This window comes from Ramlibacter algicola, assembly GCF_016641735.1.
In the GTDB taxonomy this organism is placed as follows: Bacteria; Pseudomonadota; Gammaproteobacteria; order Burkholderiales; family Burkholderiaceae_C; genus Ramlibacter; species Ramlibacter algicola.
The window spans coordinates 3989918-4098791 of sequence record NZ_JAEDAO010000001.1 but is presented as its reverse complement, the minus strand read 5'-3'; the positions used below and the strand labels follow the sequence as shown (position 1 = coordinate 4098791).

The 108874-nt window shown below is 70.0% G+C and carries 123 protein-coding genes and 1 pseudogene (2 of these 124 cut by a window edge); 83 read left to right on the top strand and 41 right to left on the bottom strand.

Annotated elements, in window-relative coordinates; genetic code table 11:
• The 14 genes from I8E28_RS20150 to I8E28_RS20085 form a co-directional block, all read left to right on the top strand.
• Window positions 1–262, top strand: partial view of a DUF4396 domain-containing protein gene (locus I8E28_RS20150; RefSeq protein ID WP_200790006.1) — the 3' portion only. 227 nt of this gene lie to the left of the window's left edge; 262 of the gene's 489 nt are visible here — the last part of the coding sequence; the start codon falls outside the window, past its left edge; it ends in the stop codon at window positions 260–262.
• A gap of 78 nt (window positions 263–340) precedes the next feature.
• A complete protein-coding gene (locus I8E28_RS20145) occupies window positions 341–742 on the top strand; it encodes a hypothetical protein (RefSeq protein ID WP_200790005.1) in 402 nt (133 codons plus the stop codon).
• 105 nt (window positions 743–847) lie between these two features.
• A complete protein-coding gene (locus I8E28_RS20140) occupies window positions 848–2047 on the top strand; it encodes a TolC family protein (RefSeq protein ID WP_239027276.1) in 1200 nt (399 codons plus the stop codon).
• On the top strand, window positions 2044–3531 hold the full coding sequence (locus tag I8E28_RS20135; protein ID WP_200790003.1) for an efflux RND transporter periplasmic adaptor subunit: 1488 nt from the start codon (window positions 2044–2046) through the stop codon (window positions 3529–3531). Before I8E28_RS20140 ends, I8E28_RS20135 begins: the two co-directional genes overlap by 4 nt.
• The gene (locus I8E28_RS20130) at window positions 3528–6698 is read left to right on the top strand and encodes a CusA/CzcA family heavy metal efflux RND transporter (protein ID WP_200790002.1); all 3171 of its coding nucleotides are present in this window, start codon (window positions 3528–3530) and stop codon (window positions 6696–6698) included. The genes I8E28_RS20135 and I8E28_RS20130 overlap by 4 nt, the downstream gene beginning before the upstream one ends.
• Before the next feature lie 16 nt (window positions 6699–6714).
• Window positions 6715–7050 (top strand): copper-binding protein, encoded by a 336-nt coding sequence (locus I8E28_RS20125; protein WP_200790001.1) that lies wholly within the window; start codon window positions 6715–6717, stop codon window positions 7048–7050.
• Between the two features lie 66 nt (window positions 7051–7116).
• Window positions 7117–7452 (top strand): ArsR/SmtB family transcription factor, encoded by a 336-nt coding sequence (locus tag I8E28_RS20120; RefSeq protein ID WP_200790000.1) that lies wholly within the window; start codon window positions 7117–7119, stop codon window positions 7450–7452.
• A 9-nt stretch (window positions 7453–7461) separates the two neighbouring features.
• A complete protein-coding gene (locus tag I8E28_RS20115; RefSeq protein WP_200789999.1) occupies window positions 7462–7941 on the top strand; it encodes an ArsI/CadI family heavy metal resistance metalloenzyme in 480 nt (159 codons plus the stop codon).
• A 2-nt stretch (window positions 7942–7943) separates the two neighbouring features.
• Window positions 7944–9032, top strand: a complete 1089-nt coding sequence (gene arsB, locus I8E28_RS20110) for an ACR3 family arsenite efflux transporter (RefSeq protein WP_200789998.1) — start codon at window positions 7944–7946, stop codon at window positions 9030–9032.
• 5 nt (window positions 9033–9037) lie between these two features.
• A complete protein-coding gene (gene arsC / locus I8E28_RS20105; RefSeq protein ID WP_200789997.1) occupies window positions 9038–9460 on the top strand; it encodes an arsenate reductase (glutaredoxin) in 423 nt (140 codons plus the stop codon).
• The gene (gene arsH, locus I8E28_RS20100) at window positions 9453–10175 is read left to right on the top strand and encodes an arsenical resistance protein ArsH (protein WP_420850230.1); all 723 of its coding nucleotides are present in this window, start codon (window positions 9453–9455) and stop codon (window positions 10173–10175) included. The genes arsC and arsH overlap by 8 nt, the downstream gene beginning before the upstream one ends.
• A 379-nt stretch (window positions 10176–10554) precedes the next feature.
• The gene (gene soxC, locus I8E28_RS20095; RefSeq protein ID WP_200789995.1) at window positions 10555–11739 is read left to right on the top strand and encodes a sulfite dehydrogenase; all 1185 of its coding nucleotides are present in this window, start codon (window positions 10555–10557) and stop codon (window positions 11737–11739) included.
• Window positions 11732–12316 carry a c-type cytochrome gene (locus tag I8E28_RS20090; RefSeq protein WP_200789994.1) on the top strand — a complete coding sequence of 195 codons (585 nt, stop codon included), beginning with the start codon at window positions 11732–11734 and terminating at the stop codon, window positions 12314–12316. Before soxC ends, I8E28_RS20090 begins: the two co-directional genes overlap by 8 nt.
• A gap of 108 nt (window positions 12317–12424) precedes the next feature.
• Complete coding sequence (locus I8E28_RS20085; protein ID WP_200789993.1) at window positions 12425–12898, top strand: DUF1203 domain-containing protein; 474 nt, start codon at window positions 12425–12427, stop codon at window positions 12896–12898.
• Window positions 12899–12944: 46 nt separating this feature from the next.
• Here I8E28_RS20085 and I8E28_RS20080 read toward each other — a convergent pair whose 3' ends face one another.
• Window positions 12945–13838 carry an RNA polymerase sigma-70 factor gene (locus I8E28_RS20080; protein ID WP_200789992.1) on the bottom strand — a complete coding sequence of 298 codons (894 nt, stop codon included), beginning with the start codon at window positions 13836–13838 and terminating at the stop codon, window positions 12945–12947.
• Window positions 13839–13885: 47 nt separating this feature from the next.
• Window positions 13886–14524: an isochorismatase family protein gene (locus tag I8E28_RS20075; RefSeq protein WP_200789991.1), complete on the bottom strand. Its 639-nt coding sequence runs from the start codon at window positions 14522–14524 to the stop codon at window positions 13886–13888.
• Window positions 14525–14647: 123 nt separating this feature from the next.
• On the opposite strand from I8E28_RS20075, the gene I8E28_RS20070 reads away from it, so the two are divergent.
• Together I8E28_RS20070 and I8E28_RS20065 are read left to right on the top strand one after the other, a co-directional pair.
• On the top strand, window positions 14648–15109 hold the full coding sequence (locus I8E28_RS20070) for a carboxymuconolactone decarboxylase family protein (RefSeq protein WP_200789990.1): 462 nt from the start codon (window positions 14648–14650) through the stop codon (window positions 15107–15109).
• A gap of 18 nt (window positions 15110–15127) precedes the next feature.
• The gene (locus tag I8E28_RS20065) at window positions 15128–15931 is read left to right on the top strand and encodes an alpha/beta fold hydrolase (protein WP_200789989.1); all 804 of its coding nucleotides are present in this window, start codon (window positions 15128–15130) and stop codon (window positions 15929–15931) included.
• Window positions 15932–15982: 51 nt separating this feature from the next.
• Here I8E28_RS20065 and I8E28_RS20060 read toward each other — a convergent pair whose 3' ends face one another.
• The gene (locus I8E28_RS20060) at window positions 15983–16867 is read right to left on the bottom strand and encodes a LysR family transcriptional regulator (protein ID WP_200789988.1); all 885 of its coding nucleotides are present in this window, start codon (window positions 16865–16867) and stop codon (window positions 15983–15985) included.
• A 108-nt stretch (window positions 16868–16975) separates the two neighbouring features.
• Between I8E28_RS20060 and I8E28_RS20055 the strand changes: the two genes are divergently transcribed.
• From I8E28_RS20055 to I8E28_RS20025, 7 genes are all read left to right on the top strand, one after another.
• Complete coding sequence (locus I8E28_RS20055; RefSeq protein ID WP_200789987.1) at window positions 16976–18208, top strand: GDSL-type esterase/lipase family protein; 1233 nt, start codon at window positions 16976–16978, stop codon at window positions 18206–18208.
• 37 nt (window positions 18209–18245) lie between these two features.
• Window positions 18246–19412: an MFS transporter gene (locus tag I8E28_RS20050; RefSeq protein WP_200790465.1), complete on the top strand. Its 1167-nt coding sequence runs from the start codon at window positions 18246–18248 to the stop codon at window positions 19410–19412.
• Complete coding sequence (locus I8E28_RS20045) at window positions 19409–20101, top strand: FMN-dependent NADH-azoreductase (protein ID WP_200789986.1); 693 nt, start codon at window positions 19409–19411, stop codon at window positions 20099–20101. Before I8E28_RS20050 ends, I8E28_RS20045 begins: the two co-directional genes overlap by 4 nt.
• A complete protein-coding gene (locus tag I8E28_RS20040) occupies window positions 20091–20555 on the top strand; it encodes a carboxymuconolactone decarboxylase family protein (RefSeq protein ID WP_200789985.1) in 465 nt (154 codons plus the stop codon). The genes I8E28_RS20045 and I8E28_RS20040 overlap by 11 nt, the downstream gene beginning before the upstream one ends.
• Window positions 20556–20566: 11 nt before the next feature.
• Window positions 20567–21031 (top strand): DoxX family protein, encoded by a 465-nt coding sequence (locus I8E28_RS20035; RefSeq protein WP_200789984.1) that lies wholly within the window; start codon window positions 20567–20569, stop codon window positions 21029–21031.
• Between the two features lie 579 nt (window positions 21032–21610).
• A complete protein-coding gene (locus I8E28_RS20030; RefSeq protein WP_200789983.1) occupies window positions 21611–22072 on the top strand; it encodes a carboxymuconolactone decarboxylase family protein in 462 nt (153 codons plus the stop codon).
• Between the two features lie 32 nt (window positions 22073–22104).
• Window positions 22105–22971, top strand: coding sequence for a DMT family transporter (locus tag I8E28_RS20025; RefSeq protein WP_200789982.1), 867 nt, complete (start codon window positions 22105–22107; stop codon window positions 22969–22971).
• A gap of 15 nt (window positions 22972–22986) precedes the next feature.
• Here I8E28_RS20025 and I8E28_RS20020 read toward each other — a convergent pair whose 3' ends face one another.
• Entirely contained in the window at window positions 22987–23853 is an 867-nt protein-coding gene (locus I8E28_RS20020; RefSeq protein WP_200789981.1) for a DUF3626 domain-containing protein, read from the bottom strand.
• A 123-nt stretch (window positions 23854–23976) separates the two neighbouring features.
• Here I8E28_RS20020 and I8E28_RS20015 point away from each other — a divergent pair, with 123 nt between their 5' ends.
• The 3 genes from I8E28_RS20015 (at window position 23977) to I8E28_RS20005 (ending at window position 27220) form a co-directional block, all read left to right on the top strand.
• Window positions 23977–25395: an MFS transporter gene (locus I8E28_RS20015; protein WP_200789980.1), complete on the top strand. Its 1419-nt coding sequence runs from the start codon at window positions 23977–23979 to the stop codon at window positions 25393–25395.
• 105 nt (window positions 25396–25500) lie between these two features.
• A complete protein-coding gene (locus I8E28_RS20010; protein ID WP_200789979.1) occupies window positions 25501–26469 on the top strand; it encodes an NADP-dependent oxidoreductase in 969 nt (322 codons plus the stop codon).
• A gap of 19 nt (window positions 26470–26488) precedes the next feature.
• Window positions 26489–27220: an alpha/beta fold hydrolase gene (locus tag I8E28_RS20005; protein WP_200789978.1), complete on the top strand. Its 732-nt coding sequence runs from the start codon at window positions 26489–26491 to the stop codon at window positions 27218–27220.
• Between the two features lie 5 nt (window positions 27221–27225).
• Here I8E28_RS20005 and I8E28_RS20000 read toward each other — a convergent pair whose 3' ends face one another.
• Entirely contained in the window at window positions 27226–27771 is a 546-nt protein-coding gene (locus I8E28_RS20000) for a TetR/AcrR family transcriptional regulator (protein ID WP_338050810.1), read from the bottom strand.
• Window positions 27772–27896: 125 nt separating this feature from the next.
• Here I8E28_RS20000 and I8E28_RS19995 point away from each other — a divergent pair, with 125 nt between their 5' ends.
• The 23 genes from I8E28_RS19995 (at window position 27897) to I8E28_RS19885 (ending at window position 48555) form a co-directional block, all read left to right on the top strand.
• The gene (locus I8E28_RS19995) at window positions 27897–29099 is read left to right on the top strand and encodes an MFS transporter (RefSeq protein WP_200789977.1); all 1203 of its coding nucleotides are present in this window, start codon (window positions 27897–27899) and stop codon (window positions 29097–29099) included.
• Window positions 29100–29256: 157 nt separating this feature from the next.
• A complete protein-coding gene (locus I8E28_RS19990; RefSeq protein WP_200789976.1) occupies window positions 29257–30435 on the top strand; it encodes a PAS domain-containing sensor histidine kinase in 1179 nt (392 codons plus the stop codon).
• Between the two features lie 21 nt (window positions 30436–30456).
• Window positions 30457–30714 (top strand): hypothetical protein, encoded by a 258-nt coding sequence (locus tag I8E28_RS19985; protein WP_200789975.1) that lies wholly within the window; start codon window positions 30457–30459, stop codon window positions 30712–30714.
• An 86-nt stretch (window positions 30715–30800) separates the two neighbouring features.
• On the top strand, window positions 30801–31058 hold the full coding sequence (locus I8E28_RS19980) for a cupin domain-containing protein (RefSeq protein ID WP_200789974.1): 258 nt from the start codon (window positions 30801–30803) through the stop codon (window positions 31056–31058).
• A 223-nt stretch (window positions 31059–31281) separates the two neighbouring features.
• Window positions 31282–31734, top strand: a complete 453-nt coding sequence (locus tag I8E28_RS19975) for a hypothetical protein (RefSeq protein WP_200789973.1) — start codon at window positions 31282–31284, stop codon at window positions 31732–31734.
• A 211-nt stretch (window positions 31735–31945) separates the two neighbouring features.
• Window positions 31946–33175, top strand: a complete 1230-nt coding sequence (locus tag I8E28_RS19970; protein WP_200789972.1) for an EAL domain-containing response regulator — start codon at window positions 31946–31948, stop codon at window positions 33173–33175.
• A gap of 92 nt (window positions 33176–33267) precedes the next feature.
• On the top strand, window positions 33268–33738 hold the full coding sequence (locus I8E28_RS19965) for a hypothetical protein (RefSeq protein ID WP_200789971.1): 471 nt from the start codon (window positions 33268–33270) through the stop codon (window positions 33736–33738).
• Between the two features lie 22 nt (window positions 33739–33760).
• Window positions 33761–34216 carry a chemotaxis protein CheW gene (locus tag I8E28_RS19960; protein WP_239027274.1) on the top strand — a complete coding sequence of 152 codons (456 nt, stop codon included), beginning with the start codon at window positions 33761–33763 and terminating at the stop codon, window positions 34214–34216.
• Entirely contained in the window at window positions 34216–35535 is a 1320-nt protein-coding gene (locus I8E28_RS19955) for a CheR family methyltransferase (RefSeq protein WP_200789970.1), read from the top strand. The genes I8E28_RS19960 and I8E28_RS19955 overlap by 1 nt, the downstream gene beginning before the upstream one ends.
• Window positions 35532–36074, top strand: coding sequence for a chemotaxis protein CheW (locus tag I8E28_RS19950; RefSeq protein ID WP_200789969.1), 543 nt, complete (start codon window positions 35532–35534; stop codon window positions 36072–36074). Before I8E28_RS19955 ends, I8E28_RS19950 begins: the two co-directional genes overlap by 4 nt.
• A gap of 25 nt (window positions 36075–36099) precedes the next feature.
• Window positions 36100–37827: a methyl-accepting chemotaxis protein gene (locus I8E28_RS19945; protein ID WP_200789968.1), complete on the top strand. Its 1728-nt coding sequence runs from the start codon at window positions 36100–36102 to the stop codon at window positions 37825–37827.
• A 12-nt stretch (window positions 37828–37839) separates the two neighbouring features.
• Entirely contained in the window at window positions 37840–39978 is a 2139-nt protein-coding gene (locus I8E28_RS19940; protein ID WP_200789967.1) for a hybrid sensor histidine kinase/response regulator, read from the top strand.
• Complete coding sequence (gene cheB / locus I8E28_RS19935) at window positions 39975–41069, top strand: chemotaxis-specific protein-glutamate methyltransferase CheB (RefSeq protein ID WP_338050809.1); 1095 nt, start codon at window positions 39975–39977, stop codon at window positions 41067–41069. Before I8E28_RS19940 ends, cheB begins: the two co-directional genes overlap by 4 nt.
• Window positions 41070–41079: 10 nt before the next feature.
• Window positions 41080–43710 (top strand): response regulator, encoded by a 2631-nt coding sequence (locus I8E28_RS19930; protein ID WP_200789966.1) that lies wholly within the window; start codon window positions 41080–41082, stop codon window positions 43708–43710.
• Window positions 43707–44348, top strand: coding sequence for a response regulator transcription factor (locus tag I8E28_RS19925; RefSeq protein ID WP_200789965.1), 642 nt, complete (start codon window positions 43707–43709; stop codon window positions 44346–44348). The genes I8E28_RS19930 and I8E28_RS19925 overlap by 4 nt, the downstream gene beginning before the upstream one ends.
• A 129-nt stretch (window positions 44349–44477) precedes the next feature.
• Window positions 44478–45113, top strand: coding sequence for a hypothetical protein (locus I8E28_RS19920; RefSeq protein ID WP_200789964.1), 636 nt, complete (start codon window positions 44478–44480; stop codon window positions 45111–45113).
• Between the two features lie 182 nt (window positions 45114–45295).
• Window positions 45296–45946: a hypothetical protein gene (locus I8E28_RS19915; protein ID WP_200789963.1), complete on the top strand. Its 651-nt coding sequence runs from the start codon at window positions 45296–45298 to the stop codon at window positions 45944–45946.
• Between the two features lie 19 nt (window positions 45947–45965).
• Window positions 45966–46226, top strand: a complete 261-nt coding sequence (locus I8E28_RS19910) for a hypothetical protein (protein WP_200789962.1) — start codon at window positions 45966–45968, stop codon at window positions 46224–46226.
• A 149-nt stretch (window positions 46227–46375) separates the two neighbouring features.
• The gene (locus tag I8E28_RS19905; RefSeq protein ID WP_200789961.1) at window positions 46376–46807 is read left to right on the top strand and encodes a hypothetical protein; all 432 of its coding nucleotides are present in this window, start codon (window positions 46376–46378) and stop codon (window positions 46805–46807) included.
• Window positions 46808–46921: 114 nt separating this feature from the next.
• Entirely contained in the window at window positions 46922–47260 is a 339-nt protein-coding gene (locus tag I8E28_RS19900; protein ID WP_200789960.1) for a YciI family protein, read from the top strand.
• A 10-nt stretch (window positions 47261–47270) separates the two neighbouring features.
• On the top strand, window positions 47271–48104 hold the full coding sequence (locus tag I8E28_RS19895) for an isocitrate lyase/PEP mutase family protein (RefSeq protein ID WP_200789959.1): 834 nt from the start codon (window positions 47271–47273) through the stop codon (window positions 48102–48104).
• A 5-nt stretch (window positions 48105–48109) separates the two neighbouring features.
• Entirely contained in the window at window positions 48110–48385 is a 276-nt protein-coding gene (locus I8E28_RS19890) for a DUF2164 domain-containing protein (RefSeq protein WP_200789958.1), read from the top strand.
• Window positions 48382–48555 carry a VOC family protein gene (locus tag I8E28_RS19885; RefSeq protein ID WP_200789957.1) on the top strand — a complete coding sequence of 58 codons (174 nt, stop codon included), beginning with the start codon at window positions 48382–48384 and terminating at the stop codon, window positions 48553–48555. The genes I8E28_RS19890 and I8E28_RS19885 overlap by 4 nt, the downstream gene beginning before the upstream one ends.
• Window positions 48556–48670: 115 nt before the next feature.
• Here the strand turns inward: I8E28_RS19885 and I8E28_RS19880 are convergent, their stop codons facing one another.
• Window positions 48671–49069 carry a PIN domain-containing protein gene (locus I8E28_RS19880; protein ID WP_200789956.1) on the bottom strand — a complete coding sequence of 133 codons (399 nt, stop codon included), beginning with the start codon at window positions 49067–49069 and terminating at the stop codon, window positions 48671–48673.
• A gap of 57 nt (window positions 49070–49126) precedes the next feature.
• Between I8E28_RS19880 and I8E28_RS19875 the strand changes: the two genes are divergently transcribed.
• The 6 genes from I8E28_RS19875 to I8E28_RS19850 all read left to right on the top strand — a co-directional run bounded on the left by I8E28_RS19875 (window position 49127) and on the right by I8E28_RS19850 (window position 52385).
• Window positions 49127–49504 (top strand): VOC family protein, encoded by a 378-nt coding sequence (locus I8E28_RS19875; protein ID WP_200789955.1) that lies wholly within the window; start codon window positions 49127–49129, stop codon window positions 49502–49504.
• A gap of 105 nt (window positions 49505–49609) precedes the next feature.
• Window positions 49610–50164: a hypothetical protein gene (locus tag I8E28_RS19870; protein WP_200789954.1), complete on the top strand. Its 555-nt coding sequence runs from the start codon at window positions 49610–49612 to the stop codon at window positions 50162–50164.
• Window positions 50161–50706, top strand: coding sequence for a DUF2306 domain-containing protein (locus I8E28_RS19865; RefSeq protein WP_200789953.1), 546 nt, complete (start codon window positions 50161–50163; stop codon window positions 50704–50706). Before I8E28_RS19870 ends, I8E28_RS19865 begins: the two co-directional genes overlap by 4 nt.
• Window positions 50707–50711: 5 nt before the next feature.
• Window positions 50712–51221, top strand: coding sequence for a GNAT family N-acetyltransferase (locus tag I8E28_RS19860; protein ID WP_200789952.1), 510 nt, complete (start codon window positions 50712–50714; stop codon window positions 51219–51221).
• Window positions 51222–51305: 84 nt separating this feature from the next.
• Window positions 51306–51686, top strand: coding sequence for a DUF192 domain-containing protein (locus I8E28_RS19855; protein WP_200789951.1), 381 nt, complete (start codon window positions 51306–51308; stop codon window positions 51684–51686).
• A gap of 150 nt (window positions 51687–51836) precedes the next feature.
• Complete coding sequence (locus I8E28_RS19850) at window positions 51837–52385, top strand: DUF4019 domain-containing protein (RefSeq protein WP_200789950.1); 549 nt, start codon at window positions 51837–51839, stop codon at window positions 52383–52385.
• 96 nt (window positions 52386–52481) lie between these two features.
• Here I8E28_RS19850 and I8E28_RS19845 read toward each other — a convergent pair whose 3' ends face one another.
• From I8E28_RS19845 to I8E28_RS19830, 4 genes and pseudogenes are all read right to left on the bottom strand, one after another.
• Window positions 52482–53888, bottom strand: a complete 1407-nt coding sequence (locus tag I8E28_RS19845) for an efflux transporter outer membrane subunit (protein WP_200789949.1) — start codon at window positions 53886–53888, stop codon at window positions 52482–52484.
• On the bottom strand, window positions 53885–55111 hold the full coding sequence (locus tag I8E28_RS19840) for an efflux RND transporter periplasmic adaptor subunit (RefSeq protein ID WP_200789948.1): 1227 nt from the start codon (window positions 55109–55111) through the stop codon (window positions 53885–53887). Before I8E28_RS19840 ends, I8E28_RS19845 begins: the two co-directional genes overlap by 4 nt.
• Window positions 55112–55115: 4 nt before the next feature.
• Window positions 55116–58301, bottom strand: a complete 3186-nt coding sequence (locus I8E28_RS19835; protein WP_200789947.1) for an efflux RND transporter permease subunit — start codon at window positions 58299–58301, stop codon at window positions 55116–55118.
• 135 nt (window positions 58302–58436) lie between these two features.
• Window positions 58437–58773 (bottom strand): annotated as a pseudogene (locus I8E28_RS19830) (MBL fold metallo-hydrolase); the annotation flags it as partial.
• Between the two features lie 78 nt (window positions 58774–58851).
• Between I8E28_RS19830 and I8E28_RS19825 the strand changes: the two are divergent.
• Genes I8E28_RS19825 through I8E28_RS19815 form a run of 3 tightly spaced genes read left to right on the top strand, consistent with a single transcriptional unit; the run spans window position 58852 to window position 60062 of the window.
• Window positions 58852–59166, top strand: a complete 315-nt coding sequence (locus I8E28_RS19825; RefSeq protein WP_200789946.1) for an ArsR/SmtB family transcription factor — start codon at window positions 58852–58854, stop codon at window positions 59164–59166.
• A gap of 4 nt (window positions 59167–59170) precedes the next feature.
• A complete protein-coding gene (locus I8E28_RS19820; protein ID WP_200789945.1) occupies window positions 59171–59605 on the top strand; it encodes a YeeE/YedE family protein in 435 nt (144 codons plus the stop codon).
• Window positions 59606–59615: 10 nt separating this feature from the next.
• Window positions 59616–60062, top strand: coding sequence for a YeeE/YedE family protein (locus I8E28_RS19815; RefSeq protein WP_200789944.1), 447 nt, complete (start codon window positions 59616–59618; stop codon window positions 60060–60062).
• Between the two features lie 237 nt (window positions 60063–60299).
• Here the strand turns inward: I8E28_RS19815 and I8E28_RS19810 are convergent, their stop codons facing one another.
• Window positions 60300–61259, bottom strand: coding sequence for an MBL fold metallo-hydrolase (locus I8E28_RS19810; protein ID WP_200789943.1), 960 nt, complete (start codon window positions 61257–61259; stop codon window positions 60300–60302).
• 94 nt (window positions 61260–61353) lie between these two features.
• On the opposite strand from I8E28_RS19810, the gene I8E28_RS19805 reads away from it, so the two are divergent.
• Window positions 61354–62502, top strand: a complete 1149-nt coding sequence (locus tag I8E28_RS19805) for an acyl-CoA dehydrogenase family protein (RefSeq protein WP_200789942.1) — start codon at window positions 61354–61356, stop codon at window positions 62500–62502.
• Window positions 62503–62613: 111 nt separating this feature from the next.
• On the opposite strand, the gene I8E28_RS19800 is transcribed toward I8E28_RS19805, so the two are convergent.
• Entirely contained in the window at window positions 62614–63900 is a 1287-nt protein-coding gene (locus I8E28_RS19800; RefSeq protein ID WP_200789941.1) for a hypothetical protein, read from the bottom strand.
• Window positions 63901–64251: 351 nt separating this feature from the next.
• On the opposite strand from I8E28_RS19800, the gene I8E28_RS19795 reads away from it, so the two are divergent.
• A complete protein-coding gene (locus I8E28_RS19795) occupies window positions 64252–64440 on the top strand; it encodes a hypothetical protein (RefSeq protein WP_200789940.1) in 189 nt (62 codons plus the stop codon).
• 10 nt (window positions 64441–64450) lie between these two features.
• Here I8E28_RS19795 and I8E28_RS19790 read toward each other — a convergent pair whose 3' ends face one another.
• The 6 genes from I8E28_RS19790 to I8E28_RS19765 are packed head-to-tail and all read right to left on the bottom strand — an operon-like array spanning window position 64451 to window position 71705.
• Window positions 64451–65770 carry a sensor histidine kinase gene (locus I8E28_RS19790; RefSeq protein ID WP_200789939.1) on the bottom strand — a complete coding sequence of 440 codons (1320 nt, stop codon included), beginning with the start codon at window positions 65768–65770 and terminating at the stop codon, window positions 64451–64453.
• Window positions 65770–67110 carry a sigma-54-dependent transcriptional regulator gene (locus I8E28_RS19785; RefSeq protein WP_200789938.1) on the bottom strand — a complete coding sequence of 447 codons (1341 nt, stop codon included), beginning with the start codon at window positions 67108–67110 and terminating at the stop codon, window positions 65770–65772. Before I8E28_RS19785 ends, I8E28_RS19790 begins: the two co-directional genes overlap by 1 nt.
• Before the next feature lie 13 nt (window positions 67111–67123).
• Complete coding sequence (locus I8E28_RS19780) at window positions 67124–68356, bottom strand: ABC transporter permease (protein ID WP_200789937.1); 1233 nt, start codon at window positions 68354–68356, stop codon at window positions 67124–67126.
• Between the two features lie 11 nt (window positions 68357–68367).
• Complete coding sequence (locus I8E28_RS19775; protein WP_200789936.1) at window positions 68368–69693, bottom strand: ABC transporter permease; 1326 nt, start codon at window positions 69691–69693, stop codon at window positions 68368–68370.
• 13 nt (window positions 69694–69706) lie between these two features.
• Complete coding sequence (locus tag I8E28_RS19770) at window positions 69707–70417, bottom strand: ABC transporter ATP-binding protein (protein ID WP_200789935.1); 711 nt, start codon at window positions 70415–70417, stop codon at window positions 69707–69709.
• A 19-nt stretch (window positions 70418–70436) separates the two neighbouring features.
• Window positions 70437–71705 (bottom strand): efflux RND transporter periplasmic adaptor subunit, encoded by a 1269-nt coding sequence (locus I8E28_RS19765; RefSeq protein WP_200789934.1) that lies wholly within the window; start codon window positions 71703–71705, stop codon window positions 70437–70439.
• 220 nt (window positions 71706–71925) lie between these two features.
• Between I8E28_RS19765 and I8E28_RS19760 the strand changes: the two genes are divergently transcribed.
• Together I8E28_RS19760 and I8E28_RS19755 are read left to right on the top strand one after the other, a co-directional pair.
• On the top strand, window positions 71926–72471 hold the full coding sequence (locus tag I8E28_RS19760; protein ID WP_200789933.1) for a CcdC protein domain-containing protein: 546 nt from the start codon (window positions 71926–71928) through the stop codon (window positions 72469–72471).
• A 65-nt stretch (window positions 72472–72536) separates the two neighbouring features.
• Entirely contained in the window at window positions 72537–73028 is a 492-nt protein-coding gene (locus I8E28_RS19755; RefSeq protein ID WP_200789932.1) for an ankyrin repeat domain-containing protein, read from the top strand.
• On the opposite strand, the gene I8E28_RS19750 is transcribed toward I8E28_RS19755, so the two are convergent.
• Window positions 73029–73214, bottom strand: a complete 186-nt coding sequence (locus I8E28_RS19750; RefSeq protein ID WP_200789931.1) for a hypothetical protein — start codon at window positions 73212–73214, stop codon at window positions 73029–73031.
• 116 nt (window positions 73215–73330) lie between these two features.
• Here I8E28_RS19750 and I8E28_RS19745 point away from each other — a divergent pair, with 116 nt between their 5' ends.
• Window positions 73331–73540: a hypothetical protein gene (locus I8E28_RS19745; protein ID WP_200789930.1), complete on the top strand. Its 210-nt coding sequence runs from the start codon at window positions 73331–73333 to the stop codon at window positions 73538–73540.
• A gap of 25 nt (window positions 73541–73565) precedes the next feature.
• Here the strand turns inward: I8E28_RS19745 and I8E28_RS19740 are convergent, their stop codons facing one another.
• A complete protein-coding gene (locus I8E28_RS19740) occupies window positions 73566–74363 on the bottom strand; it encodes an SDR family oxidoreductase (RefSeq protein WP_200789929.1) in 798 nt (265 codons plus the stop codon).
• A gap of 52 nt (window positions 74364–74415) precedes the next feature.
• Between I8E28_RS19740 and I8E28_RS19735 the strand changes: the two genes are divergently transcribed.
• Both I8E28_RS19735 and I8E28_RS19730 read left to right on the top strand, forming a co-directional pair.
• Complete coding sequence (locus I8E28_RS19735) at window positions 74416–75210, top strand: crotonase/enoyl-CoA hydratase family protein (protein WP_200789928.1); 795 nt, start codon at window positions 74416–74418, stop codon at window positions 75208–75210.
• Between the two features lie 17 nt (window positions 75211–75227).
• The gene (locus I8E28_RS19730) at window positions 75228–76043 is read left to right on the top strand and encodes a tetratricopeptide repeat protein (RefSeq protein WP_200789927.1); all 816 of its coding nucleotides are present in this window, start codon (window positions 75228–75230) and stop codon (window positions 76041–76043) included.
• 117 nt (window positions 76044–76160) lie between these two features.
• Here I8E28_RS19730 and cydB read toward each other — a convergent pair whose 3' ends face one another.
• On the bottom strand, window positions 76161–77174 hold the full coding sequence (gene cydB / locus I8E28_RS19725; protein ID WP_420850229.1) for a cytochrome d ubiquinol oxidase subunit II: 1014 nt from the start codon (window positions 77172–77174) through the stop codon (window positions 76161–76163).
• Window positions 77171–78601 (bottom strand): cytochrome ubiquinol oxidase subunit I, encoded by a 1431-nt coding sequence (locus tag I8E28_RS19720; protein WP_200789926.1) that lies wholly within the window; start codon window positions 78599–78601, stop codon window positions 77171–77173. Before I8E28_RS19720 ends, cydB begins: the two co-directional genes overlap by 4 nt.
• Before the next feature lie 239 nt (window positions 78602–78840).
• Here I8E28_RS19720 and I8E28_RS19715 point away from each other — a divergent pair, with 239 nt between their 5' ends.
• Entirely contained in the window at window positions 78841–80664 is a 1824-nt protein-coding gene (locus tag I8E28_RS19715) for a sensor histidine kinase (RefSeq protein ID WP_200789925.1), read from the top strand.
• Window positions 80665–80777: 113 nt separating this feature from the next.
• On the opposite strand, the gene I8E28_RS19710 is transcribed toward I8E28_RS19715, so the two are convergent.
• Window positions 80778–81260 carry a hypothetical protein gene (locus I8E28_RS19710; RefSeq protein WP_200789924.1) on the bottom strand — a complete coding sequence of 161 codons (483 nt, stop codon included), beginning with the start codon at window positions 81258–81260 and terminating at the stop codon, window positions 80778–80780.
• A gap of 268 nt (window positions 81261–81528) precedes the next feature.
• On the opposite strand from I8E28_RS19710, the gene I8E28_RS19705 reads away from it, so the two are divergent.
• Window positions 81529–83304 carry a sensor histidine kinase gene (locus I8E28_RS19705; RefSeq protein ID WP_200789923.1) on the top strand — a complete coding sequence of 592 codons (1776 nt, stop codon included), beginning with the start codon at window positions 81529–81531 and terminating at the stop codon, window positions 83302–83304.
• Between the two features lie 5 nt (window positions 83305–83309).
• Here the strand turns inward: I8E28_RS19705 and I8E28_RS19700 are convergent, their stop codons facing one another.
• The gene (locus I8E28_RS19700; RefSeq protein ID WP_200789922.1) at window positions 83310–83699 is read right to left on the bottom strand and encodes a YkvA family protein; all 390 of its coding nucleotides are present in this window, start codon (window positions 83697–83699) and stop codon (window positions 83310–83312) included.
• Between the two features lie 214 nt (window positions 83700–83913).
• On the opposite strand from I8E28_RS19700, the gene I8E28_RS19695 reads away from it, so the two are divergent.
• Window positions 83914–84219 carry a hypothetical protein gene (locus tag I8E28_RS19695; protein ID WP_200789921.1) on the top strand — a complete coding sequence of 102 codons (306 nt, stop codon included), beginning with the start codon at window positions 83914–83916 and terminating at the stop codon, window positions 84217–84219.
• A gap of 39 nt (window positions 84220–84258) precedes the next feature.
• On the opposite strand, the gene I8E28_RS19690 is transcribed toward I8E28_RS19695, so the two are convergent.
• The 5 genes from I8E28_RS19690 to I8E28_RS19670 are packed head-to-tail and all read right to left on the bottom strand — an operon-like array spanning window position 84259 to window position 87957.
• On the bottom strand, window positions 84259–84756 hold the full coding sequence (locus tag I8E28_RS19690; protein WP_200789920.1) for a YcnI family copper-binding membrane protein: 498 nt from the start codon (window positions 84754–84756) through the stop codon (window positions 84259–84261).
• A gap of 8 nt (window positions 84757–84764) precedes the next feature.
• A complete protein-coding gene (locus tag I8E28_RS19685) occupies window positions 84765–87017 on the bottom strand; it encodes a TonB-dependent receptor (RefSeq protein WP_200789919.1) in 2253 nt (750 codons plus the stop codon).
• 60 nt (window positions 87018–87077) lie between these two features.
• On the bottom strand, window positions 87078–87425 hold the full coding sequence (locus tag I8E28_RS19680) for a DUF2946 family protein (protein WP_338050808.1): 348 nt from the start codon (window positions 87423–87425) through the stop codon (window positions 87078–87080).
• A gap of 21 nt (window positions 87426–87446) precedes the next feature.
• Window positions 87447–87680 carry a DUF2630 family protein gene (locus tag I8E28_RS19675; protein WP_200789918.1) on the bottom strand — a complete coding sequence of 78 codons (234 nt, stop codon included), beginning with the start codon at window positions 87678–87680 and terminating at the stop codon, window positions 87447–87449.
• Between the two features lie 49 nt (window positions 87681–87729).
• A complete protein-coding gene (locus I8E28_RS19670; RefSeq protein WP_200789917.1) occupies window positions 87730–87957 on the bottom strand; it encodes a hypothetical protein in 228 nt (75 codons plus the stop codon).
• Window positions 87958–88192: 235 nt separating this feature from the next.
• On the opposite strand from I8E28_RS19670, the gene I8E28_RS19665 reads away from it, so the two are divergent.
• Window positions 88193–88609, top strand: coding sequence for a hypothetical protein (locus I8E28_RS19665; protein ID WP_200789916.1), 417 nt, complete (start codon window positions 88193–88195; stop codon window positions 88607–88609).
• A gap of 172 nt (window positions 88610–88781) precedes the next feature.
• On the opposite strand, the gene I8E28_RS19660 is transcribed toward I8E28_RS19665, so the two are convergent.
• Both I8E28_RS19660 and otnK read right to left on the bottom strand, forming a co-directional pair.
• Complete coding sequence (locus I8E28_RS19660) at window positions 88782–89438, bottom strand: class II aldolase/adducin family protein (RefSeq protein WP_200789915.1); 657 nt, start codon at window positions 89436–89438, stop codon at window positions 88782–88784.
• Window positions 89435–90721 carry a 3-oxo-tetronate kinase gene (gene otnK / locus I8E28_RS19655; RefSeq protein ID WP_200789914.1) on the bottom strand — a complete coding sequence of 429 codons (1287 nt, stop codon included), beginning with the start codon at window positions 90719–90721 and terminating at the stop codon, window positions 89435–89437. Before otnK ends, I8E28_RS19660 begins: the two co-directional genes overlap by 4 nt.
• 53 nt (window positions 90722–90774) lie before the next feature.
• Here otnK and I8E28_RS19650 point away from each other — a divergent pair, with 53 nt between their 5' ends.
• From I8E28_RS19650 to I8E28_RS19640, 3 genes are all read left to right on the top strand, one after another.
• On the top strand, window positions 90775–91236 hold the full coding sequence (locus I8E28_RS19650) for a hypothetical protein (RefSeq protein WP_200789913.1): 462 nt from the start codon (window positions 90775–90777) through the stop codon (window positions 91234–91236).
• Between the two features lie 13 nt (window positions 91237–91249).
• The gene (locus I8E28_RS19645; RefSeq protein ID WP_200789912.1) at window positions 91250–91972 is read left to right on the top strand and encodes an ABC transporter substrate-binding protein; all 723 of its coding nucleotides are present in this window, start codon (window positions 91250–91252) and stop codon (window positions 91970–91972) included.
• Between the two features lie 116 nt (window positions 91973–92088).
• Window positions 92089–93201 (top strand): ABC transporter substrate-binding protein, encoded by a 1113-nt coding sequence (locus tag I8E28_RS19640; protein WP_200789911.1) that lies wholly within the window; start codon window positions 92089–92091, stop codon window positions 93199–93201.
• Here I8E28_RS19640 and I8E28_RS19635 read toward each other — a convergent pair whose 3' ends face one another.
• Window positions 93202–94005, bottom strand: coding sequence for a metallophosphoesterase (locus I8E28_RS19635; RefSeq protein WP_338050807.1), 804 nt, complete (start codon window positions 94003–94005; stop codon window positions 93202–93204).
• Between the two features lie 167 nt (window positions 94006–94172).
• Entirely contained in the window at window positions 94173–95579 is a 1407-nt protein-coding gene (locus I8E28_RS19630) for an amidase (protein ID WP_200789909.1), read from the bottom strand.
• A 208-nt stretch (window positions 95580–95787) separates the two neighbouring features.
• On the opposite strand from I8E28_RS19630, the gene I8E28_RS19625 reads away from it, so the two are divergent.
• From I8E28_RS19625 to I8E28_RS19600, 6 genes are all read left to right on the top strand, one after another.
• Window positions 95788–95979, top strand: a complete 192-nt coding sequence (locus tag I8E28_RS19625; protein WP_200789908.1) for a hypothetical protein — start codon at window positions 95788–95790, stop codon at window positions 95977–95979.
• A gap of 197 nt (window positions 95980–96176) precedes the next feature.
• Window positions 96177–96641: an aminoglycoside 6'-N-acetyltransferase gene (gene aac(6'), locus I8E28_RS19620; RefSeq protein WP_200789907.1), complete on the top strand. Its 465-nt coding sequence runs from the start codon at window positions 96177–96179 to the stop codon at window positions 96639–96641.
• Window positions 96638–97033, top strand: coding sequence for a GNAT family N-acetyltransferase (locus tag I8E28_RS19615; protein ID WP_338050806.1), 396 nt, complete (start codon window positions 96638–96640; stop codon window positions 97031–97033). The genes aac(6') and I8E28_RS19615 overlap by 4 nt, the downstream gene beginning before the upstream one ends.
• 74 nt (window positions 97034–97107) lie before the next feature.
• Window positions 97108–97470, top strand: coding sequence for a VOC family protein (locus tag I8E28_RS19610; RefSeq protein ID WP_200789906.1), 363 nt, complete (start codon window positions 97108–97110; stop codon window positions 97468–97470).
• Window positions 97471–97488: 18 nt separating this feature from the next.
• Window positions 97489–97941 (top strand): HIT family protein, encoded by a 453-nt coding sequence (locus I8E28_RS19605; protein WP_200789905.1) that lies wholly within the window; start codon window positions 97489–97491, stop codon window positions 97939–97941.
• A 10-nt stretch (window positions 97942–97951) separates the two neighbouring features.
• Window positions 97952–98395 (top strand): NUDIX hydrolase, encoded by a 444-nt coding sequence (locus I8E28_RS19600; RefSeq protein ID WP_200789904.1) that lies wholly within the window; start codon window positions 97952–97954, stop codon window positions 98393–98395.
• 171 nt (window positions 98396–98566) lie between these two features.
• On the opposite strand, the gene I8E28_RS19595 is transcribed toward I8E28_RS19600, so the two are convergent.
• The 3 genes from I8E28_RS19595 to nthA are packed head-to-tail and all read right to left on the bottom strand — an operon-like array spanning window position 98567 to window position 100208.
• Complete coding sequence (locus I8E28_RS19595; RefSeq protein ID WP_200789903.1) at window positions 98567–98932, bottom strand: nitrile hydratase accessory protein; 366 nt, start codon at window positions 98930–98932, stop codon at window positions 98567–98569.
• Entirely contained in the window at window positions 98929–99591 is a 663-nt protein-coding gene (gene nthB / locus I8E28_RS19590) for a nitrile hydratase subunit beta (RefSeq protein WP_200789902.1), read from the bottom strand. The genes I8E28_RS19595 and nthB overlap by 4 nt, the downstream gene beginning before the upstream one ends.
• Complete coding sequence (gene nthA / locus I8E28_RS19585) at window positions 99588–100208, bottom strand: nitrile hydratase subunit alpha (RefSeq protein WP_200789901.1); 621 nt, start codon at window positions 100206–100208, stop codon at window positions 99588–99590. The genes nthB and nthA overlap by 4 nt, the downstream gene beginning before the upstream one ends.
• 261 nt (window positions 100209–100469) lie before the next feature.
• On the opposite strand from nthA, the gene I8E28_RS19580 reads away from it, so the two are divergent.
• Together I8E28_RS19580 and I8E28_RS19575 are read left to right on the top strand one after the other, a co-directional pair.
• Window positions 100470–101120, top strand: coding sequence for a hypothetical protein (locus I8E28_RS19580; protein WP_200789900.1), 651 nt, complete (start codon window positions 100470–100472; stop codon window positions 101118–101120).
• The gene (locus tag I8E28_RS19575) at window positions 101117–101323 is read left to right on the top strand and encodes a hypothetical protein (protein WP_200789899.1); all 207 of its coding nucleotides are present in this window, start codon (window positions 101117–101119) and stop codon (window positions 101321–101323) included. The genes I8E28_RS19580 and I8E28_RS19575 overlap by 4 nt, the downstream gene beginning before the upstream one ends.
• Window positions 101324–101393: 70 nt before the next feature.
• Here I8E28_RS19575 and I8E28_RS19570 read toward each other — a convergent pair whose 3' ends face one another.
• The 5 genes from I8E28_RS19570 to hutU form a co-directional block, all read right to left on the bottom strand.
• The gene (locus I8E28_RS19570; protein WP_200789898.1) at window positions 101394–102212 is read right to left on the bottom strand and encodes an ABC transporter ATP-binding protein; all 819 of its coding nucleotides are present in this window, start codon (window positions 102210–102212) and stop codon (window positions 101394–101396) included.
• On the bottom strand, window positions 102191–103060 hold the full coding sequence (locus I8E28_RS19565; RefSeq protein WP_420850245.1) for an ABC transporter permease: 870 nt from the start codon (window positions 103058–103060) through the stop codon (window positions 102191–102193). The genes I8E28_RS19570 and I8E28_RS19565 overlap by 22 nt, the downstream gene beginning before the upstream one ends.
• A gap of 28 nt (window positions 103061–103088) precedes the next feature.
• Complete coding sequence (locus I8E28_RS19560; protein ID WP_200789896.1) at window positions 103089–104033, bottom strand: ABC transporter substrate-binding protein; 945 nt, start codon at window positions 104031–104033, stop codon at window positions 103089–103091.
• 69 nt (window positions 104034–104102) lie between these two features.
• Window positions 104103–105686, bottom strand: coding sequence for a histidine ammonia-lyase (hutH, locus tag I8E28_RS19555; RefSeq protein WP_200789895.1), 1584 nt, complete (start codon window positions 105684–105686; stop codon window positions 104103–104105).
• 112 nt (window positions 105687–105798) lie between these two features.
• Window positions 105799–107502: a urocanate hydratase gene (hutU, locus tag I8E28_RS19550; RefSeq protein ID WP_200789894.1), complete on the bottom strand. Its 1704-nt coding sequence runs from the start codon at window positions 107500–107502 to the stop codon at window positions 105799–105801.
• Window positions 107503–107592: 90 nt separating this feature from the next.
• Between hutU and hutC the strand changes: the two genes are divergently transcribed.
• The 3 genes in view from hutC to hutI are tightly spaced (each overlapping or abutting the next) and all read left to right on the top strand, a layout consistent with a single transcriptional unit that may run on beyond the window.
• On the top strand, window positions 107593–108303 hold the full coding sequence (gene hutC / locus I8E28_RS19545; RefSeq protein WP_200789893.1) for a histidine utilization repressor: 711 nt from the start codon (window positions 107593–107595) through the stop codon (window positions 108301–108303).
• Window positions 108300–108869 (top strand): HutD/Ves family protein, encoded by a 570-nt coding sequence (locus I8E28_RS19540; protein WP_200789892.1) that lies wholly within the window; start codon window positions 108300–108302, stop codon window positions 108867–108869. Before hutC ends, I8E28_RS19540 begins: the two co-directional genes overlap by 4 nt.
• On the top strand, window positions 108866–108874 hold the beginning of the coding sequence (gene hutI, locus I8E28_RS19535) for an imidazolonepropionase (RefSeq protein ID WP_200789891.1). The gene runs 1203 nt beyond the window's last position; 9 of the gene's 1212 nt are visible here — the first part of the coding sequence; it begins with the start codon at window positions 108866–108868; its stop codon lies beyond the right edge, outside the window. The genes I8E28_RS19540 and hutI overlap by 4 nt, the downstream gene beginning before the upstream one ends.

Genomic DNA, 108874 nt, shown 5'->3' with positions numbered 1-108874 from the left:
GGCGCTACGCAGCGCTGCGTCGGTCGCGCTCGCCGCCGACAGCGCGTCCGTGGCGCTCATGGAGGTCGTGGACAACGCGGTCATGCTCGTCTGGCCGGGAGCCATGAACGCGGGCCTCGACAACGGGACGTTCTGGCTGGCACTGGCGGGCTCGCTCCTGCTGGCGGGCGCCGCGGCCTATCCATTGAACCGGGCGCTGATCGCCCGCGGAAAAGGCCACGCCGTCGCGCACGCCCACCATGGCCATGGTCACGCGCACTGATACATCGAGCGCTACCGCCGCCATCGCGCCAGCTCGAGCGCGGTTGGCCTCCGCCGATGGCTACACTTCCGAGAACCCATGTACCGCCAACGCGTCCATCGACTGACGACCACCTTCCTGGTGGTCCTGTCGCTGCTGTTCTCGCAGCTGGCGTTGGCCAACTACGTCTGCCTCTCGCCGCAGGCCGGTGAGCGGGTCGCCATGGAGATGGCACCGGGACAGCCCTGCGAAGGCATGGACATGGGCATGCAGATGGACGAAGACCAGCCGGTCCTGTGCCACCAGCACTGCGTGAACGCGCCGCAATCGGCCGATCCCGTGCAGGTGCCCGCGGTGAGCCTGCCGGCCGTCGTCCATGCGCATGTGGTCGAGGCCGTCCCGGACATCGATGCCACGGGGTGGGCGGAGGGCGCCGCAGCAGCGCGACCTCGCCCACCGCCGGACCCGCTGTTCCTGTCCACCCTCCGACTTCGCGTCTGACCCCTCCGCCGACACACCGGCGTCGCCCGCGGCATGGCCGCGGCTCGACACCCGACTCGTCGTCCCGGAGGTTCCATGGTTTCCCGTTCCCTTGCAGCGGCCGCCTTGACGGCCACACTCCTGCCGGCCGTTGCGGCGGCCGACCCCCTGACGCTCGAGCGCGCCCTCGAGCTCGCAGCGCAGCGCTCCGAGGCGGTGCGTGGTGCGCGCGCCGGCGCCGCGGGCGCGGCTGAGGCCGCCCGCGCCGCAGGGCAGCTGCCCGATCCGATGCTCAGTGTCGGCATCGAGAACCTGCCCGTCACCGGCCCCGACCGGCTGCGCACCACCGCCGATTCGATGACGATGAAGCGCGTGGGCATCAGCCAGGAATGGGTGTCCGCCGAGAAGCGCGCGCTGCGGCAGGCCGCCGCCCAGGCGCAAGCCGATCGCGAGTCGGTCACGGCCGAGGCCGCGCTGGCGGAAGCGCGCCTGCAGGCCGCGCTGGCCTACCTGGACGCGTTCTACGCCGGCGAGATCGCCAAGCTCACCACGCTCACCGAACACCACGTGCACGAGGAGTGGGAAGCGGCCAAGGCACGCTTGGCATCCTCGGCGGGCACCAGCCAGGAAGTGCTGCAGCTGGATGCCGCGCGAGGCGTGGCTGAGGACGAATCCGCCGATGTGCGCCAGCAGCAGGCGGCGGCGCTTGTCGCGCTGGAGCGGTGGCTGGGGTGGCGGCCGGACGACCTGGCACCTCCACTTCTGCCAACGTCGGCCGCCGAGCAGGCCTACGTCGCCGCGCACCCAGCCGTCCTGCAGGCGCAGCGCGAGGTCGAAGCGGCCCGCGCGGAAGCGTCGGCGACCGCCGCCAATCGGGAACCGAACTGGACGTGGCAGGTGTCGTACGGCCAGCGCACCGGCTACTCGGACATGGTCGCGGTCGGCGTCTCCATCCCGTTGCCGGTGGCACCACGCGAACGGCAGGACCGCGAGACGTCCGCCAAGCTGGCGCTCGCCACCAAGGCGGAAGCCACGCTCGAGGAGGCGACGCGCATGGCCAGCGCCGAGTACCGCGCCATGAGCAGCGACGCCCAGCGGCTCGGCCACCGGGTGCAGCGCTACACCGCCGCGGTGGTCACGCCCGCGCGGCAGCGCACGCAGGCCGCTTTGGCGGGCTACCGATCCAACCAGGTGCCGTTGATGGTGCTGTTCGAAGCGCGGCACGCCGAGGTCGACGTGCAGCGCAAGCTGCTGGCGATGCAGCGCGAGCTCGCGAAGGTGCAGGCGCAGCTGGCGTTCCGGCCGGTGCCGGGAGGCGCGCGATGAAGACGATCCACATCGCTGCCGCGGCCGTTGCGGCCGTGGCCATCGCCGCAGGCGGGTTCTTCGCCGGCCAACGGTCCGTCGCACCGGACCGGCACGCGGACGCGCCCGTCGCGCCGGCTGCCCAGGGCGAGCGCAAGGTCCTGTACTGGCACGACCCGATGGTGCCCGGCCCACGCTTCGACAAGCCCGGCAAGTCGCCGTTCATGGACATGCAGCTGGTGCCCGTGTACGCCGACGAGCAGGCCGAGGCCGGCGTGAAGGTCAGCCCGGGCGTCCAGCAGAACCTGGGCATCCGCACCGCCGCCGCCACGCGCGCGCAGGTCGCGAGCTCGTTCGACGCCATCGGCACGGTGCAGTTCGACGAGCGCCTGGCGCAGGCCGTGCAGACCCGCGTCAACGGCTACGTCGAACGCCTGCTGGTGCGGGCGCCCATGGAGACCGTGCGCCGCGGCCAGCCCATGGCCACCATCTACGCGCCGGACTGGCTCGGGCCGCTGAACGAATACCTGGCCCTGAAGCGGGCCGGCGTGGCGGACGACGTGCTGGCAGCCGCGCGCGAGCGCATGCGCGCGATGTCGATCCCGGACTCGCTCGTGCGCCAGAGCGAGCAGCACGGCACGGCGCGAGCGCGCTTCACGGTGGCAGCGCCCATCGGCGGCGTGGTCGCGGAGCTAGGGGTGCGTGAGGGCGTCGCGGTCACCGCGGGCACGACGCTGTTCCGTATCGCCGGCCTCGAGCGGGTTTGGGCCGTCGCCGAGGTGCCGGAGGTGCAGGCGGTGCGCCTGCAGCGGGGCCAGAAGGTCAAGGCAGCGCTGCAGGCCGATGCATCGCAGGCGTTCGAGGGCGAGCTGAAGGAGATCCTGCCGCAGGTGAACGCGGCCACCCGCACCCTGCAGGCCCGCTTCGAGGTCGCGAACAAGGGCGGCCGCCTCACGCCGGGGCTGCTGCTGCGCCTGCAGGTCGCGGGACCTGCGTCGTCGCGCCTGGTCGTGCCCGCCGAAGCAGTGATCCGCACGGGGACGCGCGCAGTTGCCATCGTGCGCAAGGGCAACGGCACGTTCGAGCCGCGTGAGATCACGCTGGGCGCCGAGCTCGGCGACCAACTCGAGGTGGTGCAGGGCCTGCAGGAAGGCGAGCAGGTGGTCGCGAGCGGCCAATTCCTCGTCGACTCGGAAGCGCGGCTGAAGTCGGTGCTGGGCGGCATGGCTGCCGCGGGGCAGGCGGCGACTGCGGCGAGTGCGCCGGCGGCCGGGACGTTCACCGCACGCGGCACGGTGGAGAGCATCGAGCCCGACGGCATCACGATCTCGCATGGACCGGTGCCCGAGCTGAAGTGGCCGGCGATGACCATGGGGTTCAGCACGCCCGGGCCGAAGGCTTTCCCGGGGCTGAAGGCCGGCGACAGCGTGCAGTTCGAGTTCCGCAGAGGCGGCCCCATGGGCTGGGAGCTCGTCGCTGTCCGGCCTGAAGGAGGCGGCAAGTGATCGCCGCGCTGATTCGCTGGTCGATCGGCAACCGCTTCCTGGTGCTGGTGATGACGGCGTTCGTTGTCCTTGCGGGCATCTGGTCGGCGCAGCGGATCTCGCTGGACGCGCTGCCGGACCTCTCGGACACGCAGGTGATCGTGCGCACGCCGTATCCAGGCAAGGCGCCCCAAGTCGTCGAGGACCTCGTGACCTACCCGCTGACGACGACCATGCTCAGCGTCCCCGGCGCCAAGGTCGTGCGCGGCTACTCCTTCTTCGGCGACTCCTTCGTCTACGTGCTGTTCGACGACAAGACCGATCCGTACTGGGCCAGGTCGCGCGTCGTCGAGTCCCTGAACCAGGTGCAGTCGAGGCTGCCCGCGGGCGCGAATGCGTCGCTGGGCCCGGACGCCACCGGCGTGGGCTGGGTGTACGAGTACGCGCTGGTCGACCGCACCGGCCGCAACGACATCTCGCAACTGCGCGCGTTGAACGACTGGTTCCTGAAGTTCGAGCTGAAGACGGTCCCCGACGTGGCCGAGGTGGCCAGCATCGGCGGCATGGTGCGCCAGTACCAGGTGGTGCTGGACCCGGACCGCATGCGCACGCTGGGCGTGACGCAGCGCATGGTCACCGAGGCGCTGCAGGGCGCCAACCAGGCCGCCGGCGGCTCGGTCGTGGAACTCGCCGAAGCCGAATACATGGTGCGCTCGCGGGGGTTCCTGCGCTCTCTGGACGACTTCCGCGCCATCCCCGTCGGCCTGTCGGGCGCGACGCCGGTGCTGCTGCGCGACGTGGCGTTCGTGCAAGTCGGCCCCGAGATGCGGCGCGGTATCGCCGAGCTGGACGGGCAGGGCGAGGTGGCCGGCGGCGTGGTCGTGATGCGCTCGGGCAAGAACGCGCGCACCACGATCGAGGCCGTGAAGGCGAAGCTGGCGACGCTCAAGGCGAGCCTGCCGCCGGGCGTGGAAGTGGTGCCGACGTACGACCGCTCGCTGCTGATCGACCGCGCGGTGAAGAACCTCAGCTGGAAACTGCTGGAGGAGTTCGTGGTGGTCGCTCTCGTGTGCGCGGCCTTCCTGTTCCACCTGCGCTCCGCCTTCGTGGCTGTCGTCACGCTGCCAGTGGGCGTACTGGCCGCCTTCATCGTGATGCAGTGGCAGGGCGTCAGCGCGAACATCCTGTCGCTGGGCGGCATCGCGATCGCGCTCGGCGCGATGGTCGATGCGTCCATCGTGCTGATCGAGAACGCCCACAAGCACCTCGAGGCGTTCGACCACGAGCACGATCGCGGCCCCACGGTCGGCGAGCGGTGGGCGCTCGTCACGCGAGCGTCGATCGAGGTCGGTCCGGCCCTGTTTTTCTCGCTGCTGGTCATCACGCTCTCGTTCGTGCCCGTGTTCACGCTCGAGGCGCAGGAGGGCCGGTTGTTCTCGCCGCTGGCCTTCACCAAGACGTATGCGATGGCGGCAGCAGCGGGCCTCTCCGTGACGCTGGTCCCGGTGCTCATGGGCTACCTGGTGCGCGGCCGCATCCGGGCCGAGGCGTCGAACCCGATCAACCGCGCACTGATCGCGCTCTACCGGCCGGCGCTGGAAGCGGTGCTCCGGTTCCCGAAAGCAACCCTCGCGGTGGCGGGCGTGCTGCTCGTCCTGACCTTGTTGCCGATTGCGCGCCTGGGCGGCGAGTTCCTGCCGCCCCTGGACGAGGGCGACCTGCTGTACATGCCGTCCGCGTTGCCGGGGCTGTCGGCGTCCAAGGCGTCCGAGCTGCTGCAGCAGACCGACCGGCTGATCAAGACCGTGCCCGAAGTGGAGCGGGTGTTCGGCAAGGCCGGGCGCGCGGACACGGCCACCGACCCGGCGCCGCTGGAGATGTTCGAGACCACCATCCAGTTCAAGCCGCGCGCGCAGTGGCGCGCCGGCATGACGCCGGACAAGCTGGTGGAGGAACTCGATCGCGTGGTGAAGGTGCCGGGGCTGTCCAACGTCTGGGTGCCACCGATCCGCAACCGTATCGACATGCTGGCCACCGGCATCAAGAGCCCCGTGGGCGTGAAGGTCGCGGGCGCCGACCTGGCGACCATCGACCGCCTGGCGGGGCAGGTCGAAGCGGCGGTCAAGAACGTGCCTGGCGTATCGTCCGCCCTCGCGGATCGGCTCACGGGCGGTCGCTACATCGACGTCGATGTGGACCGCGCGGCCGCCGCACGCTACGGGTTGTCCGTGGCCGACGTGCAGGCGATCGTCTCCACCGCCATCGGCGGCGACAACGTCGGCGAGGTCGTGTCGGGCCGCGAGCGGTTCCCGATCAACGTGCGCTACCCGCGCGAAGTGCGCGATTCGCTGCAGCGCCTGCGCGAACTGCCATTCGTGACCGGCCGGGGCGCGCAACTGCTGCTGCAGGACGTCGCTCGCGTGACGGTGCAGGAGGGCCCGCCCATGCTGCGCAGCGAGAACGCCCGCCTGTCCGGGTGGGTCTACGTCGACGTGCGCGGAAGGGACCTTCGCTCGGCGGTCCACGCCATGCAGGCAGCCGTCGCGCGCGACGTGCAGCTTCCGGCCGGCTATTCGGTCTCGTGGTCCGGCCAGTTCGAGTACCTGGAGCGGGCGACCGAGCGGCTGAAGGTGGTGGTCCCGGCGACGCTGGCCGTCATCTTCGTGCTGCTGTACCTGCTGTTCCGCTCGTTCCGTGACGCGGGCTTGGTGATGGCGGCGGTGCCGTTCTCGCTGGTCGGCGGCTTCTGGCTGGTGTGGGCGCTCGGGCACGCCATCTCGGTCGCGACGGCCGTCGGCTTCATCGCGCTGGCCGGCGTCGCCTCCGAGTTCGGCGTGGTGATGCTGGTGTACCTGCAGAACGCGCATGTCCGCCGCCTGGCGGCAGGCGAGGCGGACACCGAGGAGACCTTGCTGGCGTCGATCCGGGAGGGCGCGGTGCTGCGCGTGCGCCCGAAGGCGATGACCGTGGCCGTCGTGATGGGCGGCCTGCTGCCCATCTTGATCGGCTCTGGCACCGGGTCCGAGGTCATGACGCGGATCGCGGCACCCATGGTGGGCGGCATGGTCTCCGCGCCCCTGCTCAGCATGCTCGTCATCCCGGCGGCCTGGTTCCTGCTGCACCGGCGTCGCCGCACTGATGCGGCCGCCAACCGCGATGCCGCGCTTCCCCAACCTTCCCATTCCTAACCCTCAGGAGTTCCCCATGAAAGTGTCCTCTCTCATTGCCATCGTCCTTCTTGCTGCTGCAGCCGGCGCCCACGCACAAGGCATGTCCATGCCGATGAAGCCGGCGGCATCCGCGCCGCAATCGTCCGTGCCGCTGGTCGATGCCAAGGTGAAAAAGGTCGACCTGAAGAAGGGCCTCCTCGTGCTCGACCACGGCGACCTCCCCAACCTCGGCATGCCCGCCATGACGATGGGATTTGACGTCGCCGACAGGAAGATGCTCCAGGGCGTGAAGGTGGGCCAGAAGGTCAAGTTCCAGGCCGAGATCATCGGCGGCAAGGCAACTGTGACGGAGCTGAAACCGGCCGGCTGAAGCCAGGGGCACGGCCCCTTACAAGCTGGGTTGCAAGTATTCAAGAATTCAACTATTATTGAATCAATGAACGAAGCAGCCGTCATCAAGGCCCTGGCCGCCCTCGCGCAGCCCGTCCGGCTCCAGGTGTTCCGCGCACTGGTGGTGGCTGGGCCCGCGGGCATGACCCCGTCCACCATGGCCGAGGGGCTCGGCATCTCGCCGAGCGCGTTGTCCTTCCACCTGAAGGAACTCGTCAACGCCGGGCTCGTCACCCAGGAGCGGTCCAGCCGCAATCTCATCTACCGGGGAGAGTTCGCGCAGATGAACGCACTCCTCGGCTACCTGACCGAGAACTGCTGCCAGGGCGCCGGGTGCGTCGTGGAGCGATCCCCCGCGGCCGGCTGCGGCTGCCAACCATAGGAGCCTCCCATGAAGCGATTCCATGTCCACGCCCACGTCGAAGACCTGCAGGCGTCCATTGCCTTCTATTCGAAGCTGTTCGCGGCCGAGCCCACGCGCGTCGAGAGCGACTACGCGAAATGGATGCTGGAGGACCCGCGCGTCAATTTCGCGATCTCCACGCGCGGCGGCACCGTCGGTGTCGACCATCTCGGTATCCAGACGGACACCGACGAGGAGCTCACCGCGCTGAAGGCGCAGGCACAAGCGGCCGACATGGCGCTGTTCGACCAGGGCGAGGCCAGCTGCTGCTACGCGCGCAGCGACAAGTACTGGATCACGGACCCCCAAGGCATCGCCTGGGAACAGTTCCACACTCTGGGGGACATCCCTGTGTTCAACGAGTCCGCGAAAGACGCAGCGGCTCCCGACGCGCAGGCGTCGGCCTGCTGCGCTTCCCGGGGCAAGCCCGTCGCGATCCCGGTGAAAAGCAGCTCCTCCTGCTGCTGACCATGAGCGCAACAGAAGTCGCATCAGACACGTCCGGATTCGCCAAACCGGCCATTGGGTTCTTCGAGCGCTACCTGACGATCTGGGTCGCCCTCTGCATCGTGGCAGGGGTCACCCTCGGGCAGCTCCTTCCCGGTCTCTTCCACGGCATCGCCGCGCTGGAAGTCGCGAAGGTCAACCTGCCCGTGGGCGTGCTGATCTGGATCATGATCATCCCCATGCTCCTGAAGATCGACTTCGGGGCACTCGGCCAGGTGAAGTCGCACGTGCGCGGCATCGGCGTCACCCTCTTCATCAACTGGGCCGTCAAGCCGTTCTCGATGGCGCTGCTGGGATGGGTCTTCATCCGGCATGTCTTCGCGCCCCACCTCCCGGCGGAACAGATCGACAGCTACATCGCTGGGCTCATCCTGCTCGCGGCTGCGCCCTGCACCGCGATGGTGTTCGTCTGGGCGCAGCTGTGCAAAGGCGATCCGTACTTCACGTTGTCCCAAGTCGCGCTGAACGACTCCATCATGGTGGTGGCCTTCGCACCCATCGTGGCGCTGCTGCTGGGACTCTCCTCCATCACGGTGCCGTGGGACACCTTGCTGACCTCGGTGGGCCTTTACATCGTCGTGCCGGCGGTCATCTCGCAGGTCTGGCGAAAGGCCTTGCTGCGCAAGGGCGCGACGCACTTCGAGGCCGCTGTCGCCAGGCTCGGCCCGATCTCGATCGCCGCGCTGCTCCTCACGCTGGTGCTGCTGTTCGCCTTCCAGGGCGAGGCCATCATCGAGCAGCCGCTGGTGATCGCGTTGCTGGCGGTTCCCATCCTGATCCAAGTGATGCTGAACTCGGGCCTGGCGTACTGGCTGAACCGTCGCATGGGCGTGCAGCACTGCGTGGCGGGTCCGTCGGCACTCATCGGCGCGAGCAACTTCTTCGAATTGGCGGTGGCCACTGCCATCAGCCTGTTCGGATTCCAGTCCGGGGCTGCGCTGGCCACTGTCGTCGGCGTCCTGATCGAGGTTCCGGTCATGCTCGCCGTCGTCGCGGTCGTGAACCGCTCGCAGGGCTGGTACGAGAGCGGCATGCGGGCCGCACGAGGGTGACTGCAATGGCGAATGTCACCATCTTCCATAACCCCGACTGCGGCACCAGCCGGAACACGCTGGCCCTCATCCGCCACGCTGGGATCGAGCCCGAGGTTGTCGAATACCTGAAGGCGCCGCCTCCCAAGGAACAGATTCGCGAGCTCCTGGCGGAAATGCACATGTCGGTCAGGGAGCTGCTGAGGGAAAAGGGCACCCCCTATGCCGACCTTGGCTTGGCGGACCCCAAGTGGACGGACGGCCAGCTACTGGACTTCATCCAGCAACATCCGATCCTGATGAACCGGCCGGTTGTCCGGACACCCCTCTGGACCAAGCTGTGTCGCCCGTCCGAAGCGGTCCTGGAACTGCTGCCCGTGGCGAAGCTGGCGCCCTTCACGAAGGAAGATGGCGAAGTCGTGCAGGACAACGGGGTGCGCCGTGCTTGAGGACGATTCGACCTTTACCGCGCTGCGCACCGAGCTTTTCGATGTGCCGACGCAGGACCGGCTGGACGTCCCGGTTCCGTCGCAGCATCGCCCGCGCTTCCTGCTGCTGTACGGATCGTTGCGTGAGCGCTCGTACAGCCGGCTGCTCACGTTCGAGGCCGCGCGCCTGCTGCAAGCGATGGGAGGAGAGACCAGGATCTTCGATCCCACGGGCCTGCCGCTGGCCGACGGGGCGCCGGACACGCACCCGAAGGTCCAGGAACTGCGCAGCCTCGCCGCCTGGGCCGAGGGCATGGTGTGGTGCTCACCGGAGCGTCACGGCTCCATGACCGGCGTGATGAAGACGCAGATCGACTGGATCCCGCTGTCCGTGGGCGCAGTTCGGCCGACGCAGGGCAAGACGCTCGCGGTCATGCAGGTCTCGGGTGGATCCCAGAGCTTCAACGCCGTGAACCAGATGCGCGTGCTCGGGCGCTGGATGCGCATGATCACCATCCCGAACCAATCCAGCGTGGCCAAGGCCTTCGCCGAATTCACGGAGGACGGGCGGATGAAGCCGTCCGCCTTCTACGACCGCGTCGTCGACGTGATGGAGGAGTTGTTCAAGTTCACGCTGCTCACGCGCGATGTCAGCGCGTACCTGGTGGACCGCTACAGCGAGCGCAAGGAGAGTGCCGAGGAACTTTCGAAGCGCGTCGACCAGCGCGCCATCTGAGGCAGCCGAGCTCCTGAAGTTGCCGGCAGCCGCGAGCGGCGGCGGCCGCGGTTGATCGGGTTCAGCTGCGCGGGCAGGACATGCGCGTTCATGGGGTGCGTCAGGACGAATGCGACTTGCATCTGCGATGGCCGGCGTCTGCGCCCTCGGCGCAGCTTTCGGCGGCAGCTGAGTCCGGCCGATGGTCTCCCAGAGCCGGAACCGGGGGGCGGCCGGGTGTCACAACCCTGCCCGCTCGCGCGTCTTGCTTGCAGCACCTCTCGACAACGCTGATCGTCATGCAAACATCTTCGCCTCCCACTTGTCCCGGGCAACTGAGCGTCTTGGTCGTCCCTGCGAGGCCGGCGCCGCGCACCCAACCTGTCAGGGAGCGTGCGATATGAAGCGAAGAAGTGTCCTGGCATCGCTGGCAGCCAGTGCGGCGGGCGGCAGGGCGGCCGCGCAGGAAGCGCGTCAGCTCGGCGCCGGGCGACGGGCATATGGCGGCAGATCGCCGGAGGTGCATGCGACCCGGTTCTTCGGCGACTCGCCCACGCCTGGAACCGGCGCAAGCCGCACGCCGTTGCAGGACACCGTGGGCGTCATCACGCCGTCCTCGCTCCATTTCGAACGACATCACTCCGGCGTCCCGCGCATCGAAGCGGCGCGCCATGAATTGCTGGTCCACGGATTGGCTGGAAGGAGCGTGGCTTTCTCGATGGAAGACCTGCGCCGCCTGCCGTCGGTGTCGCGGGTCCACTTCATCGAGTGCGCCGGCAACAGCGGGCGTGAGCACGCCGGCAATCCGGGCGAGACAGCGCAGAAGAGCCATGGCCTGGTGAGCGGAAGCGAGTGGACAGGCGTGCGACTCAGCACGCTGCTCCGCATCGCGGGTGTACAGGGGCAGGCGCAGTGGGTGGTCGCGGAAGGAGCAGACGCGGCACGCCATTCCCGCAGCATCCCAATCGCGAAGGCCATGGACGATGTCATCGTGGCGTATGCCCAGAACGGCGAGCCGGTCCGCCCTGAGCAGGGCTATCCGCTGCGCCTGGTGGTTCCTGGGTGGGAAGGCAACGTGCACGTGAAGTGGCTGCACCGACTGCAACTCACAGCCGGCCCGGCGATGTCGCGCGACGAGGCGGCGAGCTACACCGACCTGATGCCGGATGGACGTGCATGGCAGTTCAGCTTCGAGATGGACGTCAAGTCGGTGATCCTGCGCCCCAGCGGGGGCCACGCCCTGTCCGGGCCGGGCTTCCACGAGATCTCGGGCATCGCGTGGTCGGGCCGCGGGCGTGTGAAGAGAGTGGACGTGTCAGTGGACGGGGGGCGCACATGGCAACCCGCCGCGTTGCAGCCGCCGGTCCTGGACCGGTCCCTGACGCGATTCACCTTGCCGTGGGCATGGGACGGCCGGGACACGTGGATCATGTCGCGCGCGACCGACGAGACCGGTGACGAGCAACCGACGCGCGATCGCATCGTGGCGATGCGCGGGACCAGGCCCGGCCCAGACGGCTTCAACCACTACAACGGGATCAAGGCGTGGCACGTCACGTCCGGCGGGCAGGTGACGCATGTTTGAGAAGGCAATTGCGTCTGCGCTGCTTGTGACGAGCATCAGCACGGTGGCCCAACCCGGTCCAGCCCCGGCGTGGAAGAGCGTCGGCCGAACGGCCGCCGCGACCGAGGTCACTTCGAAGGCGATCACGGTCTTTCCGGATGGGGCGGGGCTGCCGACCGGCCGGGGCACGGTGGAACGCGGCCGTGACATTTTCGCCGCGAGGTGCGCTGCCTGTCACGGGTGGAAGGCCGAAGGCAACGACTACTACCCTGCGCTGGTTGGTGGGCAAGGCACGTTGAAGAGTCGCGAGCCGATCCTGACAGTGGGAAGCTACTGGCCCCATGCGACCACGCTCTGGGACTACATCCGCCGGGCAATGCCCTACGACGAGCCCGGATCGCTCAGCACCGATGACAGTTATGCGGTGACGTCGTACATCCTGCACCTGAACGGGCTCCTGGAAGCCGACGGCGTCCTCGATCACAAGGTGCTGAGCGCAGTCCGGATGCCGAATCGCGACGGGTTCGTGCCGGATGGCAGACGTGGATCCGCGCGCAACGGCCTGATTCCGCACGACGCGGCTACGGCTGGGCGCTGAGCCCGCGTTCGCGTCGATGCTTGGACCGCCACGAAATGCGGGTCCGGAACTGGCGAGCCTTTGCGCGCTTGCGGCCGGAAACTTGGCATCCTCAATCAAGGAGATTCCATGCCGAGTTACCAGCTCGTTGGCCTGCAACCCGATGAATTCGAACCGCTCTTCCTGCTCACGGACGCCGACTTGAAGGCGCGGGGGATCACGCGGCACAAGGCGGACAGCTTCCCGGGATACCCTTGCCGGATCAGCCTGGAGGATGCTCGGGAAGGCGAAGAGCTGCTGCTCCTGCCCTTCGAGCACCATCGGACCGAATCACCTTATCGGGCCGCGGGCCCGATCTATGTCCGTCGAGGGCAGTCGGCACGCAGCCTTCCCCCCGGAGAGGTGCCGCCGTACGTGACCCGGCGCGTCATCTCCCTGAGAGCCTACGATGAGGACGGCTTGATGCTGGAGGCTGACGTCGTTCCAGGAACTTCCGTCGCAGACCGTCTCGAAGCGATGTTCGCCTCCGACCTGGTCGCCTATGTGCACTTGCACAATGCCAAGCAGGGTTGCTACTCGTGCTTGGCCAGGCGTGTGGCGTGAAGGTCGCTGCACTCGATCCGGCGCGCTGCATCCCGCCCTGCAAGGTTCAAGGCGCGGCCGTGATGCGCGCCAGCTTGTCGGGATTGCGCACGACGTAGAAGGCCACGATGCGCTCGCCGTCGGTCACGACGGCCTGTGCGGATTCGAGCCGGCCGTCGATGAAGCGCAGCAGGCCCGGCGTCCCATTGATGGTGGCGATGCGATACGTGAGGGCGCAGCCGTGGCGCCGGAAGTGCGCCCAGTACAGGTTCGCGACCCGCTCCCCGCCGTGCATGCCTCCGTGCACGGAAGGGACCTTCCCGCCGCCGTCGCCGATCGCGGCAACGTCGTCGGCAAGCAGCGCGCGAATCGCACTGCGGTCGCCGCTGCTGGCCGCCGAGACGAACCGCTGCAGCAATCGCAGGTGCGTGTCGCGCGGCACGTCGAAGCGGGGCCGGTCCAGCTTCAGGCGCTCCGTCGCCCGGTGCACCGCCTGCCTGACCGCCGGCTCGTTCTTGCCGAGCATGTCCGCGATCTCACCGTAGTCGTAGTCGAACGCGTGGCGCAACAGGTACGCCGCGCGTTCTTCAGGTGCCAGCCGCTCCAGCACGTGGAGGAAAGCCAGCGATAACTCGTCGGCGCGCTCGGCAATGGTCTCGGGCGTGCGCTCCTCGACGTCCACGATCGGCTCGGGCAGCCATTCGCCCGCATACGTGGCGCGCTCGGCCTTGGCTGCGCGCAGGCGATCGATGGACAGCCGCGTCGTGGCCGTCACCAGCCACGCTTCGGCGCACTGCACGGACGAGCGATCGGTGTCGCGCCAGCGCAGCCAGACGTCCTGGACGATGTCCTCCGCGTCCGCGCGCAGGCCGAGCATGCGATAGGCAATCCCGAGCAGGCGCGGGCGCAAGAGGACGAAGACATCGCCTGGAGGGTCGACGCAGCCAGGTTTCGGGTTCATGGCACCTAGACGCACGGAGCCCCCGGATTGTGACAACCGCGCGTGACTCAACGGGCCGGCATCTCGAGCGCGCGGCGGTTCGACAGCACCAGGTTGTCGCGGGGCAGCGGCTGGTGCTGCTGCACGGCCTCGACCCAGGCGGCGGTCGACGCCACCGCGGCGAAGCTGCTGTGGAACACGACGCTGAGCACGCGATGGATGTCCTCGGCGCTCGCCCTGCCGGCGGCGTTGGCGTATGACAAGGCGCCGCTCGCGTCGTGCAGGAACTCCATGGTGAAGCCGCGGTGCATGCCCTCGAAGATCGTGGACGCGACGCAGTGCTGCGTCATGTAGCCAGCGACAGACAAGGTGTCGATGTGGCGCGCGGCGAGCCACTCCGCGAGGTCGGTTCCGGCGAACGCGCTGGGGAAGGCCTTGGTGACCAGGTGGTCGCGCGGCCGGCCGGCCACGGCCTCGTGCAGTTCGGCCGCGTGCGTGCCAGGCTGGAACAGGGGAGCACCCTTCGCGGCGTGGTGCTGCACGACGACCACCGGCACCGCGGCCTGTCGCGCGGCGTCCATCGCGGCTGCGACGTTGGGCAGCGTTCGCGTGCGGGGCGGATGCTCGATCGGCAGGCAGCCGCGTTCGAAATACTCGTTCTGCACGTCGATGACGACGAGCGCGCGCTTGGGTGGCTGGGATGGCATGAATGTGCTCCTTTGCGTGCTAGACGATCGGGCCGCCTCGTTTGTGACAGCACCCGGCTGTCACAAGCCGGACAGGCAGGACGTCTTGATGGTGTGTCCCACCTCGAACCACAGGAGTTTTTCATGTCCGCACCTCGCCTCGATTACCACGCCCTCGCACCCAAGGCCGCCAAGGCCGGTGTCCAGTTCTCCCATGCGGCCGGCAGCAGCCTGGACAAGCGCCTGCGGGCCATCATCGACTTGCGCATCAGCCAGATCAACGGCTGCGCGTTCTGCATCGACATGCACTGGGCCGACCTGGCCAGGCAAGGCATGGACCCGCGCCATGTCAATGCCGTGGCAGGCTGGCGGGAGGCGACGCGCTTCTTCAGCGAAGCGGAGCTCGCCGCACTCAATTGGGCGGAGGCGGTGAACGCACTGCCGCAACGCACACCCACTGACGCCGACTTCCAGGCCGTGAAGCGCCACCTGAGCGACGAGCAGGTCGCCGACCTGACGTTCGCCGTCGGCGCGATCCGCTCGTGGAACATGCTGAACGCCAGCTTCCATACGCAGGTTCCCGAAACGCCGTACTTGGCCGACTGAAAGGGACACCGGCATTTCATGCAAACCGGGACAACCTCTTTCATCACCACGGGCGACGGAGTTCGCATCGCGTACCGGTTCGACGGCCGGCCGGATCGACCCGTGTTGCTGCTGTCGAACTCCATAGCCACCGACCTGCACATGTGGGACGGCGAGGTGCCGAAGCTCGTGAGCGACTTTCGCGTCCTGCGCTACGACGCCCGCGGCCACGGCCAGTCGGACGTCCCGTCGGCCGTCTATTCGCTCGACCGGCTCGGGCGGGACGTCGTGGAATTGCTCGATGCGCTGGAACTGCCCCGTGTCCACGTCCTGGGTCTCTCGCTCGGCGGCATCGTGGCGCAGTGGCTCGGCATCCACGTGCCGGACCGCATTGGGGGCCTGGTGCTGTCGAACACCGCTGCGTGCCTCGGCCCGCCAGCGCAGTGGGACGTGGCGATCGCGGAACTGATGGCCGCCCCGGACATGGCCGGGGCGGCAGACATGTTCCTGCGCAACTGGTTCCCCGCCGCGATGCTCGAAGCGGATGGCGCCACAGTGCAGGCGTTCAGGCGCACGCTGCTGACGACGCGTCGCGAAGGCGTGGCCGGCAGCTGGGCGGCCATCCGCGATGCCGACCTGCGGCGCACCATTGCCCTCGTCACGCAGCCCACGCTCGTGATCGCGGGCGAGAACGACACGGTCACCACCGTCCGTCACAGCCAGGAGATCGCGTCCACGATTCCCGACGCGCGGCTGCGCTTGCTGGAAGCCAAGCACCTGCCCAACATCGAGCGGCGCGACGAGTTCCTGGACATCGTCGTTGGTTTCCTGCGGGGCCGGTGATTCCGGCCTCGGCCGGCGTGCCGACGACAGCGCGCGCGAAGCCGCGGTCGACTACCAGGTGGCGATGGACGCCAGCAGGCGCTCCATCACCACCTGCACGCGCGCGGGCAACCGCCGGCGCGGCGCGTAGACCAAGTGCGCCGTCTGGGCGGGGCCGGTCCAGCGCGGCAGAACCCGCACCAACGTGCCTTCTCGCAAGGCCCCGTCCACCATCCAGCAGGGTTGCAGCGCGATGCCAGCCCCGGAATGCACGGCGTTGAGCAGGGCGATCGCGCTGTTCACGCGGTAACGGGAGGGCAGGTTCACGACCAGGCTGTCGTCGGCGCAGGTCAGGCGGACCTCTTCGTCGCTCCGGCCTGCATAGCGCAAGTAGTCGTGGGCGGCGAGGTCTTCCGGCCGCCGCGGACGCCCCCTGCGCCGCACGTAGTCGGGGGAGGCCACCAGGTAGCGCGGCCAGACGGCAAGCTGGCGGGCGACGAGGTCGGCGGGCAGGACTCCACCGATCCGGATCGTCAGGTCGACCCGCTCCTCGACCGGGTCGACGAACCGGTCTTCGAGCAGCAACTCCACCTGCAGGTGCGGCAGGTCCGAAAGGATCTCCAGCATCAAGGCACCGAGCCGCAGTTCGCCGAGCGCCACGGGGGCGGAGATCCGCACCAGCCCGCGCGGCTCTCGCACGCCGCTTGCGACTTCGGCGACGGCCTCTTCGTATTCCTCGAGTACCCGCTTGGCGTTGGCCAGGAAGCGTGCACCTTCCTCGGTGGGCAGCACCCGCTGGCTGCTTCGCTCCAGCAGCCGGGCGCCGATATCGCGCTCGAGCCATGCCACCAGCTTGCTGACAGTGGGCTGGGTGGTCGACATCTCCCTTGCAACTGCGGACAAGCTGCCGAGTTCGACGGCGCGCACGAACGCGCCCATGGCCTTGAGACGATCCATGAATCATTCCAACGGTGAAGAGCCGGTCTTCCATTTTCCGCTCTTCGCTTCCATTCCGGAATGCAGCAAAGTCGCGTCCCTTCAACGCACCGGGACAGGAATTTCACCGTGAGCAAATGGATGACGAGGGTGGGTGTGGCGATGCTGCTGGCTGGGGCCGCGGCCGTGTCGTACGCAGCACCCCGGCACTGGACGACCAGCTGGATCTCCCCCGCCGAGCCGGCGTGGAGCAGCGATTTCGTGCTTCCCCTGGGCATGCCGCCCCTGTTGCGCAACGTGACAATGCGCCAGTTTTTGCGGGTGAGCCTGGGCGGCGACCGCGTGCGGGTCGTGGTCAGCAACGAGTACGGCGATGCACCGCTGAAGGTGGGTGCCGTCCACGTCGGGTTGGCATCCTCGGCCCGCGGCCTGGGTGCCACGTTCCAAGGTGCGCGGGAGGTCATCGTCGCCGCTGGTGCCACGGCAGTGAGCGACCCCATCGCGCTTCCAGTCGCGGCGGGCGCACGCCTGCAGATCGACGTCTACCTGCCCCAGCGCAGCCAGCTCGCGGGCTTCCACTGGGATGCCCGCGACGAGACTTTGATGCTCCATGGCAATGCGGCCGGGCGGCCGTCGCGAGACGGCGCCGAGAAGTTTGCTGCGCGCGCCTTCCTCTCCGCCGTGCTGGTCGAGTCCGCGCAAGAGCCGGTCACCGTCGTCGCGCTCGGCGACTCCATCACCGACGGCAACGGCTCGAGCCCTGGCGCGGATCACCGCTGGCCCGACTTCCTCGCGCGCCGACTCGAACGACGCGGCGTCGCGGTGTTGAACGCGGGCATCTCGGGAAACCGCCTCCTGCGTGCGGGAATGGGCGACAGCGCGCTCGCGAGGCTGGATCGGGACGTGCTGCAGCACGCAGGCGTTCGCGCGCTGATCGTGATGATCGGAACGAACGACATCGGGTGGCCCGGCGGGCCGTTTGCGCCCGATGAGCGTCCACCCAACGCTGCGGAGATCACTGCGGGCTTGCACCAGCTGGCCGAACGGGCGCGCGTGCGGGGCGTGCGTGTCGTCGCCGGCACGCTCCCGCCTTTCGAAGATGCGCTGAAAGGAACGCCGCTGGAAGGCCACTCCAGCCCACAGAAGGAGTCGGTACGGCAGGCGGTGAACGACTGGATCCGCCATTCCGGCGCTTTCGACGCCGTGGTCGATTTCGATCGACTGCTGCGGGATCCGTCCCGTCCGACGCGCCTGCGCGCCGAGTTCGATTCAGGCGACCACCTGCATCCCGGCGATGCCGGCTATCGCGCGATGGCGGATGCCGTCGACCTGGACGACCTCCTGGGCGCTTCCGGGCAGTGAGGACGTGATGGGCCGCGCTCACTCCTCCAGGCATGGCATCCCGTTGCCAGTCCTGGCCTTGGCCCTCGCCGCGTTTGCGGTCGGCACCACCGAGTTCGTGATCATGGGCCTGCTGCCCGCCGTGGCAACCGACCTCGGGGTGGGATTGCCGGATGCGGGGCTGCTGGTCACCGGCTACGCACTCGGGGTCGCGTTTGGCGCGCCACCCGTGGCGGCGCTCGCAGCGCGGGTGCAGCCGCATCGCAGCCTGGCCGCACTCATGCTCGTCTTCATCGCGGGCAACCTGGTGTGCGCCGTGGCGCCGGACTACCGGACGCTGATGGCGGGCAGGATCATCGCGTCGCTGACACACGGTGCTTTCTTCGGCGTCGGCTCCGCCGTGGCGGCCGGCCTCGTTGCCGCCGACAGGCGGGCCGCGGCCATCGCGCTGATGTTCAGCGGGCTGACGCTGGCCAACGTGCTCGGCGTGCCAGCGGGGGCCTGGATCGGCGCACACGCCGGATGGCGGGTCACGTTCTGGATCGTCTGCGCGCTGGGCCTGGTCGCGCTGGTCGGCGTGTGGGCATTGGTGCCGCGGCATGTCGCAACGGCGGCGCCCGGCGCTTCGGCAGGGTGGGGCATCCTGGCCCGCCCGCGCTTCCTGGCGGCGCTGCTGCTCACCGCCACGGGCTTCGGCGGCATGTTCGCGGCACTGACCTATGTCGCCCCGCTGCTCCACGACATCGCCGGGTTTTCGACCGCCCGGGTGAATGCGACCCTGGTCGTGTTCGGCCTGGGCACGACAGTGGGCAACGTTGTCGGCGGCTGGCTCTCGGACCGCTGGCCCGTGCGGTCCATGTTCGCGATCCTGCTGGCGCTCGCGGTCGTCGAGGCGACCCTGTCGCTCGCCGCCTTGCTGCCGGCAGCGGTGGCCGCGGCCAGCTTCCTCTGGGGCCTGGCGGCATTCGCAACCGCTCCGGGCCTGCAGGCCCGCGTGCTGGACGAAGCCCCGGATGCGCCGGCGTTGGCGTCCACGCTGAACATCGGTGCCTTCAACCTCGGCAACGCGGGCGGGGCCTGGCTCGGGGGACGTGCTCTTGCCGCCGACGTGCCCCTCGTCCAGCTTCCGCTCCTCGCCGCCGCGCTCGCTCTCGTGGCGGTCGCCGTGCTGGCCTGGATCACCCTTGACACGCGCATTGCGCGCCATCGAACCACGACCCCATGAACCTGCTTCTCATCAACGCGAGCCCGCGCCGCGAGCGATCGCTGTCGCGGCAACTGGCAACCGCCTTCGTGTCCCAGTGGCTGGCCTTGCGGCCGCACGACGCCGTCTGGGAGCGTGACGTCGGCATCAACCACCCTCCGCTGCTGACCGAGGCATGGATCGCCGCCTGCTTCACGCCCGAGGACCAGCGCACCGCCGCCCAGAGCGACGTGCTGGCCTATTCGGATGCGGCGATCGACGAACTCGCCCGGTCCGACATCGTCGTCATCGCGACACCCCGGTACAACTACGGAATGCCGGCGGCGCTCAAGGCGTGGTTCGACCAGGTGATCCGCATCAACCGCACCTTCAGCTTCGACCGGACGGAAACGACCTGGCCGCTGTCGCCGCTACTTTCAGGCAAGAAGCTGGTGCTGCTGTCCGCCTCCGGCGAGTTCGCTTTCCGCCCCGGCGGCCTGCGCGAGCGCTGGGAGCATCTCGAGCCGCACGTGCGCACCTGCGCGCGCTATCTCGGCGTGTCGGCCAACGACGTCCACCACGTGGCCATCGAGTACCAGGAGTTCGGCGACGAGCGCCATCGCGCGTCGCTCCAGGGAGCGATCAGCGCGGCGAAGGCCTTGGCCAGCGCGCTAGCGACCGCTCAGTCGCCACATCCACGAAGCCAACAGGAGAACAGCAATGCAAGCTGATCGTGAGCCGCCCAAGTCAGACCGCCGCATCCGCGGGGAGCAGATGCTGGAACGCGTCGACGGGAAAGCGGGGATCCGTGTCGTGGAGGGCCTGGCCTCGTCCTTCCCGGACTTCGCAGCCTACGTGCTCGAGTACCCGTTCGGCGACATCTACTCCCGTGCGGGCCTCGGACTGCGCGAACGCGAGATCGCGGCCGTGGCCGCTCTCTGCGCGATGGGGAACGCCGCACCGCAATTGCGGGTGCACATCCACGCCGCATTGAACGTCGGCTGCACCCCGCAAGAGATCTCGGAAGTGTTGATGCAGATGTCGGTGTATGCCGGGTTCCCGGCTGCCTTGAACGGCCTCGCAGCCATGAAGGAGGTCTTCGATGCCGAAGGCATCCAGCTGCCCTGCGGTCAAGGTGCAGTGACTCCTGGTGGGGGCAGCCCGGCGGGAGTGGACGGATGCTGACCCCTGTGCTGATGACCCTGATCCTGGTCCTGCCGTACCTGGTCTGTCGAGCGGTGCTGCGCGACCGAAGGCAGGAGACCCTGCCCGCCGTGGCGGCGGCGAGTACAGGGCTGCTCTTCCTGTTCACGGCCAGTGGACATTTCATCCAGACCGGCCCGATGGTGCAGATGTTGCCCTCCTGGGTACCGGCAAGGGAGCTGCTGGTGTACGCCACCGGGGTACTCGAGATCGCGATAGCGCTCGCGTTGTTCATTCCGCGCTCGCGCCAGGCCGGGGCATGGACTGCGGCGGCCACCCTGGTGGCCTTCTTTCCTGCGAACGTGTACGCGGCGCTGCATCACGTGCCGATGGGCGGCCACGCCTGGGGCCCCGTCTATCTCCTGATCCGCGCGCCGTTGCAGCTCCTCGTCCTGTGGTGGGTCTGGGCCATGGTCCTGCAACCGCTATGCGTCCGGCGCGGGTGCGTCCGATGGTGAACCCGAAGGGGACTCCGGTTCGGTGTGCACGAATTCATTCGGCGGCCGGGGTTTGCCGGCGCGGCGTTGCCTGAGAAACGGCAGCAAGCTGTCGCTGCCCTGCCCGGTGCGCTCGCCAGGATCAGGCAGGTTCGGGTCGGGGATGGGTATGCGATGAGGCATGTTCACGTGCTCGGACGGCCGAGAGGTGTCGGACCGCGAAGCGATTACTGTCGCGGCAAGGCGGAGGACTGGAACTTGGACGCGGGCGGAAACACGAGCGTGGAGATGGCGGAATCGTGGAGCATGAGGTCGCCCTCCCTGCGGTGTTTGAAGAACCGGAAGGCGCCGACGCCGACGCAGAGCACGACCAGGAATGCAATGGTCCAGAGCAGCGGGTCGGTTGGATCGAGACTTGGAAGCATGCTGCAGCATAAGGGATGCACCGTCATCACAGGCAACCAGGGGTTGTTCGGCGCCTGCTTTCCGACTGCCACGCCATTCCAACCGGGAACAGGCCGTCTTCCGGCTTCGCCACTTCGCATCCGGTCCGCGATCCTTGAAAGTCGCAGCCATCCCATCCCCACCCCAGGAGCACCCATGTCCGAACCAAGACTCGACCTTCACGCCCTCGCCCCCCAGGCCGCTCGCGCCGGGGTGCAGTTCTCCCACAGCGCCGGCGCCACGTTGGACAGGCGGCTACGCGCGCTGGTCGACTTGCGCATCAGCCAGATCAACGGCTGTGCGTTCTGCATCGACATGCACTGGGCCGACCTGGTCCGGCAGGGCATGGACCCGCGCCATGCCAATGCCGTGGCTGGCTGGCGCGAGGCAGGGCGCTTCTTCAGCGACGCCGAACGCGCCGCGCTCAACTGGGCGGAGGCGGTGAACGCGGTGCCGAATCGTGCGCCCAGCGATGACGATTTCGCCGCCGTGAAGCGCCACTTGAGCGACGAGCAGATCGCGGACCTCACGTTCGTCGTCGGCGCGATCCGCTCTTGGAACATGCTCAACGCGAGCTTCCACACGCAAGTTCCCGAGACGCCCTTCGTGGCGGGCTGAGACGCGCCGTCGGCACGCAGCCGGGGAAGGCAATGAAGAAGGCCGTGACAGGCGCGTTCGAGATGACCGCCGCGATGGCGATCTCGGGAACCATCGGCTGGTTCGTGGTCCGGTCCGGCCAGCCCGTCGTCGCGTTGTTGTTCTGGCGTTGTGTCTTCGGTGGGGCCGGCTTGCTGCCGTTCTGCATTGCGTTCGGCCATCTCCGGCGCATGCAGAAGCGGCAATTCGCACTCGCAGCGGGAGGCGGCCTCGCGATTGCCCTTAACTGGGTCCTGATCTTCGAGTCGTTCTCGCACGTGCCGATCTCGGTCGCCACGGCCGTCTACAACACGCAGCCGTTCATCCTTCTCGGATTCGGGATGGCATTCCTGGGCGAGAGGATCACCGCCGCGCGATTGGCGTGGCTCGCGCTGGCATTCGGCGGCGTGGTGGCGATCGCGCTGGGCCAGCCTGCTGTCGCCGCCGCAGGCGGCGACTACCCGCTGGGCATCCTGCTTTCCATCGGAGCCGCCTTCCTGTACGCCCTTGCAGCCCTGGCGACCAAGAAGCTGGACGGCACGGCGCCGCAGCTGATCACCTTGATCCACGTCGGCGTGGGTGCCGTGGTGTTCGCCCCCTGGGGCATGCGCGCGGACTTTCCGGTCGACGCAACTGCCTGGTCGTCCCTGGCCGCGATGGGCTTCATCTACACGGCGCTGGTCTTCATCCTTCTGCATTCCGCGATCCAGAAGCTGCCGACGGCGGTGACGGGCGCCCTGTCGTTCATCTACCCCGTCGTCGCCATGATCACGGACGTCGTCGCGTTCGACCAGCGCCTGAGCGCGGCCCAGTGGACCGGGGCAGCGGCCATCCTGGCGGGGGCCGTCGGCATCCAACTGCGGGACACCCGGACCGGGTGAGATTGCGTCGCAGCGTCAGTCCCGGTGCGCACCGGGATCCCCGAAGCGGGCGACGTAGTGCCAGACCCGCTTCAACGCTTGCGCGTCGTACCGCCCGGACCGGGCTGCCTCGCCAAGCAACGCAGGCGTCAGGACGCCATCGCGCGCGAGCGCCAATCCAAGGGCCACGAACTCCGGGCCGCGATAGTCGGGGTGCCGGGCGAGCACGTCGGTGGTCAACACGAATCCCGGATGCCACTCCACCACGCAAGGCAGTTCACCGGCCAGTTCCTCCACGGCCGTGCCGCGATAGCTGGGATCCAGCACCAGCGCCTCGACGTCGGATGCGAGGCGCACGGGTCCATGGACATGTGCTTCGATGGCGTCGTCGAGGGGATCGCGCCGATCGCTCTCGGCGAGTTCGATGAGCGCCATGTTCGCCATCGTGCCGAAGTCGCGCGGTTCGAAGACGCTGTCCGGATAGCAGAACGTCGTGCGCGCCAGCAGCTGCGGCTTGAGCCGAAGGAAGGACGAACCAAAGCGCGGCGCGCCGCCGGTCGCGCGGCGCCTGTAGTTCAACGCGCCGTATTTCGGACGCTCCTCGGCCGGCGCATCGTCGTACGCCCCCGCGAACATCCGGCTCTCCCATGCCCAGCGATCCCCGCCCGGATGCGCAGTGAGGCCGCCGTTGCTCGTGCCGGTCTCGAACTGCGAGCGGTAGAGGCTGTCCCGGGCGAGCACGCGAAGGAGGGGCTCGCCGCGATGGAGCCGGTCGGGGTGGAACTGCAGGGTGACGTGAAGGGAGCGGTCGAGCGGACCGCCGCTGGCAAGGCCTCCCACGTGCTGCAAGGCTCGCGCACAACGCGAACCCGGCCCCGGGATCCATGGCGTCCGATCGAACATGCCGCCCGGATGGTAGTGGCCCGCGGGCGCCCACGAGCCATTCCATTCGCGAAGACGTCCTCTTCGCACGCCCATGACCTCCGACGTCATGGCTTTCTGCGTCCCGCGCCGTAGATTGCCGCCATGACTTCTCCAACGACTTGCCTCGGCGCCGCCGGCGGCACCCCCGCGCGCACGCCGCCGGGCCTGCCGCTGCTCGTGATGCTCAGCGGGACCTTCCTGGTGGTCCTCGACTTCTTCATCGTGAACGTTGCGCTCCCCTCGATCCAGCAGGAATTGCAGGCGACCAATTCCGAATTGCAATGGGTCGTGGCCGGATACGGCCTGGCGACCGCCACCGGGCTGGTCGCAGGCGGGCGGCTCGGGGACATGTTCGGCCGCCGGCGGATGTTCATGGTGGGCCTCTTCCTGTTCACGCTGGCGTCGCTGGGTTGCGGCCTGGCACCGACCGCAACCGTGCTCGTCGCAGCGCGGGTGGCACAAGGCCTCGCCGCTGCCGTCCTGCAGCCCCAGGTGCTCGCGATGCTGTCCACCACGTACACCGGCGCCGCCCGCGCCCGGTCGTTCGCAGCGTATGGAATCGTGCTCGGTGTCGCGGCCACGTTGGGCCAGCTGGCCGGAGGAGCACTCATCGCGGCCGACTGGGGCGGGCTCGGTTGGCGCAGCTGCTTCCTGGTCAACGTGCCCGTGGGGTTGGCCGCGCTGGCCGCCGCGCCGCGGACGTTGGCGCGCATGGCCGGCCACCCCGGCGCCCGCAGCCTCGACATCGCAGGCATGCTGTTGATCGCGGCCAGCGCCGTCGGCCTCGTGTATCCGCTGGTCGAAGGCCACGCGGGTGGCTGGCCCGCCTGGACGTTCATCGTCCTCGGGCTCTCGTTCGCGCTGCTCGTGCTGTTCTCCGCGCAGCAGAAATGGCGTGAGGCGCGTGGTCGCGACCCGCTCGTGCCCGGCGTCCTCCTTGCCAACGGAAGGTTCCTCGCGGGGCTGGCCACGGCACTGGCGTTTTACGCCGGCAATGCTTCGCTGTACTTCGTCGTCGCCCTCCACCTGCAACAGGAGCGCGGCCTGTCGCCGCTCGCATCGGGCCTCGTCTTCAGCGTGCTCGCCGCGGGTTTCTTCGCGACATCGATGGCGGCACCCAAGCTTGCCCGTCGCTTCGGACGGGCTCCGATCGCCGAGGGCGCGGCGCTCCTCGCGGCGGCGCACCTGCTGCAGTGCCTCAACCTCGTGGCGGGCCGTGAAGCGGGCGCGCTCTTCGGCCTGGCGTTGCTCGCCGTGCAGGGCGCGGGAGTGGGCGCCGTGATGGCGCCGCTGTCGGCCGCCGTGCTGGCGCCGGTGCCGGCGCAGCATGTGGGGGTTGCTTCGGGGCTGTTCGCCACCGTGCAGCAGATCGGCAATGCGCTCGGCGTCGCGCTCATCGGCCTCCTGTTCTTCGGACTGCCGCAGCACGGCATAGAAGCCGCCTCGCTGTACCTCGCGGGTTCAGCCGCCCTGGTCGCGGTTCTTTCCTGGCGGTCTCGAGCCAAGCCGGTCCGCGGATAGTCCAGCGGACCACAGGGGCATCGCGCCGTCCACGGCAAGCCGAAGGACAGATCGGTATCTTCCATCGCTACAGATTTGTAGCGACCAAGAAAAGGACGAATCCCGATGACCGAACCCGTCCAGCCATCGATGGCTGCCATGCAACTGCGCGAGTGGGGCGGTCCGCTCGAACTCGCACGCATCCCACGCCGGCAACCGCTCCCCACCGAGGTGCTGGTGCGGGTGCACGCCGCCGGCGTCAATCCCGTGGACGTGTTCACTTGCGAGGGGCGCGCCTACAACCGGGCCCTGGCGCTCCCCCACGTCCCCGGCTGGGACGTCTCCGGCGTGGTCGAGGCGGTCGGCTACGGCGTCACGCGGTTCAGGAAGGGCGACGCGGTGTTCGGGATGCCCTGGTTCCCGCGCGAGGGCGGTGCGTATGCGCAGTACGTCACTGCGCCGGCGCGGCATTTCGCACACAAGCCGGCGCAGGTCACCCACGCCGAGGCCGCGGCGCTGCCGCTGGCCGGGTTGACCGCCTGGCAGATGCTGGTGGAGGTCGCGGACGTGCAACCCGGCATGCGGGTGCTGATCAGCGGCGCTGCCGGGGGCGTGGGCCATCTCGCCGTGCAAGTGGCCAAGGCCTTGGGTGCATCCGTCACGGCCACGGGACGGCCGGAGAAACATGGCTTCCTGCGGCAGCTGGGTGCGGACCGGCTCGTCGACTACACGGCGGCGCCGGTGGCCGACCAGGTGTCCGGCATGGACGTCGTGATCGAACTGGTGGGCGGTGACACCTGCATGGCGATGCTCCGCACCATGCGGCCCGGCGGGCTGCTGGTCAGCGCGCAGGCCGCCTGGGCTCCCGGCTTGCAGGAAGCCGCGACGGCGATGGGCGTGCGTGCCAGCGCTTTTCTCGTCGAACCCAGCGGCAGCGGGCTCGATGCGATCGCGAAGCTGGTGCGCGACGGTCGATTGATGCCGCATGTCGATGCCGTCCTGCCGCTGGCCCAGGCGGCCGAAGCGCATGCACGCGTGGCGCAGCGCCACACCACGGGCAAGCTGGTCCTGGTGCCGGCCGGCACCGACGAATGAACAGGAAGGAATCGCTCCCATGACATCTGCCGTTGTCCTCGTCCACGGTGCCTGGCACGGAGGCTGGTGCTGGGACAAGGTGCGCCCCCGCCTCGAGGCGGCCGGCCATCGCGTGCTGGCGCCCAGCCTCACCGGCCTGGGTGACCGCGAGCACCTTCGCCACCCCATCCCCAGCCTGGACACGCACGTCGCGGACATCGTGGACCTGGTGGAATCCGAGGACCTTCACGGCGTCGTCCTCGTCGGCCACTCGTATGGCGGCATGGTGATCACCGGCGCGGCCGACGCACTGCGCGATCGCGTCCGCCACCTGGTCTACCTGGACGCCGCGGTGCCGGCGGATGGCCAGACGTTCGCTTCGTTCGTGCCGGGGATCACGCCAGAAGACGTGGCCCGGCGCGAGGCGGCGTTCCGCTCGATGGCACCCGACGGAGCCTGGCTCCCGCCCATTTCCCCAGCCATGGTGGGCGTGAGCGACCCCGAAGACGTCGCCTGGCTGCAGCGCTGCCTGCGGCCCCATCCGCTGCGCACCTGGCTGGACCCGCTTCGCCTGCCGCATGGCGGGCATGCCGGCCTGCCCAAGACGTACGTCCTGGCGACGAACCCGCCGACGACCGCGATGGGCTATCCGCGCGTGGCCGAGATCGCCCGTGGTGGCGAATGGACCCCCCGCGAGATCGACTGCGGCCACGACATGATGGTGGTGGCCCCCGAGCGGACGGCGTCGCTCATTGCGGAGGCCGCGGCATGAAGGAGCTACTTCGCCGGCAGGGCCGTGTCGATGGCCGCCTGGGCGGCGCGCTGCAACACCTTGGCCGGACCGTTCTTGCCCAGGGCTTCGCTGCCTGCGAAGGCGCCGTCGATCATCAGGACCAGCTGGTCTGCCAGCAGTGCAGCGTCGGCGGCGCCGGCCGCCATGCACAGCGACAGCAGCCGACGCCGCAGGGTCCGCTTGTTGCGCGCCACCTTGTCGCGGACAGCATGCGACGGGTCCGGAAACTCCGCCGCCGCGTTCAGGAACGCGCAGCCACGCGACTCCGCGCCGCCGATGTAGCGGGAGATCCACCGGATCTGCGCGAGCAATTCCTCGCGCGGCTGTCCGACGTAGCGCTCGGCCGTGGCTTCCCACTGCGTCCAGAACTCCTCGTCGCGCGAGTCCAGGACGGCAAGCACGAGGTCGTCCTTGGTCGGAAACCAGCGATACAGGGTCGTCTTGGCCACGCCGGATGCAGCAACCACCGCATCGACACCGACGGCGCGAAAGCCTTCGCGGTAGAAAAGGTCGCGCGCCGTCGCGAACACCTTGTCCCGCGCGGAGTCCTCACCTCGGGCAGGCGCTCGGTTGGCTCGGGGGGAAGGGGCTGCAGGCACGCGGGGATCCTCGATGGCCTGCCCATGGTACAGACCGGTAGCGAGGGAGGCCGTGCATGAGCGCAACCCCCAACGCCGCCGCAGGGTTGAAATCCACGCGGTGGGCCCTCCTGTTCGGTAATTTCGTCATGGGTGCCGGCCTGCAGGTCGCGGCAGGCACGCTGCAGGACCTGGCGCGCTCGCTGCAGGTGACCGTGGCCAGCGCGGGCCAGCTCATCTCGATCGGCGCGGTCGTCGTGTGCGTGGCGGCGCCGCTGGCCACGTGGCTCGCACGTGGGCGGGACATGCGCGGCCTGCTCACCGTGGCCCTGCTGTGGTTCGGCATCGGCCACGCCGCCTGTGCGGTCGCCACATCCTTCCTGCCGCTGGCCGTGGCGCGCGCCCTGTCCATGCTGGCGGCTGCGCTGTTCACGCCCCAGGCTGCAGCCGCCATCGCAGTCATGAGCCCTCCGAAGGAGCGGGCCTCGGCCATTGCCTTCATCTTCATCGGCTGGTCGGCCTCCGCCGTCATCTGCGCGCCGGTGAGCAGCTACGTGGGGGAAGTGCTGGGCTGGCCATTCGCGTTCGGCCTGGTGGCAGCCTTGGCGTTGCTGGCCGCGGCCGTGCTCTGGCGGAGCATGCCTCCGGGCGTCACGACGCCGCCCGTGTCGGTCGCCACATGGAAGGCGGCGCTGCGCGAGCCGGCGCTGGTGGCCGTCGTGCTGGTCACCGCACTTCAAGGCGCGGGGCAGTTCACGGTCCTCTCGTACTTCCTGCCGTTCTGCAAGCAGGTGCTGGGCGCCACCGCTGCACAGGTGAGCCTGGCCTACCTGTGGTTCGGGGTGCTCGGCGTCACAGGCAATGTGCTGCTGGTGCGACTGATCGGCCGACTGGGGCCGGTGCGCAGCGTGAACGCGGTCCTGTGCTCGATGGCGGTGAGCCTGGTGGCCTGGCCCCTCGTCATCACGGTGCCGGCGCTGCTGCTGCTCGTGGTGCCATGGGCCTTGGCCAGCTTCGCGAGCAACTCCGCCCAGCAGGCGCGCCTGGGGCACCTGGCGCCGCAGCTGACGCCGGCGCTGATGGCGATGAACACTTCGGCGATCTACCTGGGCCAGGCAGCGGGCGCGGCGGGCGGTGGAGCGCTGCTGGCGTCCCACGGCATGGGCGCGCTCAGCTGGGCCGGGCTGGCGTGGATGCTGGTGGCCCTGGCACTGAGTGCGTGGGCCGGACGGCGATTGCAAGTGCACGGGCCTCGCAGCGCGACGGGAGCGATCGTCTAGCGGGCGACCCGGCACGGCGGGGTCGCCTGGCGGCTGGTCGCGCAGCGCCAGGGTCATCCCCCAAACGGGGGATGACGACGAATGGCACGAGTCAGGCGCGCGAGCTCAGAATCGCGAAGCTCCGCCTGTACATCGATGGTTCCAGCCAGGAGTCCGAATGTCGCCAGAGGACGAGAACGTTGGTTCCAGCGAGACTGCTGATCGCAAGCCTCCCCGTCGCTCGCTGGCGCGGCACCTCTCCGAGCTCCAGCTCCTGCTCGACCAGGCGCCCAGCTTCCTCGCATTGACCCAAGGCCGCGAGCACGTCGTCGCCATCACCAATGCGGCTTACCTGAACCTGGTCGGCCGCCCGCGTGAAGATCTCGTCGGCAAGCGCATCGTCGAGGCCGTCCCCGAGCTCAAGGAACAAGGGATCGAACAGCTGCTGGACGCCGTCCTCGACTCCGGCCTGCAGCGCACGGGGGCCGCCGTGAAGATCCAGTTCTGCGACGCGTCGACCGGTGCGATCACCGAGCGAAGGGTCGATTTCATCCTCCAGCCGATCTTCGACGCAACCAGCCAGACCGTGGGGATCTTCATGCAGGGTCTGGACGTCACGGACCGCGAGCTGGCGCTCGAAGCCCTGCGCCAGGCAGACCGCAACAAGGACGACTTCCTGGCGGTGCTCGCCCACGAGATGTTGAACCCGCTGTCCGCGAGCAGGGTGGCCCTCCAGCTGCTCGCGTCGACGCTGACCGAGGCAGGGCCGCACACGACCCGGGTGCTGGGCCTCCTCCAGCGGCAATACGAATTCCTGGCCGCCCTGGTCGAGGATCTGCTCGACGTGTCGAGGATCAAGCTTGGCAAGGTGTCCCTGACGATCGAGGACGTCGTGCTGCAGGAGGTCGTGAACACCGCGATCGAGACGGCGCGGCATCGGCTGGACTCCGGTTCCCACGACCTGAAAGTCGTGGCGCCTCCGCACGCAGTCACGGTCCGGGCCGACCGTCATCGGCTCGTCCAGGTGCTGACGAACCTGTTGATCAATGCAGCCAAGTTCACGCCACCCCGAGGCACCGTCTCGATCGAATTGGTGCAGGGATCGGACGAGGCGCAAATCACCGTCACTGACAACGGGGCAGGAATGACGGCAGAGCAGGCGGCGCGTGCGTTCGACCTGTTCCAGCAGTACTCGGGCCAGCCGGCCAAAGGTGGCGGATTGGGAATCGGCCTGGCTTTGGTGCGGCAGCTGGTGGAACTGCAAGGCGGGGCCGTGCGCGCCCACAGCCCTGGGCCGTCGCAGGGGACGTCCATCACCGTCAGTTTCCCCCGAGCACACCAGGCCGCCAGCAAGTAGTTCGCCGGAGACGAGGACCAGATGCCTGAGAAGCGGGACCACGGCAGCTTCGACAAATGGCGGGAGGCCCAACGGCAGTTGCACGCCTTGGAGCGACAGGTCCGGGACTTCGAGCGCGAACACAAGTCCCGCCGCGGACCGCAGGTGCCTGAGCGGCTTGTTGCACGTTTGCAGGAGTTGCGCCTCGAAGTGGATTCGCTCTTCCCCGCGGCCATGAAGGAGCTCGAGGAACGGGTCAGCGAAGTGAAGTCGCGTCGTCCGAAACTCGGTGAGCTGTGACCCACGGGCACTGCGATGCAGCCACGCGCAGGCCAGCATCGCAGTGCCACTACAGTGCGTGCATCAGACCCAACGGGAACTTCAAGATGATCCTCCGGAAGAACCAGGTGCCCGCCGAGCGCGCGGAGCGGGAAACCTTCGGTGTCTCGGACACCGTCCGGCTGTCAGCAGCGGGAGGCCTGTCGCAGTACGGCGCTTACGTGCAGGTCCTTCATCCCGGTGCCCGCTCGTCCAACAACCACTGGCACGAGAACGAAGACGAATTCCTCTACGTGCTGTCGGGCGAGGTGACCGTCACCGAGCAGGGCCACCCGGAAGTCCTGCACCAGGGCGACGCCGCGTGATGGCCGGCGGGCGTGCCCAGTGCCCATCATGTTTCGAACCAGTCCGACGAGCCTTGCTCCTACCTGATCGTCGGCACGCGCGTCGACCAGGACGTTTGCCACTACCCGGACACCGGCAGAACCTTGCACAGGACCGGCAAGGATTGGCGCCTTCTCGAGGCCGATGGGCGCGTGTTCAAGACGGGTTCGTTCTGATCGCGAACGGCTGACGGCAATCCGAGCCATGCCCGCCCCCAACGTCGACCAGTATCCCCAGCCCGAGCACAACGATTCGGGCAGCGTGGAAGCTGCACTGGAAGCACTCCGGAACGCCGGCGATGAATCGTCTGCCGTGGACGCAGGCGATGCACTCCTCTGGGCGGTCGGCGACAACCACGCCTGCACGTTCCATCCCGTCGTGCTGGCGGTTCTGCCTGAGGTCGAAAACGTGCTGGCAAACGGCGGGTATTGGGCACAGCGCGCCGCCATCGAAGCGCTCATCGACCTGGGCGGACCGTTCGCTCCGGCGGACGGGTACGAGACGTACCACGGCAGCTCCGTCCGGGATGCGCTCAGGACGTTCATCCACTCGCTGCGTGGACGGATTGCGCCGCTCGCCATCGGGGAGGATCCGCGCGCAAGGAGTGCGGCCGATCTGCTGGAACTGATCGAAGACCAATCCGACCAGTCTTCATGAACCCCGCGCAGTAGACCGTTCGTTCCCGGCGCACGTCGCGCGATACGAACAACAGCTTCCTCCAGGCCCGCACCCGACACCCACGCGCGCGAGCATTCGCACTTTCGGGGTAAGTAGTGCCACGCTTCCGGCGCGCTGCGATGCGCGTCATGCTCGGCAGTGCCAACGATCCGGCTCTGAAGAAGCTGGACGGACAACGGGGGAGAAGTGAATGCCGTGCAGCGAACTGCGCTTCCTGGTCGTGGAAGACCACGAGTTCCAGCGGGCTGCCATGCAGCGCCTGCTGCTGTCGCTGGGGGCGGAGGCGGTCCATGTCGCCGAGGACGGCCACACTGCGCTGCGGGTCCTCACCGACCCTGACCGTCCCGTCGACATCGTCATCAGCGACCTGTCCATGCCCGGCATGGACGGCATGGAACTGGTGCGGCACCTGGGCGAAAGCGGCTCCAAGGTATCGCTGATCCTCGCCAGCGCACTCGACCCCGCGCTGCTCTCGTCGATCGCCAACATGGCCCTGGCCTACAAGGTGCGGCTGCTCGGGGTCATGGGCAAGCCTGCGTCCGCGGCCAAGATCATGCCGATGGTCGAGGCGCACCGCATCGGCATCAGCGGGCGCCCGGAGGCGGAAGACAGCTTCCCGCTCGAGACCATCGCGGCCAGCTGGGCCAACAACGACTTCGAGCCGTGGTTCGAGCCGCTCGTGGATTTCCAGACGCGCAAGGTCTGCGGCCTGCATGCCGTCCCGCGTTGGCGGCATCCGGAGCGCGGCTTGCTGGACGACCATGTCTTCCTGCCCTCCATCCAGGCGCGCGGCCTGATGGAGGACTTCGCCTGGCTCATGCTGCAGAAGAGCGTGGCGCGGTGCCGGCACTGGCGTGCGCGCGGGCTGGAGGCGTTCGTCTCCGTGCCCCTGCTCTTCGAATCCTGGGCCGACGTGACGCTGGCCAACCGGGTGCGGCAGTCCATCCGGCAAGCGGACGTCGAGCCGCGGCACGTCGTGCTCGGGTTGCCGGAACCGGCCGTCGACACCGACGCGGCCCGGTCGCTGGAGAACCTGGCTCGCCTGCGCGTGGACGGCTTCGGCCTGGCCCTGGACAACTTCGGCGGCGGGCCGCTGCAGGTCGACCGGCTGGCCCTGGTGGCCTTCACGCACCTGCGCGTCGGGCCGCAGTTCGTGCGCAACGTCGACCGCGACGACACGGCCCGCGCCGGGCTCGCGGTCGCGCTCGACCTGGCGGCCCAGCTGCGGCTGAACGTGGTCGCGACCGGCATCGAGCGCGACGACGAATGGCTGCTGCTTCGTGATTGGGGCTGCAACGTCGGCCAAGGTCCGGGCATCTCGCCGGCCTTGCCGGGCGATGCCCTGCTGGAATGGACGCGAAAGTGGAATTCGACGGCCTTCCTCGCGCTGGACCGGCACCGGGAGCGGTTCGGTGAGTGACCACCCCATGCAATGCGGCGTAGGCAAACGACCTAGGCCGCCGCATTCCTTCGACCTAGAGGCAGCGCGGCACCGGCTCCCACACTGGGTGCATGCGAATCTCATCCCTCTTGGCCGCGACGATGTTGGTGATCAGCGCCGCGCTGGTGGCGCCCGTGCACGCCGGCCAGGGGACGAGCGCCACGCTGTCGGTCAACGCCGTCGTGGCCCGCCACGCGCAACTGCGGTTCGCGCAGCCGGCGTCCATCTCGGTGACCGAATCGGACATTGCGCGCGGCTTCGTGGAGGTCGAACAGCCTGTCGACATGGTCGTGCGCAGCAACGACCGCAGCGGCTACACGGTGGCGTTCCAGTGCCATTGCGTGTCGGTGCGCGAGGCGCAGGTCGAGGGGCTCGGGCAGCTGCTGAAAGTGGGCGGCGCGGGTGCATCCGCCAATCGCCCCGCGGCGAACGCCGGCATGTGGCAGGACCACGTCCAGCTGCGTTTCCGCTTCGTGCTCGGCCCGGACGCGTCGGCCGGCCAATACGACTGGCCGCTCCAGGTCTCGCTGATCCCGGGTTGAGGCGCGCTGTGCCTGGGGCGCGATGAACGGCGCCCTGCAGGTGGTCGTGTTCAGCGTGGACGGCCAGCGCCACGCGTTGCGCGTGGACGCGATGCAGCGGGTCACGCCCGCGGCGCAGGTGACGCCGCTGCCCGGCGCGCCCGCCGCCGTCCTCGGCGCCATCGACGTCGGCGGCGCGCTGCTGCCCGTGTTCTCGCTGCGCCGGCACCTGGGACTGGCCGATCGGGCGCTGCGGCTGTCGGACGTGTTCCTGATCGCCCGCACCACGAAGCGCTCCGTCGCCCTGCTGGTCGATGAGGTCGAGGCGGTCCGCATGGCGCCTGCGCCGGTGGTGGACGTCGCCACGCTCGCCCCTGGGGTGCGTGGCGTGGACAGCGTGGTCCGGCTGGACGACGGCCTGCTCCTGATCCACGACCTGGAGCGTTTCCTGACCGACGACGAAGAGCGCGCCCTCGAGGCGGCGCTGCGCGAGCCATGATGAACAACGACAGCGTCGCCCCGGCGCAGTGGGCGCACGTCAGCGACGCGGTGGCACAGCACATCGGGCTGCACTTCCCGCCGGAGCGCTACGACGACCTCGCGCGCGGCGTGCGCCACGCCGCGCAGGACCTCGGCCTGCCCGACACGGCGGCATGCATCCGCACCTTGACCCGGTCGCGGATGGACGTGACGCAGCAGCAGGTGCTGGCGCGCCACCTCACCATCGGCGAAACCTACTTCCTGCGTGACCCGCACCTGCTCGACGCGCTGTCGCGGCGGGTGCTTCCCGACCTGGTCCGGCGCCGCCGCGGGCGCGACCAGCGGCTGCGGCTCTGGAGCGCCGGCTGCGCGAGCGGCGAGGAGGCCTATTCGCTCGCGATCCTGCTGCACCAGCTGCTGCCGGACATCGCCGACTGGCGCGTCACGATCACGGCTACCGACATCAATCCGGCCGCGCTGGAGAAGGCCGCCGCCGGCGTCTACGGCGAGTGGTCGTTCCGCAACGTGCCTGCGTCGGTCAAGCAGTCCTGGTTCGAGCAGCGCCCGGGTGGCCGCTACGTGGTCTCGCCGGCCCTGCGCAAGCTCGTGAACTTCGAGTTCCTGAACCTCGTCGCCGACGAGTTCCCGCCGCGGGGGAGCGAGACCAGTGCGATGGACGTGATCTTCTGCCGCAACGTGCTGATGTACTTCACGCCGCCGCAGGTCGCGCGCGCAGTGGCCAGGTTGCACGGCTCGCTGGTGCACGGCGGCTGGCTGGCCGTCAGCCCGAGCGAAACCTCGCAGGACCTCTTCGCGGCGTTCTCCACGGTGAACTACCCGGGGGCGATCCTGTACCGCAAGAGCGCGGACGCGGCGAAGACGCTGCCCACCGCGCCGCTGGCCGCGCACGTTGCTGCGGCCCCGGTGCAAGCGGCGCCGCCGAGCGCCGCGCGACACGCGCGCTCCCTTGCCGACGAGGGCCGGCTCGCCGAGGCGCTGGCCTGGTGCGAGCGCTGGGTCGCCGCCGACAAGCTCGACCCCGCGGCGCACTACCTGCTCGCCATGGTGCTGGCCGAGCAGGGCGCGCATGAAGGCGCGCGGGCGTCGTTGCGCCGGGCCGTCTTCCTGGAGCCCGGCTTCGTGCTGGCGCATTTCGCCCTCGGCAACATCGCGCGCCAGGAGGGGCGCGGCATCGACGCCGCGCGCCATTTCGCCACCGTGCAGCGGCTGCTGGACAGCCACCAGCCCGGCGACCTGCTGCCGCATGGAGACGGCCTGAATGCCGGCCGGCTCGCGCACATCGTGCGGTCCATGCCGGCAGGAAGGGACACGTCGTGAAGCAGCGCGCGACCACCGCCGCCAACGACCTGGCCAGCGTCCTCCACGCGCGCGCCCTCGCGCTGGCGCAGCGCGAGGAGCCTGTGCAGCATGGCGTGAGCATCGAACTGCTCGAATTCCGGCTCGCCCGCGACCGTTACGCGATCGAGACGCGCCACGTGCAGGAAGTGCTGCCGCTCGGCGATTTGACGCCGGTTCCCTGCACGCCGTCCTTCGTCGCCGGCGTGGCCAACGTCCGCGGCCGCATCACGACGGTGATCGACATCCGCAAGTTCTTCGGCCTGCCCGCGCAAGGCCTTGCGGACGTGCACCACGCCGTGCTCGTGCGCAGCGGCGATCTCGAACTGGGCGTGCTGGCGGGTGCGATCGCCGGCGTGCGCACCGAGCAGCGCGGGCACCTGCAGCCCGCGGTGCTGCCGCCCGACGGCGTGTCGGGCGACTACGTGATGGGCATGGCGGCCGACCGGCTGCTCGTGCTGGACCTGCCGCGGATGCTGGCCGATCCGCGAATGATCGTGAACGAGGAAGTGAACCCATGAAGAACCACCAACGAGGGACGGTCGCATGAAGTGGAACGTCGGAACCAAGATCGCCACCGGCTTCGGGCTGTCGCTGGTCATCTTCATGCTGGTCGGCGCGGCCTCCTACTTCGCCACCTCTGAGCTGATCCAGGCCTCCAACCTGCGCAAGCACTCGTACCTGCTGCTCGAGGAGCTCGACCGCGTGCTGCCCTTGCTGCGCGAGGCGGAGCTGGGAAGCCGCAGCTACTACCTGACCGAGGAACAAGGCTTCCTGGAGGAGTCGCGTGCCGCCGCGGAACGCCTGCCGGGCGTGCTGCAGCGCGTGCGCGCGGCCACGCTCGACAACCCGCGGCAGCAGCAGCGCCTGGATGCGCTGGAGCCGCTGGTGCGCACCCGGCTCGACCACGTGCGCAACACCTCGAAGCTGTTCGGCACCGAGGGCCTGAAAGGCACGATGCAGCGGATCAAGTCCGGCCAGAGCCTCACGGTCGATGGCGACATCGCGCGCCTGGTCGGCGAGATGCAGGCCGAGGGGCGCGCGCTGCTGAAGGAACGCGTGGAGGAAGCGGACACCAACGGCGAGAACGCCCGCCGCACCATCGTGCTCGGCACGGGGGCGGCGCTGGCGCTGGCGCTGCTGGCGGGATTCCTGATCACCCGCAACATCTCCGTGCCGCTGCAGCAGTTGACGGCCTGCGCCGAGCGCATCAAGGCCGGCGACATCCGCGTCGACGTTCCCGCGAAGGACCGCAGCGACGAGGTCGGCGCGCTGGCGCTGGCCTTCGGCCAGATGACGCACTACCTGCGCGAGATCGCGAACGCCGCGGAGCAGATGGCCGCCGGCGACCTGCGCACCACCATCAACGCGCAATCTGCCGACGACCTGCTGGGCATCGCTTTCCAGCGCATGAGCGCCACCTTGCGGCAGCAGATCGGCGACATCGTCGAAGCCGCCAACGTGCTGGGCGCATCGGCCAGCGAGATCGTCGCCTCGACGGCCCAGTTGGCCGCCAGCGCCAGCCAGTCGGCGGCCGCTGTGGCCGAGACGACGGCCACGGTGGAGGAGGTGCGGCAGACCGCGGAACTCGCGAGCCAGAAGGCGCGGCACGTGTCCGACACCGCGCAGAAGGCGGTGCAGGGATCGCACGATGGGCGCAAGTCGGCGGACGACGTCGGCGCCGGCATGACCCGCATCCGCCAGCAGATGGACGCCATCGCCACCAGCATGGCCGGCCTGTCGGAGCACAACCAGACCATCGGCCAGATCATCGCCACGGTGGAAGACCTCGCGGTCCAGTCCAACCTGTTGGCCGTCAACGCCGCCATCGAGGCGGCGAAGGCCGGCGAGCACGGCAAGGGCTTCGGCGTGGTGGCGCAGGAGGTGCGCAGCCTGGCGGCGCAATCGCGGCAGGCCACCGGCGAGGTGCGCGCCATCCTCGGCGACATCCAGGCCGCTGCCGTGCAGGCGGTGACCGCGACGCAGCAGGGCGGGCAGGCCGTCGAGGCCGGCAGCCGCCAGACCGAGATCGCCAGCGACGCGATCCAGGCGCTGGCCGGCAGCGTGGGCGAAGCGGCTCAGGCCGCGACGCAGATCGCCGCGTCGAGCCAGCAGCAGCTGGTCGGCGTCGACCAGGTGGCCGCCGCGATGGAGAGCATCAAGCAGGCGAGCAGCCAGAACATGGTGAGCGCGCGCCAGCTGGAAACCGCTGCGCGCAACCTGAACGAGACGGGGCAGCGGCTGCAGCGGATCGTCGCCGGCTACAGCCTGTAGACGCCCCCTGGCATGAGCTCCACGGATGACTTCCTCCAGCAGCTGCGCGCGACCTTCCGCGTGGAGGCCGAGGAGCACCTGCACGTCATCTCCACCGGCCTGCTGCAGCTGGAACGCGGTGGCGCGCCCGCGCAGCGCCATGCCATCGTGGAGGATGTGTTCCGCGCGGCGCACAGCCTCAAGGGCGCCGCACGCGCGGTGGAGTTGCGCGACGTCGAATCGGTGTGCCAGGCGCTGGAAGACATCTTCGCGGCCTGGAAGCGGCGCGAGAGCGAGCCGACACCTGCCGTGCTGGACCAGCTGCATTCGCGGGTGACGCGCGCGGCGGCGCTGGTCGGTGCGCCGGGTTATGCAACGACGCAGCCGCAGCGCACGCACGCGGTCGTCCCCGCATTCGCGCCCGCGGCGCCTGCACCGGCGCAACCGCAGCCGTCGGCCGGCGCGATGCCCGAGGCCGCGCCCGGCGCGGCGACGGTGCGCGTGGGCGTCGACGCCCTCGACGCCCGCCTGCTCGAGGCGGAGGAAATGCTGGCGGTGAAGCTTGGAGCCGGCCAGCGCGTGGCGGACTTGCGCGGGCTGGCGCAGCGCGTGCAGGCCTGGCGCCGCGAGTCCGCCGCCGCGGGCGGCGAGACACGGGAGCGCTTGCAGGCCCTGGAGCGCCAGGTCACCGGCCTGGTCCGCGTGGCGGAGCAGGAGCGCACCGCCGTCGGCAAGCTGGTCGACGAGCTGGTGGCCAATTCGAAGAAGCTGCTGCAGCTGCCGTTCTCCACCATCGCGGCGCCGCTGCCCGCGCTGGTGCGCAACCTGTGCCGCGAACAGGGCAAGGAAGCGGACCTGCAGGTCGAGGGCGAGGACATCGTGCTGGACAAGCAGGTCCTCGACACGCTGAAGGATCCGCTGATCCACCTGCTGCGCAACTGCGTCGACCATGGCATCGAAGCGCCGGCCGAGCGCGTGCGGCACGGCAAGCCGGCGCGCGCGCAGGTGCGCCTGGCGCTGCAGCAGCTGGCGGGCAGCAAGGTGCAGATCACGCTCGGCGACGATGGCGCCGGCATCGACACGGCGAAGGTGAAGGCGTCGGCCGTGAAGCACGGCGCGGCCACCGGCGCGGAAGTGGCCGCACTGACCGACGCGCAGGCGCAGGCCCTCATCTTCCGGTCCGGCGTGTCCACCAGCCCGATGCTCACCGAGTTGTCCGGACGCGGCCTTGGCCTGGCCATCGTGCAGGAAAGGGCGGTCCGGCTCGGCGGCGACGTGGCGGTGGAAAGCCGACCCGGGGCGGGCACCACCTTTCGCATCGTCGTGCCGGCGATGCGGGCCACGTTCCGCGGCATCCTGGTGCAAGCGGCGGGACGGATGCTCGTGCTGCCGACGCCGCACGTCGAACGCGCCACGATCGCGCGCGGCGACGCCATCCGCACTGTCGAAGGCCGCGACACGATCGCGCTGGACGGCCGCGTGCTGCCGGTGGTGCGGCTGGCGCACTTGCTGGAGTTGCCGGACACGCAGCCCACCGGTGCTGCCGCAAGAGGCACGCCGCTGGTGATCGCGGGCAGCGGCGACGAGCGCGTGGCCTTCGCCGTCGACGAGGTGCTGGACGAACAGGAGTTCCTGGCCAAGCCGCTGCTGCCACCGCTGGTGCGCGTGCGCAACGTGGCTTCCGCGACCGTGCTGCCGACCGGCGGCATCGCATTCATCCTGCACGTGGGTGACCTGCTGCATTCGGCGCGCCGTGCGCCGCCGCGCCCGGTCGAGGCGCGCGACGCGCCCGCTCCGTCGTCGACTCCGAGGCCATCCATCCTGGTGGCCGAGGACTCCATCACCTCGCGCATGCTGATCAAGGGCATCCTGGAAAGCGCGGGCTATCGCGTGACCACCGCGCTGGACGGGCTGGACGCCTTCAACCGCCTGCGGGCCGAAGCCTTCGACCTCGTCGTGTCCGACGTGGAAATGCCGCGCCTGAACGGCTTCGACCTCACCGCGCGCATCCGCGGCGACCGCAAGCTCGCCGAGCTGCCGGTGGTGCTGGTGACGGCGCTGGACAGCCGCGAGCACCGCGAGCGCGGCGTCGACGTCGGCGCCAACGCCTACATCGTCAAGAGCAGCTTCGACCAGAGCACCCTGCTCGAAGCCGTGGGGCGGCTGCTGTGACCGATGCATCGGCCATGAAGGACTCGGGGCGCGCAGCCATCAAGGTGCTGGTGGCGGAGGACTCCAGCGTCGCGCGCCTGCTGCTGGTGCGCCTGCTGCAGTCCGACCCCCGCATCGATGTGGTCGGCGCCGTGAGCGACGGCGACGCGGCGTTGCAGTTCGTGCAGCAGGCCAAGCCCGACGTCGTCCTGATGGACATCCACATGCCACGGATGGACGGGTTCGAGGCCACGCGGCGGATCATGGAAAGCCAGCCGCTGCCGATCGTGGTGTGCAGCGCGGTCAGCAACACCCGGGACGCCGCGATCGCCTTTCGCGCCCTCGAGGCGGGCGCCATCGCCTGCATCGAGAAGCCGCTGGCCCAGGACGACCCGCAGTTCGCCGCCAAGGTGGCCCACCTCCTGGAAACGGTGCGGCTCATGTCGGAGGTGAAGGTGGTGCGCCGCCGGCCGCGGCCGCACGCGGGCGCCGGTCCGGAGTCGCTCGCGACGAAACCGCCCAACGGGAGCTGCGCGACCGCGCCGCGCATCGTGGGCATCGGCGCCTCCACCGGCGGGCCGCCGGTGCTGCAGACCATCCTGGGCGGCCTGCCGAGATCCTTCCCGCTGCCGGTGCTGGTGGTGCAGCACATCGCGCCGGGGTTCCTCGCGGGCATGGTGGCGTGGCTGGCGGAAACCACCGGCCTGCAGGTGCGCATCGCCTCCTACGGCATCGAGCCGCTGCCGGGCCACGTCTACCTCGCGCCCGACGACTTCCACATGGGCATCGGCGCGCACGGCCGCATCGTCCTCAGTCGCGAGCGGCCGGAGAACCACGTGCGCCCCGCCGTGTCGTTCCTGTTCCGCAGCCTGGCCGAGCACTGCGGGCCGGCCGCCGTGGGCGTGTTGCTCACCGGCATGGGCCACGACGGCGCCCGGGAACTGAAGGCCATGAACGACCGCGGCGCGGCGACCATCGCCCAGGACCAGGGCAGCTCGGTCGTGCACGGCATGCCGGGCTCGGCCATCGCGCTGAATGCCGCCGCGCAGATCCTGCCCCCCGAGCGCATCGCCGACGCGCTGGTCGCGCTCGCCCACCCCGTCCCCGGCTGATGGAGCCATCGTGACCCCGCAGACGCCCCCCCCGGCGAACACGCCGCTGAAGATCCTGGTTGCCGAAGACAGCCGCACGCAGGCCGAGCGCCTGCAGCACCTGCTGCGGCAGCAGGACTACGAGGTCGCGATCGCTGCCAACGGGCGGCTGGCGCTGGAGATGCTGCCGGCGTTCCGGCCCGACCTCGTGATCAGCGACGTGAACATGCCGGAGGTCGATGGCTACGAGCTGTCGCGCCGCATGAAGGCGCTGCCGGACTTCCACGACGTGCCCGTGATCCTGGTGACGACGATGTCGGACCCGCAGGACGTGATCCGCGGGCTGGAGTGCGGCGCGGACAACTTCGTGCTCAAGCCCTACGACGAGCGCTACATGCTGGGCCGGGTCCGCTACGTGCTGGCCAACCGCGAGATGCGGCGGCCCGACGACCCGGGGATGGGCGTGGGGATCTTCTTCAACGGCCAGCGGCACTTCATCACCGCCGACCGGCTGCAGATCCTGAACCTGCTGCTGTCCACGTATGAAGCCGCGATCCAGCGCAACCGCGAACTCACCGAAAGCAAGGAATCGCTGGAGCAACGCTCGGCGGAGATCGCGCTGGCCAACCGCTTCCTCGACCAGGTGATCGAGAACATCCCGCACATGATCTTCGTGAAGGATGCGCACGACCTGAGCTTCATCCGGGTCAACCGCGCGTTCGAGGAAGTGACCGGCCTGTCGAAGGAACGGGCCGTCGGCAAGAACGTCGACGACTTCTTCCCGCCGGAGCAAGCGGCCTTCTTCAAGGCCCGCGACCGCGAGGTGCTGGTGACGGGAACCATCGGGTCCTTCGACGAACCGGTCCAGACGGCGCACCGCGGGCTGCGCACGCTGCACACGCGCAAGCTGGCCATCTACGACGAACTCGAGCAGCCGCGCTTCGTGCTGGGCATCTCGGAGGACGTGACCGACAAGAAGGAGCGCGAGGCGGAGATCCTGCGGCTGAACGCGGCACTGGAGCGGCGCACGGCGGAAGCCGACGCGGCCAACCGCGCCAAGGGCACGTTTCTGGCCACCATGAGCCACGAGATCCGCACGCCCATGAACGGCATGCTGGGCATGCTGGAGCTGCTCAGCCTCACGCGGCTGGACGAGGAGCAGCGCGCGACGCTGGAGGTCATCCGGGCCTCGAGTGCGTCGCTGCTGCGCATCGTGGACGACGTGCTGGACTTCTCGAAGATCGAAGCGGGCCAGATGGAGATCCGCCCGGAGCCGGGCTCGATCGCGCAGGTGCTGAAGGACGTCGAACGCATGCACGCGCCGGCGGCCGCCGGCAGGGGGCTGAAGATCGGCAGCTCCGTGGATCCCGGCATCAGCCCCGTGCTGCGGGTTGACATCCTGCGGCTGCGGCAGATCCTGGACAACTTCGTCAGCAACGCCCTCAAGTTCACCACCGAAGGCTCGGTGGAGATCGTCGCGCAGGGCCTGGGCCGGCAGGAGGGCCGCGAGCGCATCCGCTTCCAGGTGCGCGACACGGGCATCGGCATCTCGCCGGAGAACCAGCGCCGGCTGTTCCAGCCCTTCAGCCAGGGCGATGCGGAGGCGGCGCGGCGCGCAGGCGGCACCGGACTGGGCCTGACGATCTGCCGGCGGCTCGCGCAGATGATGGGCGGCTCCGTCGACATGGCGTCGGAGCTCGGGCGAGGGACGACAATGACGCTGGACCTGGCGTTCGAGCTGGTGGACGAACCAGCGCAGGAGCCGGTCGCGGCCGATGAGGGCGCAGCGACGATCCGCCCGCGCCGCGCGCGCGACGCGGCACAGGCCGAGCGCGAGGGCACGCTGGTGCTGCTGGTGGACGACCACCCGACCAACCGCATGCTGCTGCAGCGGCAGCTGAACACGCTCGGCTATGCCGCCGACACGGCCGAAGACGGGCACCAGGCCTTTCGCATGTGGCAGTCGGGCCGCTACTGCATCGTCATCACGGACTGCGAAATGCCGGGCATGGACGGGTACGAGCTGGCCCGCGCCATCCGGGCCGAGGAGCATGCGCGAGGCGCGCCGCGAACGCCGGTGCTGGCCTGCACCGCGCATGCGCTCGCCGGCGAGGTCGACAAGTGCCTGGCCGCCGGCATGGACGATTGCCTGGTCAAGCCGGTCGACTTGCGCTCGATGCACCAGCGGCTGCAGCGCTGGCTGCCGCTGCCCGGGGAGGACGCGGCCGACGCCGTCGATCCCGCCAGGGACAGTGACACCCCGTTGGACTTGACGCTGGTGCGGGACACCTGGGGCCATGACCCGGGGACGGTGCGCGAAATCCTGCGCTTCTTCCAGCGCGCCAACAACGACGACACGGTGATGCTGCGCCGTGCGGTGGGCGCGCGCGACGTGACGCTGGCCGCGCGGGCCAGCCACCGCATGCTGGGGTCCAGCAAGATGGTGGGCGCGCACGACTTCGCCGGCGCCTGCGAACGGATCCACGGCGCCGCCCGCGCCGGCGTGTGGGAGGCCGTCGACGCCGTGATGCCGCAGTTCGAGCACGAGTGCACGCGCCTGAACGCGTACATCGACTCGCAGTCCACGCAGGAGCCAGGAGTGACCATCGCAGAAACGCCCCCGGGCGAGGAGTCCCCAGGCGCCGGAGGACGCGCCGCATGATGCCCGCCAGCCAGGCCATCCGGGTGGTGCTCGCCGACGACCACGAGCTCGTGCGGTCCGGCATCCGCTCCCTGCTGTCGCAGATGAAGGACGTGGAGGTCGTCGCCGAGGCCAGCGACGGTGCCGAACTGCTGCAGCTTCTGGAATCGGTCCAGCCCGACGTGGTGATCACCGACATCGACATGCCGGGCATGGACGGCATCACGGCCGTGCGCCGGATCCGGGAGCGCTATCCCAGGCTGCACGTGATCATGCTATCCATGACCAACTCGATCGAGGACGTGAAGCGCGCGGTGGCCAACGGTGCCAGCGGTTTCGTGCGCAAGGACGCGCCGCGGTTCGACCTGGAGATGGCCCTGCACAACGTGATGGCGACCGGCACCTATTTCGGCCGGGGCGTCGCCGAGCGCCTGCTGCAGCCGGCCGAGCCCACGGTGGAAGAGCTGCTGACCCCGCGCCAGATCGAGATCCTGACGATGCTGGCGAGCGGCAAGTCGTCGAAGGAGATCGGCTTCGAACTGGACCTGAGCTCCAAGACGGTCGACGTCCACCGCACGCGGATCATGGAGCGCCTGGACCTGAAGGACGTGGCCAGCCTCACGCTGTATGCCGTGCGCAAGAGGCTGGTGAAGCCCTGACCGCCGGAGCTGCGGCGGCGGCCATCCATCGGGGACTCGATGGATTCCTCGCACGGCCCCTGCGGCAATTGACCTAGGGCCGCGCCGGCGCCGCATGGTGTCATCACTCATCCAAGGAGTGAGGCAACCATGATCCGTGTGGAAGAGAAGAGTTCGCTGCTCGACGAGTTCTCCGGCCAGGTGCAGCGCCATTTCCCCGCCAGCGTGTGGCGCAGCCTGTTCGAGGACGGCACCGGCCATGCGCAGTTCGGCACCGCCGCGCGGACCATCGTGGCCATCGAATGCGAGCAAGCCGGCCCGACGACCCGGACCAGCCTCGTGGCCGCGGTGAACCAGGCCGCCCGCGTGCACGGCGGCCGGATCGATCCCTGCGCCGGAGAGTTCATCCTGGTCAGCTGCCCCACGACGAGTGGCGCGCTGGGCATCGCGCTCGCCGTGCAACGGACGGCGCGGACGCGCCTGCGCATGGGCATCGTCACGGGCCGCTGCACGGTGGCGCGCGCGCACGTGGACGGGCAGGACTTCCTGGTGCTGCTCGGCAAGGAACGCGCCCGGGCCGAGAAGCTGGCCGGCGCGGCGCCGGCAGGCACCGTGCAGATCGATCCCGACGCCTTCGTGGCGGCGGGTGGCTACATCGACGAGGCCCTGGGCAGCTGCGTGGTCATTGCCGAATACGACGGCGACGTCCTCAGGGATGTCACCCTGACGGTGCCCCCCGACAGTTCCGCGGAATTCAGCACGTTTGCGGGGCTGGGGCTGACCTGAAGGGGAACGACAAGTCGTGGGGTGAGGTGCACGTTCAAGCCAGCACGTGTTGCGAAGCATCCAACACGACGCTCGAGATCTTGCGTCGGCTGCGACAATCCGTCGCCGGGCCGTGACCACGGATCCGCACGACAAGAAGACGAGGACGGGCAATGCTGGTTTGGGGATCGAAAAGCGGGGTCATGGACCTGGGGCCGCAAGGCAGCAAGCCGTGCCCGGCTTGCGAGAGGGAACGCGGCTTCCGGCTGGTGCTGCAATACAAGGTCAGCCACCTCTGGTACGTGTTCAAGTGGCTGTCGGACAAGCAGTACGGGCTGGTCTGCGAGGTCTGCAATCGCGGCGAGAAGCTCGCGACGCAGGCGGTCGAGGCGAAGCTGGGGAAGCCGAAGATTCCGGCCTCCTCCTCGAAGGCCTGGATCTTCGTGGTCGCTGGCATCGCCTGCATGATCGTTTTCGGCCTGGTGGCGGGCTTGCGCAACGGCGAACAGTACGACGCCTACCTGGCTTCCCCGCAGAAGGGCGACCTCTATCTCGCCAATCTCTCCTCGCTGCTGAAGCGGCCGCAGTCGCTGGAGATGTACGGCGTCCTGCGGGTGCGCCGCGTGGACGGCGACCGCGTGGAGTTCGACACGCCCTCGGTGGCCTACGACAAGATGTCGCGGGCCCAGAGTGACATGCGTGGCGGCCAGCTCACCGATGCCACGTACTTCGAAGGCGACCCGCTGGCCCTTCCCCGCAGCGAAGTGGCCGCCTTGCACAAGCATGGCGTGGTCCGTTCCGTCGAGCGGCCGATGAAGCCGGACCTCACCGGCGCGGGCCAGGCGAAGCCCTGACCGCGCCGCGACGCGCCCGATGAAGTTCGCCGACACCGCCTGGAGCCGCGAGCATCGCTTCAGCATCGGGCGGGAACTCGAGTCGGGTCGGTACTACCTGTCGATCCCGGTCGCGAACCGCCTGTGCGACTACGAGGAGTACTACGCGATCGACCGGTCGCTGCACGACGGCTATCCCGGCAACCTGCCCGAACTGGTGGCATTCGCGGACCGTTGCCGTGGCCGGCTGTGCGATGACCTCCTGCTGGTGCCAGCCGGACCGGATCGCGGTGTCGGCTGACCGAAGACAAGACGCTGCCCGCGACGCCATTCAGGTTTTCTTTGCGGCCGCCCACGTCCTGACGGTACGATCACCGTCGTGGTTCGCCTTCCGCATGCACTGATGGCCGTCGTGGCGCCTCGTTCACCCCGTCCACGAAAGCCCGCGCCGTGATTCGCGCGCGGTCGCTGACCCTCCTGCTCCTGGGCCTGTGCACGGCCTTCGCGTGTGGCGCCGCCACCATCACCCGGATGCGCGAAGCGCCCAAGCCGCGGCCGGCGCAACTGCTGCTGTACGACTTCGGCTACGCCTCCCCCTTTGCGGTCACGGTCGGCTACTACGCCGGCCGCAAGGAATGCGGCGCCGCCAAGGCGCATCGCGTGCTGGGCATCGAGGTGGCCGACTTCGGCGAAGGGGCCGGCCGTGCGACGTTCTGCCTGGACCTGGAAGGCCAGGTCTGGAACGTCGCCCTGAGCCAGGTCGAGGACGTGTCCTCGGAAGTCGGCCGCGCGGCCATCGTCGCCATCACGTACCGCACCGAGCTCGGCCCGCGCCTCCTCAAGGTCCGCGTGACGCCCTGGGGCGCCTCGATCGAGCCCTAGGCCGCTGCGCGGACATCGTCTCGATGAGCCTGCGGTTTGACGCCGTGGCGGCGGCGACGAGAATGGCCGCATGAACCATGCAACGCCGAACGACGGCGACGTGCACAGGCTGCCATGGCGAAATACCTGATCTCCTTCCCCGCCGCCGCGATGGTCGTCCCCGAGGGCGATTGGGACGCGGTGGTGCGTGACTCGCACGCCGTGATCGAGCAGGCCAAGGCGGCCGGCGTGTACGTGTTCGGCGGCGGCATCGACGCCGGCGTGCCACCGGTGCTGGTCGCGGCCGACGGTCGCGTCACGGACGGCGGCTATCGGGCGCCGCCGCTGGATGGCGGCTTCACCGTGCTGGAACTGCCGTCGCGCGAGCAAGCCGTGGATTGGGCCGCACGTTTGGCGAAAGCCTGCCGCTGCAGCCAGGAGTTGCGCGTGTTCGGCTTCGACCCGCAGTCTTGAGGGAGCTCCCATGACCGATACCCCCAGCATCGCCGCGCGGCGGCAAGCGTTCCGGCACCTGCACGCGTCCGGCTGCTTCGTGATCCCGAACCCGTGGGACGCCGGCAGCGCGCGCTACCTCGAGCAGCTGGGCTTCCAGGCGCTCGCGACGACGAGTTCGGGATCGGCCTGGGCGCAGGCCAAGGCGGATGGGCAGGTGGAAGTCGGCGAGGTGCTCGCGCACCTCCGCGAGATGGTTGTGGCGACGCGGCTGCCGATCAACGCCGATTTCGAAGCGGGCTACGCGCCGGACCCCGCCGGCGTGATGCGCAACGTTCGGCTGGCCATCGAGACCGGCGTCGCCGGCCTGTCGATCGAGGACTCGACGGGCGATGCCGATGCGCCACTGCGTGACATCCCGGTGGCGGTCGAGCGCATGCGCGCCGCGCGGCGCGCGATCGACGAAGCCGGTGGTGACACGCTGCTGGTCGGCCGCGCCGAGAACTTCTTCGTCGGCCGTCCCGACCTCGCCGACACCATCCGGCGCCTGCAGGCGTACGCGGAAGCCGGCGCGGATTGCCTCTACGCCCCCGGCATTCGCACGCGCGAGCAGATCGAGGCCGTGGTGCGCGCGGTCGCGCCCAGGCCGGTGAACCTGCTGATCGGCGCCACGTCCGACTTCACGGTCGCCGACGTCGCGGCCATGGGCGTGCGCCGCATCAGCGTCGGCGGCGCGCTGGCTCGCGCTGCGTGGGGCGGTTTCATGAACGCCGCGCGGCTGATCGCCGAGGAGGGCCGCTTCGACGGCTTCTCGCAAGCCGCCTCGGGCGTCGAATTGAACGCGCTGTTCCGGCAGGAACGCTGATCGCCATGGCCATCGAACTCACCAAGGAAGCCCGCGCGCAGGCCGTCGCCTCCATCGAGCGCTACTTCCGCGAGAACATGGACGAGCCGATCGGCAACGTCGCCGCCGGCGGCCTGCTGGGCTTCTTCCTCGAGGAGATCGGCCCGGCCATCTACAACAAGGCGGTGTTCGACGTGCAGGAACGCCTGCAGGCGCGCGTCAGCGAACTGGACCTCGAGGTGCACGAGGACGAATTCCAGTACTGGCGCAAGGACGAGCGGTCGTCGAAAGGCAAGAAGTGACCGCGGCGAACCTGAAGGCGGTCGAACTGAAGGCGTTCGTGCCGGCGAAGGACTATGCATTGTCCAAGCGCTTCTATGCGGACCTCGGCTTCACCGAAGCGTGGCGCATGCGCGACTTCGTGCTCAGCGACCCGAGTGGCGTGCTCTGGCGCATCGCGCAGAACGTCTAGGTCCGAGCTTCGTGTGCAAGCGATGGATTCCCGCCTCCGCGGGAATGACAAGACTTCGTCGTCCCCGCGGAGGCGGGGACCCAGCGCTTCCGATCCCGCTTCTTCGCGAGACGCCTTACCCCAGCAGTGTGTCCATGTCCACGACGGGCACCACCCTGCACGCGGCCTGCGCCAGCGCCGCATCGCGGATGACCAATGCGTCGGCCTGCAATGTCGTGAGCGCCAGGTACTCGGCCACGAACGTGTCGGCCCAGTCCAGGTCTTGCGCGATGCGCCAGGCCGCGCGCTGCAGCACGCGGTCGCCCAGCAGGCGGATCTGCAGTCCGCGCAGGTAGTCGAGGCGGCGGTCGGCCTGCTGGCGATCGAGCGTGCCGCGCCGCACCTCGGTATAGAGTTGCGCCAGGACCTGCGACCGCAACAGCGTGGGCGCGAGCAAGCGGTGCTGGGGCGAGACGGCCGCCTCGCGCTCGGCCAGCGCCAGGGCCACGTCCGGTCCGATCACATACTTCGCCATGCGTCCTCCCGACGGCTCGACGAGCCGGCCGCCGCGGATGCTATCCCAGGAGACCCGATGTTCGACCACGTGAAAATCGGCTGCAGCGACTACGCGGCCAGCAAGGCATTCTTTCTCACCGCGCTCGCGCCGCTCGACGTCGCCGCCGTCGGCGAGGGGGCACCCAGCTACGGCATCGAGCTGGTCGCGAAAGGCGACGACGCGTCGCTGTGCCTGTTCCAGGGCCAAGGTCCCATCGCGCCGCTGCACCTCGCGTTCAAGGCGAAGACGCGCGAGCAGGTCGAGGCGTTCTACCGCGCGGCCCTCGCGGCCGGCGGCAAGGACAACGGCCCGCCCGGCCTGCGGCCGCAGTATTCGCCCCACTACTACGCCGCCTTCGTCATCGGCCCCGATGGGCACAACGTCGAGGCGGTGTGCCAGCGGAAGGACGCATGACCGGACGCGTCGCCTCGTGCCTGCCGGCGGACATCGAGCACAGGGCCTAGCTCGGCAGCCCGCCGCCGTCGTTGGCAGCCGGGCCGATTCCCCGACAATCCGCCCATGACCGCTTCCCGTTGCGCCCGCCGCGCCTTCCTCCTCGGTGCAGCCGCGACCTGCACGTTCGCCGCAGTGCCTGCCTTGGCCGTGGCCCAACAGGCTGCAACGCCGCCGACCGATGCGCCGTCGCCCGCACCGGCCGCCCGGGACCTGCCGCCCTTCACCGTGCGCGATGCCCGCGCGCTGGCGGCCAGCGCGATCCCGCTGGCGAAGAAGGCCGAGGACGTCGACCTCGACTACTCGCCGGCCAGCCTGGTCGCCATCGACAACATCGTGCTGGACATGCGCGACGAAGGCGCGTCGCCCGCGGCCGCGGCGCAGGTCCTGCTGGTGCTGGGCTGCTACGTCGGCGAGGTGCTCGTGCGCAACACCGACGGCCTGTGGGACGAACCCACTGCCGCGGAACTGCAGGCCGGCGCGCGGGTGCCCGGCATCCGCGGCAAGAGCGGCCGCTTCTACGACCCAGTCGGGCAAGTGTTCCGCCTGCTGCAGGAAGGCGGCGGCGAAAGCCTGGCCTTCTACTTCGCGCGCGTGAAGCGCGACGCGGCCCAGTCGTGAGCACGCTGCGGCAGCGCCTGCGCGGACCGGGCGCATCGCAGGCGTGGATCGCCGTCGCGATCGTCACGGTGGCCTATGTCGCGGTCGTGGTCGACCGGCTGCAGGACCTGCCCGACGCCTTCCGCGGCTTCGGCTTCCATCCGCAGGTGCTGCTGCACGCGTCGTGGAGCACGCAGGTGCACCTGCTGGCCGGCTTCGTCGCGATGGCGTTGGGCGTGCTGCAGCTGCGCGCCCCCAAGGGCACGCCGCGCCATCGGGCGCTCGGCTACGCGTGGGCCACGGTGATGCTCGCCCTGTGCGGCAGCGCATTGGCCATGAAACAGCACGTCGGCCTGCTGCAGATCCTGGCCGTGATCGTCATCGGCCTGCTCGGCAAGGCCGTGTGGCACGCGCGCCGCCACGAGGTGGCGCAGCACGCGCACCTGATGCGGGTGCTGGTGCTCGGCGCGACGCTGGCCGTCGGCCTGTTCACCGCGGTGCCGGGGCGCATCTCGTGGCAGCTGTTCTTCGCCGGATCGCCTGCGACGGCGGCAGGGCGCTAGGCGCGGTGACGCTGCGTCCCCTGGTCGCCGCAGACCATGCCGCGGTGCTGCGGCTCAATGCGGAGTCGGTGCAGTTCCTCAGCGCGATGGATTCGCAGCGGCTCGCCCAGCTGCATGCGCAGGCGGCGCTCGCGACGGTCGTCGAACGCGCGGGCGAGGTCGTCGCCTTCCTGCTCGCGTTCCGCGAAGGCGCGGCGTACGACAGCGTCAACTACCAGTGGTTCGCGCAACGCTACGACCGCTTCCTGTACGTCGACCGGGTGGTGGTGGGCGAGCAGGCGCGCCGCAGCGGCATCGCGACGCAGCTCTACGGGCAAGTGGTCGCGCAGGCTGCGGCTGGCGGCGTGCCGCTGGTGGCCCTGGAGATCGATAGCGACCCGCCGAACGCCCCGTCGGAACGGTTCCACGCGCGCTATGCGTTCCGCGAGGTCGGACGCCAGGCCGTGCCGTATGCGCCGAAGGTGGTGTCGATGCGCGTGGCGGACGTACCGCTCAGGCAGGCGACGGCGGGGTAGCCGGCCTCATTCCGGCGGCGGCCTACAACCGGCTGCGGCCGGTTCGGGCAGCGCGCGCGGGTTGGCGTGCCAACAATGCCGCCGATGCACCAGATCCGCATGAAACTGGCCGCCGGCGGCCACCCGATCGACGCCTACGTGGCCCGCACGCGCCAGCAACGCGCCCTGGGGCTGATGCACCGCACGTCGCTGGAGCCCGACGAAGGCATGCTGTTCGTCTGCGACCGCGCCGAGGTGCAGCGCTTCTGGATGAAGGACACGCCGCTCGCGCTGTCGATCGCGTTCCTGGACGAGGACGGCACGATCCTGCACGTCGACGACATGGAGCCGCACACCCTGGACACCACGACCTGTCCGCATCCGGTGCGCTACGTGCTGGAGATGCCGCAGGGGTGGTTCGCCGAGCGTGGGGTGGAGGTCGGCGAGAGGGTCGAAGGGCCGGTGTTCGCGGTGAGCGCGGCCTGACCCTTGTCATTCCGGCGAAGGCCAATCCATGCGGCGCTCGCGCGCCTGCGTGTGGATTGCGGGTCAAGCCCGGAATGACAAAGAGAGCGGATAGCGGGTCAAGCGCGCAATGACAAGGCCGCCGGGCAATGCATGAGGCATCATCGCCGCATGCACCTCATCCGCTTCCTTGTCCTGGTGCTTCTCGCGGGGGCCGCGATGGCCAACCCGCTCAACGGCGAAGTCCCGATCGTGCTGGCGCCCGTGAATGCAGACAAGGACTGGATGCCCAGCGCGGAGCAGGTGCGGCACGTCGTCGAGCAGTCGCGCCGCTACTTCGCCGCGCGGGACGCGGGGCGGTTCGACGCCGCCTTCCGCCAGTACGCGCCGACGCAGAAGGCGCAGGTCTCGTTCGACGGATGGCGCAAGGGCGTGCAGGAGTTCAACCAGCGCGCGGGCGGCGTGCGGTCACGCAAGCTGCTGCGCATCACCTGGTACAAGGACCCGCCGCAGGCGAGGCCCGGCGTGTACGCGGCGGTCGACTTCGCGTCGACGACCGCGAAGCTCGCGCTGCACTGCGGCTACCTGGTCTGGCGCGAGCAGGACGATGGCAAGCTGGGCATCGTGCGCGAGGAAGACAACGTGCTGGACCCGCCGTCGCTCGCGCAAGTGCCGGTGGAGAAGGTGCGGGCGTTGAAGAAGGCGATGCACTGCACGTAGCTTCGTCGTCCCCGCGGAGGCGGGGACCCATCGCTTCCCTCTGCAGGAAGAATGGAAGCGATGGATTCCCGCCTTCGCGGGAATGACGAAAGGGTGTCAGAACTCCCCGCCCACCGCCTTCACCAAAAACACCGACACCAGCATCCGCTGCCCCGTCAGCTGGGCGAGCTGGCGGCGGGCGGTCAGCAGCGACTGCTGCGCGGCGATGACGTCGGTGAACGACGTCGCGCCGCCTTCGTAGCGGTCGGTCGCGATGCGCAGCACCTTGTCGGCGCTCTCCACGGCGCGACGCGCCTGGGCGACGGCGCGATCCAATGCGGCGCTGCCGGTCATGCCGTCCTCGACCTCCTGCATCGCGGTCAGCACCACGCGCCGGTAGTTCGCCACCGCGACCTGGTAGCCCGCTTCGGCGATGGCGACGTTGGCGTCGGTGCGGCCGGCATCGAACAGCGGCTGCGTCAGCGACACGCCGAACGACCACAGCAGGCTGGGCGCGTCGAACAGCGACGACAGCGTGCGGCTCTCCGTGCCGATCGACGGCCCGATGGTGAAGCTGGGATAGTAGGCGGCCCGCACGACGCCGATCTGCGCATTGGCGGCGGCCATGGCGCGCTCGGCGGACGCGATGTCGGGGCGGCGTTGCAGCAGGTCCGAAGGCACGCCGACGGCGACCAGCGGCGCGGCGCGCTCGGCGACGACAGGTGCGATGGAGAACGTCGGCGCAGGCTGGCCGACCAGCGTCGCGATTGCATGCTCGAACTGGTCGCGCTGGCGGCGCAGCACGTCGACCTGCGTCAGCGTGCTGTCCAGCAGCGCCTGCTGCTGCGCGACGTCCAGGCCGGACGTCGCGCCCAGGTCATGCCGCGCCGTCGCCAGGTCCAGGGCGCGGCGCTGCAGCGCGATGGACTGCGCGAGCACGTCCAGTTCGATGTCCAGCTCGCGCAGGTTGAAGTACGCGGCGGCCAGGTCGGTGGTGAGCACCAGCCGCACGTTCTGCCAGTCGGCTTCCGATTGCTGCGCGCTGGCGCGGGCCTGCTCCAGGCTGCTGCGCACGCGGCCCCACAGGTCGGCTTCGTAGGCGACGTTGAACGACAGCGTGAAGTCGTTCTGCACCGTGCTCTGGTTCGTTGCCGAGTAGTTGGTCAGCGGCCGGTTGGCCGAGATGCGCTGGCGCGCGGCGCGGCCGGACACCGACACCTGCGGGAACAGGCCGGCGTTGGCGAGGTCGACGCCGGCGCGCGATTGCGTGAGCCGCGCCGTGGCCACCTGCAGCGTGGGGCTGGCCTGCAGCGCCTGGTCCATCAAGGCGTCGAGCGCCGTGTCGCCGAAGGCCTGCCACCACGCGCCGCGCGGCGCGGCGTCGTCGGGCTTGGCGGCGCGCCAGGGCGCCTCGGTCTTCCAGGCCGCGGGCAGGTCGACCTGCGGCCGCTCGTAGCCGGGACCGACAGAGGCGCAAGCGGAGACCAGCAGCGGCAGCGCGAGCGCCGCGAGCGCGCGCCTCACGGGCGGCCCTTCGCGGCCGATGCCGCGGGCGCGCGGTTGTCGGCGACCACCTGCACCTTGTCGCCGTCGGCGAGCGAATCCGAGGGGTTGAGCACCAGCGACTGGCCGGCCTCGATGCCTTCCAGCACCTCGACGCTGTCGCCGAAGTTGCGGCCCAGGCGCACCGTTTGCAGCTTCACGGCACCGTCCTCGCCCACGCGTGCGACGAGCACGCCCTGGCCGCGAAACAGCAGCGCGTTCGACGGCACCACAGGCACGGTGCTCGGCGCCGCGGCGAGTTCGACGTTGACGAAGGCGCCGGGCAGCAGCGCGCCGTCCTTGTTGGGCAGCGTCACCTCGACCTGCATCGTGCGGTTGCTGGTGTCGATGGACGCCGCGGTGCGCGCCACGCGGGCCGGGAACGTGCGGCCGCGCAGTTCCGACTGGGAAACGACAGCGTCCTGGCCCACGCGCACCAGCTGGGCGTACGCCTGCGGCACGTTGACGTACACGCGCAGCGGGTCGGTCTGCGACAGCAGGAAGAGCGGCTTGTTGGAATCGATCAGGTCGCCGATGTCGACGTTGCGGCGCGTGATCACGCCGGAGAAGGGCGCCACCACGCGCTTGAAGCTTTCCAGCTGGCGCAGCCGCTCGACGTTGGCGTCGGCGCCGGCCAGGTTTGCCTTGGCTTGCGCGAACGCGCTGCGGCGCTCTTCCAGCTCCTGCTGCGACACGGCGTCGCGCTTGCGCAGCGCCTCCCAGCGCTCCATGGTGGTCCGCGCGAGTTCCATGCTGGCGGCAGTCTGGTTGCGCGCGGCAATCGCCTGCGACAGCTGCTGGTCCAGTTCCGGCGTCTCGATCTCGGCCAGCAGCTCGCCTTGTTGCACCCGGCTGCCGATGTCCTTGGTCCAGCGGCGCAGGTAGCCGCCCGCGCGTGCAGCCACCGGCGATTGCACGAAGCCCTGCAGCGTCCCGGGCAGCGTGAGCACCTGGCCCTTGCCCGCGCCGCCTGGCACGACGGTGGTGCGCACGTACTGCGTGCCGGCTTCGGCCGCGGCGGCGTCGAGCGCGCGCGAGTTCGCGATGCGGCTGACGACGGTGCGCGCCGCGCCGGCGCCGAGCAGCAGCAGCACGACGATCGCGGTGATGCGGGCGCGGCGCGCCACCTGGCGGCGGCGCAGGAGCTCGCTGCCGTCGTCCTCGACGGGATGGACGGCCAGCGACGAATGGGTCTGTTGCGACATGGGATCAGCTTCCTTGCGGGAGCGGCGGGACGTGCGGGGCCTGGCCGCGCGCCGCCGCACGGCGCGCAAGCCAGTCGTGCACGCCCGCGTACAGCACGGGCACGAACAGCAGGGTGGAGACGGTGGCGAAGACGAGGCCACCGATGACGGCGCGGCCCAGCGGCGCGTTCTGCTCGCCGCCTTCGCCCAGACCGATCGCCATCGGGATCATGCCGATGATCATCGCCAGGGCGGTCATCAGCACGGGGCGGATTCGGGTGGCGCCGGCCTCGAGCGCGGCGGCCAACGGGGTGGAGCCCACCTCGCGCTGCTGGCGCGCGAAGGCGATCACCAGGATCGAGTTGGCCGTGGCCACGCCCATGGTCATGATGGCGCCGGTGAGGGCCGGCACGCTCAGCGTCGTGCCGGTGATGAACAGCATCCACGCGATGCCGGCCAGCGCGGCGGGCAGGGCCGCGATGATGATGGCGGCGTCGATCCAGGACTGGAAGTTCACCACCACCAGCAGGTAGACCAGCACGATCGCGCCCGCGAGGCCAATGCCCAAGCCCAGGAACGAGCGCTGCATGGTGTCGACCTGGCCGCGCATCGTGACCGAGTTGCCGCGCTTGAGCTTGGGGCGGACGTCGTCGACCAGCTTCTGCACCCTGGACGCGACGCTGGCCAGGTCGGTTCCCTGCACGCTGACGTACACGTCGACGGCGGGCGCGATGTTGTAGCGGGACACGATGGGCAGCTGCCGGCCGGGGCGTGCCTCGACCAGGTTGCCCAGCAGCTGCGGGCTGGCCGCGTTCTGCGCGCTGCCGGTGCCCACCGGGATGCCCAGCAGCGCCGACAGCGAGTCGACTTGGTACTGCGGTGTCTGCGTGACGACGTTGTAGACGACGCCGTTCTGCGGGTTGAGCCAGAACGCGGGCGCCGTCTGCGAGCTGCCCGAGAGCGCGATGAGCACGTTCTGCCCGACGTTGGTGGCCGACAGGCCCAGCTGCTGCAGGCGCGTGCGATCCATCTGCAGGTTCAGCGCCGGGCCGTCCAGGCGCTGGTGCACGTGGGCGTCGACGGCGCCGGGGATCTGGCGGATGCGCTTGGTGAGTTCGGCCGCGAGCTGCGCGTTGCCTTCCAGGTCGTTGCCGGAGAACTGCACGTCGATGGCCGCGGGCAGGCCGAAGTTGAGGATCTGCGTGACGATGTCCGCCGGCTGGAAGAAGAACTCCACGCCGGGGAAGCGCTTGGGCAGCTCGCTGCGCAGCACCGCCATCCAGTGCTGCGTGGGGCGGTGGCCTTCCTTCAGCGACATCAGGATCTCGCCGTCCAGCGTGCCGATGGTCCCCGAGTTGCTGTACGACAGGTTGATGCCGCTGTTGGGGATGCCCAGGTTGTCCAGGATGGTTTCCAGTTCCTCGGCGGGGATCAGCTCGCGAATGGCGACCTCGACGCGATCGGCCAGCCGCGCCGTCTCCTCGATGCGCGTGCCGGTCGGCGCGCGCATGTGCAGGCGGATCTGGCCGGCGTCGACGCTGGGGAAGAAGTCGCGGCCCAGCGCCGGCACCAGCAGGCACGACAGCGCGCAGAACGCAAGGAACGCGCCGCCGAACGCGCGCCGGCGCACCAGCACCGTGGACAGCAGCAGCGAGTAGGCGCGGCGCAGGCGCTCGAAGCGGCGGTCGAACGCCTGGTACACGCGCTGCAGCGGGCCGCTGCCGCCGGACTGGTGGCCGCCCATCATCAGCATCACCAGCGTGGGCACCAGGCTGCGCGAGAGGAAGTACGACGCCAGCATCGCGAACACCACCGCCTCGGCCAGCGGCACGAACAGGAAGCGCGCGACGCCGGTGAGGAAGAACATCGGCACGAACACGATGCAGATGCACAGCGTGGACACGAACGCCGGGGTGCCGATCTCGCCGGCGCCCACCTCGATGGCTTCGCGCAGCGGCTTGCCCAGGTGCAGGTGGCGCTCGATGTTCTCGATGGTCACGATCGCCTGGTCGACCAGGATGCCCACCGACAGCGCCAGGCCGCCGAGCGTCATGATGTTGAGGGTCTCGCCCAGCGCGAACAGCGCGAGGATCGAGGCCAGGATCGACAGCGGGATGGTGATGGCGATGATCACCGTGCTGCGCCAGTTGCCCAGGAACAGCAGCACCATGGCGGCGGTCAGGCCGGCGGCGATCAGCGCTTCGGCCAGCACCCCCTTGACGGCCGCCTTGACGAACAGCGACTGGTCGAACAGCGGCGTGATCTTGATGTCCTGCGGCAGCTGCTGGGCCGCGCGCGGCAGCATCTCGCGCAGGTTGTCCACGATGTCAAGCGTGGACGCGCCGCCGTTCTTCAGGATCGACAGCAGCACGCCGCGCTGGCCGTCCTGGCGCACCACGTTGGTCTGCGGCTGGAAGCCGTCGCGCACGTAGGCGACGTCGCGCAGGTAGGTGGTGGCGCCGCCGGTGGTGCGCACCGGCAGGTCGTTGAGGCCCGCGATCGCTTCGGGCGAGCCGTTCATGCGCACCGTGTACTCGGTGTCGCCCAGCTTGGCGGTGCCCGACGGCAGGATCAGGTTCTGCGTGTTGATCGCGTTGACCACGTCGGCCGGCGACAGGCCGCGCGACTGCAGCGCATTGGTGTCCAGGTCGACCGAGATCACCTTGACCTTGCCGCCGTACGGGAACGGGATGGCGACGCCGGGGATGGTCACCAGCTGCGGGCGCAGCTGGTTGACGGCCGCATCGAACACCGACTGCTCGGGCAGCGTGCTGCTGGACAGCGCCAACTGCACCACCGGGATGCTCGAGGCCGAGTACTTGATCACCAGCGGCGGCGTGATGCCCGGCGGCAGCTGGCGCACCTGCGCCTGCATGCCCGCGACCACCTGGGCCATCGCGTTCTGCAGGTTGGCGTTGGGCTGGAAGAAGACCTTGATCACCGCGATGCCGGGCAGCGAGGTCGACTCGATGTGCTCGATGTCGCTGACCAGGGTGGTGAGGCTGCGCTCGGACTGGGCGGCGATCCGCTGGCCCATCTCCTGCGCCGGCAGGCCGCCGTAGTTCCAAATGATGCTGACGACCGGAATGTTGATTTCCGGGAAGATGTCCGTCGCCATGTTGCGCAGGGCGAGCGGCGTGGCCAGCACGATCAGCAGCGCCATCACGATGAACGTGTAGGGGCGCCGCAGCGCCAGCGAAACCATGGACATCGGGACAGCGGCCTCGAGGTGAAGCCGCGATGATAAGAGCGCTTAGCGTTTCGGCTCTGTAAAGACGCCCCCCGTGTCATCCCCGCGCCCCACCGTCATTCCCGCGAAGGCGGGAATCCACCGCTTCCGCGGGGAAGACGGATTCCTCAGGCGTGGCCGAGCACGTTCAGCGGCACGCGCAGGTAGGCGGCGCATCGCGACGAATGCGGCCTCGTCGACGCCGTCGTGCACGTGGATGTTCGACGCGCGCTGCGCGGCCACGGTCGTCTCCCAGGCCGGCTCGCGGGTCGTCGTGGCAGACGAACACGCGCGTGTCGCCCGGCAAGTCGAGCAGCCGACGGATCGACCGATACAGCGTCCGCGCGTCCCCGCCGGGGGAGTCGGCACGGGCGGTGCCCACGTCCGGCAGGAACAGCGTGTCGCCGACGAAGACCGCGTCGCCCACCGGGTAGGCCATGTCGGCCGGCGTGTGGCGGCGCGGCTCCTTGGAAAACAATCTACTTGACAACAATATATTGATCGATAGACTAAAACTGAAGGACCGATGCACATGCCCAGGAAACTGCAACTCCACCCCGAAGCGCTGCGTGAAGGCGCGGGCGCGGCCGTCGCCGTGCTGAAACTGCTCGCCAACGAGGACCGCCTCCTGCTGCTGTGCCAGCTGTCGCAGGGCGAAATGAACGTCGGCGAGCTCGAGGAGGCGCTGGACATCCACCAGCCCACGCTGTCGCAGCAACTGGCCGTGCTGCGCAACGAAGGCGCCGTCACCACGCGTCGGGACGGCAAGAACATCTACTACAGCATCGCCGACCACTCGGTGCTGGAAGTCGTCGCGGTGCTGCACCGCCTGTATTGCCCGGAGTGATGCCATGACCATCGACTGGACGTCCTTCACCCCCTGGACCGCGCTGGCGGGCGGGATGCTCATCGGCCTCGCCGCGGGCCTGTTCGCCGTGCTCAACGGCCGCATCGCGGGCATCAGCGGCGTGCTGGGCGGCCTGCTGCGCCCGGTCCGCGGCGACCTCGGCTGGCGGGCCGCATTCATCGGCGGCCTGGTGCTCGCGCCGGTCGCCTACGCGCTCGTCGCGCCGGTGCCGCTGCCCGTCATCGGGGCCGGGCCCGGCACGCTGGTGCTCGCCGGCCTGCTGGTGGGCTTCGGCACCCGGCTGGGCTCGGGGTGCACCAGCGGCCACGGGGTGTGCGGCATGTCGCGGCTGTCGCTGCGCTCGCTGGTGGCCACTGCCGCCTTCATGGGCGCGGGCTTCGTCACCGTGTTCATGGTGCGGCACGTGCTGGGCGCGTGAGGAGACCACCATGGCCCAGATCGCTTCCTTCGTCGCCGGCCTCGTGTTCGGCCTCGGCCTGCTCGTCTCGGGCATGGCCAGCCCCGCCAAGGTGCTGGGCTTCCTCGACATCGCCGGGCGCTGGGATCCCTCGCTCGCGCTGGTGATGGGCGGCGCCGTGCTGGTGGGCCTGTTCGCGTTCCGTCTCGCGCAGCGCCGTCCGTTGTCCGTGCTGGGACTGCCGATGCGGCTGCCCGAGGATCGCCGCACGATCGACCGCCGCCTCGTGGCCGGCGGCCTGCTGTTCGGCGCCGGCTGGGGGCTGGCGGGCTTCTGCCCCGGCCCGGCCCTGGTCGCGCTGGGCACCGGCAGCCTGCAGGCCGTGCTGTTCGTGGTCGCCATGCTCGCCGGCATGGGCCTGTACGAACTGCAAACCACCCTGCGCGCGCGGTCGACGGCGGTGGCGCCCTCCCGATGACCTGGGCGCTGCTCGCGATCACCGTGGCGATGGTCGCCGCGGCGTCGGATGACAACCGTGGGCTGTCATTGCGGGCTTGACCCGCAATCCATTCCCAACCTTCGCGCGGGTGCACGCATGGATCCCGGCTTTCGCCGGGATGACAGCTTGGCTGCCGGGATGACAGCGTGGCTGCCGGGATGACAGCGTGGCTGCCGGGATGACAGCCCTCGGGCGGCTACGCCCGCCTTTGGGCTGTCACTTCAAGCTGCTGTAGTTCAACGGCACGAACACGTACCCCTTCTCCGCGGCGCGCAGGCGGCCGACGCCGGGGAAGGCGAGATGGGCGGCGCCTACCAGGTAGCCGTTCTTCGCCGCATCGGCGAACGCGTCCTGGCGCTGCTTGAGCGCGGCGGCGTTGTCGCTGTCGAACTGGATCGTGACGCTGGGGTCCTCGAACTGCACGGCCGCGACGTGCATCAAGTCGCCCCACAGCACCAGCTTCTCGTTCTTGCTCTCGATGCTGTAGATCGTGTGGCCGGGCGTGTGGCCGTAGTTGGCGATCGCCCGCACGCCGGGCACCAGGGCTGTGCTGCCTTCGAAGGGTTTGAGCTTGCCGGCCTCGCCGTAGGCCTTGACCACGGCGATGGCCGGCTTGAAGAAGTCGCGGAATTCCGCCGGGGCGGCGTTCATGGTCGCCTCGCTGCCCCAGTAGTCGACGTCACGCTTGTCGATGCGCAGCGTGGCGTTGGGGTACGCGCGGTTGGCGCCGTCCAGCAGGCCGCCGATGTGGTCGCCGTGCATGTGGGTGATGTAGATCTCGTCGACCTGCTCGGGCTTGTAGCCGGCCGCACGCAGGTTGGCCTGCAGGCCACCGGTGCCGGGGCCCATCGTCACGCCGGCGCCGGTGTCGATCAGCACCAGCTTGCTGCCGGTGTTCACGAGGTAGGCGTTGTCGGACGTCTCGACCTGCTCGCCCAGGAAGTTGCGGCGCAGCGCGTCGCCGATCTGGATCTTGTCGCCCTTCAGCAGCTGGGCCACCGGCAGCTTGAACGTGCCGTCCGACAGCGCCGTGACTTCGACGTCGCCGACCATGAAGCGGTACCAGCCCGGCGCCTGCACCTTCTGCAGCGGGGCTTCGGCCAGGACGGCCGGCGGGACGAAGGTGGCGGCGGCGAGCAGGGCGCTCGCGAGGACGGCGTGCAGCAGCTTGGGCATGTTCTTCTCCAGGCGTGTTGGGGATGCGCGCGATCGTAAGGTGATCCGGGAATCCCTGCACCGCCGCGGCAGGGACGCGCCGCACAATGGCCGCATGCCGCTGCAGTTCCCGCGCTCGTGGAGCGACGCCGACCTCGAGACCTTCCGCGCCAGCGTGGCGCGCTTCCTGGACCAGGAGATGGCGCCGCGCGATGCAGAGGCGCGCCGCGACGGCCACGTCGGCCACGCCATGTGGCGGCGTGCGGGCGACGCGGGGCTGCTGTGCGTGGACATTCCCGAGGCCTACGGCGGCGGGGGCGGCGACTTCCGCCACCAGGCGGTGGTCGACGAGGAGATGGCGCGCCGCGGCCTCACGGGCATGAGCGCGTCGGTGCATGCGATCGTCGCCCACTACCTGCTGAACCACGGCACCGAGGAGCAGAAGCAGCGCTGGCTGCCACCGATGGCGCGCGGCGAGATCGTCGGCGCGATCGCGATGACCGAGCCCGGCGCCGGCAGCGACCTGCAGGGCGTGCGCACGCGGGCCGTTCGCGACGGCGGGCACTACGTCGTCGACGGCAGCAAGACCTTCATCACCAACGGCTTCCTCGCAGGGATGGTGCTGGTGGTGTGCAAGACCGATCCGGCGCAGGGCGCCAAGGGCATGTCGATCGTCTGTGTCGAGACGGGTGACTGCCCCGGCTACCAGGTGGGCCGCCGGCTGGAGAAGATCGGCATGCATGCGCAGGACACGTCGGAGCTGTTCTTCAACACCGTGCGCGTGCCGGCGGCGAACCTGCTGGGCGGCCGCGAGGGCCAGGGCTTCTACCAGCTGATGGGCGATCTGCCGTACGAGCGCCTGATCATCGGCGTTGCCGCGCAAGCCTGCATGGAAGGCGCGTACGAGGCGACGCTCGCCTGGGTGCGCGAGCGGCAGGCGTTCGGCCAGCCGATCGCGAACTTCCAGAACACGCGGTTCAAGCTGGCCGAGGTCGCAGCGCAAGTCACGGCGGGGCGGGCCTTCATCGATCGCTGCATCGAGCGGCTGGTGGCCGGCGAGCTGGACACCGCGACGGCGTCGATGGCCAAGCTGTGGGGCTCCGAGACGCAATGCCGCGTGCTCGACGAGCTGCTGCAGCTGTGGGGCGGCATGGGCTACATGCAGGAGACGCTGGTCGCGCGCATGTGGGCCGACGCGCGCGTGCAGCGCATCTACGGCGGCACCAACGAGATCATGAAGGAAGTGATCGCGCGGGCGATGTGAGGGGCCGGAACGACAAGTCGGTCGTTGTCATTGCGGGCTCGACCCGCAATCCACACGAAGGCGCCTGGGGCGCCGCAGGCATGGATTCCGGCTTCCGCCGGGATGGCGACGTCACTTCGCCGGCCGCAGCAACACCAGCGTCCCGCGATCCGTCGTCGCCAGCACCGACCCGTCCTGCGCCAACGCAACGATTTCCTGCAGCAGGCCGACATCAGCGCTGCCCACCCGGGCGTTGAGATCGACCATCCCGTCCAGCTGGCTCCAGAGAAACGCGTGGTGCGCGCCGCCGGCGGTGCTCGCGCGGCCGCCGACCTGCCCGGCCGCGTTCACGACCGTGGCGGCGGAGTCGGTGCCGCCCAGCGTGCCGAGCGACAGCGGGGTCGCGTCGCGCCACAGCGTGGCGAGCGTGTGGCCATCGGCCGTGGAGGCGCTGCCGGCGACCCAACCGGCGGCGTTCATCGCGGCGGCGGCCGAGTCGGGCCCGCCCAGGGTGCCAAGGTCGACGATGCCTTGCGAGGCGCTCCAGCGGTAGGCGCGCTGCTGGCCGTTGGCCAACTCCGCCTGGCCGGCGACCTGGCCGGCATCGTTGAGCGCCGCCACCGACGAATTCGCGCCGCCCAGCGTGCCGACGTCGACCACCGGCTGCCCGACCACCCACAGCGCCGCGTGCGTGCCACCGGCGGGCGTCGACGAGAGGCCGGCGATGGTGGCCGCCGTGTTGATGAACAGGCCTTCGGTGCCCACGATCATCCCGCTGCCGATCGCCTCGAGCGACTGGCCCGTGCCGTCCGGGTTGCGGCGGAATCCGGTACGGAAGCCGCGGTCTGCCAGGGTCCCCGCCATCTGGCCGCTCGTGTTGATCGCCGCGGGGACGGTGGAGACCGACGGCGACGTGTCGATCACGCTGAGCACCTCCGGTGGCCCCGGCAGCCAACTGAAGATGTGCGGACTGCCGCGCACCAGGAAGCCGGTGACCATGCCGGCCGCATTGAGCGCGACCGCGCGCCCCGTCTCCGCCGAGATGTCGCGCACCGCGGCGCCATCGAAGAAGCGCGCGCGCTCGCCTGTTGCGGTGGTGGCGGTGTACGCCACCTGGCCGGTGTCGTTGAGGCTCATCGCACCGGCTTGCGGGCTGTCCGCGAAGACCGTCGCCACGAAGGTGGCCGCGATGCTGCCCGCGGGTGCAGGCGCCGGCGGGTTGGGCGCGGCCGTTGGCGGCGCGGGCACGGCCGCTGGGGGTGGCGGCACGGCAGCGGGCGGAGTCGGGGCCGCAGCGGGCGCCGGCGCCGGCGCCGGAGCGGCCGGGCCGATGGCGGCGGCGGGCGGTGCCTGCGCGACCGGCACGTCGTCGCCGCCCCCACCGCCGCAGGAGCCGGCCAGCAGGGCGGTGAACAGCACGGACAGGGATCGTGGGACGCGGGGTTCCGCGGGCGGGGTTGTCGGGTCCGAGTGCCGCATGGCGCCTCCCGTACGTGCCTGTCCGGAGAGGCTCGCGCGGGAGCAGGCCACAGGCGCGCGGGACGGCCGCCGGGCCGCTCGGCGTCCCGGTGCGATCGATTCTGCGACCGCCCTCCGGACCGGCCCGCCGGCGTGGTAACGAGCGCCCTTGGGGTGTGACCCGGCGTGTCCGCAAGCCGACGAACGGCACGGAATGACGGAGCTAGACGTTTCGTTTACATCTTCGACGCCCGCACCGTGACGGATTCACTCGGTGCCCGGCGCGTTCGCCCCTAAGCTCTTCCGCACACCATGAAATGCCGCTGCATCGTCCCGCATGCCTACGAGGTCCGCATCGAGCGGGCCTGGTGGATGCGCATGATCCCGTTCAGCGCCGCGTACTACTGCACGCATTGCCAGCAGAAGTCGCTGCAGCTGCGAAAGCCGATGTTCCCGCGCGGCAACGGCGCCGCCGCGGGCGACCATCGCGCGCACCACTGAGCGCGGCTGCTCAGGCCGGCAGCACCAACGAGACCACCAGCCCGCCGCCGTCGCGGTTGGCCAGCACGATGCGGCCGCCGTGGGCTTCGGCGATCTCGCGCGCTAGCGCCAGCCCCAGGCCGGTGCCGCTGCGCTTGGTGGAATAGAACGGCACCAGCGCCTGCGACATCACGACCTCGGTCATGCCGCTGCCGCGGTCCATCACGTCGATGGCCAGCGCGTCGCCGGCGCGCCGCACCGCCAGCGCGATGTCGGACGGGGGCGAGCCCGATTCGTGGGCGTTCTTCAGCAGGTTCAGCAGCGCCTGCTCCACCTGGCCCGCATCGGCGCGCACGGGTTCGGCGGGCAGCGCGCCCACCAGCTGGAACGGCACCTGCGCCTGCAGAGAGCCGACCAGCGTGTCCCAGGCGACGTCCTCCAGCCGCGGCGTCGGCAGCTTGGCGAAGCGCGCATAGCCCTCGATGAAGCCTTGCAGGTGGCTGGTGCGTTCCTCGATCGTGCGGAAGATCTCCGGTAGCCGCTCGGGCTGCCCGCGCCGCAGCAGCTCGGCGCCCGAGCGCGCCAGCGATGCCGCCGGCGCCAGCGAGTTGTTCAACTCGTGGCTCAGGACGCGGATCACCTTCTTCCAGGTCTGCACCTCCTGCCGCCGCAATTCGGCCGTCAGGTGCCGCAGCAGCAGCAGCTCGTGCCGCTGGCCATTGAGCGTGAACTGGCGGCGCGCCAGGTGGTAGATCTCGTCCTCGGCGTCGCTGCCCTTGGCCGGCTGCACGGTGAAGAGGCCGTCGCCGCCCCGCGCATAGGCTTCGCGCAGCGAGCCGAACGCACGCAGCAGCAGGCGATCCAGATCCTGGCCTTCGATGCGGCGGCCGCCATGCAGCAGCTGGCGCGCGGCGAGGTTGCCGAACACGACGTTGCCGGCGTGGCCCACCAGCAGCATCGCCACCGGCGTGTTCTGCACCATGGTGTCCAGCAGCAGCTCGCGCTCGGCCAGGCCCTGGCGCTGCTCGCGCAGCACGCGCCCGAGGTCGTTGTGCGCCTTCACCAGGTCGCCGATCTCGTCGTCACGTTCCCAGTGCAGCCCGTGCGAGAAGTCACCGTCGCGGTAGCTGATCACCGTGCCGGACAGCGCGCGCAGCATCGCCAGCAGCGGCTGCAACTGCGTGCGCGCGAACGCCAGCGCCACCGGCACGAGGATCGCCAGCGTGAGCAGGCCCGCCTGCCAGGTGGGCCCGAGCCAGCGGGCGAGCCCCAGCGCGATGACCGTGCTCGACACGACCAGCCCCGCGAAGCGCAGCGACAGGCGCGTGACGAGGCCGAAGCGGCGGCGCATCAGCTCCCCGTCCGCGCGATGCCCAGGCGCTCCATGCGCCGGTACAGCGCCTGCCGGCTCAGGCCGAGTTCATTCGCGGCTTGCGCGATGACGCCGCCGTGGCGCACGAGGGCCTGTTCGATCGCCGCGCGGTCGATGTCGGCTTCGGGCGCCGGCGCGGGGCCCGCCGCTTGCAGGCCGAGGTCGGCGGCGGTGATGACGTCGCCGCGCGCGAGCAAGCCGGCGCGCTGCATGGTGTTCTTCAACTCGCGGACGTTGCCCGGCCACGTATGCCGCAGCAACACGGCTTCCGCGCCCGCATCGAGCTGCTTGCCCGGGCCGAGGAAGTGCAGCGCCAGCGGCAGGATGTCGTCCGGACGCCTGGCCAGTGGCGGCAGCGCGATCTCGATGACGTTCAGGCGGTAGAACAGGTCCTCGCGGAAGCTGCCCGCCTTGATCATGGCGCGCAGGTCCGCGTTGGTCGCGCTGACGACGCGCACCTTCACCTGCCGCTCCTCGTTGGAGCCCAGGCGCTGGAAGCGGCCCGTCTCCAGCACACGCAGCAGCTTGACCTGGCCGGCGGGCGGCAGGTTGCCGATCTCGTCGAGGAACAGCGTGCCGCCGTCGGCGGCCTCGAACTTGCCCGCACGCGCCTTGCCGGCGCCGGTGTACGCGCCGGCCTCGGCGCCGAACAGTTCCGCTTCGACCAGCTCCTGCGGCAGCGCGCCGCAGTTCAGCGTCACGAAGGGGCCGTCCTTCACGCCGGAATTGGCCTGCAGGATGGCCGCGATCCGTTCCTTGCCCGCGCCGTTCGGGCCGGTGACCAGCACCGGCACGTCGGACCGCGCGACCTGGCATGCCAGCTCGATCACGCGTTCGGTCGCCGTGTCGCGCCACACCATGCCGCGCAGGTCCCATTGCTGCTGCAGGTCGTCGTGGCGGCGGCGTTCGCGCCGCACGCGCCGGTGCAGCTCGCGCGTCGCCTGGCCCAGTTCCAGCAGGTTCTTGATGGTGGTGACCAGGCGCTCGTCGTTCCATGGCTTGGCGACGTAGTCGGCGGCGCCGGCCTTCACCAGGTCGACGGCCATGTCCAGGTGCGTCCATGCCGTCAGCAGGATCACCGGCAGGTCGGGATGGCGTTCGCGCAGCCGGTGGAAGAGGGCGCGGCCCTCTTCGCCCGACGTGGTGTCGGCGGCGAAGTTCATGTCCTGGATCACCAGGTCGATGTCGCCTTGCTCCAGGCGCGCCAGGCCCTCGCCGGGCGACGCGGCGTGCGCCGTGCGGATGTCATGCAGCGAGAGCAGCACGTCCATCGCCGTGGCGATGGACGGGTTGTCGTCGATGACCAGGACCGTTGCCATGGCCCCGATTCAATCACGCCGTGCGGGTCGCGATCGCGGGCGACGTGCCGGCCGCGCGCGCCGCCGGGCCCCACACCGCCAGCAGGCCGAGCACCCACAGAGACAGGGCGCCGCCGGCCAGGTAGGTCACGGGCAGCTTGGGCAGTCCCAGCCTGGTCTCCAGCAGCGCGTTGAGCGCGAGCCCGAGGAACAGGCCGGCGACGATGCCGGTGCTGGTGATCATCAGGTTCTCCACCAGGAAGTAGCGCAGGATGTCGATGCGCCGCGCACCCAGGGCACGCCGCACGCCGATCTGCTTGCGACGCTGCGTCACGCGCAGGCTGGCCAGGCCGACGATGCCGCTGGCCGTGACCAGCAGCAGCAAGCCCGAGACCGCGATCAGCATCGAGGCCATCGCGCGCTCGTTGCGGTACCGGCGCTGGCGGTCGTCGGACACCGAGCGCACCTGCAGGCGCACCGGCTCGCCGGCGGCCTTGCGCAGCGCCTGCTCGGCGGCCAGCATCACCTTGTCCCGCTGGCCGGGCTCGGTGCGCAAGATGTAGCGCACGCGCGCCTGGCCGACCCGCCGCGGCAGGAGCACCGAGTACTCGCCCTCGGCACCGTGCTGCGCCTGCGTGGTCTGCAGGCGGTCGAGCACGCCGACGATGCGCACGTACGCGGCCTTGCCGAACAGGAACTGCTTGCCGACGAAGGACTGCTCGCCGGGGAACAGCTTCTCGCCGAGGCCGCGCGTGATGACCACGTTCTTGGGGAAGTCGTCGAAGTAGCCCTGCGTCTCGGGGTCCAGGTCGACCATGTCGGCGTCGGTGAGGTTGCGTCCCTCCACGACCTGCAGGCCGAGCACCGGCACGAACTGCGGACCGACGAAGTACACCGACGGCACGGCGACCTCCTGCTCCTGTTTCTCGTTGACGCGCACGCTGCTGGACGAGCCCGAGGTGGACATCGGCATCTGCGATCCCCACGTCACGGCCTTCACGCCCGGGACGCCGCGCAGCACCGCGAGTTCACGCTCCCACTCGGCCAGCACCTGGGGGTGCTTCATCTGGTCGGCGAAGGTGCGGCCGAAGTAGCCGACGTTCTCCTCCTCGGCGATGCCGCTGGGGCGGTCGGCGGCCTGCAGCCGCAGGTGCACGATGAACAGCGCATTGGCCAGCACCGCGAGGCTCAGGGCGACCTGGATCGCGACCAGCAGCGGCGCGGTGCGCGTGCGCAGCAGCGAGGAGAGGATGGGGCGGATTTCCATGGCGGCGCTCCTCATTGCGACTTCAGTTGCAGCGCCGGCGTGACCTGGGCCGACCGCCACGTGGGCAGCAGCCCGGCCATCAGCGCGGCGAGGATGGCGATCGCGAAGGTGGTCGCCAGCATCTCCCAGTCCATGCGCGCGACCACCGAGAGGTCGCGGGACTGCTGGCGGATCACCCACAGGCTGGCGCCGGACAGCAGCAGGCCCAGCGTGCCGCCGGCCAGCCCGACGACGCCGGCTTCGACCATGTACTGGCGGAACACGGTGCCGCGGGTGGCGCCGAGCGCGCGCCGCACGCCGATCTCCGGCGCGCGCGCCGAGAACTTCGCCAGCAGCAGGCCCATGGTGTTCACCATGCACAGGAGCAGGAAGCCGATGGACAGCCAGGCCGCGGCCTTGTGGTCCTTGGGCACCACCTCCATGTGGTCCAGCCACTCGCGCACGTCGTACAGCGCGACGGGCTGCGGGCGCTCGAAGCGGCCCAGGCGGCGCTGCTCGCGCACGTAGCCTTCCAGCCAGTCGCGCAGCTTCGGCCGGTCGGACGCCGCCGCGAGCTCGAACCAGAACTGCAGGTAGATGCATTCGGATTCCAGGAAGCCCTGGTAGCCGGGCCGCGGCGGGTCCTTCATGCAGCTGGTGCTGCCGTTGGAGCTTTGCTCGGCGGCGACGGCCACCGACATCGGCACGTACACCTCGTCGTCGCCGTTGAAGCTGCCGCCGTTGCCGTTGATCACGTGCGTGTAGCGCGGCACCGGGCTCCACTCGTCGAGCATGCCGACCACGGTGAACTCGCGGTCCCACATGCGGAAGCGCTTGCCCACCGGGTTGCCGGCGCCGAACAGGTCTTCGGCCTTCTTGCGGCTCAGCACGGCGACGTTGGCGGCGCCGCGGTCCTGCTCCGCGCTCCAGGGCGCGCCGTGGCGGAACGGCACCTCGAACATCGGGAAGTAGTCGGTCGTCGTGGCGACGCCCTGCACCGTGGGCACCGGCAGGTCGGGCCGCGCCGGTTCGATGGCGCCGAACACGTCCTGCACCACCGTGCGGCGCACGCCCTGGCCCGAGCGCAGCATCGCCATCGAGTCCTGGTACGTGACCTGGTTGTGATAGAAGGCCCGCTTCTCGCCCGGCACGTAGCCCTGGAGTTCGGCGTTGTCCAGCATCGGCACGACCAGCCGGTCGCTCTTGGCGGGGATCGGGTCGCCCGACATCACGTGCAGCACGGTCAGCGTCGACATGCTCGCGGCGACGCCGATGGCCAGCGTGAGCACCATCAGCGCGGTGAGGATCGGGTTGCGGCGCAGGCTGCGCACGCCCAGCATCAGGTGGTAGCGGAACATCGCGCTCGCTCCTTCAGGCCGGCTGCGCCGCGTCTTCCACCAGCGAGGGCTTGCGGCGCACCAGGTCGTGCACGCAGCCGTCGATGATGTGCACGATGCGCTGCGCGCGCGCCGCCAGTTCGGGGTCGTGCGTGACCATCAGGATGGTGGTGCCGCGCGCGTTGATCTGCTCCAGCAGCTCCATCACGCTGCGCGCCATCTGCGTGTCCAGGTTGCCGGTCGGCTCGTCCGCCAGCAAGACCTTGGGCGAGCCGGCGAGCGCGCGTGCGATGGCGACCCGTTGCTGCTGGCCGCCGGAGAGCTCGGACGGGTAGTGCTTCATGCGCGAGGCCAGGCCCACTTCGGCGAGCGCGTGCTCGATGCGTTCCTTGCGCTCGGCGGCGGGCAAGCCGCGGTAGCGCAGCGGCACGTCGACGTTGTCGAACAGGTCCAGGTCCGGGATCAGGTTGAAGCCCTGGAACACGAAGCCCAGCTTCTCGTTGCGCAGCCGCGAGCGGGCGTCGTCATTGAGCTTGCTGACGTCGACGCCGTCGAGGAAGTAGTCGCCGCTGTCGAATTCCTCCAGCAGGCCGGCGATGTTCAGGAAGGTGGTCTTGCCGGAGCCGGACGGGCCGGTGACCGTGACGAACTCGCCTTCCTTGACGTGGATGTCGAGCCCGCGCAATGCGTGCGTCTCGATCATGTGGGTGCGGTACACCTTGCTCAGGTCGTTCATGCGCAGCATCGGGGGCCTTCCTTTCGTCTCACTCGTTGATCTTCACGCGCTCGGCGTGCTCGAACGCGTCGGTGCCCGAGACCACGACGCGTTCGCCGGGCTGCAGTCCCGCGTTGACTTCCACGGCCGACACGCTGGTCGCGCCGAGCTGGATGGGGCGGCGCACGGCGACGCCGCCGTCCACCACGTACGCGAACTTGCCGCCTTCGCTGTCGACGAAGGGGCCGCGCGGCAGCATCAGCACGTTCTTGCGCTCGTCGATCAGCAGGCGCGCCTGCACGCGCTGGTTCTGGCGCAGTGCCGGCGGCTGCTTGCCGTCGAAGCGCACGCGCGCCAGCACCAGGTTCTTCACCACTTCGGGCGCCAGCGCCGACAGCGTGCCGGTGGCCTTGACGTCGCCGGCCACGATCTCGGCCTTCATGCCGATGCCCAGGTCGGCGGCGTACATCTCCGGGATCTCCAGTTCGACTTCCAGGCGGGACAGGTCGACCAGCGTCATCAGCGGCGCGTTGGCCGGCACCACCGCTCGGTGGCTCACCGCGACGCTGCCGATGAAGCCGTCGCTGGGCGCGCGGATCGCCAGTTCGTCGACGCGGCGCCTGGCCAGCTCCAGCGCAAGCTTCTGGCGCTGCAGCTGTTCGCGCCGGGTCTTGAGTTGCAGGTCGACGTCGCTCGTCTCCAGGCCCGCCACGGCGGCGGCGTGCTTGCTCTTGATCTGCGCGGACTTCACCGCGTCCTTGGCCTTCTCGTAGTCGTTGCGGGCGACGATGCCTTCGATGCCGGCGCGCTCGACGCGCTCGAGCTGGCGCTCGGCGGCGATGCGGTCGATCTCGGCCTGGTCGGCGTCGCGGCGCGCGGCCAGCTTGGCCTTGTCGGCCAGGATCTGCTGGCGCGCGACTTCGGCCTGCAGCTCCTGGTAGGTGGACTGCTCGCGCTTGAGCGCGTCGGCCAGGTCGGGCGACTCGAGTTCGGCGAGCACGTCGCCCTTCTTCACGGTGTCGCCGGCGTTGACCTTGAGGTTCACGGTGGACGCCGCCGGCGCGTACAGGGTCGGGCTGACGGCCGCCACGACGCGGCCGTTGACGCTGGCGTCGCGCACGAGCGTGCCGCGGGTCACTTCGGCGACGCGCACGGCGTCGGCCTGGAAGGTGCGGGTGGTGGAGCGCCAGTTGGCGACCAGCACGCCGGCGCCCACGCCGAGCGCCACGACGACGATGCCGGCGATCGCGAACCGCTTGGCGCGCTGCGCGCGCGGGGCTTCGATCACTCGGTCTTGGGCGGAGGTGTCACGGATCATCGCGACACCCGGTTGCAGCAAGCGTGCCAGCGGTAAGTCGTTGATTCATAAGGCTGTCCGCTGTCCGGCGGGGTGTCCGGGGTGTCCGCTCGGTGTCCGGCGGACACCTGCCGTCGTCCCCGCGGAGGCGGGGAACCATCGCTTCCACCTTGATCGGTCCATCGAAGCGATGGATTCCCGCCTCCGCGGGAATGACGGAGGCGAGTGCGACACTGTCCCCATGCAAGCGCAGCCCATCTCCCTCCCGCACCTGCCCTGGCTGGGCGTCGCCGCGCTGCTGGTGTTCATTGCGTGGCGGGTGCATGGGCGGATCCGCAAGCTGCTGACCCGGCAGCCCGTGCGGCCGTGGCGGCATCGGCTGGGCGTGGGCCTGTTCGGCTACATCGCGGTCGGCCTGCTGTTCAACCTCTGGGGCCACTGGCCCGGCTTCGTGGCGTTCGCGGTGACGTTCCTCGCCGGTTGCGCCCTCGCCGTGGTCGGTGTGCGGCGGACACGCTTCGAGTGGCTCGACGACGGCCTGCACTACACGCCTGATGCGCGCATCGGCATCGCGCTGTCGCTGGTCCTGGTCGCGCGCGTCGCGTGGCGCCTCGGCGAAATGGTGCTGGGCGGCGGCATGCCGCAGCACCTCGCGCGTGTCGACGAACTCCTGGATAGCCCCGCAACGCTGGCCGTGCTGGGGCTGCTGGCGGGGTACTACTTCGCCTATGCGCTGGGGTTGCTGCGGCGACGGAGGGCGCTTGCCGCGCACGCGCTTCGCGCTTGATGGTTCTCAACGCAGAAGGGGGACAGAAAGGAAACCGAAGCCACCGCACACGGTATCGTCGCCCCATGCTCGACGACGACACGCTGCAACTGGCCCGCGAAGTCTTCCAGCGCGTGCGCGCCGGCGACCTGGCGGCGTTGCAGCCGCTGCTGGACCGCGGATTGCCGGCCAACCTGCGCAATGACAAGGGCGACACCCTGCTGATGCTGGCGGCGTACCACGGCCATGTGGCGCTCGTCGGCGCGTTGCTGCGGGCGGGCGCGGATCCCTTGCTGGCCAACGACCGCGGGCAGGTGCCGCTGGCCGCGGCCGCCTACAAGGGATTTCCCGACGTGGTGCGAGCGTTGCTGGACGGCGGCGCGCCGGTCGACGGGCACGGGCCGGACGGGCGGACCGCGCTGATGACGGCGGCGATGTTCAACCGGGTGGCGATCGTCGACGAACTGCTGGCGCGCGGGGCGGACGCGACGCGACACGACCTGGCGGGCGACGACGCCCTGTCGGCGGCGCAGAAGATGGGCGCGCGCGAAGCGGCGCTGCGACTCCGCGGGGGCTGATCAGGGCGCCGGCTTGCCGGGATCGGTGGCAGCCTCGTCGCTGCCTGGCCGCTGTGACGCCTCGTCGCGCAGGTGGCTGACGATGCTGTCCATGCCTTCGCCGCTGCGTTGCGGTCGGCGCGTCAACCCCAGGGGAATCCCGGGCTGCGTCGTGTCGGCGTCCCTGTCGTCGTGCTTCAAAGCCACTGCTCCCGTCCGCGCAACTGTACGAAGGCGTGCGGCGGCCCCATGTCGGACAGGGCCGACGTTGCGACATGGATGGGTTCACAGGGCTCACACATCGCATTAACATGCGAGCCGTCATGACCGACCGCGACGCGCTCACCACCGACTGGCTGCAAGCCGAGCGCCGCGCCATCGAGGCCGAACTCACCCTGGCGTCCCACGGGCAGGCGTCCAACAGCCCCGAGTACCGCGACGCCGCGATGCTGGCGACCCAACTGCGGCGCGCCGCCGATGACCTGTTCACCCGCCTGCATGCGCACCTGCGCGATCCGCGCCCCGAGACCTGAGCCGTGAGTGGCGCGCCCGGCGCTGTCAGCCGCCGGACGCGCGCGTGAACGCGCTGGAGCCGCCGAGCTGGATGCCGCCATCGACCGGCAGCACCACGCCCGTCACGTACGACGCGTCGGGCGACGACATCCACAGCACCGCGCGCGCGATGTCGTCGGGCGTGCCGAAGCGGCCCAGGGGCACGGCGCGCGTCCAGGCCTTCAGCGCCTGCGGCGACGGCGCCAGCCGCGCCATGCCTTCCGTGCCCTCGATCGGCCCGGGCGACACCGCGTTGACGCGCACGCCCGCGCTGCCCCATTCGAGCGCCAGCGTGCGCGTGAGCTGGTCGATGCCGGCCTTGGCCGCGCACACATGCACCTGCATCGGCATCGGCAGCACCGCTTGCGGCGCGGTGATGTTGACGATGCTGGCGCCCGGCTTGCGCAGGTGCGGCCAGGCGCCGCGCACGACGTGGAAGGTGCCCAGCAGGTCGATGTCGACCACCGCCTTGAAGCCGTTGGGCGACAGGTCGCCGGCCGCCGCCACGAAGTTGCCGGCGGCGCCGGACACCAGCACGTCGATCGGCCCCCACTTGCCGGCCGCATCGGCCAGCGCCTGCGAGACCGCCGCGGCATCGCGCACGTCGGCCGCGAAGCCGGCCACGTCGGCCGCGCCCGCCTCGCGCAGGGCCTGCGTGGCTGCCTGCACCTTGTCGGGCGAGCGGCTGAGCACGGCGACCCGCGCGCCCTGGCGGGCGAACGCCAGCGCAATGCCGAGGTTGATGCCGCTGGTGCCACCGGCGACGAAGACGTGGGCGTTGGAGAAGCTGTGCATGCGGCGCATGCTACGCGGGCGCGCGCGCAACGGCTACAGTGCCACGCACAGGAGGCCTTCCATGCAGGAACAACGGGTTCGCGTCGACGTCGACGCGCAGGGCATCGCGCAGGTGGCGCTCACCCGCGCGGACAAGATGAACGCGCTCGACCCGGCGATGTTCGACGCCATCAACGACGCCATCGTCACGCTGCGCCGCGACGCGCGCGTGCGTGCCGTCGTGCTGCACGGCGAGGGGCGCGGGTTCTGCGCGGGGCTGGACTTCGGGAGCCTCTCGTTCAGCGGCGGTGAAGGCGACATCGGTGAACTCGCCGCGCGCACGCACGGCCTGGCCAACCGCTGGCAGCACGTGGCCTGGGGCTGGCGCGAACTGCCGGTGCCGGTCATCGCCGCGGTGCACGGCGTCGCCTTCGGTGGCGGGCTTCAGGTCGCGCTGGGCGCGGACATCCGCTACGTGCATCCGCAAACCCAGCTGTCGGTGATGGAGGTGCGCTGGGGGCTGGTGCCCGACATGTCCGGTTGCGTCCTGCTGGCCGAACTGGCGCGCGCCGACGTCGTGCGCGAACTGGTGTTCACCGGCCGCATCGTGCGCGGCGACGAGGCGGTCACTTTGGGTCTGGCAACGCGTGCCGTCGACGATCCGCTGGCCACCGCGATGGAGACCGCGCGCCAGGTCGCGAGCCACAGTCCCGACGCGATCCGCGCCGCCAAGCGCCTGCTGCGCGCCGCATCGCCCGTCGATGCCGCGCGCGTGCTGCAGCTTGAAGCGCACGAGCAGCAGCGCCTGATCGGCAGCGCCAACCAGCAGGAAGCGGTGCGGGCCGGGATGGAGAAGCGCGCACCGGTGTTCCGCTGAAACGCAGGAGTCTTCGCATGCCCATCGATCCCGGTCCGCTGTGGGACTACGGCAACCCGGCGCTGTCCGAACAGCGCTTCCAGGCGGCGGTCGTCAGCGCGGCGCCCGACGATGCGTTCATCCTGCGCACGCAGATCGCGCGCACGCACGGGTTGCGCAAGGACTTCGACAAGGCGCGGGCGGTGCTCGCGGAGATCGAGCCGGCCTTTGCCGGTGCGTCCACGGAGGCGAAGGTGATGTGGCTGCTCGAGTCCGGCCGCACCTGGGCGTCGCCGGCGCATCCGCCCGCATTGCGCACGGCGGAGAACCGCGAGCGTGCCAGGTCGCTGTACATGCGCGCGTTCGAGCTTGCGCGCGACGCACGCCTGGACCGGCTGGCGATCGACGCGCTGCACATGATGGTGATGGTCGACAACGAGCCCGAGCAGCAATTGGCCTGGAACCAGAAGGCCATCGCGTACATGGAAGCTTCGTCGCAGCCTGCGGCAAAAGGCTGGGCCGGCTCGCTGTACAACAACGTCGGCTATGCGCACCACCTCGCGGGCCGCTACGACGAGGCGATCACGAACTACCGCAAGTCGCTCGCGGCGCACGAGCTGGCCGGCAGGACCGGGAACATGCGCATCGCGCACTGGATGATCGCCAGCAGCCTGCGCGCGAAAGGCGAGTTGCAGGAGGCGCTCGCGATCCAGCAGCGCCTGGAGCGCGAATGGGATGCGGACGGCAAGCCCGATCCGTATGTGTACGAGGAGCTGGAGCACCTGCACCGCGGGTTGGGCAATGAAGCCGAGGCGACGAGGTATGCGGCCAAGCTGAAGGCGGCGCGGGGCTAGCGGCCCTTCGTCGTCCCCGCGGAGGCGGGGACCCATCGCTCCCGATTGCTGTCATTCCGGCTTCCGCCGGAATGACAAACCTCAGGCATGGATTCCGGCGTTCGCCGGAACGACAACCTAGTGGTACCCCTGCCCCCGTTCCAGCTTGCCTCTGAACAACCAGAACGTGAGCACCGTGTACGCCAGGATCACCGGGATCAGGATCGCTTCGCCGACCAGCAGGAAGATCTGCGAGGTCTCGTGCGACGCGGCTTGCCACACGGTCATGGTGGGTGGCACGAGATAGGGGATGTTCGAGACGACAAGTCCCAGGAACGCCATCAGGAAGATCGCGATCGAGCTCAGGAAGGGCATCAGCTCGCCGCCGCGGCGCAGGCTGTACCAGCACAGGGCCGCGAACAGTGCGGTCAGCACGGGCAGCGGCGCGAGCATCAGGAAGTTGGGGAAGGTGAACCAGCGGTCGGCGATGCGCTGCGACGCGAGCGGCGTCCACACGCTCACCAGCCCGATGAAAAGCAGCAGCGCACCCAGCAGCCAGGGCCCGAGTTCGCGCGCGCGGTCGTGCACGGGGCCGCGCGTCTTCAGCAGCAGCCAGCCCACGCCCAGCAGCGCGTAGCCGGTCACCACGGCGAGACCGCACATCACGGAGAACGGCGACAGCCACCAGAGCGGGTGGCCGGCGAACTGGCCGTCGCGCACCGGGATCTCTTCCAGGATGCCGCCAAGCACCAGTCCCTGCGCGAAGCCCGCCAGCAGCGAGCCGGCGGCGAACGCCCAGTCCCACGGCCGGTGATGCGGCTTGGCGACCCAGCGGAACTCGAACGCGACGCCGCGAAAGATCAGCGCCAGGAGCAGCAGAACCACCGGGAGGTACATCGCCGGCATGATGATCGCGAACGCCTTCGGGAACGCGGCCCACAGCGTCACGCCGCCGAGCACCAGCCAGGTCTCGTTGCCGTCCCAGAACGGCGCGACCGAGTTCATCACCAGGTCGCGCTCGTGCTCCTCGTGGAACGCGAAGAACAGCATGCCGATGCCGAGGTCGAACCCGTCGAGCACGACGTACAGCACGACCGAGAGTCCCAGCACCAGGGCCAGGATGACGGGGAGGATGTCGCTGACCTGCATCATGTCGCCACCGCTCCCTTGCGTGCCGTTGCCGAGTCGTCGTCGGTGGGGTCCGGTCGTCCACCCGCGAGCGGCCGGTTCGGCAAGGTCTCCGGCCCCGGCTCGTGCGGTTGCGGGCCCTTGCGGATCATGCGCTGGATGTACCAGATGCCGATGCCGAACACGACGCCGTAGACGAGCACGAACAGCGCCAGCGACACCAGCACTTGGTGCGGCGTGACTGGCGACACCGCGTCCGCAGTTCGCAGCACGCCGTGCGCGATCCAGGGCTGGCGGCCGATCTCGGTGACCATCCACCCGAAGATGATGGCGGCAAAGCCCAGCGGCCATGCGTGCTGCAGCGGTCGCAGGAACCAGCGGGCCTGCGCGATGCGCTGGCGCCAGAGCAGCCACACGCCGATCCAGCCGGTCGCGATCATCAGCAGCCCGATGCCCACCATCGCACGGAAACTGAAGAACACCGGCGCGACCGGCGGCCGCTCGTCGCGCGGGAAGTCGGACAGTCCCTTGAAGCTGCCGGCCCAGGTGTGCGTGAGGATGATGCTGCCCAGCTGCGGCACGGCGATCTCGAAGTCGTTGCGCTCGTTCTTCGGGTCAGGCCACGCGAACAGGACCAGCGGCACGGCGTGGCCCTCGTCCTTCCAGTGCGCCTCGATCGCTGCGACCTTGGCCGGCTGGTGCTCCAAGGTGTTGAGGCCGTGCAGGTCGCCGATGAAGGCCTGCACCGGCGCGAGGATCGCGAGCATGCCCAGCCCCATCTTGAGCATCGTGCGCGCCTCGGCTTCGTGACGGCCCACGAGCAGGTAGCGCGCGCCAGCCGCGGCGACCACCAGCGAGGTGGTGAGGTACGCCGCCGTCATCATGTGCGCGAAGCGGTAGGGGAAGCTGGGGTTGAAGATCACCTTCACCCAGTCGACCGGGTAGGTGATCCCGTCTTGGATGGCGAAGCCGGCCGGCGTGTGCATCCAGCTGTTGGCGGCGAGGATCCAGAAGCCCGACAGGGCCGTGCCCAGGGCCACGAGGATCGAGGACGTCACGTGCAGCCAGGGCGGGAAGCGGTTCCAGCCGAACAGCATCGCGCCCAGGAAGCTCGCCTCGAGGAAGAACGCCGTGAGCACCTCGTAGGCGAACAGCGGCGCCAGCGTGTTGCCGATGATCGCGCCGAAGCGCGCCCAGTTGGTGCCCAGCTGGTACTCGAGCACGATGCCGGACACCACCCCCATCGCAAACGACACCGCGAACACCTTGGTCCAGAAGCGTGCCAGCGTGTGCAGGTGCGGCGCCTTGCTGCGCAGCCACAGGACTTCGAGCGTCGCGATGAACGCCGACAGGCCGATCGTGAAGGCGGGGAAGACGATGTGGAAGGCGATCGTGAAGCCGAACTGCACGCGTGACAGCAGCACGGTGTCGAGGCCGAAGACGGTGTCCATGCGATCGGTGCTCCCCGCCCCGCGCGGGGAACGGCGCGGGCGCATGCAGGTTAGCGCAGGGCGCCGGCCTTGGGGTACCGGCCCAAGACACTTCTGGCTGAGTGGGCGCATGCTGGCTCTTCCGTGCAGCGCAGCCGTGGCCTTGCGCTGCCGGGAGGGCTGTGCTGAAACACATGGCGCGGCCATGTGCGTTGCACCGCGGACTGGTGCAGGTCAGGCGCGGGTGCTAGGGTGCGCCGATGCGCTTGCGCTCCAGCCTGTTCCTCCTCGCGGCCGCCGCGGCCGTGCCCGTCCTGGTCCTGGCCCTGTTCGCGCTGGCGCACGTGGTGCGCACCGAGAACCAGGCCATCGTCGAAGCGGCCAAGGTGCGCAACCGCGCGACCCTGGAAGCCATCGACGCCGAGCTGCGCGATTCGATCAGCACGCTGCGGGCGCTCGCGATGTCGCGGACGCTGGATCGCGGCGACTGGCAGGGCTTCCATGGCGAAGCGCGCACCGTGCTGGGCACGCAGCCGACGTGGCGCAACCTCGTGCTGCAGGACACGCGAGGGCGGCAACTAGCCAATGCCCGGCTGCCCTGGGGCACCCGGTTGCCGCAGGTGCCGATCGAAACCCGCACCTTGCAGGCGGCCATCGAAGGCCGCCCGACCGTCAGCGACGTCACGTTTTCCGCCGAACTGGGCAACGAGGCCGGCATCAAGGTGCGGATGCCGGTGGTGCGCGACGGGCACGTCCGCCAGGTCCTGACCGCCGTCGTCGACCCGGCCGCATTCCAGCGCACCATCGAGCGCCAGCACCTGCCCGGCGACTGGGTCAGCGGGCTGTCCGGCACCGACGGCCGCCTCATCGCGCGCGTGCCGGCCGTTCCGCCGGGCCAGCTCGCATCCGAGCAGTTCCGGTCGGAAACCGCGCGCGCGGAGGAGGGCTGGTACCGGGGGCACACGCTCGAGGGCCGCGACACCTACACCGCGTTCAACCGCTCGAAGCTCACCGGCTGGACGATCGGCTTCGCGATGCCCGCCCACCTCATCGTCGGCGGTGGCCAGCGCGCCGCGGCGCTGCTGGCCACCGGCCTGCTGCTGTCGCTGCTCGCGGCGGCCGCGCTGGTGACGTGGCTGAGCCGCCGCATCGCCGACCCGATCGCGGTGCTCGCGCAGCGCGCGTCGGACCTGCGGGCGGGGGAAGTGCCCGCCATGCCGGCCTCGGCCATCGAGGAGCTGCAGGTGCTGCAGCACGCGCTGGGCGAGACCGCCGTCGCGATCCGCCAGCGCGACGCCGAGCTCGTGCGCCGCGGCGAGGAACTTGAGCAGCAGGCGCAGGCGCTGCGCGAGGTGGACGCGCACAAGACGCGTTTCCTCGCGCAGGTCTCGCACGAGTTGCGCACCCCGCTGGCCACGGTGCGCAACGGGATGGCGCTGTGGCAGTCCACGGTCGATCCGCAGCGGCAGGCCCATGCGCGCGCGCTGGTGGATCGCCAGCTCGCGCTGCTCACGCGCATGGTGGACGACCTGGTCGACATCGGCCGCGTGGGGCGGGGCGAACTGCAACTGCGCACCGCACCGGTGGCGCTGGACGGCCTGGTGCAGGACTGCGCCGACGCCCTGGTGCCGCTGATGCAGCAGAAGGCCCAGCAGCTGGTCGTGCGACATGCGCCGATGCCGGTGATCGTGCACGCGGATGCGGACCGGCTGTGCCAGGTGCTCGTCAACCTGCTGACGAATGCCAGCCGCTACACGGGCCGCGGCGGCCACATCGAGGTCCGGGTGGCCGAGGAAGAGGGCGAGGCGGTGCTCGAGGTCAGCGACGACGGCGTCGGCTTCACGCAAGCCGAGGGCGTGCGGATGTTCGAGATGTTCGTGCGGCTCGGGCACGGCGAAGCGGACCCGGGCAGCCTGGGCATCGGGCTGACCATCGCCAGGACGATCGTCCAGCTGCACGGTGGCCGGATCGAGGCCAGCAGCGCGGGCCGCGGCCGCGGCGCGACCTTCCGCGTGCGGCTGCCGCTGTCGGCGCCGGACGTGGAAGTGGCGCCGAAGGCGTTGCCCGCCCCGGCGCCACTGTAGGAAGCAGAGTCGTCATTGCGGACTCGATCCGCAATCCACGAGTGCTTGCCGCATGGATCCCCACCTTCGCGGGGATGACCTCGCGTGAGGCGGCTGCGCCGCCCCTCGCAAGGTCAGTTCCGGTCGGCGCGAGCCGCGCGCGACTGGCTGTTGCTGCTGGTCGAATCGGAGCTGCTGCTGCCGGCGCCCATCGTGGACGACGACGAGGAGGTGTCGCTGGACGAGGTGCTGGCGGCCGGGGCGCTGGAGCTGCTGGACGAATCCAGCGAGCTGCTGGTCGACGGCGAGGTGCTCGGCGTGGCGGTCGAGGCCGGGCCGGCGCCCATCGTGGCGGCGTTGCTGCCGGCAGCCGTGCCGCTGTTCTGCAGCTGCGAGCTCTCGGCGCCCTTGCTGTCGCGGTTGGCCGTCGCGCTGTCCGATTGCTGCTGCGCCGCCGTGTCGCCGGTCGTCGCGCGCGCGCCGGCCTTCGGCACGTTGAAGTCGCTGGCGGCCTGCGAACCGGTCCCGCCGGCCGCGGAATTGCCCGGCGTCCCGGTCTGGGCGAAGGCGGAACCGGCGATCAGCGCGGCGCTGGCGAGGAGGAGGGTGGCTTTCATCTGGAGGGACTCCTTGGAGTTGTGCGTTGAACAAACCCGGCGCGTCGGCCGGTGCAACCAGTCTCGGGACTGTCGCGTGGCGAGGGCGTCGGTCATGCTGGCGTTCTCATGTCGGTTCGGGACGACAGCGGATGGGCTGCCGGACCACCCGTGTAGGCGATGCCCTGCCGGAGCGTGAACTCCTGCACACGCCACTCCGGGTTCCCCCTGCATACCGCTGGGCCACGGCAGCGCAGGATGGTTCCCCCGCCACGCTCGCCAAGGTCCCATGCCCAGCATCGGCCGCCCCGGCATCCTGCGCCGCTCGCTCCAGCCGAGCGTGGTCGCGGGCAGCTTGGTCTTTGCGCTCGTCGCGGCGCTGGCGGCAGGGGGCTTGCTGCGCGAACGCCACCTGTTGCTCGAGCAGGCGCACGAGGACGCGGCCATGCTCGCGTCGGTTCTCGAGGAGAACACGGCGCGCACGTTCGAGTCCGTCGACATCGCCATCGCCGGCCTGGCGCAGCACCTGGCCAGCTCGAAGGCGCGCCGGCATGATCCGGCCGTGCGCGAGCTGATGCGGGCGCAGCTTCGCCACCTGCCGACCGTGCGGGCGCTTTACATCGTCGGGCCCGACGGTTTCGTCCAGCACGACACCGATTACCCCAAGACGCCGGACGTGTCGCTCGCCGACCGCAGCTACTTCCGGGCCTACCTGGAGGCACCGACGCTGCAGCGGCACGTGTCCGAGGCGCTGCAGAGCCGGTCCGGCACCGGCTGGTTCGTCGCTTCCAGCCGCCGCATCACGCGGCCCGACGGCAGCTTCGGTGGCGTCGCTGTCGCCGCCGTGCAGCTCGGGACCGTCTCGCACCTGTACCGCAAGCTGGGGCTGGGCAGTGGCCGGCAGCTCACCCTGTTCCACAAGAACGGCCGGGTGCTGGCCGGCTTCCCGCACGACAGCCACGTGGGCCGCTCCTACGCGCAGCTGCCAGTGTTCGCGGACTTTCTCCACCGGGGATCGTCGGGCCAGTTCGAAACGGACGGCGCGCCGTGGAAGGACATGCGGCGCATCGTCGCCTACCGGGCCCTCGACACACAGCCGCTGGTGGTCGTCGTGGCCGTGCAGGAAGCCGACGTGCTGGCGTCGTGGTCGCGCACAGCCACCGGTGTGACCATCGGCCTGCTGCTGCTGGCCATGGCCATCGGCGGGGTCGTGCTCACCTTCGAGCAGCGCCAGGAGCAGCGCCGGCGCGCGGCAGCCGACCGCGTGACGGCCACCGAGTCCGCCGCCGTCGCCGAGCGCATGCGAGCGATCGCGGCCCACTTGCAGGAGGCCGACCAGCGCAAGACGCAGTTCCTCGCGACGTTGTCGCACGAGCTGCGCAACGCGATGGGCCCCGTGCTCAACGCCCTGAGCATCCTCGACCGCAGCGATCCGGCGTCGGCCGCGTCGCGGCGTGCGCGGGACATCATGCGCGAGCAGGTCGGCCAGTTGCGCAGCCTGGTCGACGACCTGCTCGACATCTCGCGTGTCAACAGCGGCAAGGTACGCCTGGACCTGCAGCGCCTGGACCTTGGCGACGTCGTCGGCCACGCGGCCGCCGCGGCGCAGGCCGGCATCGAAGCGCTCGGCCACGTGCTGGTGCTGCGGCTGCCGGACCCGCCGCTGTGGATCGTGGGCGATCGCGCCCGCCTCGCACAAGTCGTGGCCAACCTGCTGGGCAACGCGGCCAAGTACACGCCGCGTGGCAACGGCCGCATCGAAGTGGAGGTGCGGCGCGAGGGCAGCCGCGCGCTCGTGAGCGTGCGCGACAACGGGCTGGGCATCCCCGCCGCCGACCTGGGCAAGGTGTTCGGCATGTTCGAGCAGGTCGAGCGCCACCAGTCCAGTTCGCAAGGCGGGCTGGGCATCGGCCTGGCGCTCGTCGCGCGCCTGGTGGCACTGCAAGGCGGCGAGGTGGCGGCGCACAGTGACGGCGATGGCCGCGGCAGCACGTTCACGGTGTCGCTGCCGCTGGTCGAAAACGAACCGGCTCCCACGCCCGACGGGGCGTCACTGCGGGCCTGAGCTGGTCAGCGCCCCGCGATCCACCACCAGCCGCCGACGCCGATCGCGACCCACGCGACCACCACGAGGGCGATGCCGGCGCGGCTCACCGGCTTGCCGCCCTCGAGCGCCATCCAGTCGTCGGCCTTCGTGCGGCTGTCCTCGACCACTTCGCGCGGCAACAGCCGCACCGCCAGCCAGATCAGGCCGGGCAGCAGCAGCACGTCGTCGACGTAGCCGAGCACCGGGATGAAGTCCGGCACCAGGTCGATCGGGCTGAGCGCATAGGCGACCACGAACGCGCACAGCGCCTTGACGGTCCACGGCGTGCGCGGGTCGCGTGCCGCGAACCAGAGCGTGACGCCATCGCGCTTGATGCGCCGTGCCCAGTCACGCAGGCGCTGGAGGATCGGCATGCGCGTGATCATGGCAGGGGTGCCTCTCGTCATTCCCGCGGAGGCGGAAATCCATCGCTCCCACCTGCATGGGATCGCGGAAGCGGTGGGTCCCCGCCTCCGCGGGGGCGACGAGACTTGCCTGCAGCTTCCATCCAACGCTTCAATGGCCGCTCCATGCATGTCTCTGCCGTTTCCTACAAGCGCCGCTCAGCCGCGGCCGCATGATCGGCGCGTGCCAAGAGCTCCCAGTGAATCCCTCCGCGCGCCGTCCGTGCGCCTCGTCATCACCGCCGTCGAGCGCGACGACAACGAGATCGTCGCGTTGCACGGCCTCAACGGCAAGCGCCCGTGGCGCCTCGCCGTGCAGGACGCCGTCGCCGCGGCCCGGTCCGGGCGCTACAAGTTCGAGGCCGAGTACCAGGGCGAGCGCACCCGCGTCGAACTCGACGACGGCATCGTCCCGCGCCTGCGCGCGCGCAGCATGGCGCACGGCGACGTGTTCCAGCTGCTGCCGGACGCCTGCGTCCAACAGGGCTGAGGCCGGTGCCGCCATTGCGGCTGTTGAAGGCTCCGCTTTTCAGTGCTTGTGCCCCCCACCCTCGTTCGGCAGCACCTCCAGCACCGCCGCGGGTGACTTGAGGTCGGACGCTGCCTGGCCCGCCGCGGGCACCTGGGTCCATTCGGCGCGGCCCTCGTCGCAGACCTGCACCACGGGCCAGTAGAGCGTGGCAGGCTCGGCGGCCAGCTTGGCCATCAGCTGGAATTCGTCGTAGAAGTCGCTGGGCAGCTTGTCGGCGTCTCCCTTCGCGGTCCAGGTGATGCGCGTGGCGCGTTCGCCGGCCTTGTCGATCGCGACCGTCCAGCCCGCCTTGGGCTGCGGGTGCGCGGACACGACGGCGTCGGGGACCTGCACGACGACCTGTCGCGTCGCGGACTTCCCGCAGCCGTGGCCGACCTGGAAGCTGGCCTTGTAGTAGCTGCCCGCGGGCGCGACCTTGTACTCCAGCACGACGTGGGCCTGCGCCGCGGCGGCGGCGAGCGAGGCGATGGCGATGGCGATGGCGATGCGTTGCATGGGGGTCCTCAGAAGTCGGCGCGCAGCTCGGCGACGCAGGTGCGCTGCGGGTAGGGGTGGAAGTTCCAGTAGGTGGCGTTGCCGACGTTGTCGATGCCGGCGGCGACGGTGAAGGTCTTGTCGATCTTCCACTGCGCGCGCAGGTCGGCGACGAAGAAGCGGCTGACGCCCATGTAGGTGAAGCCGTTGGTGTCGCTGTTGTCCAGCGTGCGGAACTGGCGGCTGCTATAGCGCGCGCCCAGGCTGGTGCTGAAGGCGGGCGTCCAGCGGTAGACCGCCAGCGCATTCGCGCGCCAGCGCGGGATGTTCGGCTGCCGCTTGCCGACCGTGTCGCCGGGCAGCGCGACGAAGCCGGCGTTCTCCCGGATCACCGAGTGCGCGTAGGTCACGCCGCCCGACAGGTCCAGGCCCTTGAGGCCCACGTCCTCGCCGCTGCCGGCCAGTTCCAGGCCGCGCGTGGCAATGCGGCCGACATTGGACACGCGGCTGACGTTGCGGTTGGCGGCAGGATCGAAACCGGTCTGCGTGTACAGCGCGTCGCGCGTCGTCTCGGCGAAGGCGGTGATCCGCACGGTGGCGTTGCCCAGCACGCGTTCGGCGGTGAGCTCGCCGGTCCACGACTTCTCCGGCCGCAACGAGGGATCGTTGACGAACTGCGAGTTGGTCGTCGACGTCGCGCCGTACAGCTCGGCGACGGTCGGGAAGCGCACGGCGCGCCCGAGCGAGGCCTTCAGGATCGTGGCGTCGGTCGCCTGCCAGGACAGCGCCGCTTTCGGCGAAACGTGGCGTTCGCGGCGCTGCGGCCAGTCGTTGCTCACGGGCGGCGTCGCGGTGGCGATGCGCGTGCGCCCCTCGCTCGCGGTCCATTCCTCCGCGCGCAGGCCCAGCACGGTCTTCCATTTCGGCGCGAAGCGCCAGCTGTCCTGCGCCCACAGGCTGCGCAGTGCGGTGCGACCGCCGACGTCGCTGGCGACGGGGCCTGCCGCGTCGGTGCGCCAATTGCCCGCGATCGCCGACGTCACGTACTGCAGCAGGTAGCGGTCCTGCTGCATGCCGAAGTCCAGGATGTGCGCCCCGCGGAGCCCTTGCGGTCGCCAGGTGCCGCGCGCCGACAGCGTGGTCCAGCCCGTGCCACTGCCGTCGGCGATGGTGCCGGGTCCGCCGGCCAGCGCCTGCGGCGGCGTGTTCGACACCGCGTTCTGCCGCTTGGTGTCGCGCACGTAGCCGTAATGGCTGGCCGCCACCTCCCAGTCCCAGGTGCCCTGCGTGTGCTGCTTGAGCGACAGGCCCTGCATCGCATGCGTGAGCGATTCGTCGGTGAGCGGCAGGTCCGCGCCGGTCAGCACCGACGCGTCCTGCAGGTAGCTGGAGGAGCGGCCCGTCGCACGGTTGGTCCACCACCCGAGCAGCGCCGATGCCCGCAGCGTCGGCGTGATGTCGTACGCCACCTTCGCCTTCGCGTGGTCCTGCACCGAGTGGTACTGCGTCTGCGCCGCGACGTAGGACAGCGGCGCATCGGTGGGGCTGCGGCCGGCCACCGCACCGGCGCCTGGCGACACCGTGCCCTGGCGCGAGGCAAAGGTCAGCGGCTGCCCCTGGCTGTCGGTGCGGTTGACGTTGAACCACCATGACCAGTCGCCCGCCTTGCTGCCGAGCGATGCGCTGGCCTGCCACGCGGGCAGGCGCTCGTGCGTCGCATACAGGTCGAACGATTGCTTGGACCAGCCCAGCTTGGCGTGGCCTTCCAGCTTCGCCGGCATGCGCGTCACGTAGTCGACCACGGCGCCCACCGAGTTGCCCGGGTACGCCGCCGAGAACGGGCCGTACATCACGTCGACGCGCTCGATCTCCTCCGGCGTCACCAGGCCCCAGCGCGGCGGGAACGACAGGCCACCCACGCCGTTGCCCAGGAAGTTGGACAGCAGGATGCCGTCGGCATACACGGCGGACCGCGCGCTGTTGCCCGTGCCCGAGGCGCGGCTGGACAGGATCGCGTGGTTGTAGTCGCCCACGTAGCGCTTGCGCACCAGCAGGCTGGGGAAGTACTTGAGCGCGTCCTCGCTGTCCGTCGCGTTGATCGAGCGCTCGACCTGGTCGCGCGTGATGGTCTCGGTGGTCGTGGGCACCTGCGTCGGCAACGACGTCGGCGCGCTGCCGGTGACGTTGACGACGCCGAGGTCCTTCGTGGGGACTTCATGGACCGCTTGCGCAGCCAATGGGAAGGCGGCCGCCAACGCGGCGGCCAGTGGATGGATTCGCATGGTTCGCTCTCCGTGACATGGACGCCCCGGCACGCCGTGGCGTTCCGGGGGACGGCGATGTCAGGCGAGCGGGGGGCCGCGCGCGGGCAGCGGGGCCCGCGTGAGCGCCGCGATGCGAGCGGCGACGACGGGCTGCACGGCATGCGCGAGCGGCTGCGGCGCGGCGACCTCCACCGTGACGACCGGCGGCGGCGCCGACCAGCCGGCGCACAGGGCGCACTTCAGCACGTGCGGCGCCGGCGTGGTGCCGTCGTCGTGCGTGCCGCCCGCATCCGACGAGCTGGTGCAGATGGCGCCGATCGGCTGGGCTTGGGCCAGCATCGGCGCGACTCCCGCCATCGCCACGAACCCGAGGAACCACGCCAGCACGAGGCGGGCAAGGAAGCGTGGGGCGTGGCGGGCGATCACGCAGGCATTATCCCTGCGGGCTCAACCCTGGTAGTTCTCGACCGTCCGCGGGTCGCGCGGCGCGGCCTTGTCCGCGTCCTCGCCGAATTCGCGCAAGGCGCGCCGCTGCCGCAGCAGGTCCCAGCACTGGTCGAGCTGCTCCTCGACATTCCGCAGCCGCGACGCGGCTTCGGCCGCGGGCGTGGTTGCGCGCAGGCGCTTCTCCTCGTCGACGAGCTCGTTGATGTGGTCGAGGATGGTGCGGTCGCTGGCCATGGCGTTCTCCTGCGGGGCGGGGCGGCCATCTTAGGCCGCGGCGGCAGGATCAGGTGGTCAGCGGGCGGCGCTCGCACGGGCGCTGTTTCGCGCTGAGCTTGGGGCTCACCGCCTTGCCCACGCGCAGCCACTGGCCGGCGGCCTGCGCGCCGCACGGCGACGCCTCGACGGGCTCGGACGCGACGGCGCGCGGTGCGCCGAGCCGCGTGGCCGGCAAGACCACGCACAGGATCGCGACGAACACGGACCAGGCGAACTTCCTTCCGTTCGGTTCCATCGAGGCGTCCCAACTGCAGTACGGAGTGAGGACCCGGTTGTCGCAGTCGTGCGTGCGGAATGTCGTAGGACGGCGCTGCATCCCGCCGTCGGGGGCTGCAGCACCAGCAAGGGCTCGCAGTGCTCGCGCAGCGTTCACCTGAACTTTGCCGGAGCGATACACGGCGCGGCTCCGCGTTCAGGAACGGTTCAATGCCCCGCTCGCACCATCGAGGCTCCTAACCAAGGAGTGATCCATGCAAAGCGTCTTCACCACCAAGTCCATCGTCGCCGTCGCCATCGCGCTCGGCAGCCTCGCCGCTGCCACGGGCGCGCGGGCCCAGGGCATCGGGGACGCCATCATCTCCGTGACCGTGGGCACCCCGGTGCGCCATGCGCCGGTGGTCGTGCAGCCCGCCCCGGTGGTCGTGCACCAGGCCCCGGTCCACGTGCGGCCCGCGCCGGTGCCGGTGCAGCCGCGCTACGTGCAGGCGCCCGTGCGCCGCGTCGACCAGCGCGGCGCCTGGGGCGACGCCGACCGCGACGGCATCCCGAACCGCTACGACCGCCGCGACGATCGCCGTGTCGCGCTCAACGGCCCGTGGGGCGATGCCGACCGCGACGGCGTGGCCAACCGCTACGACCGCGCGCCGTACAACCCGCGATTCCGCTGAGCGTAGCGCCCTTCACTGCGTTCGGGCTGGCTAGCTTCAACGCAGAGGGAAGACAGAAGAGGGGGCAGAAGGCGCAGAAGGAGACACATTCACCGTCTTCTTCCGTGTCTTCTGCCCCCTTTCTGCGTCCTCTGCGTTGAGATCCAAGGCGAAGCGCAGCGTGCCGCCCAACTCAACAAGCCGCACCGAACGCGTCGCGCAGCTCCTGGATCTGGGCGGCGCCGAGCGGCTCGGGCTTGGGCTGCGCGAGCAGCCACAGCTTGGCCGTCTCTTCCAGTTCCTCCAGCACGGCCATCGCCTGCGCGGGCGTGTCGTGCCACACGTTGGGGCCGAGGCGCGCGAGCATCACGGCGCGGATCGGTGCGCCGGCCTGGCGCGCACGCTCGATGTGCGCCGCGACGAGGTCGCCGACGGCGGGATCGCCGGGGCGGTGGTACGGCACCACGGGCACGTGGCCGACCTTCATCACGAAGTAAGGGGTGATCGGCGGCAGCAGGTCGCCGTCGACGGGTCGCAGCGTGAGCGCGACGCAATGCGTGCTGTGCGTGTGGATCACGCAGCGCGTGGCAGCGCCGGCGGCGTCGTAGATGCGCCGGTGAAGCGCCAGCGTCTTGCTGGCGCGGTCGCCCGCCACCTGCTGGCCCTGCGCGTCCACCTTGGCCAGCTTCACCGGGTCGAGGAAACCCAGGCAGGCCTCGGTCGGCGTGATCAGGAAGCTGCCGTCCTCGAGGCGCACGCTGACGTTGCCGGCCGTCGCGTGCACATAGCCGCGCTCGAACAGGCTGCGGCCGACGCGGCAGATCTCGTCGCGCGCCTGCGTTTCGGTCATGCGAGCACCTCGAACGCGCGGGTGAAGAAGTCGGGGCCGCCGAAGTTGCCGGACTTCAGCGCGAGGTGCACGTCGGCGTCGCAGGCCGTCGCACGCGCGTGGCACCACGGCACGCCCGGATCGATCTGGGGACCGATGCGCATCTGCCGCACGCCCAGCGCCTGCACCGCGGCGCCGCTGGTTTCGCCACCCGCGACGACGAGCTGGCGGACGCCCTGGTCCACCAAACCCTTGGCGATGGCGGCGAGGACGCGCTCGACCATGGCGCCGGCTTCGGCGACGCCGAGTCGCGTTTGCACGGACTTCACGGCATCAGGGTCCGCCGTGGAATAGACGAGCAGTGGCGACGACATGGATTCCGGCTTTCGCCGGAATGACAAGTGGAAGGCGAGGGCCTCGCCCACGACGTCGTCACCGGGCGCCAGGCGCAGCGGATCGATCGCGAACGCAGCGCCGCCGGCGGCGACGAAGCGCCGGACCTGCTCGTTCGTGGCCGTCGAGCAGCTGCCCGAGACGACGGCGCGCGTGCCCTGCGCGGGCGGCAGCTGAGCGGCGCTCGCCGAAGGTTGCAGGCCGTGGTTCTGCGGCAATCCGATCGCGACGCCGGAACCCGCAACCACCAGTTTCGCGTCGGCGATGGCGCGGCCCAGCGTGCGCAGGTCGTCGTCCGCGACCGCATCCACGATGCCGAAGCGCACGCCTTCGGCTTGCAGCGCCGCGATGCGCGAGCGGACCGCTTCGGCGCCACGGCGCACGACGGCGTGATCGACCAGGCCAACTTTCTCGCGCGCGCACTGCGCCTGCATCACGCGAACGAGATTCGCGTCGGTCATCGGCGTGAGCGGGTGGTGCCGCATGCCGGAATCACTCAGCAGCACGTCGCCGACGAACAGGTGGCCCTTGTAGACCGTGCGCGCGTTTTCCGGGAAGGCCGGCGTCACGCAGCAGAAGGGCGCATCCAGCGCCTGCATCAACGCCTCGGCCACCGGGCCGATGTTGCCCTGCGGCGTCGAGTCGAAGGTGGAGCAGACCTTGAAGTACACCTGCCGGCAGCCCTGCGCCTGCAGCCAGCGCAGCGCCTCGAGCGACCGCGTGACGGCTTCGTGCGACGGGATCGTGCGCGACTTCAGCGCGACGACGACCGCATCGACGCAGTCGATCGGCGCGTCCGGCACGCCGATGGACTGCACGACGCGCATGCCGGCGCGCACGAGGTTGTTCGCCAGGTCGGTGGCGCCGGTGAAATCGTCGGCGATGCAGCCGAGGAGCAGGGGAGTGGCCATGGTGGGGGCGTGCCGGCGGAATGATCGCATGCCGGCACAGGCATGATGCTGCCATGAGGACAGTCCTTGGCCTGGCGGCGCTGGCCGCCCTCCTGGTCGCAACGCCGGTGCGGGCGCAAGTCCTTCCCGGCGGCGCGCAACTGGGCATGACGCCGGAGCAGTTGCAGCAGGCCGTGCCGACCTTGCGTGCCGAGCGGGCGCGCGCGCCCCGCGGCTTCACGGCCGCGTGGTCGGCGACGGGCATCGACCTGGCCGGCGTGCCGCTCACCGCATCGTTCGCGATGGCCGACGGCCAGGTGCAGCGCATCGAGTACCTCGCCGCGCCAGCCGCGTACGACGCGCTCCTGCAGTGGGGCCGCGCGACGTTCGGCCCGGAGATGGCATCCAACGGGCCCGAGGGCCAGTACGCATCGTGGTCGAACGACGCGCTGGACGCATACCTGCAGCGAACGGACGGCTCGCCGGTGCGGCTGGTCGTGAAGCGGCGCATCCTGAAGGACGCCAGCGAGCTGTAGGCAGAATCCGCGCATGACGAGCTCGCCGTTCTCCGCCACCGGCCGCCTGCGCGCCGCCATCAACACCGGCAACGCCGTGCTCGCGCGCAAGGACGGCGACAGCGCGCGCGGCGTGTCCGTCGATCTCGCCACCGAGTTCGGGAAGCGGCTCGGCGTGCCGCTCGAGCTGGTGGTCGTCGACACGGCGGCGAAGTCGGTGGACGCCATCGCGAACGGGCAGGCCGACATCGGCTTCTTCGCCATCGACCCCAAGCGCGGCGAGCAGATCGCGTTCACGCCGTCCTACGTCGTCATCGAAGGCGCGTACCTGGTGAAGGACGCATCGCCGCTGCGCGCGAACGAGGAGGTCGATCGTGCCGGCACGCGCGTGGTCGTCGGCAACGGCAGCGCGTACGACCTGTTCCTCACGCGCGAGATGAAGCAGGCGACGATCGTGCGCGCGCCTTCCGCGCCTGCCGTCGTGGACCACTTCCTGCAGCACGGCGCCGATGTCGCCGCGGGCGTGCGCCAGCAACTGGAGATCGACATGCACCGCCACGGCGGGCTGCGCCTGCTGCCGGGACGCTTCATGCAGATCCGGCAGGCGATGGGCTGCCCGAAAGCGTTCGGCGCGGAAGCCGCGCGCATGCTGGCGCTGTTCGTCGAGGAGATGAAGGCGTCCGGCTTCGTCGCGCAAGCGCTCGCGCGCCACGGTGTCGACGGCGTCGCGATCGCGCCCGCCGAAGCGATCGGCTGACGCGACGTCGCGCCGGCACCACGTTGTCGTGCGGCTGCGCCGCAGGTGTGACTTCCGCCCTCGCTTGCTGAAGTGCTCTTGCCGATCATTGCAGGTCGTCCATTCCATCGACCTGCATGCAAGCTCCCCTGCGTTCCTTCCTCGCCGGCACCGCGCTGTGCCTGTCCCTGTGCTCCGCGCACGCGCAATTGCTGATCGGCCAGACGGCCGGCTTTTCCGGCACCGTCGCCGCCGGCGTGAAGGAGACCACCGACGGCGCCAAGCTCTGGATCAACGCGGTCAACGCCAGGGGCGGCGTGAACGGCCAGAAGATCGAGCTGCTGCAGCTGGACGACAAGTTCGATCCCAAGCTCACGCCCGGCAACGCGCGTGTGCTGGTCGAAGAGAAGAACGTGCTGGCGCTGTTCCTCACGCGCGGCACGCCGACGTCGGAATCGCTGCTGCCCTTGCTGGAGAAGCACAGGATTGCGCTGGTCGCGCCGTCCACGGGCGCGATGTCGCTGCACCAGCCGGTCAACAAGTACGTGTTCAACGTGCGCGCGACCTACCAGCGCGAGGCCGAGAAGGCGCTCGACCACCTGGTGAACCTCGGCATGACGAAGATCGCGCTCGTGGTCGCCGACGATTCGTTCGGCCAGGACGCGAAGAAAGGCGCCGTGCGCAGCTTCGAGCGCGCCAAGCTGCAGCCGGTGCTGGACCTGAAGGTCGACCGCCAGAAGCCGAACTACGCCGAGATCATCCCGGCGCTGGAGAAGGCCGAGGCGCAGGCGGTGATGTGGATCGGCTCCGGCAACACCGTGGCCGAAGGCATCAAGGCGCTGCGCAGCGCGGGGTCGGTGACGCAGGTGGTCACGCTGTCGAACAACGCGTCGTCGGGGTTCGTGAAGAGCCTGGGCGACCACGCGCGCGGCATCGTCATCAGCCAGGTGTTCCCGAACGAACGCTCGATCAGCTCGCCGATGGTGCGCGAGGCCATGGAGCTGGCCAAGGCCAACGGCCTCGAGGTGTCGCCCGCGATGCTCGAGGGTTTCGCCGCCGCCAAGGTGCTGGTGGAAGGCCTGCGCCGCGCGGGCAAGAGCCCGACACGCGCCGGGGTGGTCGCCGCGCTGGAGTCGATCCAGAAGTACGACATCGGTGGCCTCGAGGTGAGCTTCTCGCCGACCGACCACACCGGGCTGGACTTCGCCGACCTGGCGATCATCGGCGCGGACGGCAAGTTCCGCCGCTGATCACCCCGCGGCGGCGCCCACCACCAGCAGCACCCACTCGGGCCGTGCGTTGAAGCGCACCGGCAGGATGCTGGTGCCCAGGCCGCTGGTCACCCAGGCCTGCAGCCCGCGGTGGTCGACCCAGCCGTACGACCACGAGCGTGGCGCGCGGCCGGGCGTGATCAGCGCGCCATGACCCGGCAAGCGCACCTGCCCCGCATGCATGTGCCCCGCCACCGCGAGGCCTTGCACGGCGGGAAGGTCCAGCAGGCTCGCTGGATCGTGCATGACGACGAGCGCGTGCGCGCGGGGCGGCACCGCGGCCACCGTGCGCACCGGGTTCGAGTGGCCCGTCATGTGGTCGCCGATGCCGGCCACCCACAGGCCGGCGTCGATTTCGCGCGCATCGTTCTCGAGCACCTGGATGCCCCGGCGCTTCAGCGCCTCGGCGACGGCGGGACCGTCGGCCCACCAGTCATGGTTGCCGAGCACCGCGTACACGCCCAGCGGCGCACGCAGCTTGCCCAGCACTGCCGCGATCTCCTGCGCGTCCGGCTCGCCGCGCGAAGCCGGATCGCCATCGCCGGCGATGAAGTCGCCCGGCAGCAGCACGACGTCGGGATTCGCCGCGTTGATCTGCGCCACGATGGCCGCGGCGCGGTCCAAGGTCATTGCGCCGAGCGGACGGCGCGTGATGTGCCAGTCACTCGCGACGGCGACCTTGAGCGGCGGCCGCGACCAGCCGGGCACGCTGGCTTCGATGCGTCGTGTGGCGGTCCAGCGCGGCTCCACGCCCACCGCATAGACCGCGAGCAGCGCGAGCACCAGGAACGTCCAACCTATCCACCTCCGTCGCCGCGCTGTTTTCATGGGCGGGATGGTAACGACGGCCTCGTCGTCGCCGCGGAGGCGGAGACCCACCGCTTCCCGCCCCCGACGCTGCGCATGGTGGGAGCGATGGATTCCCGCCTTCGCGGAAATGACGAGTCCCGTTATGCCACCGCCGGCCGCGGGATCGGCCGGATCGCCTCGTACGCGGCGGCGGCGCGCAGCACCAGTTCGTCGCGGAACATCGGCCCGACGAACTGCACGCCGATCGGCAGGCCGTCGCGCGTGAGGCCGCAGGGCACGGTGCACGCGGGTTGCTGCGTCAGGTTGAAAGGGTAGCTGAAGGGTGTCCAGCCAAGCATGGCCTCGGGCGTCATCGGCACCGAGCCGGGTTCGCGGATGGCGAAAGCGGGAATGGCGGTCGACGGCGTGAGGAGCAGGTCGTAGCGCTGCATGAACTGCCGCATGTGCGACCCGAGCGCGCCGCGGCGCAGGTGCAGTTGCTGCACGTGCAGCGCGCTGAGCTGGCTGCCCAGCAGCGCTTCGGCGCGGAAGTCCGGGTCGGTGCGTTCCTGCTGCGCGGGCGTGAGCGTGTTCCACACCGTCCACGCACCGACGAACCAGAGTCCGGTCGTGATCTCCAGCGGGTCCTCGATGCCGGGGTCCACTTCCTCGACGATCGCGCCGGCGGCCTCGACGGAGCGCGCAGCGGCCTGCACGGCGTCCGCGACTTCCGCATCCACCTTCGCATAGCCCAGGCGCGGGGAGAACGCGACGCGCAAGCCGGAGAAGCCTTCGGTCAGGGTCGCGGTGTAGTCGAGGATGTCCGGCGGCAGCGACGTCCAGTCCCGCGCGTCCGGGCGCTTCATCAGGTTCATCGCCATCGCGGCGTCGCGCACGTCCATCGTGTGCGGCCCGAGGTGGGCGACGGTGCCGAACGGCGACAGCGGATACGCGGGCACGCGGCCGAAGCTGGGTTTCAGGCCGAAGTTGCCGCAGAACGCGGCCGGGATCCGCACCGAACCGGCGCCATCGGTGCCCACCGCGATCGGCCCCATGCCCAGGGCGACCGCCGCGGCCGCGCCACCCGACGACCCGCCGGGCGTGCGATCGCGATTCCACGGGTTGCGCGTGATGCCGGTGCGCGCCGAGTTGGTCTCGCCCTTGCAGCCGAATTCCGGCGTCGCGGTCTTGCCCAGGATGACGCAGCCGGCTTCGCGCAGGCGCGCCGTGACGGGCGCGTCGACGTCCCAAGGCTGGTTCTCGTCGACCGTGAAGCTGCCTCGAAGCGTGGGCAGGCCCTTGGTGAGGATCAGGTCCTTGATCGACACCGGCACGCCGTCCAGCGCGTCGAGCGGCGCCTTGCCGCGCCACCGCGCTTCGCTCGCCCGCGCGGCGGCGAGCGCGCCTTCGTGGTCGACGCGCACGAAGGCCTTGTACTCGGGGTTGAGGCGGTCGATGCGCGCCAGCGCGGCCCGCGTCGCGTCCACGGGCGAGGCTTCACCGCTCCAGTACAGCCGCGACAGCAGGTGCGCGGGCGCGTCGGCCAGGTCGGTAGGCTGCGGTGCCATGCGTGCTCCTGCTGTGCGCGGGGGGAACCCAGACTAGCACCGGATCCCCTGGCCGCGAAGGAGGGAATCCAGCGGTTGGCCATTCACGATCGGGTCGGCACAGGCCCTGGTGGGCCGACAACTTCCCCCAACCAGCCGATACAACCCGGTAACACATCTCTGTTAGGGTTCCTCCCCACAACGCACAACGATTTCACGGGGGATCTCCTTGTTCAACATCGGCTTCTGGTGGCTCGTCGCTTCCGCCCTCGTCGGCCTGGCCTTGGCCGGCGACATGGGCCTGACCGACGGCGCTGGCCGCTTCGTCCTGACCACCGCGCTGCCGGTGGCCGCCATCGGCTTCACCGTGCAGGTGCTGCTGCAGCGCGTGCTGCGCCAGCGCGGGCAACGGCGCAACTGATCCCGCGCCGCCTGCGGGCGGCGCCTTTCGCGCCTTTCCTCCTGCGTTTCGGCACCGTCACCTGGGGGGCGCCCGGGCCGCCACGCTGGGCGCCGGCGTGCCGATGCGCTATGGTCGGCTCCGTTCCTGGGGAGACCCGTCATGCCGTCTGCGAGCGCCGCTGCCCTCGCTTCATTCATCGCCGGGACCCTCCTAGGATGAACGGACCCCCGAGATCCAGCGACATCCTGCCGGCCGACGCATGGCAGCGACGGTGGCTCGACTTGCGTCAGCAACTCTGGCCGCACTGCACGGCCGACGAGCACCTCGCGGAGATGGAGCAATTCGTCGCCGACCCGGGTCGCTTTGCCCAGTTCCTCGCGTTCGGCGCCCCGGACGAGGCGATCGGCCTCGTCGAAGTCGCGCTTCGGCACGACCATGTGAATGGAACGCAGACGTCGCCGGTCGCTTTCCTCGAAGGCATCTACGTCGTTCCCCACGCAAGGCGCTCAGGCGTCGCGCGCCGGCTCGTGGCTGCGGCCGAGCAGTGGGCGCTCGATCGTGGCTGCGCGGAATTCGCTTCCGATGCGCGGCTCGAGAACATTGCCAGCCATGCGATGCACGCGGCCCTTGGCTTCGTCGAAACGGAGAGGGTCGTGTATTTCAGGAAAGTCCTCACGTGACGACCATACGTCCCATCACGGCGGTCGAACTCGAACCGGCGCGGCTCCTTCTCGCCGCCAACGATTGGGGCCCGCGCGTGCAGGACCCGGCGGTGTTCCAGGAACTCGTCGCACGCTCGCAAGTCGCGCTCGTTGCGGTCGGCGGCGATGGCGAGGTGATCGGCTTCCTGCGCGCACTCACCGACGGCATCTTCAATGGCTATATCTCGATGGTCGTCGTTGCCGAAGCGCACCGCGGCCGCGGCGTGGGCAAGGCGCTCGTCGAAGCCGCGATGGGAAGCGATCCGAAGATGACGTGGGTGCTGCGCTCGCGCCAGCCGGTGTCCGGGTTCTACGAGAAGCTCGGGTTCAACCGGTCCGAAGTCGCGATGGAGCGGCCCGGGCGGCGGTGACGTGGCTGCGCGACACGCAACTGGCATGCACGGGCGAACTGCGATAGCGTCGCGCTCCTCGTTGCGGAGCTTCCATGAAACGTGTGACCGGCATCGGCGGCATCTTCTTCCAGGCCAGGGACCCCGTGGCCCTGCGCGGCTGGTACCAGCGCCACCTCGGCATCGACGTGCTCGCCTGGGGCGGTGCGGCGTTCCCGTGGTCCGATCCGGGCGGGTCCACCATCTGGTCCGTCGGTGCCGAAACCTTCGGCCCGAACAAGGTGCCGTTCATGATCAATTACCGCGTCGACGACGTGCGCACGCTGGTCAAGGTCCTGAAGGACGAAGGCTGCGACGTCCTGGACAAGGTCGACGAGTCCGAGTACGGCGTCTTCGGCTGGGTGGTCGATCCCGAGGGCAACAAGGTGGAGCTATGGCAACCGCCGCGGGAGCAGTGACTTCGTGAGCCGGATCTGATGCCCGCCTGGTCCCACCCCGAACGCTGGCAGGCGCTGTGCTCCGGCGAAGCCTGCCCGATCTGCCGCCGCAAGCAGCCGCTCGACGTCGTCGCGCGCCTCGAGGCATCGTGGCTCACGATGCAGGAGCACGCGGCCGTGCGCGGCTACGCATGCCTGGTCGCGCGCACGCACGCCGTCGACCTGCACGACCTGCCGCCCGACGAGGCCGCGGCCTTCATGCGGGACGCGCAGCGCGTCTCGCGCGTGCTGGCCGAAGCGACCGGTGCCGTGAAGATGAACTACGAGATCCACGGCAACACGCTGCCGCACCTGCACATGCACTTCTACCCGCGCTTCGCCGGCGACGCGTTCGAAGGCGTGCCGATCGACCCGCTGTCGATCCCGGGCTATGTGTACGAACGCGGGGAGTTCGCCGCGCTGCGTGATGCGGTGGTCCGCGGACTCGGTTGAGCAGCGTTCTATGGCTGATGCCTGGCGGCTGAAGGCCTGTCCCGTCGTGCTGCGCGGCACCGGTCGCGTCGAGGTGCTCGCGTTCGAGCACCCGCTCGCGGGCTTGCAACTGGTCAAGGGAAGCGTCGAAGCTAGCGAGACGGCGGCGCAGGCCGCGGTGCGCGAACTGCGGGAAGAGAGCGGCGTCGTGGCGCACGTCGTCGCCGACCTCGGCACCTGGGATGCGGGTTTCGAGCAGCAGCGCTGGTCGCTGTCCCTGTGCGAACCGCACGCCCCCTTGCCGGATGGGTGGGTGCACCAGAGCGCCGGCGACGAAGGGCATGCGTACCGCTTCTTCTGGCACCCGCTCGGGCAGCCGCCATCGGACGACTGGCACGACGTCTACCGGCGCGCGTTGGCGCACATCGCGCAATGGCTGCGAGATGCCGGATCTCACTCGACCTTGAAGCTGTAGAGCACCGGGAAGAACATCCGGCACGGCTGCCCGCACGAGGCGTACCTACGGAGGCCCGTCATTCCCGCGGAGGCGGGAATCCACCGCTTCCGGCTTCTGCGGAATCCAAGGATGGAAGCAATGGGTCCCCGCCTCCGCGGGGACGACGAAGGCCGCGCGGCGCCGGCGACGTCAGTGGAAGTCGCCCGCCTGCACCTCGATCGCCGCGCCGTGGGGCGTGCGTTCGGCGGCGTGTTCCCAGGCGTGCTGCCAGCGATGCAGTTCACGGGCGTCGGTCGCGCCCTTGCGCTTGACGATGTCCTCCAGCGCGGCGAGCCACTGGCGGTAGTAGGCGTCGCCGGGATCTTCATCGGGCTGGGCGGGCGACGACTTGATGTGCTCCCCGAACACCTGCGCCCACTCGGGCCAGGTGAAGACGCCGCGTGCGTTCAGTGCCACGGCCATCGCGAAGGCCTGCGCCTGCCACGGCGCGCCGAACACCGGGCCTTCGGCGTCGCAAGGAATGCCGGGCACCTCGGGCAACGCGCTGCTGCTCATGCGGCCTCCAGGTACGGTTGCCAGGCGTCGATCGACACGCGCAGGCCGGGCGCGGCGTCGTCGCCCCACAACTCGCGGCCGTCGAAGACGACCGTGTACAGCGGCTGCGGGTGCTCGCCCAGGCCCTGCCCGCTGGTGTCGGCGAACACGTGTGGGCCGTGCACGCGTTCGATCGTGCCGACCTTGCCGCGCGCGTAGCCGGGCAGGCGCGTGTGGTGCGGCACCTCGTGCGATCGCGTGCGCACCCGATCCCCCACGTTGAACGCGACTTGCACGCGCGCATCCGGCCGGTCGGTGGCCGAGCCGCGCGCCAGCGCCGCCGGCGTGTCCGCCGCACGCAGCACGCGCGCAAGTGGCTTGGCCGGCTGCAGCACCTGCGCCTGCGCGATCTCCTGTTCGGTGACCAGGCCGCGCTCGAGCATCAGCTTCTCCAGCGCGCCGATCCAGATCTGGTAGTAGCCCAGTTGCAGGTAGTCCGGCAGCGTCTCGCGCGCCGCGCGGCTCTGGTCGATGGTCCAGCTGCCGGTCGCGCCCATCGCGACGGTGATCGCCAGTGCCAGCGGTTCCCACGCTTCATGGAAGCCCTCGTTCTCGTCTTCCGGCACGACGCGGCCGAAGCCGGTTCGGCCGCCGAGGTCGGCGTGCGTGACGTAGCTCATGGTTGCCGTGGCAGTCCGGTGCCGATCATGGAATCGCGCGTGACGAGCTCCGCCAGCTGCGCCTCGTCGAGGTGGTCCGTGCCCTTGGGGCGCTGCGGCACGACCAGGTAGCGCACCTCGGCCGTGGAATCCCACACGCGCACTTCGGTGGTCTCGGGCAGCTGCAGGCCGAAGTCGGCGAGCACGCCGCGCGGGTCGCGGACCGCGCGCGACCGGTAGGGCGCGCTCTTGTACCAGACGGGCGGCAGGCCCAGCACCGGCCACGGGTAGCAGCTGCACAGCGTGCACACGACCATGTTGTGCACGGCGTCGGTGTTCTCGACCGCGACCATGTGCTCGCCCTGGCGACCGGTGTAGCCCAGCGAGGAGATCGCGGCTGTCGCGTCGCGCAGCAGCCACTCGCGGAACTGCGGGTCCGTCCATGACTTCGCGACCACGAGCGCACCGTTGCGCGGGCCGATCTTCGTCTGGTAGGTGTCGACGATGACGTCCAGCGCGGCGGGATCGACGTAGCCCTTCTGCGCGAGCACGGACTGCAGTGCGCGCACGCGGATCTCGGTCTCCGACAGCTCGGAATGCTCGTCGTGGTCGGGGTGATGGTGCTCGTGGCCTGCCATGCGAATGACTATACGCGCGGGTCGCGATGGGGCTCAGCGGTCGCAGTCTCAGCCACGGCGTGGCGTGCCCGCTGACGCGCGTGTCGGAGGCGCACCGACGGCGCGACGACATGGGAACAAAGAACATCCGCCCGTTCAACCTTGTCGTGGAGGCTGCGATGAAGCCGCTCGTCCGTTCCCTCACGCTGAGCCTGGTGCTCGGCGCCTTCGCCGCGACCGCGGCGCTGACCTGGCCCATTCAGGCGTATGCCTATTGGGGTGGTGGCGGTGGCGGCGGTGGTGGTGGAGGAGGTGGTGGAGGTGGTGGAGGGGGCGGTGGAGGAGGCGGTGGAGGAGGCGGTGGAGGAGGCGGTGGAGGAGGCGGCGGAGGGGGAGGTGGCGGAGGTGGCGGAGGTGGCGGCGGAGGCGGCGGCGGAGGTGGTGGTGCCGGCGGTGGTGGTGCTGGCGGCGGTGGTGCAGGCGGCGGTGGTGCAGGCGGCGGCGCAGGTGGTGGCGGCGCAGGCGGTGGCGGCGCAGGCGGCGGCGGCGCAGGCGGCGGCGGCGGCGGCGCAGGTGCAGGTGGCGGTGGCGCAGGTGCCGGCGGAGCTGGCGCAGGTGCGGGGGGTGCCGGCGCCGGTGCAGGCGCAGGTGGCGCAGGCGTCGGCAGTGCAGGCGCAGGTGCAGGCGTCGGCAGTGCAGGCGCGGGTGGCGCAGGCCCTGGTGCGGCCAGCGCCTCCGCCGGACCCGGTGCAGGCGCCGGTGCCGGCTCCGTCGGTGCGTCCGGCGGCGTGTCGGCATCCGTCGGTGTCGCGGCCTCGCCGGGCGCTGCTGCAGCGATCGGCCCGGCGACTGCTGCGGCGGTGTCGGCCGACTCCATCAGCGGCGGCGATGGCGGCGTCTCGGGCGCGAGTGGCGGAAGCGCCGCGGGCATGACCGCGCAACGCCGCGTGATGCCCGTGATGGCCGCAACCGTGGCACCGTCGGTGAACAGCACGGCGGTGATGGGCGCTGCGCCCGCGCCGGTCGCGCAGTCGCGCATCGTCGGCGACCCCTTGCCGCCGCTCGGCATGGAGCGCTACTACCCCAACGGCATCCCGCCGTTGCGGCCGGAGTTCATGGATCCGAACCGGCGTTGAAGCGACCCGTCGCGGCGAAGGCCCATCCATGCTTGACCATGGATTCCGGCGTTCGCCGGAATGCCAGGTCCTAGACCAACCCCGCCGCCCGCTGCACCTCGACGCGGATCTCCTCCATCAGCGTGGCCTTCAGCTCGGCGAACGGCGGCGTGGTCTTCATCGCGTAGTGGCGGGGGTGCGGCAGCGGCACCGGGATGTCGCACTTGATGCGGCCTGGCCGCGCGCTCATGACGACGACGCGGCTGCCCATGAAGATGGCTTCGTCGATGTCGTGCGTGACGAACAGCACCGTCTTGCGCTCGGCTTCCCAGATGCCCAGCAGCAGTTCCTGCATCAGCTCGCGCGTCTGGTGGTCCAGCGCGCCGAACGGTTCGTCCATCAGCAGGATGCGCGGGTCGTTGGCCAAAGCGCGGGCGAGCGCGGTGCGCTGCTGCATGCCGCCGGACAGCTGCTTCGGATAGTGGTGCTCGAAGCCCTTCAGGCCCACCCTGGCGATGAAGGGATGCGCGATGTCCAGCTGCTGCTGCAGCGGCAAGCCTTTCTCGCGCAGGCCGAAGCACACGTTCTGCAGCACCGTCAGCCAGGGGAACAGCGTGTAGCTCTGGAACACCATCCCGCGATCCGCGCCGGGGCCGGCCACCGGACGGCCATCCAGCTCGATCGCCCCCGACGTCGGGGTGTCCAGCCCCGCGACCATGCGCAGCAGCGTGCTCTTGCCGCAGCCCGAGGGGCCGAGGATGGTGATGAAGTCGTTCTCCGCCACCGCGAGGTCGGTGGCCTGCAGGGCGACGGTGCCGCCCGCGAACGTCCTGGCGACGCCGCGGATCGACAGCACGTCGCCGGCGGGCGCGGCCTGCGCACGTGCGATCAGCGGCTCAACTGCGCCCATGGATACAGCTTCCGGTTGAAGGCCTTGAAGGCGAAGTCGGTGACCAGGCCGATCAGGCCGATGACGATGATCCCGAAGATGATGTTGTCGGTGGCCAGCAGCGCCTGGCTGTCGGTGATCATGTGGCCGATGCCGCTGGACGCGCCGATCAGCTCGGCGACGATGACGTAGGTCCAGGCCCAGCCGAGCACCATGCGCAGCGTCTCGGCGATCTCGGGCGCCGACGAGGGCAGCAGCACGCGCAGCACGATGCCGCGGTCCTGCGAGCCGAGCGTGTACGCCGCTTCGACCAGGTCACGCCGCGTGTTGCCGACGCTGACGGCGATCATCAGCACCAGCTGGAAGAACGAGCCGATGAAGATGACCGACAGCTTCTGCGCCTCGCCGATGCCGGCCCACAGGATCAGCAGCGGGATGAACGCCGACGCCGGCAGGTAGCGCGCGAAGCTCACGAAGGGCTCGAAGAACGCTTCGACGCCCTTGTACGCGCCCATCAGCACGCCGAGCGGCACGGCGATGACGGCGGCGATGAGGAAGCCCCCGACCACGCGCCACACCGTCATGCCGATGTCCCTGGCGAAGCCGAAGTCGGTGAGCAGCGTCCAGCCCGACTTCACCATCGTCAGCGGATCGGCAAGGAATTGCTTGGGCACCACGCCGCCGAACGTGACGGCCGCCCAGACGACGAAGAAGAGGACGAAGAACGACACGCCGAGGACGACGCGCGAGCGGGGGGAGACGGGGGCGAGGGGTTTCATGGGTCTGCACCGAGGCCATCTTCGTCGTCCCCGCGGAGGCGGGGACCCATCGCTTCCTTTCCCGCATGGAAGAGGGCGGAAGCGGTGGATTCCCGCCTTCGCGGGAATGACGGTGTGCTTACTTCAGGAACCGCGTATCCGCCAGCCTCGACAAATCCGGGATCGCCTTGATCACGCCGATCTCCAGCAGCAGGTCCGCGGCTTCCTTGCTGAACTGGCCGTGCTCGCCGGCGAAGAACTTCTGGTTCGCTTCGCGGTCCTGCCAGCGCAGGTACTTGGCGCTGTTCTCGAACGCCTCGGCCGACTGCTTCACGTCCGCGCCCATGATCTCGTACGACTTCTTCGGCTCCTTCCTGATCATGTCGACCGCCTCGAAGTAGCTGTCGGCCAGCGCCTTGGCCGCCTTCGGGTTGTCCTGCAGGAACTTGGGCGTGCAGCCGAAGGTGTCCATCACCATCGGGTAGTCGAGCGTGGTCGCGATGATCTTGCCGGCTTCCGGCTTGGCGCGCACGGCCGACAGGTAGGGCTCGTACGTCATCGCGGCGTCGATGTCGCTGGTGCCGGCGATCATCGCGTTGGCCGCGGGTTGCGGGCCCATGTTGACGACCTTGACGTCCTTCACCGACAGGCCGTTCTTCTTCAGCATCCACGCGAGGCCGAAGTAGCCGGCGGTGCCGGGCGCGTCGGCCGCGACGGTCTTGCCCTTGAGGTCCGCGATCTTCGCGATGGCGGGCTTGACGACCATGCCGTCGGCCCCGAAGGACTTGTCCAGCTGGAAGATCTGCGTGGTGGCGACGCCGTTGGCGTTCCACACGACCCAGGTCTCCACGGTGGTGGCGGCGCACTGCACGTCGCCCGAAGCGATGGCGAGGTGGCGGTCCTTCTGCGGGATCTTCTTGATCGACACGTCCAGGCCGTGCTTCTTGAAGATGCCCGCCTCCTTGGCAAGCGTGAGCGGCGCGAAGCCGGTCCAACCCGAAATGCCCACGGCGACCTTGGTCTCCTGGGCGTGCGCCGCCGCGGCGGCCACGGCGATCAACGAGAGTGCAAGCAGCTTCTTCATCGGTTTCTCCTCAGTGAAAGCGGGGGCGGACTCCCGAACTCTGCGTTAGGGAGTTTCGTCTTCTGGACTCTAAGCACGCGCCATGCCAAGCCGCAAGGCGGCCAACGGGGGAATGCTGGCTTCGATGGCGTGGCCGATGTCGCCGGCGGCAACCAGGTGGTGCACGGCTTCCATGTCGCGCGCCAGGCTGCGGTCGGCCATCATGGCCGGGGACACGCTGCGCACCAGGCGCAGCACGTCTTCCAGCGCCGGCGCGCTCTTCAGAGGACGCAGGAACTCGATGCCCTGTGCGGCGGCCAGCAGTTCGATGCCCACGATGTGCGCCGTGTTGCGCAGCATCTGCTGCAGCCGGCGCGCCGCGAAGGTTGCCATGCTGACGTGGTCCTCCTGGTTGGCCGACGTCGGCAGGCTGTCGACGCTGGCCGGGTGCGCGAGCGACTTGTTCTCGCTGGCCAGCGCCGCGGCCGTGACGTGCACGATCATGAAGCCGGAGTTCAGGCCCGGGTCCGGCGTGAGGAAGGGCGGCAGGCGCGACACCACCGTGTCGACCAGCATCGCGACGCGCCGCTCGCTGATGGCGCCGATCTCGGCGATGCACACCGCGAGCGCATCGCACGCCAGCGCCACCGGCTCGGCGTGGAAGTTGCCGCCGGAAACGAGGGCGTCTGCCGCCTGCCCCGGACCCGATCCGGGGTCGGCGAACACCAGCGGGTTGTCGGTCACCGCATTCGCTTCGCGCACCAGCACCTCGGTGGCGTAGCGCATCTGGTCGAGGCAGGCGCCCATCACCTGCGGCTGGCAGCGCAGGCAGTACGGGTCCTGCACGCGGTCGTCCTCGTCCAGGTGCGACTTGCGGATCTCGCTGCCGACCAGCAGCGCGCGATACGCCGCGGCGCAGTCGATCTGGCCGGGCTGGCCACGCACCGCATGGATGCGCGGGTCGAACGGGCCGTCGCTGCCGCGCGCGGCGTCCAGCGTCAACGCACCGGTGATCACGGCGGATTCGAACAGCCGATCGGCAGCGACCAGGGCGTCGAGCGCGAGCGCGGTCGACACCTGCGTGCCGTTGATCAGCGCGAGCCCTTCCTTCGGCGCCAGCTGCAGCGGCCGCAGACCTGCGCGCTCGAGCCCGTGCGACGCGGGCATGCGCTCGCCGCCGTAGACGACTTCACCTTCGCCCACCAAGGGCAGGCAGAGGTGCGCGAGCGGCGCCAGGTCGCCGGACGCGCCGACCGAGCCTTGCGACGGCACGACCGGAAGGACGCCCGCGTTGTGCAACGCCAGCAAGCCATCGATCACTTCCTCGCGCACGCCGGAGTGCGCGCGCGCGAGGCTGAGCGCCTTCATCACCAGCATCAGGCGGACCACGCGGTCGGGCAGCGGCTCGCCGACACCCACCGCGTGCGAGCGCAGCAGGCGCAGCTGCAGCAGCGCGAGGTCGTCGCGCGCGATGCGTTGCGTCGCCAGCTTGCCGAACCCGGTGTTGACGCCGTAGTGCGCCTGCTCACTGGCCGCGGCCCGCGCGACAATGTCGGCGCTGGCGCGGATCGCGGGGCGGCAGGCGGGGGCGAGCTCGACGCGCTCGACGCCGGCCGGCGCGAGGATCGCGCGGATGTGGTCGAGCGTGAGCTCGCCGGGGGAGAGGATGGTCATGCCAGGCACACTCCGTCGTCCCCGCGGAGGCGGGGACCCACCGCTTCCGCCTTCGGCTTCGGATCATGGAAGCGATGGATCCCCGCCTCCGCGCGGATGACGAAGGTGTCGTTCACTTCCCCACCATCGGCAACTTCAAGCCATGCTCCTTCGCGCACTCCACCGCGAGGTCGTAACCGGCATCCGCATGGCGCATCACGCCCGTGGCCGGGTCGTTCCACAGCACGCGGCGGATCTTCTCGTCGGCTTCCTTCGTGCCGTCGCACACCATCACGACGCCCGCATGCTGCGAGTAGCCCATGCCGACGCCGCCGCCGTGGTGCAGGCTCACCCAGCTGGCGCCGCTGGCGGTGTTGAGCAGCGCGTTCAGCAACGGCCAGTCGCTGACCGCGTCGCTGCCGTCCTGCATCGCCTCCGTCTCGCGGTTGGGCGACGCGACCGAGCCGCTGTCCAGGTGGTCGCGGCCGATGACGATCGGCGCCTTCAGTTCGCCGGTGCGCACCATCTCGTTGAACGCCAGGCCCGCCTTGTCGCGGTCGCCCAGGCCGATCCAGCAGATGCGCGCCGGCAGGCCCTGGAAGCTGATGCGCTCACCGGCCATGTCGAGCCAGCGGTGCAGGTGCTTGTTTTCGGGGAACAGCTCCTTCATCCTGGCGTCGGTCTTGCGGATGTCCTCGGGGTCGCCGGACAGCGCGACCCAGCGGAACGGGCCGACGCCGCGGCAGAACAGCGGACGGATGTACGCCGGCACGAAGCCCGGATACGCGAATGCGTCCTGCACGCCGAAGTCGAAGGCGACCTGGCGCAGGTTGTTGCCGTAGTCGACCGTCGGGATGCCCATCGCGTGGAAGGCCAGCATCGCGCGCACGTGCTGCGCGCACGACTCGCCCGCGGCCTGCTTCAACGTCGCATGTTGCGCGGGATCCTTCTGCGCGGCCTGCCACTGCTCGACGGACCAGCCGATGGGCAGGTAGCCGTTGATGATGTCGTGCGCCGAGGTCTGGTCGGTGACGATGTCCGGCCTGGGGCCGCCCGCCTTGGCCCGCTTCACCAGTTCCGGAACGATTTCGGCCGCGTTGCCGCACAGGCCGATGGACACCGCTTCCTTGCGGCTGGTGTGGTGCTGGATCAGCGCCAGCGCTTCGTCCAGGTCCCTGGCCTGCTTGTCCAGGTACCTGGTCCGCAGGCGGAAGTCGATGCGCGACTGCTGGCACTCGATGTTGAGCGAGCACGCGCCGGCGAATGAAGCAGCCAGCGGCTGCGCGCCGCCCATGCCACCCAGGCCCGCGGTGAGCACCCACCGGCCGGCGAGGTCGCCGCCGAAATGCTGGCGGCCCGCCTCGACGAAGGTCTCGTACGTGCCCTGCACGATGCCCTGGGTGCCGATGTAGATCCAGCTGCCGGCGGTCATCTGGCCGAACATCATCAGGCCCTTGCGATCGAGCTCGTTGAAGTGCTCCCACGTCGCCCACCTGGGAACGAGGTTGGAGTTGGCGATCAGCACGCGCGGGGCACCGGCGTGGGTGCGGAACACGCCGACCGGCTTGCCCGACTGCACCAGCAGCGTCTCGTCGGGCTGCAGCTGGCGCAGCGACTCCAGGATGGCTTCGAACGCGGGCCAGTTGCGCGCCGCCTTGCCGATGCCGCCGTAGACGACCAGGGCGTCCGGGTTCTCGGCGACGGCGGGGTCCAGGTTGTTCTGGATCATCCGGTAGGCCGCTTCGATCTGCCAGTCGGCGCAGTGCAGGTCGGTGCCGCGCGGCGCACTGACGGGGCGCGGGCCGGCCAGGCGGGGGGCTTGCGAGAGGTCGGACATGGCGGCTCCCAAGTTGTCTATACAAGCATCGAAATTCGCGGCAGGATAGTTGTCTATACAAGCCGTGTCAATGCGGATATCCTCCGCGCCATGGCCCGGGAAGACAAGCCTGCGTACGAGCAGGTCAAGGACTGGATCCGCCAGCACATCAGCAGCGGCGAATGGCGCCCCGGCGACCCGGTGCCCAGCGAGGCCGTGCTGATGGATCGCTTCGCCGTCAGCCGCATGACGGCGCACCGCGCGCTGCGCGAACTGGCCACCGAAGGGCTGGTCACGCGTACGCAAGGCTCGGGCACCAAGGTGGCGCAGCTGCACCGCATCAGCTCGCAGCTGGTCATCCGTGATATCCACGTCGAGATCGCCGAGCGAGGCCACGTGCCCGGCACGCGTGTGGTGACCATCGCACAGGAGAAGGCGGGTGCCGAACTGGCGGCGACCCTCGCGCTGCGCAAGGGAGCCCGCGTGTTCCACACGGTGCTGGTGCACCTGGAAAGCGGCGTGCCGATCCAGTACGAGGACCGCTACGTCAACCCTGCCGCGGCACCGGCCTACCTCGACACCGACTTCACGAAGACGTCGCCCACCGCGCACCTGATCCAGCACGCGCCGCTCACCGAAGCCAGCTACACGATCGAGGCCTGCCTGCCCGCGCCGCACGAAGCGCAGGCGCTGGAGATCAAGGCCGGCGAGCCCTGCCTGGTGATGGTGCGGCGCACCGTCAGCGGCGCGCACGTGGCCAGCGTCGCGCGTCAATTGCATCCGGCATCGCGCTACAGCTTCAGCGGGCAGTTCCAGGCATGACCACTTTCCTGCACGAATGGCAGCTGGTGGGCCTCGATGCCGCCGCGGCGCAGCCGTGGCGCAATGGCGGCGGCACGACGCGTGAATTGCTGGTCTGGCCCGCGGGCCAGGTGTGGAAGGCGCGCGTGTCGGTCGCCGACGTCGGAAAGGCGGGGCCGTTCTCCGCCTTCCCCGGTGTCGAGCGCTGGTTCGCCGTGCTCGAAGGCGACGGCGTCGCGCTGCGCGTGGGAGCCGGCGAGCAGCGCCTCGGCACGGACAGCCCCGCGTTCCGCTTCAGCGGCGACATGCAAGTCGATTGCGACCTGATTGGCGGGCCGACGCGCGACCTCAACCTGATGACCGAACCCGGCAAGGGCCGCCTCGTGCGCGTGCCCGGCGACTTCACCTTCCATGCCACCGGCGAAGCGATCATCGCCGTGTATGCGCACTCGAAGCCCGCACGCATCGTCACGCTGGAACAGGAAGTGGACATCCCGCCGCGCCATCTGGCGTGGCAGCACCGCACCTGGCGCGCGCACGGCAACGTCCGCGGGGAGGACGCGTTCTGGATGGAGGTGCGGCCATGACGGCG

Excerpts from the sequence above, each read along its gene's own strand:
- I8E28_RS19715 (WP_200789925.1), top strand. The coding sequence starts at position 78,841 with ATGCGCTTGCGCTCCAGCCTGTTCCTCCTCGCGGCCGCCGCGGCCGTG.
- arsB (WP_200789998.1), top strand. The coding sequence starts at position 7,944 with ATGAGCGCAACAGAAGTCGCATCAGACACGTCCGGATTCGCCAAACCG.
- I8E28_RS19665 (WP_200789916.1), top strand. The coding sequence starts at position 88,193 with ATGCAAAGCGTCTTCACCACCAAGTCCATCGTCGCCGTCGCCATCGCG.
- soxC (WP_200789995.1), top strand. The coding sequence starts at position 10,555 with ATGAAGCGAAGAAGTGTCCTGGCATCGCTGGCAGCCAGTGCGGCGGGC.
- I8E28_RS19875 (WP_200789955.1), top strand. The coding sequence starts at position 49,127 with ATGTTCGACCACGTGAAAATCGGCTGCAGCGACTACGCGGCCAGCAAG.
- I8E28_RS19785 (WP_200789938.1), bottom strand. The coding sequence starts at position 67,110 with ATGGCAACGGTCCTGGTCATCGACGACAACCCGTCCATCGCCACGGCG.
- I8E28_RS19900 (WP_200789960.1), top strand. The coding sequence starts at position 46,922 with ATGGCGAAATACCTGATCTCCTTCCCCGCCGCCGCGATGGTCGTCCCC.
- I8E28_RS19925 (WP_200789965.1), top strand. The coding sequence starts at position 43,707 with ATGATGCCCGCCAGCCAGGCCATCCGGGTGGTGCTCGCCGACGACCAC.
- I8E28_RS19685 (WP_200789919.1), bottom strand. The coding sequence starts at position 87,017 with ATGCGAATCCATCCACTGGCCGCCGCGTTGGCGGCCGCCTTCCCATTG.
- I8E28_RS19890 (WP_200789958.1), top strand. The coding sequence starts at position 48,110 with ATGGCCATCGAACTCACCAAGGAAGCCCGCGCGCAGGCCGTCGCCTCC.
- I8E28_RS19645 (WP_200789912.1), top strand. The coding sequence starts at position 91,250 with ATGACGAGCTCGCCGTTCTCCGCCACCGGCCGCCTGCGCGCCGCCATC.
- I8E28_RS19630 (WP_200789909.1), bottom strand. The coding sequence starts at position 95,579 with ATGGCACCGCAGCCTACCGACCTGGCCGACGCGCCCGCGCACCTGCTG.
- I8E28_RS19945 (WP_200789968.1), top strand. The coding sequence starts at position 36,100 with ATGAAGTGGAACGTCGGAACCAAGATCGCCACCGGCTTCGGGCTGTCG.
- I8E28_RS19835 (WP_200789947.1), bottom strand. The coding sequence starts at position 58,301 with ATGTCCATGGTTTCGCTGGCGCTGCGGCGCCCCTACACGTTCATCGTG.
- I8E28_RS20075 (WP_200789991.1), bottom strand. The coding sequence starts at position 14,524 with ATGCCATCCCAGCCACCCAAGCGCGCGCTCGTCGTCATCGACGTGCAG.
- I8E28_RS19710 (WP_200789924.1), bottom strand. The coding sequence starts at position 81,260 with ATGAAAGCCACCCTCCTCCTCGCCAGCGCCGCGCTGATCGCCGGTTCC.
- hutC (WP_200789893.1), top strand. The coding sequence starts at position 107,593 with ATGGCCCGGGAAGACAAGCCTGCGTACGAGCAGGTCAAGGACTGGATC.
- I8E28_RS19770 (WP_200789935.1), bottom strand. The coding sequence starts at position 70,417 with ATGCTGCGCATGAACGACCTGAGCAAGGTGTACCGCACCCACATGATC.
- I8E28_RS19980 (WP_200789974.1), top strand. The coding sequence starts at position 30,801 with ATGATCCTCCGGAAGAACCAGGTGCCCGCCGAGCGCGCGGAGCGGGAA.
- I8E28_RS19990 (WP_200789976.1), top strand. The coding sequence starts at position 29,257 with ATGTCGCCAGAGGACGAGAACGTTGGTTCCAGCGAGACTGCTGATCGC.
- arsC (WP_200789997.1), top strand. The coding sequence starts at position 9,038 with ATGGCGAATGTCACCATCTTCCATAACCCCGACTGCGGCACCAGCCGG.
- I8E28_RS19605 (WP_200789905.1), top strand. The coding sequence starts at position 97,489 with ATGCCCGCCTGGTCCCACCCCGAACGCTGGCAGGCGCTGTGCTCCGGC.
- I8E28_RS19650 (WP_200789913.1), top strand. The coding sequence starts at position 90,775 with ATGAGGACAGTCCTTGGCCTGGCGGCGCTGGCCGCCCTCCTGGTCGCA.
- I8E28_RS20115 (WP_200789999.1), top strand. The coding sequence starts at position 7,462 with ATGAAGCGATTCCATGTCCACGCCCACGTCGAAGACCTGCAGGCGTCC.
- I8E28_RS20060 (WP_200789988.1), bottom strand. The coding sequence starts at position 16,867 with ATGGATCGTCTCAAGGCCATGGGCGCGTTCGTGCGCGCCGTCGAACTC.
- I8E28_RS19815 (WP_200789944.1), top strand. The coding sequence starts at position 59,616 with ATGGCCCAGATCGCTTCCTTCGTCGCCGGCCTCGTGTTCGGCCTCGGC.
- I8E28_RS19610 (WP_200789906.1), top strand. The coding sequence starts at position 97,108 with ATGAAACGTGTGACCGGCATCGGCGGCATCTTCTTCCAGGCCAGGGAC.
- I8E28_RS19675 (WP_200789918.1), bottom strand. The coding sequence starts at position 87,680 with ATGGCCAGCGACCGCACCATCCTCGACCACATCAACGAGCTCGTCGAC.
- cydB (WP_420850229.1), bottom strand. The coding sequence starts at position 77,174 with ATGATGCAGGTCAGCGACATCCTCCCCGTCATCCTGGCCCTGGTGCTG.
- I8E28_RS20045 (WP_200789986.1), top strand. The coding sequence starts at position 19,409 with ATGAACCTGCTTCTCATCAACGCGAGCCCGCGCCGCGAGCGATCGCTG.
- I8E28_RS19820 (WP_200789945.1), top strand. The coding sequence starts at position 59,171 with ATGACCATCGACTGGACGTCCTTCACCCCCTGGACCGCGCTGGCGGGC.
- hutU (WP_200789894.1), bottom strand. The coding sequence starts at position 107,502 with ATGTCCGACCTCTCGCAAGCCCCCCGCCTGGCCGGCCCGCGCCCCGTC.
- I8E28_RS20035 (WP_200789984.1), top strand. The coding sequence starts at position 20,567 with ATGACCCTGATCCTGGTCCTGCCGTACCTGGTCTGTCGAGCGGTGCTG.
- I8E28_RS19870 (WP_200789954.1), top strand. The coding sequence starts at position 49,610 with ATGACCGCTTCCCGTTGCGCCCGCCGCGCCTTCCTCCTCGGTGCAGCC.
- I8E28_RS19540 (WP_200789892.1), top strand. The coding sequence starts at position 108,300 with ATGACCACTTTCCTGCACGAATGGCAGCTGGTGGGCCTCGATGCCGCC.
- I8E28_RS19640 (WP_200789911.1), top strand. The coding sequence starts at position 92,089 with ATGCAAGCTCCCCTGCGTTCCTTCCTCGCCGGCACCGCGCTGTGCCTG.
- I8E28_RS19920 (WP_200789964.1), top strand. The coding sequence starts at position 44,478 with ATGATCCGTGTGGAAGAGAAGAGTTCGCTGCTCGACGAGTTCTCCGGC.
- I8E28_RS19760 (WP_200789933.1), top strand. The coding sequence starts at position 71,926 with ATGCAAGCGCAGCCCATCTCCCTCCCGCACCTGCCCTGGCTGGGCGTC.
- I8E28_RS19995 (WP_200789977.1), top strand. The coding sequence starts at position 27,897 with ATGAGCGCAACCCCCAACGCCGCCGCAGGGTTGAAATCCACGCGGTGG.
- I8E28_RS19985 (WP_200789975.1), top strand. The coding sequence starts at position 30,457 with ATGCCTGAGAAGCGGGACCACGGCAGCTTCGACAAATGGCGGGAGGCC.
- I8E28_RS19745 (WP_200789930.1), top strand. The coding sequence starts at position 73,331 with ATGACCGACCGCGACGCGCTCACCACCGACTGGCTGCAAGCCGAGCGC.
- I8E28_RS19955 (WP_200789970.1), top strand. The coding sequence starts at position 34,216 with ATGAACAACGACAGCGTCGCCCCGGCGCAGTGGGCGCACGTCAGCGAC.
- I8E28_RS19840 (WP_200789948.1), bottom strand. The coding sequence starts at position 55,111 with ATGTCGCAACAGACCCATTCGTCGCTGGCCGTCCATCCCGTCGAGGAC.
- I8E28_RS19735 (WP_200789928.1), top strand. The coding sequence starts at position 74,416 with ATGCAGGAACAACGGGTTCGCGTCGACGTCGACGCGCAGGGCATCGCG.
- I8E28_RS19850 (WP_200789950.1), top strand. The coding sequence starts at position 51,837 with ATGCACCTCATCCGCTTCCTTGTCCTGGTGCTTCTCGCGGGGGCCGCG.
- I8E28_RS19855 (WP_200789951.1), top strand. The coding sequence starts at position 51,306 with ATGCACCAGATCCGCATGAAACTGGCCGCCGGCGGCCACCCGATCGAC.
- I8E28_RS20125 (WP_200790001.1), top strand. The coding sequence starts at position 6,715 with ATGAAAGTGTCCTCTCTCATTGCCATCGTCCTTCTTGCTGCTGCAGCC.
- I8E28_RS19790 (WP_200789939.1), bottom strand. The coding sequence starts at position 65,770 with ATGCGCCGCCGCTTCGGCCTCGTCACGCGCCTGTCGCTGCGCTTCGCG.
- I8E28_RS20065 (WP_200789989.1), top strand. The coding sequence starts at position 15,128 with ATGCAAACCGGGACAACCTCTTTCATCACCACGGGCGACGGAGTTCGC.
- I8E28_RS20080 (WP_200789992.1), bottom strand. The coding sequence starts at position 13,838 with ATGAACCCGAAACCTGGCTGCGTCGACCCTCCAGGCGATGTCTTCGTC.
- I8E28_RS19795 (WP_200789940.1), top strand. The coding sequence starts at position 64,252 with ATGAAATGCCGCTGCATCGTCCCGCATGCCTACGAGGTCCGCATCGAG.
- I8E28_RS19965 (WP_200789971.1), top strand. The coding sequence starts at position 33,268 with ATGCGAATCTCATCCCTCTTGGCCGCGACGATGTTGGTGATCAGCGCC.
- I8E28_RS19960 (WP_239027274.1), top strand. The coding sequence starts at position 33,761 with ATGAACGGCGCCCTGCAGGTGGTCGTGTTCAGCGTGGACGGCCAGCGC.
- I8E28_RS19560 (WP_200789896.1), bottom strand. The coding sequence starts at position 104,033 with ATGAAGAAGCTGCTTGCACTCTCGTTGATCGCCGTGGCCGCCGCGGCG.
- I8E28_RS19765 (WP_200789934.1), bottom strand. The coding sequence starts at position 71,705 with ATGATCCGTGACACCTCCGCCCAAGACCGAGTGATCGAAGCCCCGCGC.
- I8E28_RS20020 (WP_200789981.1), bottom strand. The coding sequence starts at position 23,853 with ATGTTCGATCGGACGCCATGGATCCCGGGGCCGGGTTCGCGTTGTGCG.
- I8E28_RS19915 (WP_200789963.1), top strand. The coding sequence starts at position 45,296 with ATGGACCTGGGGCCGCAAGGCAGCAAGCCGTGCCCGGCTTGCGAGAGG.
- I8E28_RS19910 (WP_200789962.1), top strand. The coding sequence starts at position 45,966 with ATGAAGTTCGCCGACACCGCCTGGAGCCGCGAGCATCGCTTCAGCATC.
- I8E28_RS19880 (WP_200789956.1), bottom strand. The coding sequence starts at position 49,069 with ATGGCGAAGTATGTGATCGGACCGGACGTGGCCCTGGCGCTGGCCGAG.
- I8E28_RS20025 (WP_200789982.1), top strand. The coding sequence starts at position 22,105 with ATGAAGAAGGCCGTGACAGGCGCGTTCGAGATGACCGCCGCGATGGCG.
- I8E28_RS19975 (WP_200789973.1), top strand. The coding sequence starts at position 31,282 with ATGCCCGCCCCCAACGTCGACCAGTATCCCCAGCCCGAGCACAACGAT.
- I8E28_RS19570 (WP_200789898.1), bottom strand. The coding sequence starts at position 102,212 with ATGGGCGCAGTTGAGCCGCTGATCGCACGTGCGCAGGCCGCGCCCGCC.
- I8E28_RS19705 (WP_200789923.1), top strand. The coding sequence starts at position 81,529 with ATGCCCAGCATCGGCCGCCCCGGCATCCTGCGCCGCTCGCTCCAGCCG.
- I8E28_RS19670 (WP_200789917.1), bottom strand. The coding sequence starts at position 87,957 with ATGGAACCGAACGGAAGGAAGTTCGCCTGGTCCGTGTTCGTCGCGATC.
- I8E28_RS20040 (WP_200789985.1), top strand. The coding sequence starts at position 20,091 with ATGCAAGCTGATCGTGAGCCGCCCAAGTCAGACCGCCGCATCCGCGGG.
- nthB (WP_200789902.1), bottom strand. The coding sequence starts at position 99,591 with ATGAGCTACGTCACGCACGCCGACCTCGGCGGCCGAACCGGCTTCGGC.
- I8E28_RS19755 (WP_200789932.1), top strand. The coding sequence starts at position 72,537 with ATGCTCGACGACGACACGCTGCAACTGGCCCGCGAAGTCTTCCAGCGC.
- I8E28_RS19660 (WP_200789915.1), bottom strand. The coding sequence starts at position 89,438 with ATGACCGAAACGCAGGCGCGCGACGAGATCTGCCGCGTCGGCCGCAGC.
- I8E28_RS19730 (WP_200789927.1), top strand. The coding sequence starts at position 75,228 with ATGCCCATCGATCCCGGTCCGCTGTGGGACTACGGCAACCCGGCGCTG.
- I8E28_RS19700 (WP_200789922.1), bottom strand. The coding sequence starts at position 83,699 with ATGCCGATCCTCCAGCGCCTGCGTGACTGGGCACGGCGCATCAAGCGC.
- I8E28_RS19940 (WP_200789967.1), top strand. The coding sequence starts at position 37,840 with ATGAGCTCCACGGATGACTTCCTCCAGCAGCTGCGCGCGACCTTCCGC.
- I8E28_RS20090 (WP_200789994.1), top strand. The coding sequence starts at position 11,732 with ATGTTTGAGAAGGCAATTGCGTCTGCGCTGCTTGTGACGAGCATCAGC.
- I8E28_RS19810 (WP_200789943.1), bottom strand. The coding sequence starts at position 61,259 with ATGCCCAAGCTGCTGCACGCCGTCCTCGCGAGCGCCCTGCTCGCCGCC.
- I8E28_RS19825 (WP_200789946.1), top strand. The coding sequence starts at position 58,852 with ATGCCCAGGAAACTGCAACTCCACCCCGAAGCGCTGCGTGAAGGCGCG.
- otnK (WP_200789914.1), bottom strand. The coding sequence starts at position 90,721 with ATGGCCACTCCCCTGCTCCTCGGCTGCATCGCCGACGATTTCACCGGC.
- I8E28_RS19780 (WP_200789937.1), bottom strand. The coding sequence starts at position 68,356 with ATGGAAATCCGCCCCATCCTCTCCTCGCTGCTGCGCACGCGCACCGCG.
- I8E28_RS20015 (WP_200789980.1), top strand. The coding sequence starts at position 23,977 with ATGACTTCTCCAACGACTTGCCTCGGCGCCGCCGGCGGCACCCCCGCG.
- I8E28_RS19805 (WP_200789942.1), top strand. The coding sequence starts at position 61,354 with ATGCCGCTGCAGTTCCCGCGCTCGTGGAGCGACGCCGACCTCGAGACC.
- I8E28_RS20030 (WP_200789983.1), top strand. The coding sequence starts at position 21,611 with ATGTCCGAACCAAGACTCGACCTTCACGCCCTCGCCCCCCAGGCCGCT.
- I8E28_RS20120 (WP_200790000.1), top strand. The coding sequence starts at position 7,117 with ATGAACGAAGCAGCCGTCATCAAGGCCCTGGCCGCCCTCGCGCAGCCC.
- I8E28_RS19970 (WP_200789972.1), top strand. The coding sequence starts at position 31,946 with ATGCCGTGCAGCGAACTGCGCTTCCTGGTCGTGGAAGACCACGAGTTC.
- I8E28_RS19720 (WP_200789926.1), bottom strand. The coding sequence starts at position 78,601 with ATGGACACCGTCTTCGGCCTCGACACCGTGCTGCTGTCACGCGTGCAG.
- I8E28_RS20145 (WP_200790005.1), top strand. The coding sequence starts at position 341 with ATGTACCGCCAACGCGTCCATCGACTGACGACCACCTTCCTGGTGGTC.
- I8E28_RS19600 (WP_200789904.1), top strand. The coding sequence starts at position 97,952 with ATGGCTGATGCCTGGCGGCTGAAGGCCTGTCCCGTCGTGCTGCGCGGC.
- I8E28_RS20010 (WP_200789979.1), top strand. The coding sequence starts at position 25,501 with ATGACCGAACCCGTCCAGCCATCGATGGCTGCCATGCAACTGCGCGAG.
- I8E28_RS20085 (WP_200789993.1), top strand. The coding sequence starts at position 12,425 with ATGCCGAGTTACCAGCTCGTTGGCCTGCAACCCGATGAATTCGAACCG.
- I8E28_RS19895 (WP_200789959.1), top strand. The coding sequence starts at position 47,271 with ATGACCGATACCCCCAGCATCGCCGCGCGGCGGCAAGCGTTCCGGCAC.
- nthA (WP_200789901.1), bottom strand. The coding sequence starts at position 100,208 with ATGGCAGGCCACGAGCACCATCACCCCGACCACGACGAGCATTCCGAG.
- I8E28_RS20070 (WP_200789990.1), top strand. The coding sequence starts at position 14,648 with ATGTCCGCACCTCGCCTCGATTACCACGCCCTCGCACCCAAGGCCGCC.
- I8E28_RS19690 (WP_200789920.1), bottom strand. The coding sequence starts at position 84,756 with ATGCAACGCATCGCCATCGCCATCGCCATCGCCTCGCTCGCCGCCGCC.
- I8E28_RS19575 (WP_200789899.1), top strand. The coding sequence starts at position 101,117 with ATGACCGCGCAACGCCGCGTGATGCCCGTGATGGCCGCAACCGTGGCA.
- I8E28_RS19595 (WP_200789903.1), bottom strand. The coding sequence starts at position 98,932 with ATGAGCAGCAGCGCGTTGCCCGAGGTGCCCGGCATTCCTTGCGACGCC.
- I8E28_RS20135 (WP_200790003.1), top strand. The coding sequence starts at position 2,044 with ATGAAGACGATCCACATCGCTGCCGCGGCCGTTGCGGCCGTGGCCATC.
- hutH (WP_200789895.1), bottom strand. The coding sequence starts at position 105,686 with ATGACCATCCTCTCCCCCGGCGAGCTCACGCTCGACCACATCCGCGCG.
- I8E28_RS19775 (WP_200789936.1), bottom strand. The coding sequence starts at position 69,693 with ATGTTCCGCTACCACCTGATGCTGGGCGTGCGCAGCCTGCGCCGCAAC.
- I8E28_RS19740 (WP_200789929.1), bottom strand. The coding sequence starts at position 74,363 with ATGCGCCGCATGCACAGCTTCTCCAACGCCCACGTCTTCGTCGCCGGT.
- I8E28_RS20005 (WP_200789978.1), top strand. The coding sequence starts at position 26,489 with ATGACATCTGCCGTTGTCCTCGTCCACGGTGCCTGGCACGGAGGCTGG.